This window comes from Rubneribacter badeniensis, from assembly GCF_002899695.1.
Taxonomy (GTDB): domain Bacteria; phylum Actinomycetota; class Coriobacteriia; order Coriobacteriales; family Eggerthellaceae; genus Rubneribacter; species Rubneribacter badeniensis.
Window position 1 is genome coordinate 1 of the sequence record NZ_PPEL01000003.1, and the last position, 115,343, is coordinate 115,343.

Here is a 115,343-nt window from a genome sequence, read left to right on the forward strand (position 1 = left end):
CTGGTACCGGGAGGGGAGGCTGAAGGCGTTCGACGAGGGAGGGCGCAAGGTGTACGATACGATAGCCGGCCGCAGGAGGCGGCTGGGGCTGGCCGCCTAGGCCGTCCGGAAAAACGTCCGCACCCCCGATACGGTACAATATCGCAAGAAAATCATCTGATCATTACCATGATGCCCGACAGGGTGACCGCCATGGTAAAATATCGTCAAAAAGTTGCGAATCCATTACCGTAACGCGCCCGGTACGCGGACAAAGGATGCCGGAGCCGGGACGCGATCGACACGCGGAGCGGTATCGCGGCACGATCCACGCACGACACAAGCAAACCTCGCAGGGGGTAAAACCCTGTAGCACGTCCACGCCAGTGCGCCATGGCACGATCGCCGTGCGGAGCGCATGCAGAGCGCTCCGCACGGATCGACGGCGCAGACCGACGAAGCCGCTACCCCAGCTCAGCCAGCTGCGCCTCCACGCGGGCCAGCTTGTCGACCAGCTCGGCGTGGCGGGCGCGATCCTTCTCCACGATCTCGGGAGCAGCTTTCGCCAAGAAGCCCGGGTTCGACAGCTTCTTGTCCAGCTTAGCCGCATCGGCAGCCAATTTGACCTGCTCTTTCTGCAAACGGTCGCGCTCGGCGTCGAAATCCACGAGACCCGACAGCACGATGTACACCTCGAGGCCCGGAGCCAACGACACGCTCGACTCGGCCGGCTTCTCCGCGTCGGCGGCGATGACCAGCGACGACGTGTTGCCCATGCCCTCGATGAGCCCGCGCTGCGCCTCCAGGAGCGCGACATCGCCCTCCCCCGCCTTCACCGCCACGGAAAGCTCCGTCTTCGGCGAGATGCCGTAGCGGGCGCGCGTCGAGCGGATAGCCGACACCGTCTCGCACACCAGGTCGATGGCGCGCTCGGCATCTGCGTCGACGTAGCGCGCGAGCGAGGCGGCATCGGGCCACGCGGCCACGATGAGATACGGCGCGTCCGTGCGATCGATGGGCAGCTGCTGGTAGATCTCCTCGGTCACGAACGGCATGATGGGATGCAAGAGGCGCAGCGCCTGGTCGAGCACGAACACGAGATTGCGCTGGCACGCGGCGCGATCCTCCGGCGAGCCGGCGAGGCGCGCCTTCGAGAACTCGATGTACCAGTCGCAGAACTCGTTCCAGAAGAACGCGTAGAGCTCTCGGGTGACCTCGCCGAACTCGAACTTGGCGAACGCCTCGTCCACGCGCGCAACCAGCCCGGCCAGACGCGAGAAGATCCAACGGTCCACCGGCGTGACGGGCTCGGGCGCGCCCGGCTCGTAGTCGTCGAGGTTCATCAACACGAAGCGCGCGGCGTTGCGGATCTTGTTCGCGAAGTTGCGCGAGCTTTCCAGCTTCGCCTCGTTGAACTTGAGATCCTGCGCGCCCGTCACCTGCATGAGCAGGCCGAAGCGCATGCCGTCGGCGCCGTAGTCCTCCATGAGGCGCAGCGGGTCCACGCCGTTGCCGCGGCTCTTCGACATGGGCTTGCCGTCGGCCGCCATCACCGTGGGATGGATGATGACGTGCTCGAACGGGATGGTGTCGGTGCAGTACATGGACGCCATCACCATGCGCGCCACCCAGAGCCCCATGATGTCGCGGGCCGTGGACAGCACCTGCGTGGGATACGCCTGCTTCATCTGCGGCGCGTCCATGCCCTCCTCGGTCCAGCCCATCGTGGCGAACGGCCACAGCTGCGACGAGAACCACGTGTCGAGCACGTCCTCGTCCTGGCGCACGGGCGCGCCGCACACGGGGCACACCTCGATATCCTCCACCGACGCGTCTTCCCAGCCGCATTCGTCGCAGTAGAACATGGGGATGCGATGGCCCCACCACAGCTGGCGCGAGATGCACCAGTCCTTGAGGTTTGCCAGCCAGTCGAGGTAGACCTGCTTCCAGCGCTCGGGATGGAACTGGATGGAGCCGTCCTCCACCACGCGCGACGCGTCCTGCTTGAGGCCGTCCACCGCCACGAACCACTGCTCGCTCTCCCAGGGCTCGAGCTTCGTGTGGCAGCGGTAGCACGTCATCACGCTGTGGTCGTGGTCTTCCACCTTGTCGAGCAGTCCCAGCTCGTCGAACGCGGCCACCACGGCCTCGCGCGCCTCGTCGCGGTCCATGCCGCTGAAACGCCCGTAGCCGTCCACCACGTGCGCCGTCTCGTCGAAGATGTTGATGCGCTCAAGGCCGTTACGCTCGCCCATGGCCCAGTCGTTCGGATCGTGCGCGGGCGTGGTCTTCACGCAGCCGGTGCCGAACTCCATGTCCACGTGCCAGTCGGCGAAGATGGGGATCTCGCGATCCACGAGCGGCAGCTTCACGGTCTTGCCCACGAGATGCTTGAAGCGCTCGTCCTTCGGGTTCACGGCGACGCCCGTGTCGCCGAGCATCGTCTCGGGACGCGTCGTGGCCACCACGAGGTACTCCAGGCCGTCCACCGGCTCGGCGAGCGGGTAGCGCAGGTACCAGAGATGCCCCTTCTCGTCCACGTACTCGGCCTCGTCGTCGGAGATGGACGTGGTGCAGTGCGGGCACCAGTTCACGATGCGCTTGCCCTTGTAGATGAGGTCGTCGTGGTACCAGTCCACGAACAGCTTCCGCACGGCCTTCACGTACGCCGGCTCCAGCGTGAAGTGCTCGTCGGAGTAGTCGCACGAGCAGCCCATGCCCTTGATCTGGTTCACGATGGTGGTGCCGTATTCCTTGTACCAGTCATAGCACGCCTCGATGAACGCCTCGCGACCGATCTCCAAACGGCTGATGCCCTGGTCGGCCAGCTTCTTGTCCACCTTCGTCTGCGTGGAGATGCCGGCGTGGTCGGTGCCCAGCACCCAGCGCGTGGGACGGCCCTGCATGCGGGCGCGGCGGATGCACGTGTCCTGGATGGTGTCGTTCAAGGCGTGGCCCATGTGCAGCACGCCGGTGATGTTCGGCGGCGGGATGACGATGGTGTACGGCTGCCCCTTCCCCGCGCCCAGTTCGGGCGTGCGCTGGAAGTAGCCCGCGTCCATCCACGCCTGGAACAGCGGGCGCTCGTGGGCGGCGAAGTCGTAGTCGATCTTCTTGCCGCCGTTCTTGTCGTTCGTGTTATCGGCCATGATCTGCTCTTTCGTCTCGATCCCTCGCGTCTCCCAAACCGAAAAGCGGGCGCGCCGCCCAGCGTGCCGCCCGCCCGTTCATCGCCTTTCGCGCTCGCGCCGTGCGCTACGCGCTTTGCAAGCCCGCCTCGTCGTCCGCGTCCAGGGCCTCGACGCCCCCTGCGGCCACGATCTCCGGCCTCGTCTCGCCGGTGATGTCGCTCGCTCGGACGACCACGGCAGACGGCCCGGTCTGCTCGGGCAGGTCGTACATCACATCCTGCAGCACGCGCTCGCAGATGGAGCGCAAGCCGCGCGCGCCCGTGCCGTGCTCCACGGCCTCGTGCGCGATGGCGCGCAAAGCCTCGGGCTCGAACGTGAGCTCAGCCTCCTCGAACTCGAACATCTTCGTGTACTGCTTCACGAGCGCGTTCTTCGGCTCGGTGAGGATGCGCACCAAGTCCTCCTCGGAAAGCTCGGAAAGCGAGGTGATCACCGGGATGCGTCCCACGAACTCGGGGATCATGCCGTATTTGTTCAGATCCTCCGGCAGCACCTGGGCCAAAAGCTCGGCCTCGGCGTGCTTCTTGCTCTCCGGCAGCTCGGCGGCGAACCCGAGCCCGCTTTTGCCCACGCGCTCGGCGACGATGTCGGCCAGCCCCACGAACGCCCCGCCCAAGATGAACAGGATGTTCGTGGTGTCGATGTGGATGAGCTCCTGCTGGGGGTGCTTGCGCCCGCCCTGCGGCGGCACGCTGGCCTCGGTGCCCTCCACGATCTTGAGCAGCGCCTGCTGCACGCCCTCGCCCGACACGTCGCGCGTGATGGAAAGGTTCTCGGCCTTGCGCGCGATCTTGTCGATCTCGTCGATGTAGATGATGCCGATCCCAGCGCGGTCGGTGTCGAAGTCGGCCGCCGTGATGAGCTTCAGAAGGATGTTCTCCACGTCCTCGCCCACGTACCCCGCCTCGGTGAGCGTCGTGGCGTCCGCGATGGCGAACGGCACGCGCAGCGTGCGGGCGAGCGTCTGGGCCAGAAGCGTCTTTCCCGACCCCGTGGGGCCGAGGAGCATGATGTTGCTCTTGGCCAGCTCCACATCGCCGTCCTCGGCGTCCGCCCCCAGGCTGATGCGCTTGTAGTGGTTGTACACCGCCACGGACAGCGCCTTCTTCGCGCCCTCCTGCCCCACCACGTGCTCGGAGAGCTCCGCGTACAGCTCATGGGGCGTGGGAAGGTCGGCCAGCACCTCGGCGGGCGCGGGATCGGCGACGGACGCGACGTGCGCCTCGCCCTCCGTCCGCGCATGGCGGCCCCCCTCGGCGTGCGAAGGACGCTCGAACGCCCCGGCGGTGTCGAGCGCGGGCACGTCCAGCCCGAGGTCGCGCATCATGGCGTCGGCGCACACCGAGATGCATTCGTCGCAGATGTAGATGCCGTTCGGCCCCGATATCATCGCAGCCACCTGGTGAGGCCGCTTGCCGCAGAAGGCGCAGGCGATGTCGTCGGGGCTCTGTCCTTCGAAATGCTCGTCGCGTCTGTCGTTCATGTATCCTGTCTCGCCCGTCTACTCGTCTTTGCTCGGCGCGATGGCGCGCGACGTGGTGATGCGGTCGACCAGGCCGTACGCCACGGCCTCCTCCGCAGTCATGTAGTTGTCGCGCTCCGTGTCGTTCTGGATGGTCTCGAGGGTCTGACCCGTGTTGTCCGCAAGGATCTTGTTCAGGCGCTGGCGCGTCTTCAGCATGAAGTCGGCCACGATGGCGATCTCGGTCTGCTGGCCCTGCGCGCCGCCGGAAGGCTGGTGGATGAGCACGAGCGAGTTGGGCAGGCACAGCCTCTTGCCCTTCGCGCCGTTGGAAAGGAGCACCGCCGCCATGGAGGCGCACTCGCCCAGGCAGATGGTGGACACGTCGCACTTGATGAAGTCCATCGTGTCGAGGATGGCCAGACCGGCGGTCACCGAGCCGCCCGGGGAGTTGATGTACAGCGAGATGTCCTTGTCGGGATCGGCGCTCTCGAGGTGCAGCATCTGCGCCACCACCGAGTTGGCCACGTTGTCGTCGATGGCCTCGCCCAAGAAGATGATGCGCTCGTTGAGCAGGCGAGAATAGATGTCGTAGCTGCGCTCGCCGCGCGGCGACTGCTCGATGACGTAGGGGATCAAAGCTGACTTCGTTTCAAAGCTCATAGGTATGCCTCGCTTGTCTCTAGCGGCCGCGGCGCGCGCGGCCCGGTTGGCGTCTCTGTCATAGTGCGGCCTCCCGCACCGCCGCGCAAGGCCCGGCTACCGTATCGTTACCTCGGCCCGCCCTGCGCGCCGATGCGCGGCAGGACGGGCCGAGGCACAGTCGTTCTATTCGGCGCCGTCGGCCGCGGCGTCGTCTTTCTTGGCGACCTTTTTGGCCGGCTTCTTTTCGGCGGCCTCGTCGGCGCCCTCGGAGGCGTCCTTCTTCGAGGACTTCTTGGCGGCGGCCTTCTTGGCCGGCTTCTTGGCCTCGCCGTCCTTCTTCGCCGGATCGGCCTCGCTCACGACGGCCTTCTCCATGAGGTCGTACACGGCCTTCGTGCGCATGATGCCCTGGCGCACCATGTGCAGCTGGCCGTTCGCACGCCATTCCTTCTCGAGCGCCGCGGGATCCTCCACGCCGCTCTTCTGGAACTCGGCGGTCACGTCCTCGTCGGTGGCCTCCATGCCGAAGTGGCGCGCCCACGCGTCGAGCGCGAGATCCTGCTTCGCCACGTCGGCAGCCTGCTTCTTGACATCCTCCTTGAACTGATCGGGAGTGATGCCCTGCTGCATGAGGTAGCGGTCGAACGTCATGCCCTGGCTCTGAAGCTGCTGGAAGAAGTCCTGGATGAGGGTTGCTTCGGCGCTCTCGCGCATGGCCTCGGGCGCCTCGCCCTCAAGGCGTTCGGCGAGGGCCTCGAGGCAGGCGTTCTCCTTGAGGCGCGGCAGAACGATGGCCTTTTGCTGAGAGATGGACTCGGCGACGCGGGAGCGCAGATCCTCGGCGCTCTCGAACCCGAGCGTGTCCTTGGCCCACTCGTCGGTGACCTCGGGCAGGATCTTCTTCTTGACGGCCTTCACCTCGACCTCGAAGGCGATCTTGTCGGTCTTGCCCGAAAGCGCGGACAGCATGATGGGCGGGTCGGCCGGCATGTCGAGCGTGAACGCGGCGCTCTGGCCCTTCTTGAGGCCCACGAGCTGCTCGTCGAACTCGGCGGGGAACAGGTTCGCGCCCAAGCCGTAGGGGCGGCTCTCCGTCGTGAGGGACGGGATCTCCTCGCCCTTGTCGTCGGTGGCCTTCATGGCCAGGTCGATGTAGCTGTCGGCCTTCACCTTCGTGGCGGCCGACGCGTCCTCGAACGTGTGGTAGTGCTCGCGCAGGGCCTCGATCTGCTCGTCGACCTCGGCGTCGGTCGCGCCTTCGGCGGGCAGCTCGATGGACACCGCGTCGTAGCTTGACAGCTCGAGCTCGGGCTTGACGGCCACGGTGAACGAGAACGCGTAGGGCTTGCCGCCCTCGACGAGGCCGGACTCGTCGAACTCGGGCTTGGAGACGGGGTACAGGCCGCAGTCGTCGATGGCGAGAGGATAGCTGCCGTTCACGACGTCGTCGGTGACCGTCGCCAGGACGGCCTCCTTGCCAAGCGCGTTGTCGATGATCGGGCGCGGGGCCTTGCCCTTGCGGAACCCGGGGAAATTGTACTTGTTGGCGAAGTCCTTGTAGGTCTTCTTGATGCGGGCATCGATGTCCGCGGCATCGACGGTAACGGTCACTTTCGTGCGGTTATCTTCCAATGCCTCAACTTTTGTTTCCACGTAGCTGTCCTCCATCATTTCATGTATCGCCTTGCGGCATCGAGCGGTGCCCCGGACGATCGTCCCCTGTTGCGGACGCCGCGAACGCGCGTCGCGCTCCGAGCGCACCGAAATGGAATTATCGCACATATGACCCTTGTGAGGAAGGGCGCTTGCACCACGTTCACGAAGAACCGACGAAACCTGAGCGCGGCGCGAAGCGCTGCGGACCGAAGGGCTCCGAACCTCGAGGCCGAACGCCGAAAGCGCATGGTTACAGTTGCATTTGACGCTACCAATCGGAGCCGCACAACGTTATCATGGTTCCCAACAAACCCGAAACGCAGCAGCGGAGGAGCTATGACCCTTGAACTGAACCTTTTGCAGGAGCGCGAGCTGGGACGGCTCATCGATTACGAGCGTGCCACCTGCACGGTGAACGGCGAGCTGGTCTACCGCTGCGCCTTCCCCTACCGCCCCGACGACGACCTGCAGTGCGAGCTCATCGAGCGCGGCGCGCTCGCACGCCGGGCCGACGAGCGCCGCGGCAGCGTGGTGGCCATCACCTCCGACGGCTACTCCTACTTCCCCGCCAAAGATCGCGAGGAGGCCGAAACACGCAGACGCTCGAGGCGCGAGGTGCGGCTCGTGGCGCTCTCCGCGCTGTTCAGCGCCGTCTGCATGGCGGTCGGATTCTTGCTGGGAAGGATGGCCTGAGGCCGCTCGGAGCCGCGACGCCCTTCGCGCGGGCGCATCGGCCCTTGACACAACGGAGCCACCTGCGAAGAGGAATTAAGCGCAGTTGGTGCGGGCGAAAGGACTTGAACCTTCACGAGTTTCCCCACCAGAACCTAAATCTGGCGCGTCTGCCAATTCCGCCACGCCCGCACAGCGTCGCAGCGCCTTCGAGAACGGCGCTGCGATCATGATAGCAGAATCGCACGTTGGCCGAAGCCTCAATCGCAACGAGGGGCCAAACCCCCCAAAGGATCGACCATGCCCTGCAATCCCCGGCCACGTTCGCCAGCGCGAAAAGCCGCGGCTTCACGGACGCCCTTCGAGGGAGAGGGAGACGCGCTCGCCAGCGCATCCCGTCGATTGAACGCCCCCGTCGGACGCCAAGAGCACCGCGCAGAGCGCATGCGACCGAACCGCCACCTCCCCTACTCGCCGAGGCGGGCGAAGAAGTCCCGGCCGCGCTTCTCGATCTCCACGTCGTCAAGGTCGGCGACATAAGAACGCAGTTGGGTGTAGCCGAGCTCGCGCAGCTTGAACGTGCGGAACCGCGCGCGCACGCGCTTTCCCACCTCCGAAAGCGCCACGCCCTCGGCTCCGGCCTCGCGAACGAGGCGGCGGATGAACTGCTCGGGCGTCTCGGACGCCCCGACCTTCGCAGGACGGGTGGCCTTCGGAGCCTTTGCGGAATCGACCGCAGGGGCGGCGGGCGAAGCGGCGCCGGGCGCGGGACGGCGCTTCGGGGAGCGCGCAGCGGGCTTGCGGCGCGAGGCGCGCTTCGGCGCGGAAATCTCCGCGTCGCCGAGGGACCCCGATGCCGAAGCGGCGGCGTCAGGCACAGGCAGGGGACCAGGCTCGGACGCAGCAGCTGCGGCGGCCGCGTCGGCCTCCTCCGTCCGCTCCCGCGCGGCATCGGACGCAGACGAAGCCGCAAACTCGTTGGCGTCGGGCTTTCGGGAAGCCCTGCCCGCCGCGCTCTGCGAGGCCCCCTTCGGCTTCCGGGCCGACGGACGCGAGGCGGGCTCGGTCCGGTCGCCCTCCCCCGTCCGCACGTCCTCCGTCGACGCTCCGACGGAATCGGCCTCGGCCCCCTTCGAGGTCCGACCGCCACGCGAGGAGCGCGCGCGCCGGGGCTTCGCCGCCTTCGCGCTCTCGGACGCGGCCTTCTCGCGATCCCGCCCTTGCCCGGCAGCCGGTTCGCTTTCAGTAGCTGGGGCCTCGTCCGAACGCACCCTGTCCGCAACCGCAGCCAAAGCCTCGTCCGAACGCCCGCCCGACGCGCCGTCGGCACCCGCCCCATCGCCCGGCATCCCGGACGCGGCCTCCAAGGCCGACCCGCTCTCCGAGGCCGTCGCCTGATCGCGCCGGCGGCGCGACGAGCGGCGCGAGCGCTGCCTCGGCTCCGCTGCCGGAGCGGGCGCGGCCCCGGACGGCGCAGGACTGTCCTCCGCAGCGCGCTCTGCCGTCGAACCCTCGACGCCCTGCGCATCCTCGGACGGCGCATCCGCGCGCGCGTCCTCGGACGCGGCGGCAGACGCCTTGTCCTCGGCCAGCTCCACGGTCACCGAGTTGCCGTCCTTCGTGACGACGACGCTCTCGAACTCGTCGAGCAGCTTCTTGAGCTGGTTCGTGCCGTAGCTGCGCACATCGAAGTCGGGGTGGCGCTTCAGAAGGCGGCTTCCCACCTCGCCGAGCCCCGTCGACTTGCCGTTGTTCTGGTTGTCGGTGACGATGCTCACCACCGCCTGCTCGATCTCCTCGATCGAAGGCCCGGTGCCGTTCTGGCCGTCTGCCCCCTGGCCCGCGCGCTCGGGGCGGCCCTTGCCGCGGCCGTTCGCCTTGCCCCCCGAAGCGGGCAGCAAAAGCTCGAGCGTGGTGAAGATGTCGCACGCCTTGCGGAAGGGCACGGGCGTCTTCTTCTCCCCCATGCCCACGACCGTAAGACCGCTCTCGCGGATGCGGCTGGCCAGGCGCGTGAAGTCGCTGTCGCTCGACACGATGCAGAAGCCCTCCACCGAGCGCGTGTACAGGATGTCCATGGCGTCGATGATCATGGCCGAGTCGGTGGCGTTCTTGCCCTGCGTGTAGCCGAACTGCTGGATGGGCGTGATGGAGTTCTCGAGCAGCGCGTCCTTCCATTTGGCGTGAAGCGTGAGCGTCCAGTCGCCGTAGATGCGCTTGTAGGTGACGGTGCCGTACTTCGACAGCTCGTCGATGATGGGCTTGATGTATTTCGCCGACACGTTGTCGGCGTCGATCAAGAGCGCGAATCGTTTCTCGGAAGATTGCTTGGTGTCCACGTTTTCGCTCCTTGGTTGCGGGGAAAACGGAGCCGCATGCCCCGCCCTGACGCATCGCGTCGAAACCGCGCGCAGCGGCTCGCCATCCGACGAACGTCGAGCACATACTACCCGATAGGAGGCCGAACGCGGACTTTTGGAGGATGGCTGATACAATTTGTCCATATTCCCCTTGCGCTCATCGGCGAAAATCCGTATACTTCCACCTTGCGCTTTGGTGGGTGTAGTTCAGTTGGCTAGAACGCCAGATTGTGGCTCTGGAGGTCGTGGGTTCGAGTCCCATCATCCACCCCAGCGCGCGTTTTGAAAAAAGGTCTTGCACGTTCGAGCGGAATGATCTAGAATGTCAAACCGCTTCGCAACCGAAGCAAGCACATGCTCCGTTAGCTTAGTTGGTAGAGCAGGGGACTCTTAATCCCAAGGTCGAAGGTTCGAGTCCTTCACGGAGCACCACGAATCGACGAACCGTCCGGCGCAGCCGGGCGGTTTTTTCATGCCCACAGTCCAGAGCGAGCGCTCGCAGCACTGCCCGCCCATCGGCGCAACGTCCGCAACCTGCCTCCGGAGACGCACCGCCTCCCGCCCCGATCGGGCGCAGCCCGCCACCCTCCCGCAGCGACCGCCCTCAAGCGCCGCGCCCTGCACGTCACGCACCGCGAGCGAATGCGGGGACGGCGCGGGCCGCCTCGTAGCCCTTCTCGTACAAGCGCTCGAGGCGCGCCGGATCCCTCGTGAGGGTGTCCGCGCCGCAGCAGTCGTCGGGAGCGACCACGAGCGCGCGCCCTTCGCGCTCGAGTTCCAGCGCGCGGGCCACCCCGAGGTTGTAGCGAGCCGCGCGCCCGCGCAGGGCCTCGGCAGCGCGCGGGAAGCGCCGGCGCAGCATCCGGTAGGCGAAGCGGTCGCGCTTGAACGAGCGCAGGTAGGAGCGCGGGCGCGTGAGCACGACCACCACGCGCGCGCAGCCCTCGGCGAAGGCGCGCGCAAGGGGCACGGGGTCGGCGATGCCGCCGTCGAAGTACGTGCCGCCCTCCCACCGGCAAGGGCGGCACACCACGGGAATGCCGCTCGAGGCCTTGAGGATGCCGAAGTCGTCGCGCCTGAGGTCGGCCTTTCGGAAGTACACGGCCTTCCCCGCCAAAGCGTCGGTGGCCACCACGACGAGGGCGGCGGGGTTCGCGAGCAGCGCGTCGTAGTCGAGCGGGTACTCGCCGTCGGAGTTAGACAGCACCGAGTACACGTAGTCCAGATCGAGGTAGGACCCCTTCGTCACGAGGTTGCGCACGCTCATGTACTCTTTGCGCTGCGGGTACTCCGTGTAGAACAGCCGGTTGCGCCCGCGCTGCCCGGCCAGATACGCCACCATGTTGCCGCTGCCGGCCGACACGCCCAGGCACACGTCGAACGAAACGCCCTCGTCGAGGCAGCGGTCGAGCACGCCGGCGCCGAACGCGCCGCGCAGGCCCCCTCCCACGTCGATGACGCCGACGCGGTCGGCTCGGGGGCGGTCTTTCGGTGTCGATACGTTCATCGCGAGGTCCCAACGGTCGAAGGAGGATCGGCACCGATGCTGCCGCACGGCCCCGAGACGACGGCGCGACGCCGAAGGGGCGGCGCGCAGGGTGTCGCAGGATATGGTAGCCTCGCCACAAGGCGCGGCGGCAAGCTGAGCGGAAGCGGTTGCCGCCGCGTTTCCCGGACGTTTCCGAACCGGTCGGCGAAGCGGCCCGCAGATTCCGGAGGAAGTGCAACAAATTCCCCCGTGAAACCGTGTTGGGCGCGAAAGGAGAGAAGCCATGGATCCAGCTTGCGAAACGTTCGGCCGGACGGCAGCGCGCGGCCCCGCGCCCTCCCCTCGCGCCGTCTCGAGCACGCCGCGTCCGGCACCGCCCGGACCGGCGGCCACCCCGGCCCGCTTTCCGCACCCCGCACGCGCCGAAAGGGCAGCCCGCGCCGCCGCGGCGAAACCCGACGGCGAAGCGGCGGGGCCGAGGGGCGCGGAAAGCCTCTCGGCCGCCGAGGTGGAGGCCGCCGTCAGCCGCTGGGGAGATACGGTGCTGCGCCTGGCGAGAAGCCGCATGGGCAACGCCGCCGACGCGGAGGACGTGTTCCAAACCGTGTTCTTGCGCCTGTTCCAGTCGGGAGCGCGGTTCGCGGACGACGAGCACGCCAAGGCGTGGCTTCTGCGCGTGACCGCGAACTGCTGTAACGACGCGCACCGCGCCCCGTGGAGGCGGCGCCGCTCGGCGATCGACGAGGACGCGCTGTCCTCGATCCCGGCGCCCGAGGAGAGCGGCGAGGAGGACGAGCGCCTCGATCGGCTCGACGCCGCCCTCGCACGGCTTTCCGGCAAGCAGCGCGCAGCCGTGCACCTGCACTACTTCGAAGGCTACTCCACCGACGAGGTGGCGAAGATCACCGGGGAGCGCCCGGCCACCGTCCGCTCCCACCTCCACCGCGCGCGCAAGGCCCTTCGCATCGAGTTAGGAGGACGATCATGAACGAAAAGGAGTTCCGAGAGCGCTACGCGGCGCTGCAAGCGCGCACCGCCGTCTCGCCCGAGCTGAGGGAATCGACGGTCAAGCGCGTTGTTCGCGACAGCCGAAGGAACCGATTCCGATCGGCCGCGCCGCATAAACGACCCGCAGAGCGCTTCGCAGCGAAGCGCTGGGGCGCGGCGGCGGCCTGCCTGCTGGTCAGTGCACTCGCCGTCGCGGGAACCCCGACCTTCGCAAGCCTTCTGCAAGGCGAGAAAGACAAACCGGGCATCGCGCTCGACGAGGCCGCTGCGAGAAGCGGGTTCTCCGTCCGGGCCTACGCCAGCGACGGCAGGGCGGCCCTCTCCCCCGGCGAGGGCGACATCGTCGTGTTCGACCGCAACATGGGCTACCGCCTGATCGGCGGCGACGACTACCGGGCGAGCGGATTCTTCTCCGGTTGCCTGTTCCACGTGGAAGGCGAGGGAATCGCGCGCGTGCAGGCCAATCTGACAGGCGGCGCGCTGTACCGAACCACGTTCGAGAGCCCTCCCGACGCGAGCAGCGAGCGGTCGCGCGAGCTTGCGGGCTGGAAGCCCACCTCGCGCGGCACGGGCACCTACTACGGCGGCTACGACTTGGTGATGGCGCAAACGGTGGACGGGCAGTCGAAAGTCGGGCTCACGAAGCTTCTGGGATCCACCATCGACGTGAACGCCCAAGACGATCCGGGCATCGCGGACGGCTCCACCCTATTCGGATTCTGGACGAACGAAGGGGACGCGCCCGAAGAGATCCCCGCCGTGGACGATCCGCTGTCGTTTCTGGTGGACCGCTTCGAAGGGCAGCGGCTCACGGTCACCGTCACGTTCGAGGACGGACGCACATCAACCCAGGTGATCGAGCTGCATGTGGGAACGTTTCGCACCGAGCGCGAAGAGAACGGCGCTGCAGAGGTGACCGCCGAGCGCGCATCGGAGGAGGATGTCGAGCGCGGGGAGGCCATGAAATCGCTTTACGGAGAGGTGGTCGAAGTCGACGACGGAGCCTTCCCGCTTCCGCTCGAGGACGCCAACAACTACGCGGACAAAGTGCTGCCGCCCAGCATGATAGAGCGCCGAGACAGCCTGGTGCGCGCCATGCGCGAGGGAAGCGATGGTCTCGAGGACGCGATCCTGGCCGAGGAGTCCCTCGTGGACGCCGACGCTGCGCTTTCCTTCGACAGCCCCTGGGAGGATTACGCCACCGGCGAGGCGGGAACGTCGCAACTTGAAATGCGCGACGTGTCCGTGGAGACGTTCGACACCCTGCCCGAGGGAACCGACCTCGCCTCGTTCGTGTACGTCGAAGACGGATGGCTGGGCAACTTCGCCTATATGGACAAATGCGCCCGCGAGGTGTGGGGCTATGGGCACAACGACGACGGCACGCTCTCGGGCGGCGAATACCGCTTCGCCCTCGTCTCGGTCACCGTGCGCAATCCAAGTGACGAAGCGGTTCAACTTTGGCCTAAACTCCTGTTCGAACTGGCCGTGCGCCACGACGACGGCACCTACGACGTCGCCGTCGGCGGCTACGACCTCGATTTCACGGCCAGCGGCGACGTTTCGACCTTGGAGGGCCATCCCCAAGCCATCGTGTTGGCCCCGGGCGGCGAGACGCGCATCTCCCTTTTGCGCGCGGCGCCCGCGAGCGCCTTGGCCGACGAGGGGCTGTGCCTCATCCCGAGCCGCACGTCCGGCTCCGATCAGGCAGCCTTCAAGCTTGCGGCCCAAGAATAGCCTACAGGAGAAGGCGGGACGAGGGAACCCCGTTCCCCGTCCCGCCTTCTTCCCAAGAACGCGACGATCCCCAGACGCTCGCGGCGGATGGTCGGATCCGAAACGCGCCTCCCCTCCTCGCGTAGCGAAGCGCCCGCAGGCACGTCCTGCGAGCGCTTCGCATGGTGGTGCCGAACGCAGCGGCGGCCAGAATCAAGGCGTGCTTGGCACGTCCTGCGGATGCCTCGCGCGCCGAACGCCCAACGCCCCGGTGCGCGTCACTTGCCCGTGAAAGCGAGCTTGCGGGCGCCGAAAAACGTCACCGCGAAGTACGCGCCGTACACGGCAAGGAAGCACGCGGCGCACACGAGGGCTGTCTCGGCGATGTCGAGGTGTCCGAACACCGCCACCACGTCGGTGACCACCGCAAGCGCGCAGCACGAATGCGCCACGGCCAACGCGAGCGGGAACAGGAAGTACACGAGCACCTGCACGAAGATCGAGCCGGAGATCATCCCTTCGGGCGCGCCGAGCTTGCGCAGAAGCCCGTAGCGCGGCGCGCTGTCGGACGCTTCGGAGAGCTGTTGGATGGCCAGTATCGCCGCGCACGCCACCACCAGCACGAACCCCAGGTAGATGGCCAGGTACGACACCACCGTGGACAACCCGATGCTCTGATCGAGCACCTCGGTGCGCGTCATCGACAGCGTCACGGGCCAGGTGTTCGGTTCGCTCGTCTCCGCCACGGCCTCAACCATCTCGCCGAACGCCGCCTCGTCCGCATCCGTGGCGCACTGCACGTTCAGCAGGGTTTGGATGATGGCCGCACCCTCGGGCACCGCGTCGTCGGGCACCGCGATCGCGCCCGTGTTCAGAGGGAAGGGGGTGGTCTGCAGCGAGTCACCATGGAAAGACGTCAGCTTGAGCGACCGACCGCCCACCTCAAGCGTCGTGCCCCGCTCCACGGCCCGCTCGTAGAACCCGCGCGTGATGTCGGAGTCGCTGAACACGGCGCACTCGCCCTCCCCCAGCGAAAGCGCGGGCTTGCCGGCCAGCTCGAGCGCGGCGTTCACCTGCGACAGGCGCATCACGCACACCGGGTACACCTCGTAGCCGTCGTTCACGCTCGAGCCGGCGAAGTCGGAAAGGGCAAGGCCGCTCGCCTCCTCCACGTCGCCCATCGTCAGGCCGTCGTCGGGATCCACGAGGAAGTCCACCTGCGCCGCCCCCTCCACGAGCGCGTCGAAGTCGCCCGCGCCGAGCGTGCGCGCGCTCGCGCGCAGACCGGCAGCGGCATCCCAGCCCTGCTCCTCGGCGAATTCGCCGAATCCTCCCAAGTCGGCGGGCACATAGCCCGTCTCGGAGGTGTAGGCGCCGAAGCTCGTGGACACGGTGGCGCTGTAGGCCGTGCTCGCCTCGATCGAACCCACGAGCGCGTTGCGCATGCCGATGCCGCCGCACACGCTCGTGATGGCCAGAAACAGCACGAGGCACACGATGGAAAGCGACGCGAACGTCGTGTTCACCTTGGAGTTCAACTGCCGCAGCGTGAACATGGCAAGCCCGCTCAAGTAAAGGGGCTTCACCATCTGCACAAGCTTCAGCAGAAAGCCCGAGAGTGCGTAGAAGAACAGCACCGTGCCCACGCACACGAGCACTGTGGCGGCAGCGAACTGAGGCGACGGCTCCATGAGCCCGTTGTCGATGAGCAGCTTGTACGACACGCCGATGATAGCGACCGACGCTGCGAACAGCGCGAGCGAAAGCGGCAGGTTGGTCAGCTTCATGTCCTCGCTCGCGCGCTCCGCCTGCAAAAGGTCGATGAGCTTCGCCCGCGCCACCGTGCGCGCGTTCAGCACGGCCGCGATCACGAAGATGGCGGCGAACACAGCCACCGTCTGCACGAGCGCGTCGGCCGAGAACACGAACGCGAACCCGGCGGCATCGGCCACGTCAGCTTGGAACAGGGCCGAGGTCACATAGAGCAGCAGCTGCGACAACCCGAAACCCACGAGCAGACCCACCGCAAGCGATGCCGCGCCCACGATGAGCGATTCGAGCGCGACAATCTTCACCACGTCACCCGTGCGCATGCCCAGCATGAGGTACAGGCCGAACTCCTTCTTGCGCCGCCGGATGAGAAAGCGGTTCGCGTACACCACCAAAAACACGAGCACGAACGCGACGAACGCCGACACGCCGCCGATGATCATGCCCAGAAGGTCGAACATCCTATCCTGCGTCTCCGAGAACGCGAGCACCCCCTGCTGCGCCGTCATGGAGTTGAACGCGTAGAACACCGCCACGCCGAGCATGACAGTGAGGAAGTACACGCCGAAGTCCGAAACGGACTTGCGGACGTTGCCGAAGGCGATCTTAGCGAGCATGGGGCACCGCCCCCTCGCTCTGCGCGGCGTGCGCGGCTGCGTCCCGCTCCCCTTCGCCCTGATCATCGCTCATGCTGGCCACCACCTCGACGATGCGATGGCGAAACGCCGACCGGTCCGCGCCGCGGCGGCGCAGCTCCCCGAAAAGGCGGCCGTCCTTGATGAAGATGACGCGTCCGCAATAGCTCGCCGACACCGCATCGTGCGTGACCATGAGGATGGTGGCTCCGCGCGCGTTGAGCGCTTCGAGCGATTCGAGCAGCGCGGCCGCCGACCGGGAGTCGAGTGCGCCCGTCGGCTCGTCGGCCAGCACGAGGTGCGGGCGCGTCACCGTGGCGCGCGCGGCCGCCACGCGCTGGCGTTGGCCGCCCGACATCTGGAAAGGCCGCTTGTCCAGCACGTCCTCGATGCCGAGGACGCGCGCCGCCTCGCGCACGCGTCCGTCGATCTCGCGCGCGGAAACGTGCTGGATGGTAAGCGCGAGCGCGATGTTCTCGTAAGCCGTGAGCGTGTCGAGCAGGTTCGCGTCTTGAAAGATGAACCCGAGGTCGTCGCGCCTGAAGTCGCTGAGCTGCCGCCCTCGCAGATCGGTGACCGTCCGACCGCCGATGACGATCTGACCGCTCGAAGGCTTGTCGATGGTGGCGAGGCAGTTCAGAAGCGTCGACTTTCCCGAACCCGACGGGCCCATGATCGCCGCGAACTCCCCTTCCGCCACCGCGAAGCTCACCCGGTCGAGCGCTTGCGTGACGCTCGCCTCCGACCGCTTGCGCCCGCTCGCACCGTAGCGCTTGCTCACGTTGCGCACCTCCACCACCGTCGTCGCGCCATGCGTCGCGTTTCCCATGCATGCCTCCTTCTGGTATTCGCGCAACGGAAAGACGAGGGCTCCGTCACGCTCTCGCGAGGCGTACGTCAGCCTCGCCTTTTTTCTCCGAGCACAGCGGAAACCTCGCCCCACTGCACGCTCCCTGTCGCTTGCTTCAGTCTAGGGGGCCGACCTTACGCCCCCAGCGCGCCTTCCTTGCGATTGCCTTACGAAGCGAAGGAGACTGGAAGGGAATGCGGAGGAGCGGAAGCTGCGTTCCAAAGCGGCTGCCTGGCGAGAAACGACCGCTTTCGGAACCTTGCCGCGCTTCCGCATCCCGCCATGAAGCGCTTCCCGGCGTTTCGATGCGAACGATCAGGCGCTTGAGCGAGCGGATGGGTGCGCCCCGGCGAAACCGCACGTCGAGTTTTCCGAATTCGGTCATTTCTCGCCAAACGAGGGCGCTGCGGCGCACCCCTTCTGCCCTCCATGCGCCGCACCCCCGCGAGCCACCTTGCGACCTCCTTACGTCTGCGCGAACCCTGCGAGAACCGATGCGAAGATGTGGCATAATGTGGCATAAAGCGAGGGAAGGAGGCCGCGGATGGCGCTGGGCGGGTTCGGCATGGTGGACGAGCATCTGCGCGACAAGCGCATCCTCGTCGTGGACGACGAGCGCGATCTGGCCAGCATGGTGGCCGCCATCCTGCGCGGAGCGGGATTCGCCCGCGTCGATGTCGCGCATTCGGGCGAGGAGGCGCTCGCGGCCCTCGACGGACGCCCCGTCCGCAGCCGTCCCGCCAACCCCCAGGAGCACGGCGGCCTTCGACCGGCCCCTTCCAGCCGCGTCACCTCTTCCGGGAACTCGACGAGCTGCGAGCACGGCGCCTCCGAAAGCGCGTACCAACTGTTCGTGCTCGACGTCATGATGCCCGGCATGGACGGCTTCGAGCTGCTCACGCGCCTGCGCGAGCGCCCCGCGTACACACGCGCGCCCGTCGTGTTCCTCACCGCGAAAGACGAGCCCTTCGACCGCGTGAGCGGCCTCTCGCTCGGCGCGGACGACTACATCGCGAAGCCCTTCCTGCCCCAGGAGCTCGTGCTGCGCGCAACCGCGGTGCTGCGTCGCTGCTACGCCGAGGAGAGCCCCTTGCTCGAGCTGGACGCGTGCCGCGTGAACCTCGCCACCGCGGAGGTGCTGCGCGCCGATGGCGAGACGGCGCTGCTCACCGCCAAGGAGCACGAGATCTTGAGCGTGCTCGCGCGCAACGCCGGACGCATCGTCACCATCGACTCTTTGTGCGAGGCGTGCTGGGGCACCTCGTTCGGCTACGAGAACTCGCTCATGGCGCACATCCGCCGTCTGCGCGAGAAGATCGAAGCGAACCCGTCGAAGCCCGCTTCGCTCGTCACCGCGCGCGGCCTGGGCTACAAGCTCGTGAAGCGCGGCTAGCCATGACGCGGTCGACGAGGGCGAGAAGGCAGACCTCTACACCGAGCCTCGCGCGGTTCTTCACGAAGCAGATGCTCATGTTCGTAGCGCTCGCGCTCCTCATCGTGATGGTCGACTTCTTCCTGTACACCCTCATCGCCTATCGCGAATCGAACGAGCACTACAACGACGACTCGCCCGCCACCGCGGTGCGCGCCGTGGACGCCGCCCTCTCGCGCGGAGAGGACGGCGCATGGACGCTTTCCGAGGACGGCGAGCAGGCGCTTGACGAGCGGGGCGCCTGGGCGCTTCTCGTGGACGAGAGCGGCGCCGTGGCCTGGTCGCAGCGCGTCCCCGACGAGGTGCCGCGCTCCTTCTCTCCGAACGACGTCGCCATGGCCGCGCATTACGCCGAGATCGCCGATTACCCGGCGTTTTTCTGGGATCGCGACGACGGCTTGCTCGTCGTGGGCTTCCCGAAGGGAGAGTACTGGCACGAAAGCCTCACCTACCCCGCCTCCACCATCGCCAACCTGCCTTTGTACGTGCTCCTCGTGTTCGCAGTCGACCTCGGCATCCTGTTCGTCCTCTACGCGGTCGCGCGGCGGCGCACGCAAAGCGCGGTGGGCCCCATCGTCGACGCGCTCGACGCGCTGTCCGAAGGACGGGCCGCCGAATTGAACCTGAAGGGGGATCTGCGCGAGATCGGCCAGCGCATCACCGAGACGAGCGGCATCATCGAGCAGAAGGACGCCGCCCGCGCGAACTGGATCCGCGGCGTGTCCCACGACATCCGCACGCCGCTGTCGATGATCTTGGGCTACGCCGACGCCATCGCCGCCGACGAAGGCGCGAGCGACGATGTGCGCGCAGACGCTCAGGTCATCCGCGCGCAGGGGCTCAAGATCAAGGATCTCGTCACCGATCTCAACACCGCCTCGAAACTCGATTACGACATGCAACCGCTCGACCTCGAGCGCGTCCATCTGCCGCGCCTTCTGCGCAGCGTGGTCGTCGAGCATGTGAACAGCGGCCTCGACGAGCTGCACCCCCTCGAGCTCGACCTGGACGAAAACGCGCTCGACGCCGTCGTGCTGGCCGACGAGCGCCTGATCGGCCGCGCGGTCGAGAACGCCATCGCGAACGCGCGCCTGCACAACGAGCGGGGCTGCCGGGTGCAGGTGACGCTGGCCGTGCGGGGCGAACGCGCGCTCGTGCGCGTGGCCGACGACGGCGCGGGCACGTCTGCGGAAGAGTTGGCCGAGCTCAAGGCGCGGCTCGCCCGCGCGCGCACCGCGCGCAGCGCGGCGGGGTCGTACGGCGAGGAGCACGGCCTGGGGCTTGTGCTCGTGGACCGCATCGTCCGGGCCCACGGCGGCTCGATCTCCATCGAAAGCGAACCGGAACGGGGCTTTTCCGTGGAGCTGTCGCTGCCGCTCGCCTGACGTCTTGAGGATGCGCCCGCGCGAGAAGGACTCGCCGACGTTGAGCGCGCCCCTTCGACCGATGCCGGCCTCTCGCTGAGAATCGCCCTCAAGCGCCGCGATGCGCCCGTTCCTCCGAACACGCCCTCTTGCACTCGAACGCGCCTCTTCGAAACCGCGCGTTCCTGCAAACGCGCTATGAAGGACCCCCTGCCCCGCCCAAGGGAGAAAACGTTCCTCCGACTTCTTCGACAGACACTCCGAACGAGCGGAGAGAATCGGCTACAATAAGGGCCGATCACGCACGAAACCGAGAGGAGAACGACCTTTGGAAGCGCTCATGCTCGCTCTGCTCATGCTGGCCGCCGTCCTGCTTTCCTCCGTCATCGACCAGCTCGTTCCCAAGGTGTCCTCCCCGCTCATACAGATCGTCCTCGGCTTGGGCATCGCGCTTCTCGCGCAGCGCCAGATCAGCATTCAGCTCGACCCGGAGCTGTTCCTCGTGCTGTTCATCGCGCCGCTTCTGTTCGACGAGGCGAAAAACGTCGACAAGGCGGCGCTGTGGAGAAACCGCAGACCGGTGCTCTCGCTTGCGGTCGTGCTCGCCATCGTCACGGCGCTCATCATCGGCTTCGCCGTAAGCTGGGTGATCCCGGCCATCGGTCTGGCCACCGCCATCGCCTTGGGCGCAGCGCTCGGCCCCACCGACGCCGTCGCCGTGGCCTCGCTGTCGAAAGAGACCGACCTCTCGCCTCGTGCGAAAAGCATCCTCGAGGGAGAATCGCTCATCAACGACGCCTCGGGCATCGTGGCGTTCCAGTTCGCGCTCACTGCAGCCATCACCAGCTCGTTCTCTCTCGCCGATGCGGCTGCGGACTTTTTGTTCAGCTTCTTCGGAGGCATCCTCATCGGACTCGTCTTGGGTTATCTGGGCAACTTCCTCGTGCGCAAGGTGCGCTCATGGGGCTTGGAGAACACGACGTTCCACGTGCTGTTCGAGCTGTTCACCCCCTTCATCGTGTACCTTGCCGCCAATGCGGTCGGCGCGAGCGGCATCCTCGCCGTCGTGGCCGCAGGCTTGGTGAACGTCATCTCCCCCCGCGCCGTCGGCCCGTCCATCTCGCGCATGAACATCGTGTCGGCAAGCGTGTGGCGCGTCGTGTCGTTCGCGCTCAACGGAGTGGTGTTCGTACTGCTCGGCACGCAGCTGCCGCGCGCCATGCAGCGCACATGGGAGGACACGAGCTTCGACAACGGCTTCCTCATCGGAGTCATCTTGCTGATCACGGCGATCTACCTGGCCGTGCGCTTCCTGTGGCTGCTCGGGGTCGAGCGGGTCCACGGACGCTCGAGCGCGAAGGGAGAGCGTCCGAGCTGGCTTGCGGATGCGCGCTCGGCGCTGACGATGGCGCTCGCCGGCCCGAAAGGAACCATCACGCTCGCCGTCATGTTCACCATCCCTCTGTATCTGCCCACCGATGCGGGAACGGTGACCCCTTTCCCCCAACGCGACCTCGTCATCTTCCTCGCATGCGGCGTCATCGTGGTCACGCTGCTTTTGGCCACGTTCATCGTGCCCCTTCTGGCTCCGAAAAAGGGCACCACCGACGAGGACCTGCGCTGCGACGAGACGGCCGTGAGCCTGGAGATACTGCGCTCCGTCATCGGGGAGCTCTCCTCGCGGCAGACGCCCGAGACGCGCGCAGCCACGCAGCTCGTGCTGCGCTCCTACAACCAGCGCATCGCGCGCATCAAAAGCACGAACGACATCGAAGATGAGCCGAACACGGCGCTTCGCCTGCAAGCCTTGCGCTGGGAGCAAGATTTCGTCGAAAAGCTCATCGAGAGCGAGGATGTCCACCCCGTCGCCGGATACCGCCATCTCAACCGCCTCAACCACATCGAGAACATGCTGCTGCATCACCACGGACGCTGGTCGCTGCAGAGCTTCTTGCTGAGGCTGCGCGCGCTCGTGCGCGCAGGATGGCATCTCCTCGCACCCGGCCTTCCCGGCAAAGGCACGACCGAGCGAACGCAAGCCGCCCGCGACCTGCAGATCCGCTGCGCTGATCGCGTCTCCGAACAGCTGAGCGCGCTTTTGGCCTCCCCGCAGGACGACTTCCCCACCGAGGACGTGAGCGCGCTTCTTCTGGAGTACCAGCGGACGGCCCGCAATCTTCGCAAGACGAACCCCTCCATCACGGCGATCACCACCACGGCCGACAAAGCGGTGGAGATCGAGCGGCTCGGTCTGCGCCTCGAATTGGAGCAGATACAGGCACGCTACGAGGAAGGCGACCTGTGCCGCTCGTCGTACAAACGCCTCCGCGAGAACGTCTTCCTCATGCAGGTCGACCTCGAGGACAACGTGTAGACAGCGGCGACGTAGCGTGACAGGCGTGACAGGGCCCTGCCGCCCCGTCGCCTTCGCCGCCACTGCCACGCTTCTGGCAAAAAAAGGCCGCCCCGAGGGCGGCCTTCTCGTCGCATGCGACAGGACGTTACATCTTCGCAGGCGCGCTCACTCCCAAAAGGCCCAGGGTCGTGGCCAGCACGATGCGGGCGGCGTCCACAAGCGCGAGGCGCGCATCGCGCAGCGCCGCCTCTTCGCCGATGACGTGGCAGTTCGTGTAGAACGAATGGAACAGCGCGGCAAGGTCCTGCGCGTAGTGCGTCAGGCGGAACGCCGCGCGGTCGCGGGCGGCCTGGGCCACGAGCGGGCCGAAGTCGTCCATCTTGCGCATGAGCGCAAGCTCGCTCTCGTGCGCAAGCGGCGCGAGGTCCACGTCGGCCGGGATGACCTTCGCAGCCAGCTCGTCCATCGACAGCTCGCCGGATTCGGCAGCCGCGGCATCGGCCTCGGACGCGGCCTTGCGCAGGATCGAGCAGATGCGCGCGTGCGCGTACTGCACGTAGTACACCGGGTTCGACGCGTCCTTCTTCTTCGCCACCTCGATGTCGAAGTCGATGGGCTGGTCGGAGGACTTCGCCAGCATGAGGTAGCGGGTCGCGTCCACGCCCACCTCGTCGATGAGCTCCTCGAACGTGATCATCTCGCCCGTGCGCTTGGACATGCGCACGGCCTCGCCGTCGCGAAACAGGTTCACCAGCTGGCCGAGCATGATCTCAAGCGCGCCGGGCCAACCCCAGGCGGCCAGCATGGCCTCGCAGCGGGCGATGTAGCCGTGGTGGTCGGCGCCCCAGATGTTGATGAGGTGGTCGAAACCGCGCTCCATCTTGTTGTAGTGATACGCCACGTCGCTCATGAAGTACGTCATCTCGCCGTTGGCCTTGATGAGCACGCGGTCCTTCTCGTCGCCGAACGCGCTCGACTTGAACCAGGTGGCGCCGTCCTCGACGTAGATGTAGCCCTTCTCGTCCATGGCCGCAAGGCTGCGGTCGACGGCGCTCTCGCCGTTCTCGTCGGGCTCGTAGAGGCTGCGCTCGCTGAACCAGCAGTCGAACGTCGTGCCGAAGCGCTCGGTCACGCGATGCTGCTCGGCCAGCTCGTAGGCGTAGGCGCGCTCGCGGAAGTTCTCCATGCGCTCGGTCGGGTCGGCATCGAGCCACTTGTCGCCGTCTTCGTCGATGATGGCCTGAGCGATGTCCTTCACGTACGCGCCGGCATAGCAGGCTTCGGGCATCTCCACGTCGCGGCCGAGCAGCTGCTGGTAGCGCACGGCCACCGACTCGCCGAAGTTGTCCATCTGGGTGCCGTGATCGTTGATGTAGAACTCCTCGTACACGTCGTAGCCGGCATGGCGCATGACGCGCGCCGTGGCGTCGCCGAGCGCGGCCCAGCGGCCATGGCCCACGTGCATGGGGCCGGTGGGGTTGGCCGAGATGTACTCGAGGTTGATCTTGCGCTCGCCCTCGGGGATCTCGCCCTTGCCGAAGTCGCCCTTCTCGGCGCGGACGGCGGCCACCACGCTTTGGAGCGCCGTAGGCTTCAAGCGGATGTTGATGAAGCCGGGGCCCGCGATCTCAACCGACTGGACAAGGTCGTTCTCAGGCAGGTGGTCGACGATGATCTGGGCGATCTCGCGCGGGTTCTTCTTGGCGAGCTTCGCCGAGCGCAAAGCGACGGTGGACGCCCAGTCTCCGTTGCCCTCGTCGCGCGGACGCTCGAGGGCCGCCTGCGGCGTCTCGTCGAGCGAAAGCGCCCCATCCTCGCGCGCGGCCGCCACGGCCGCGTCGATCAGCTGTTCAAGTTGTTCGCGAATTTGCATTGCGCATCTTCCTATCCGGCAAGCTTCGTGCGATTCCCTACAGATTTTAAAATTCTACCATCTTTTCGCCCCTGTGGAGCGACGATGCGGCCCAAACCGGCTGCACACGGACCCGTTATGCAGAAAACGTCCACACGACCTCGCAAAAGAGGATGACCGTTGCGCGTTTTCATGGTATCGTTGCCCTCTCAGGCAGCGACGGAAAAGAAAGGCGGCAGACCATGGCGGTGCGCATCGAACGCGGCAACTTCGAAGACGCGCGGCTCGTGCGCGAACGCGTGTTCGTAGAGGAGCAGGGGTTCGAGAACGAGTTCGACGAAACCGACGCCGACCCCTCGACCATCCATCTGACGCTGTACGCAGACGGACGCCTCGCGGGCTGCGCGCGAACGTTTCCCGACCCCGACGATTCGAACGTGGAGGGCTCGACCGCTCCCCTCGCTGCGGCGCAGGACGGTGCAGACGCACGCGCATGCTGGGTGTTCGGCCGGCTGGCCGTGCTGCCCGAAGCGCGCCGCGACGGATTCGGCACGCTTCTTCTGGCCGAGGCCGAGCGCGTCGCCCGCGAGAGAGGTGCCGCCTCGATGCGCTTGCACGCACAGTGCCGCGCCGCCGGTTTCTACGAACGCGCAGGCTACGAGCAGTACGGCCCCGTGGAGCTCGACGAGCACGTCGAGCACGTGTGGATGCGCAAGCCCCTCTGACGGCGGCGAAGCGCCGCGCGACTTCGTCGACTCTGCGCCAACGCAAGAAGGGCTCTGCCGCAAGCAGAGCCCTTCTCTCTTGAGCGCGCCTTTGCGCGTGCGCGCCGCTACCCCGACCCGCACGCAAGGAGGACGCGGCTATCCGGCGGTTCCCGGAACGAGGATCATCGCCGCCGTCAAGATGACCATGCACACAACGCCCAAAATGACGAACAGCTTGGCGCCGAACTTCAGCCACGTGGAGTACTCCACCTTCGCCAGCGCCAACCCGCCCATGATGGCGCCGCTCGTCGGGGTGAACAGGTTCACCAAGCCGCTGCCGGCGCTGAACACCATGATCATAACATCGGGCGAGAAGCCGAGCGAGTCGGCCAGCGGGCCCATGATGGGCATGGACACCGTGGCCATGCCGGACGACGACGGGATGAGGAACGACAGCACGATGTAGAGCAAGAAGGACATCGGCGCGAACACGACTGCGGACAGGCCCCTGAGCGCGTTCGCGGCGTTCTCGAGAATCCATAGATCGAGCCCCGTCTCGCCCATGAGCACCGTGATGGAGCGCGCCATGGCGATGATCAGCACGACGCTCATCATGTCGGAGGCGCCGTTGACGAACGCCTTGACGAAACGACCTTCAGACACGCCTCCGATGATCCCGATGATGATGGCCATCAGCAAAAACCACGTGGACGCCTCGTCGAAGTACCACGATCCGAGCGGCACGTCGGTCAGAAACGCCGACCAGCCGCTGGACACCTGCTCCTCGGCGGTGACGGTGCCGGACACCTCGCCGTCGAACGCGAGATCGCTGCCCTCGGCGTCAGCCCACACCGCGGAAACGTCCTCGCCGGACACCTGCTCGGTGACTTCCTCGGTGACCGCACCCGCGTCGAACACGCTCACGCCGAAGTCGTTCCACGGGATGAACCCGACGATCATGACCACGAACGTCAGGGCAAACACCGAAAGCGCCGCCTTCTGACGGCCCGTCATGAGCTTTTCGTCCGGATGGGCCTCGGCGGCCTCGGCCTCCTGGCGATCCTTGCCGAACTCGGCCTCCATGGTCTGACGCTCCTGCAGCGACAGGATGGTCGACCCTTTGTCAGCCTTGACCTTTTTCGCATAGCGCATGACGAACACGATGGAGATGGCCAACGACACGAGCCACAGGATGACGCCGAGCAGAATGATGACGCCCTGGTTGACCTCGATCCCCGACGTGCTCAGCGAGTCCACGGCAGCACCGACGGCAAACGGGTTCACCGTCGATCCAAGCACGCCGCAGCCGGCGCCCAGCAAAACGACGGACGCGCCGACCACGCTGTCGAAACCTGCCGCGACCATCGTCGCCGCGAGCAGCAGGTAGAACGGAACCGTCTCCTCGAGCATGCCGTACGTCGTGCCGCCGATGGAGAAGATGAACATCAGAATGGGAATGAGCACGAGTTCGTTGCCCTTGAGCTTCTTCACCAACGCGGCAATGCCGGCATCAAGCGCTCCCGTCTCGGCGACGATACCCAAAAAGCCGCCTAGGATCAGAACGAACAAGCATACAGGCAACGCGTCGGTGAAGCCTTTGACGGGAGCCGTCGCCACGTTGGCCACCGTCGCGCCCGTGACGCCCTCCACGCCTGCCAGCGACATCGCCACCGTCACCAAAGCCAGCGCGATCAGGATGATCAGCAGGATGGTGAACGACGATATGGATCGCTTCTTCTTGCTTTTTTGCTTTGCATTCTCGGTCATACGAACCTCCCCCTTTCAGGGAGTCGAGGTGAATATGATTGGCGAACGAGAATTTGCAACACGGATCGACGGAAGCATAACCGCGCGATCCGCGATAACCCTGAATGGAGCGGCGACGCCTGCCGAAGCAGGTGCCGCCGCTCGCTGGACAACTCCGAGGCGCCGATCTTGCAGCGGCCGGCGCCCCGAGCCGGCAAAGGCGGCTAGGCCGTGATCACCGTGCCCGTCTCGCCGCGCAGGCCGGCCGCGGCGCGCTCGAGGGAGGTGATGAGGGCGCGGCCCCCGGGGTAGGCCTCGACGTAGTCGATGCACGCCTCCACCTTGGGCAGCATGCTTCCGGGGGCGAACTGGCCCTCCTCGATGTAGGCGCGGGCCTGGGCGACGTCCATCTCGTCGATCTCGGCCTGCTCGGGCGTGTTGAAGTTCACGCACACCTTCTCCACCGCCGTGAGGATGACGAGCATGTCGGCGCCGAGCTCGCGGGCGAGAAGCGCGCTCGAGCGGTCCTTGTCGATGACCGCGGGCACGCCCGCGTAGCCGCCCTCCTCGAACACCGGCACCCCGCCGCCGCCCGTGGAGACGACGACGTAGCCGGCGTCCACGAGGTCGCTGATGGCGTCGAACTCGACGACGCGCACCGGCTTCGGGGAGGCGACGACCTGCCTCCAGCCCCGGCCCGCGTCCTCCTTGTACGTCCAGCCCGTCTCGGCCGCCTTGGCCCTGGCCTCCTCCTCGGTGAGGAAGGCGCCGACCGGCTTGGTGGGGTTCTCGAAGGCCGGGTCGGCCGGGTCGACCACCGTCTGGGTCACGACGCACGCCGTGGAGCGGCCGATGCCGCGGGCCTTGAGCTCGTTGAGGATCGCCTGGGAGAGCTGGTAGCCGATGTAGCCCTGGCTCATGGCGCCGGCCTCGGGGAAGGGCATCTCGGGGGTCTTGCCGTCGTTGGCGCTCGCGTAGGCGAACGCGTTGTTGATCATGCCGACCTGCGGGCCGTTGCCGTGGGAGACCACGACGTTCACGCCGTCCTCGACCATGTCGACGATGTGGGCGGCCGTGTCCTTCACCAGCTCCAGCTGCTCCTGGGGCGTGTTGCCGAGGGCGTTGCCGCCGAGCGCGATGACGACGGTCTTGCCCTCGCCTCTCTGATAGGGCATAGTAATTCACCTGGTCTTTCTTTAGGAAAGCGTGGCGTACATGACGGCCTTGATGGTGTGCATGCGGTTCTCGGCCTCGTCGAACACCTTGGACTGCTTGGACTCGAACACCTCGTCCTCGACCTCCATCTCCGTGACGCCGAAGCGCTCGGCGATGTCGGCGCCGATGGTGGTGTTGGTGTCGTGGAACGACGGCAGGCAGTGCAGGAAGATGGCGGAGGGGTCGGCCATGGCCATGACCTCCTTCGTCACGCGGTACGGCTCGAGCAGACGGATGCGCTCGGCCCAGACCTCGTCGGGCTCGCCCATGGACACCCACACGTCGGCGTAGATGACGTGAGCGCCCGTGCAGGCATCCTTGATGTCCTCGGTCAGCTTGACCGTGGAGCCGTTCTCGGCGGCGATGGCCTCGCAGGTCTTCACGAGCTCGGCGTCGGGCATGTTCTCCTTGGGGCCGCAGGCGACGAAGTTCACGCCCAGCTTCGAGCACACCACCATGAGGGAGCGCGCCACGTTGTTGGCCGCGTCGCCCATGAACACGAACGTCTTGCCCTTGATGTCGTAGTTGAAGTTCTCCTGCATCGTGAGGATGTCGGCGAGCATCTGAGTGGGATGCCACTCGGTGGTCAGGCCGTTCCACACCGGCACGCCGGCGTTGGCGGCCAGCTCCTCGACGTCGGTCTGGGCGAAGCCGCGGAACTCGATGCCGTCGTAGAAGCGGCCGAGCACGCGCGCCGTGTCCTCGATGGACTCCTTCTTGCCCATCTGGGAGCTGCCGGGATCGAGGTAGGTCACGCCCATGCCGAGGTCCATGGCGCCGACCTCGAACGCGCAGCGGGTGCGGGTGGACGTCTTCTGGAACAGGAGGACGATGTTCTTGCCCTCGAGGTAGCGGTGCGGGGTGCCCGTCAGCTTCAGGTTCTTGAATTCGCGAGACAACTTCAAGAGGTACTCGATCTCCTCGGTGGTGAAGTCGAGGAGCCTCAGGAAGTGGCGACCGCTCAGGCTAGTAGGCATGATTCGTTCCTTTCGTCGTGCGTGTCCAACAACAAACGGTATCGACGGGCCGCGCCAAGTATTCAGCCCGCCTCTTTTCGGCACCGGAGCCGACAGGCGGCCCCGGCGACCGGAAAAGACATAAAGGCTCTCGGGCTAGTCCTCGCGCCAGATGGGCATGCTCATGCAGCGCGGGCCGCCGCGGCCGCGGGAGAGCTCGGCCGAGGGGATCTCGATGACGTTGATGCCCTTCTCCTTGAGCAGGGCGTTCGTCACGTCGTTGCGCTCGTACACCACCACGGTGCCCGGAGCGATGCACAGCGTGTTCGAGCCGTCGTTCCATTGCTCGCGCTCGGCCGCGATGCGGTCGCCGCCGCCGCAGGGGATGAGCTCCACCGGGCGACCGACGTACTTCTCGAGGATGTCCTCGAGCTTGCCGCTCATCTCGCGCACCTTGATCCCCGCGCCCTCGGGCGTGATCTCGAACACCGTGAGCGGCCCCATGATGCCGGGGTGGATGGTGAACTTGTCCACGTCGATCTGCGTGAACACCGTGTCGAGGTGCATCATGGCGCGGTTGTTGGGGATGTTGAACGCCAGGATGGTGTCCACGGGGGACGTCTCGTCGTTGAAGATGTTGTGGGCGATCTCGTCGATGGCGTCGGGCTCGGTGCGCTGCGAGATGCCGATGGCCAGCACGTGCTCGTTGATGTTGAGGATGTCGCCGCCCTCGATGTGGAACGCGCTGTAGCGGCTGTAGTACTGCGGGACGTCCTTGAAGTCGGGATGGTGCGTGAAGATGTACTCGGCGAAGATCGTCTCGCGGTTGCGCGTGACCGAGTACATGCGGTTGATGGACACGCCGTTGCCGATCATCGCGAACGGGTCGCGGGTGAAGTAGAGGTTCGGCATGGGGGCGATGACCATCTTGGAGGCCTCGGAGACGAGGTCCACGAGCGAGTTCGACTTGTCCGTGTGCAGCTCGGTGAGGTTGATGCCCTCCATCGTCTTGAGCACGAGGTCGAAGTTGTCGGGATAGTTGTCGTTGAGGTAGTCGTAGATGATCTTCTGGTAGCGCTCGGTGCGGATGCCCGCCTCCTCGATGAACTGCTTGAGGAACTTCTCGCGCAGCTCGGGGTTCTGGTCGAGCACCTCGGCCATGAGCCGCTCGAGGTAGACGACCTCCACGCCGTTGTCGCGAAGGGCCTGGGCGAAGGCGTCGTGCTCCTCCTGGGCCACCTTCAGAAACGGGATGTCGTCGAACAGAAGCTCCTCGAGCGTGTTCGGCGTCAGGTTCAGAAGCTCTCGGCCCGGGCGGTGCAACAACACTTTTTTCAAGGGCTTGATCTCGCTCTTGACGTTCACACCAGCCATAGCAACCCTCCTTCTTCTTCGGTTTTATGCATTTTCCAGATTTTCGACCATCGGAACAGCCCGTTGCGCACCGGACGTCCGGTTGACAGGGTCAAAATCTCACGGTTCCGGTCAAATTGCAACCACAAAAACGAAACAAAACCGCCCCTCAGGGATTACCGCGTGTTTTTTCGGCGAACGGTTCACTTGCACCCTCTACTTCTTCATCATTTCTTCAAATTTGCTCTTGCATGGTGGAGTGAATCTGTAAGGATTCAGGAGCATTCGAAGCGTCTTCGCGAGGCGATCAGACCCCTCCGCACCGCAAAATCGACCGTTCGAAATGCATAAATATTCAGAAACATGCAATTTCGATGCAAACGCCGCGCCGCAAGGGGGCAACCGGAAGGAGGATGCGCGGCCCTTACTGGGATCTCCTCTCGTCGATTTCTTCAAAATACCTGATGGATATACCTATTGACCCGCTCCCCCGCCACCTCGGAACCCTAGCGCATCCAAAAGCCCTTCCGGAGAATTTTGCGGTATAATACCGATGTTGGTCAAAACGCGCCCATGGCTCAATGGATAGAGCAACGGACTTCTAATCCGTCGGTTGCAGGTTCGAGTCCTGCTGGGCGCGCCATTGAAGCCTCGTCGCCCCGCTTGATCGGGGCGACCTTTTGAAAAAACCGAACATTATTCCATAACATCATTTCACTTGCAATATCTTTTTGCGATCCCTTCCAAGCAAACGAAGTGCGAACCTGTTCGCTCCCTATCCTTCTGATCGAATGGCAACCGATTGGCAACGGTGCGTTTACGATGTAGAGGAAGTATGCCGAAATGCCATATCATAGGATGCTCTATCGATAAAAGCTCATTCGTTCGCCGATCGAGCATCGAGAGGAGCCTTGCATGCCTTATCTGGAGAACCATACGCTTTACTACAAGAAGTCCTGCCCCTTCTGCCAGAAGGTTCTGCGCTTCATGGACGAGCACAAGATAACCATGGACACGCGCGACACCCTGCAGCCCGGCAATCAGAACGACCTCATCCATATCGGAGGTAAGAAGCAAGTGCCGTGCCTGGTCATCGGCGGCAAGGCTCTGTACGAATCAGACGACATCGTCGCCTACCTGCGAAAGGCGAGCGCCTGAAAACACAGGAGCCTCTCTTTCCGGAATGCCCCGGCCCGCACGGTCGGGGCATTCTGCGTTCAAGGGATGAAACGACCGCGACCTCCGGCGCGGCTTTGCCCGTCGGCGCTCGGACGCGTCGGAATCAGGCAGCGGCACAAGGCTTCGAAAGATCGACGAGCGTCGGAGAGGGATGAGGGTTGGGAAGCGCGCCGAAGCGGCAAACCCTTTCCCGCTGGCCTCCAAAGCATGTACCGCGCTTCAAAGCAGACGGCTTCCAAGCCGAAGAAGCAAGATGACGGGGCGCCGGATGGATGCGGCTCGGAAGTGACCTGGGGGCTCTATGCGGTGGTCGAACACCGTTGGCAATAATCGGGCGCCCGCGCTTTCTGGCCTGCAATCCACGGTTCCTCGCGAAAGACGAAAATCGCAGGAGGAAACAAAAAACCGGGTCGGAAAGCACGCTTCCAGCCCGGTACTTGTCTGATGGAGCGGGTGACGGGAATCGAACCCGCGTCATGAGCTTGGAAGGCTCAGGTTCTGCCATTGAACTACACCCGCATGACGCGTCGGCTATTGTACCGCAACATCGGCCATCGCGCGCAAGATTCCCCGGGAGTTTCCACCAGATTCCGCATAAACTCGACGGAGGGGCCGGTGACGTCCGCACCGAAGGCCGTCATGCCGACGACCGCCCTTCCATTCCGAGCACATCACCACCGGTATCCCGACAAACTCCCGCTCGAAAGCCCTGCCGCTTCAAGGGAATCGATGCACGCCGCCACGCGCGCGTCGGCAGCGCAAGAGGGAAAGGGGCTGCAAGCCCGCGAAAGAATCCTGATCGCCCCCGGCAAAGGACGCCGCAGCCCACCGAGCTGAAGATGCTGAAACGATGCGAAGCAGTGCGCATGCTCGCACCGCCTTTCACACGCTTCCCCGAGCATGCGGCAAAGAGGGAGGCTCTCAGTCTCGGAGCATCCATGCGACGGGGAAGGGCCGCAGCCCTTCCCCGAAAGAGTCCGCACTGGTCGGGACGACAGGATTCGAACCTGCGACATCCTGCTCCCAAAGCAGGCGCGCTACCAGACTGCGCCACGTCCCGACGAAAACGGCAGGTGCCAGTATAGCAGAAGATCGACAGCGCGGGCTCGACGAAGCGCAGGTCGCCTCACGGCGCACGAGCGCCCGCATCGCGCACCGCGAGGACGAAGGAGCCGTCCGCGCGCCGCGCCTGTCGAAAGACGCGCAGGGCGCGGCGTTTCCGCAGATGAAGCACGTCAATTGCAGATCAGGCCGCAGCGCCCCCTACGCGCCCTCTTCGATCCGCGCGCGCAGGGCGCGCAGGGCGTTTCCCCTATGCGACACGGCGTTCTTCTCCTGCGGCAGAGCCTCGGCGAGCGTGCGCTCGCCGCCGAACACGTCGGGCAGGAACAAAGGATCGTAGCCGAAGCCGTGCTCGCCGCGCTCGGCATGCCCGATGCGCCCCTCGACGACGCCGTGGGCAACCTCTTCGGATCCGTCCTCGTCTATGAACACGAGCGTGCACATGAAGCGCGCCGTGCGCTGCGCGTCGGGCACGTCGGCGAGCTCATCGAGCAGCTTCGCGTTGTTGGCGGCGTCGGTGGCGTCCTCGCCCGCGTAGCGCGCCGAGCGCACGCCGGGCGCACCATCGAGCGCGTCCACGACCAAGCCCGAGTCGTCGGCGAGCACCGCCCTGCCGCCGCTCGCCTCGCGCGCAGCCCGCGCCTTGATGCGGGCGTTGCCCTCGAACGTGTCGGCATCCTCTTCCGGATCGGAGGCGATCCCCAGATCGCGCAGCGTACAAAACTCCCAACCGGGAAAATCCAGCGCTTCGGCGATCTCGCGCGCCTTGTGCGCGTTGTTGCTGGCGATGACGACGGTCTTTCTCATATCCTCCCTCTCCCTTCACGTATCAGCGCCGCGCTTCGACGCCGCAAGCGGCCCGCACCCGTCCAAGCTGCGGACAGACGGGCGCGCTCACGCTTCGAAGTCCACGCGCGCGACCGAGTCGATGGGCGCGTTGAACACGCGGCCACCGAACCGTCCGAACTCCTCCACATCGTCTCCCGTCGTGTAGAACTCGTAGCGCGGCACGTGCCCGACACGGGCGCACGCCCCGCGTTCGCGCAGGATGGCGGCCACGTCGCGCGCCGTCTCCTTCCCCGACGATATGAGCGTCACCTCGCGGCCCACGACGCCTCCGATGAGCGCTTTGAGCAAGGGGAAGTGGGTGCACCCCAGCACGAGCGCGTCGATGCCGCAACGGCGCAGGGGCTCAAGGTACTCGCGCGCGATCTCCTCGAACTCGGGACGGATGTACACCTTCGACGCGAGCGAGGTGAAATCCTCCACCGGGCCCTCGGCCATCCGCACGCCCTGCTCGGCGATCTCCACGAACCGCGGCGTGGCCGTCGAGAACACGGTGATGCCCGGATCGATGGCGCGGATGGCGTTCGTGTACGCGCCGGACTCCACCGTCGCCTTCGTGGCGATGACGCCCACCCGATTGTTCTTCGTGGCCCTCGCCGCCGCGCGGGCGCCCGGCTCCACGACCCCCACCACCGGCACGGGGAAAACACGCCGAGCGTGCGCAAGGCCCGCCGCCGTGGCCGTGTTGCACGCGATGACGACGAGCTTCACGCCGCGCTTGACGAGCCAGCCGCCGATCTGCTGCACGAAACCGTCCACTTCCTCGAGGGGGCGAGGGCCGTACGGGCAGCGCGCCGAGTCACCCACGTAGACGATGGACTCCTCCGGAAGGGCCTTCGCGATCTCGCGGGCCACGGTGAGCCCTCCGAAACCGGAATCGAACACGCCGATGGGCGCGTCGTCCCCGCCTGGGAAGGAGCCGGTCGCTGTTTGCATCTTGTCCATGGGGACAGTATAGCGCAGGGCCTGTTCGTTGTTTGCAAACCGTCACGCCGAGCCATAGTATCTGCTAATCTGTCGGCAGCAGTCAGACGAGAGGAGCCGGTGCGCCCAAGGCGGGACGTGCGCAGGGCGCATGGGCCGCAGACGGCCGCGGAAAAGGAGCTGTCATGAAGGTTTTGCTCATCAACGGAAGCCCGAACGAGGGGCGCTGCACGCGCACGGCGCTCGACGAGGTGGCGGGGGCTCTCGCAGCCGAAGGTGTGGAGACCGAGATCGCCTGGATCGGCCGCGAACCCGTGCGGGGCTGCCTGGGCTGTGGCGGCTGCGCCAAGCGGGCAGACGCGCGCTGCGTTTTCGACGACGACGTCGTGAACGGCCTCATCGCCAAAGCGACCGAGGCAGATGGCCTCGTGGTGGGCACGCCTGTGTTCTACGCCGGAGCGAACGGGGCGCTCCTCGCCGTGCTCGACCGGATGTTCTACGCGGCGTCGGCACGGCTGCGCTTCAAGCCGGCGGCGGCCGTGGCCTCCGCGCGGCGCGCGGGCACGACGCCGGCCATCGACCAGATCAACAAGTACTTCCAGATCAACTGCATGCCCGTCGCCTCGTCCACCTACTGGCCCATGGTGCACGGCCAAAGCATCGAGGAGGTGCGCCAAGACGGCGAGGGGCTGCACACCATGCGCGTCCTTGGCCGCAACCTCGCCTGGCTCCTGCGCGCCGTCGAGCGCGAACCCGCGCCCGAGGTGGAACCGAAGGTCAGGACGAACTTCATCCGCTGACCATGGCCAAAGAACAGCACAAGACCAACGCTATGCGCACCCTCGATGCGACGGGGGCGCGCTACGAGGCGCGGTTCTTCGACTGCCCCGAAGCGCTTTCAGGCGTCGAGGTGGCGCGACGGCTCGGGATCGACGAGGACCGCGTGTTCAAGACGCTCGTCACCGAGGGACGCTCGGGCGCGCACTACGTGTTCATGATACCCGTCGCCTGCGAGCTCGACCTCAAGAAGGCGGCCGCGGCCGCAGGCGAGAAAGCCGTCGCGATGGTGCGTTCGCGCGACCTTCTGCCGCTCACCGGCTACGTGCACGGAGGCTGCTCGCCCATCGGGATGAAGCGCCTCTTCCCCACCGCCATCGACGAGACGTGCGACCTCCATGAGCGCATCGCGTTCTCGGGAGGGCGCATCGGATGCCAGATCGAGATGGCGCCCGACGACCTCGCCCGCGTCATCCCGCTTTCGCGCGCCGATCTGATCGTGCTGTAGGAGCGCTGTAGGAGCCTCGGTCCGAGAGCCTCGATCCGGGAGCTTCAACGGCCCGCCTTCCGAAGCAGCCCGCCCGAAACGACGGAAAGGCGTGGTAGGATAGGCGAGACGACCAAACGATGCCGAGGAGGATCCTCATGCAAGCGTGCAACCTCTTCATCAGCGTGCCCTTCTCCGTTCGCGCCGCCGACGAGCCGTTCGGCGACCCAGTGCGGCGAAACGCGTCTCCCGCCCTCAAACGCGCTTACGTCGAAGCGGTCGTACGCGAGATGGAAGGGTTCTCCGAAGACGCCGAGGAGCTGGCCATCGAGAGCGTCACGCTGGGAACCGGGCCGACGAACGCCCTGTCTGCCGCCGACCTCCACCTCATGCTCGCATCCGCCAAGCGGCTGTTTTCCATCGCCCCCGAAACGCCCGTCTACGCGGCTTTCGACCCTGGGCTCTTGCCTGCCGCCAGCCTCGACGAGCTGCGCTCGCTCGGCGATCCACGGCCCGACTTCCGCTACCTCACGTCCGATCCGAACGAATCCGAAGCGCTCGGCCGGCCCGATGCGGAAGCCGAGATGAGGGAATCGGACGCCCTCCTGGAGCGCGTAGGCGTGCGCGCGATCGGCATGCAGGTGGCCGTGGGGATCGCCGGCCAGACGAAGGACAGCCTGACGCGAACTCTATGCGACATGCGAAGGCCGTGCGTCGAGCGCGTCGAGCTCGTCCCCCTGCGCCCCGAAAGCCCGCTCGCGCTGCCCGACGACGACGCGGCCGCCCTGCTGCGGCACGCGGACGAATGGCTTTCCGAGCACGGGTTCGCGCCGTCAGGCCCCTTGCGGTTCGCCCGCGGCGAAGACAACCCCTACTTCGGCGACCGGTTCGCGCCCGTTCTCACCTTGGCGGATCGGGAGACGCTCTCGCTCGGCCCAGGAACCGCCTCGTCCGTCGGCGGCCTCGCCTGGTCGAACACCGACGATTTCGCCCTGTACCTAAAGCGAAGCGCCGACGAGACGGCCATCACCGAACGCGTCTCGGCCATCGACGAGGAAACCCTCGCCCTGCGCGCCCGTCTCAACGCCCTGCATCGCGGCGAGCCGATCGCCTACGATCCCGCTGTGCACGCTCCGCTCATCGACGAAGGGCTGTTGCGCTTTGCCGGCTCGGAAGGACGGGAGGCCGTCGAGCTCTCCGACAAGGGACGGCTTCGCTATCTCGCGGTGTTCAAGCGGCTGGGCGCAACTTCGTCCTGAATCGCCCTCGCAATATCGAACGGCAGCGCACTGCGAAGAACCCCTCCCCGCGATAACGGAGAGGGGTTCTTCCAGACGAGGGAAAAGCGCATCATCCGTCCGATTGCGGCACGGCGCCCTACCAGTGGCAGACCACCACGTCGCCTCCCTGGATGAGGCCGTAGAGCTCGCCCGCCTTCGACGGCGGCAGGTTCACGCAGCCATGGCTGCCGAAGCCCTCCTTGTACAGCGTGCCTCCGAAGTCCGGCTGCCAGTCGGCGTCGTGCAGCCCGATGGCATTGCCGACGAACGGCATCCAGTACTGCACCTCTGTCTCGTAGATCTTCGTGTTGCCGTCGTAGCCGACAAGAGTCGAAGGGCTTTGCTTCTGGTTGAGCCAGTACACGCCGCTCGGCGTGTCGTGCTCTCCGTTGGGCGTGCCCGTCACGCAGGCGGACTCCCAAACGAGCGCGCCCGCTTCGTCGTAGAAGCGCACGTACTGCTCGGACAGGTCGATGTCGAGGTAGCGGCTGCCCCAGTCGCGCGCGCCCGCTCCGTTGTAAGCGGTTCCGGTGGTCGAGCAGGGGACGTCCACCGTGCCCGTGCGGCCCGACTTCACGCCCTCCTTCACGATGCCGAGCAGCGTGTCGCGATCGACCGACCAACCGTACACGCCCCCCGACACCGTGACCGCCTTGCCGTCCGCGCGGGTGTAGGAGCGCTCGGTGCCCACGGTGCTGCATTGGGCGGCAAGCTCGTCAACCCAAGCGGTCAGCGCCCCTTCGTCGAGCACGGCGTTGAGGTCGCCGTCCAAGCTCACCCACTGCGCCACGAGCTCGGCGTTCACCTCGCCCACCGTCGTGCCCGCCATCTGCAGCACGAGATCGGCTCCGATCATGGTGTTCGCTTCGTCGACCGCCGCGGCGAGCCGTGTATCCGATTCGAAGATAGAGGGCTGAAGCAGATGGCCTTCCGTGAGCGTCACCTGCTCGTCGAGGGCCCCCAGCGCGCTGTCGGCAGCCTCCACCACGGCATCGGCGTCGAGCGCGGTGCCGATCTGCTCGGGCACGATGGAGAACGAACCCGCGGCCTCGTCGTAGGAGACGGTGGCGTTCTCCGGAGCGACAGCCGACGCGTTGAACTGCCCCACCGCATCGCGGACGGCCTCTTCGAGCCCCGTTTCGTTGTAGCGGGCCACGAGCCGATCCGTCTCGTCGTGCTCGCGCCCCAGTTCAAAAGGCCACGCCCACGGGTTCATATCGGCCAGCATGTCGCCCACCACGGCAGATCCGTCGAAGAACATGCCCGCATCGGAGGCGGAAAGGGACAGCTCGAAGCCCTGCCCCTCGATCGAAAGCTCGTAGCCGTCGATCACCTCGGCGAGCCGCTCCTGCGCCTCCGAAGAGGACATGAGCGACACGTCGACGTCGCCGACAGTGGAGTTCGGCATGAAGCGCCCGGTGAAGTACACGGCCACGCCCACGTACGCAACGAGAAGAAGGGCGACCAGCACGCCCACGCCGATGCCAACCGCTTTGAGCGGACGGCGCTTCGAACCAGACGAAGGAGCCTGCGCCACGTCGACCGGCCTCACAGGGCCGCCGGACGCGAACGCCCTTTCGGGAACGTAGCGCACAGGACGGGTCCCCATCTGCGATTTTTGCGGCATGGCGCTTGCCGGACGCACAGGTCGGGGCATCGCCGTCGTCGCATCGGGCGAACGACGGGCAGAAGACGCGGATTCGCCGCTCGGAACGGCGTTGCCCGACGCAGGCCCGTTCGCAGCATGGCGGCCGCTGCGGTTGTTCTCGGATGTGTTCTCGCTCATAACCACTCTCAGACACTCGGATCGTGCGCCAATTGTACCAAGGGGCGCAAGTTTCCTCGGTAACAAAACGACCCCGAAGCGCGCGATGCGGCGAACTTCGCAAATTCGACACGGAGAGCGCACGGAGCATGCGCATTTCCCTCTTATCGAAGACGGGCGGGGCGCACGATGCGCCGGCGAGCGTCCCGACGTCCGAAGCGCACTTTCAAGCTGCGCCGCCCCGTTCACAAAAGACAGACGCCTTCGCAAAGAAAACGCCGCTTCGATCCTGCGTCCCGCAGGATCGAAGCGGCGTGCTTGCCGTTGGCAGAGATTGGCGCGAAAAAGGTCGAACACCCATACGAAAGGTGTTCGACCAATTCTCCTGTGGTGGAGGCGCGAAGAATCGAATGTTGAGCCACGGGCGTTTGAGCAGGGGAAACGCACCTCCATTGGTTAATTATTGGCTACGATCCCCCGAGCTCAACGGTCGTACACGCTGCGCCTGTGCCCGATTTCGACGGCGAGCACGATGAGCTCGTCGTCGCGTATCTCGCACAGCACGCGGTAATCCCCCACGCGGTACCTCCATTGCCCCGACCTGTTCGCGGTGAGGCATTTGCCGTGGGCGCGGGGGTCTTCGCACCCGTCCACGTTCTTCGCCATCCACGCGACGATCATCCTCGCGACGCCCGGATCGAGCTTCGCGAGCTGCCTGTCGGCCCTCTTGGAGTAGCCGAGCCTCCACGTCATAGGTACCTCTTCGCGATCTCGGAAGCCGGTATGATCACGGGGTCGGCGTCGAACTCGGCCTTGGCTTCGCTCCAAGCCCTCAAGTCGAGCTCGTCTTCGATGCGCTCGAGAGCGGTGCGGCGCATGAAGTCGGACGCGGTCGTTCCGAACGCCTTGGCGTAGTCCAGGATCAACGCCTTCTCGCAATCGTCCATGCGGACGGTCATCGTCGCGCTTGCCATGTCGCTCCTCCTTCCGGTCATCATGATAGAACACATTGTAACACAGATGGCGGCATGTCGGGGCAAGGCGTCACAGGACGGCGTCCATGCCCCTGCGGAGGTCTTCGACGTTCGGCCTCACGTAGCGCCGGTACGTCGTGTTGATGTCGCTGTGCCCGAGGATGCGCGACAAGTCCTCGACGCCTCCCCCGGCGTGCAGGTACGACGTCGCGAAGCTGTGGCGCATGTTCTCGATGGTGACATGCGGGACGGCAAGGCCCTCCGCATAACGACCTGCGGTTGGACGTGGTGGCGGGATCCGGCAGGGCGGGGCCGGAATCTGGCTCTAAACCGGCAACGGCACGCCCGCGCAGCAGCGGTACGTCATGGACGGCGGCGACAGCACGTGGACGCTTGTTAACAACGCATACAGACGCAAGGTCGCGCCGAGTGTCGCTACTTATAGGAAAAAATACCGTCTGAACTGGCATTACGCAAGTTCAGACGGTACAGATTGAATGGTGGAGGCGCGGAGAATCGAACTCCGGTCCATACTAGATCGTCCATGAGGCTCTACAAGCTTAGTCGGCGGTCGGCTTTCGGAGGCGCGCGGCTCGCCGACGAGCGTTGCGCTTCCTAGCCAGTTCGATCTTTGCCCGGGCCATACCGGCTACGTGCCCGAGCGCAGCCCCCTCGGTTGATGCCGAACCGCGAGTCGGAGGCATCCCGCGGACGACAGCCAGGCGCGATTAAGCAGCCATGGCGAGCGCCGGAGCGCTCTGAGTCTTAGCTTTGCCAATTAACTTGACGGCACCCCTGTTTAACGTGGCGAGGAGACCACGACCTGCTCCTCATTTCAAACCTACCATGTCGAAACCAGTCGCCCCCTTGCATGCAAGGCGCATCTGCGCAGCGAACGCGTCGCGCGATGCCGGGTCGAAGGCCCCACCTTGTCAACGTGCGAGCGCACGGTCGGACTCGTGCGCGAACATTCATTCTATCGAGCGCGCGCGGTTTGTCAAGCGCTGGGAACGCCGCTTGTAGCCGCCTGCCCGCCGGGAAAGGCGGGCAGGCGCATCGAGCCCTTCGACGCAGAGTCCGATGCGAAACGGCGCTCGAGGATCCGGGTGCCCGCACGGCCAACGTCACTTCTTGAGGAAAGAGCCGAAATCGAAGGCGCCTTTGATGTCGTCGAACGCCCCTTTGAGCTCGGCGGCCACGGCGATGCCGTCCTTGTAGATGGCGTTCATGTCGCTCGTGGCCTCGGCGACGCCCTCTTTGGTGATGCCGAAGTCGAACTCGTCGCCTTCGTCCGCGCCTTCGCCTTCTTCGCCCTCCTCGTCTTCCTCGACGTAGAAGTACTCGACCTCCTCGCCGTCCTCGACGAGCACGAACCCGACGATGTCCCCGTCGTCGTCTTCGAGGTAGCGCACGATATCGTCGTCGGAAAGCTCGAGCTCGACCAGCTCGTAGGCTTCATCCGCGTCGTCTTCGGCATCCTCGAGGTCTTCCGCGGCCGCATCGTCTGCAAGCTCTGTCTCGTCGACGTCGCCGATGTCGCCGTCCACCAGATGAAAGCCCTCTTCGGACAGATCGACGCCCTCGCCCGCGCCCGCGACAGCCGCCAAACCGCCGTCGTCTCCCGAAAGCGCCGTCTCGCCCTCGCCATCGGGGCCCTCTTCGGCGAAGAAGCCCTCGTAGGCGTCTTCAAGATCCTCCTCGTCGGCGTCGGGGTCGAACTCATCGTCGCTTTGGAATTCTTCGACGTCTTCGAGGTCGGAAGCCTCGTCGGTCGCCTCGGCTTGCGTCTGCTCGCCGTCCTCCATCTGTTCAAGCTCTTCGTCCAAGCCCATAGCAGGCCTCCTTCGCCTCGGGCGCCGTGGAAACGGCGCGGGTTCTTCGCGCGGCGCTTCGCCTGAAACGCCATCGGGGACGGCGCTCAGCGGCTGCGCTCCTTGAGCGCGCGCTCCACCTCGCGGCGGCTGTCGCGCTCGGCCATGCTCGCGCGTTTGTCGTAGAGCTTCTTGCCGCGCGCCACGGCCAGCTCCACCTTCACGAGCGCGTTCTCCTTGAAGTACATCCGCAAGGGCACGAGCGCCAGGCCCTTTTCCCGCACCCGTTCTTGCAGCTGGCGGATCTGCCTCTTGTGGAGCAGCAGCTTGCGCTTGCGGTCGGGATCGGGGTTGGCGATGTTGCCGTTGGCGTACGGCGGGATGTGCACGTTGTGCAGCCACACCTCGCCGCCGCGCACGAGCGCGAAGCAGTCGGTGAGCTGGCAGTGGTTGTCGCGCAGCGAGCGCACCTCGCACCCCGTGAGCTCGATGCCGGCCTCGAACGTCTCAAGGACCTCGTACTCGTGCAGCGCCTTGCGGTTCTTGGCGATGGTCGTCTCCTCGCGCCTCATGGAGAGCTACCCCGCCGCCGTTTCGGAGCCCGCCGGCCCCGCTTCGGATTCCGCTCCGGCCTCGCCCTCGATGCCGGACGCGGTCGCAACGCCGCCCATGCCCGGCACGAAGCACGCGCCTTCGTCGAGGTCGCGCGCGAAGCGCACAATGAGGTCCACCGTGGCGTCGAGGTCGTCGAGGCACACCACCTCGGTGGGCGTGTGCATGTAGCGCAACGGCACGGACACGAGGCCCGTCGCGATGCCGCCGCGGGCCATCTGGATGGCGCGCGCGTCGGTGCCCGTCACACCTGGCTCGGCCTCGATCTGGTACGGCAGCCCCTCGGCCTCGGCGGCGGCCACGAGCCGCTCGAACACCTCGGGGTTGATGTTGGGCCCGCGGGCGATGACGGGGCCCCCGCCGCAGACGATCTTGCCGTGCTTCGTCCTGTCGATGCCCGGATAGTCGGTGGCGTGCGTCACGTCGAAGGCCAGCACCACGTCCGGACGAACCGAGTACGCGCTCGTCTCGGCCCCGCGCACGCCGATCTCCTCCTGCACGGTGGCGGCGAAGACGAAGTCGCCCGTCGGACGCGGCCCCTTCGCCAACCGCTGCAGCACGCGCAGGCCGATCCACACGCCCGCCTTGTCGTCGAACGCGCGCGACACGGCCATGTTCGCGCCGAAGCGCTCGAAGCCCACGCCGAAGGTGGCGACATCGCCCACGCGGACGAGCTTCTTCACCTTCTTGGCGGGAAGCCCCAGATCGATGACAAGCTTGTCGAGAGGGGTGACGCTTTTGCGCTCGTCGGGCTCGATGAGGTGGATGGGCTTGCGACCCACTACGCCGCGCAACGGCTCGAAGGCGTTCGAAGCGTGCACGTCCACGCGCAGACCCGGCAGGATGGCCGCGTCCACGCCGCCCACCGCCGCGACGGAGAGGAACCCGTCGTCGGAGACGTAGGTGACCATGAGGCCGATCTCGTCCATATGGGCCGACAGCATGAGCGAGGGGCCCGCGCCCGAGCCCTTGAGCCTGGCGTGCACCGAGCCCATCACGTCCGTGTCGACCTCGTCGGCCGCATCGGCCGCATGCGCCCGCACGAGCGCGGCGACGGCGGCCTCCGTGCCGGTGGCCGAAGGGGTCTCGAGCAGTCGCTTGAGAAGTTTCACCTGCTTGTTCTTCATAACGCTCCCTGATATCCGGTCGTGTCCGCGCAAGGGCGCGCAAGGCCCCGGCACGCTGGTTTTTCGATCAGACGCATTATAGCGCCTTGCGGCGGCGACGGCGCGAAGACGCGAAGACGGAGCGCAAGCGTCACCGCGAAGGCACGCGCAAAACCGCCCCGGCTACCACCACTCCTTGCGCTTCGCACGCTTGCGCTCGGGCTTCGGCGGTCGGAAGTCCAACTCGAGCTGGCCGTCCGAGGCCGCCGCAGTCGCCCTCTTCCGCTCGACGCGGTCGATGTTCCACGACACGGCGTCCTTTCCGTACAACTCGAGCATCTTGAGGCGCGCGTCGCGCAGGTTGCCCTTCGTACCGGCGCGCGATTCGCTTTCAAACTCGAACAGGCCCGTGCCGCGCACGTCGGCGGCGGCGGGAGAGCGGTAGTGGGCGACGTAGGTCTGCATGTCCTTCCTTCGATGCGGTCGGCGGTGGATTTTCGTCTGACGGCATCATAGCGCATAACGAACCCGCGCGGAACGCGAAGGAGCGCGCGTCGGACGAGGAGGGGGCGCGCGGCCCCCTCGAAAGGCCTTCGAGCCGTTCGCGAGGCGCGCCGAGAAGGCCCGCTTGGGCGCGCGGCGCAAGGGCAGAGCGAGCGGTTCCGGCCGCCTTGGGCGCGATGAGCGGTTCACGACGGCCTGACGAGCCTGAAACGGCAGCGCAACCGCTGCGAGCGGATGGCCGAGGGCTGCGTACAATGGCCGAAACGACAGAGAAGATGGAGCAGCATGGACACGACAGCACACACAAGCGCGGCCGTCGCCGACCGCCCGAAGACGTCGCCCTCGACCCTCGCATCCGGTTTCGCCCCCGCGCGAACGGCCCGCCCTGCGGAAAGCTCGGAGCACGAGACGCCGAGGCGGCTCGTCATCGTGTCGAACCGCCTCCCCTACCGTTTCGAGGGCGACGGCGCGGGCGGTTTCTCGTTCGAGCGCAGCGTCGGCGGGCTGGTGACGGGATTGGGGCCTTTGCACGAGGAGGCCGGAAACCTCTGGATCGGCTGGGCCGATGCGGCCGAGGGCCTCGCGGACGAGGGGCGAGCGGCGCTCGACGGCGCGCTTGCCGAGCGCGCGTGCCGCGCCGTGTTCCTGGATACGAAGGACGCGAAGCGCTATTACGAGGGGTTCTCGAACTCCGCCGTCTGGCCGCTCTTCCACGGATTCCCCCACCTCGCCCGCTTCGACAAAGGAGAATGGGAGGCGTACCGGCGCGTGAACGAGCGCTTTCGCGACGCGGTCGTCGCCGAGGCGCGATCCGGCGACGTGCTCTGGGTGCAGGACTACCACCTCATGCTCCTCCCGTCGCTTCTGCGCGAGGCGCTGCCCGACGCGCGCATCGGCTTTTTCCTGCACATCCCCTTCCCCGACTACGAGACGTTCCGCATGCTGCCATGGCGCGGGGAGATCGTCCGCGGCCTGCTCGGCGCCGACCTCATCGGCTTTCACGCCTACGACTACGTGCGGCACTTCCTCTCGAGCTGCCGGCGCATCGCCGGCATCGAGAACGCGAGCGGCACGCTCATGGCGGACGGACGGCTCGTCCAGGCAGACGCGTTTCCCCTCGGCATCGACTACGAGCGCTATCGCGACGCCGCGCGCACGCCCGCAGTGCGCCGCGCCGCAGCGGAGTTCGCGGCCGAGAAGGGCCACGAGGGCTGCAAGGTGATGCTGTCGGTGGAGCGGCTCGACTATTCCAAAGGCATCCCCGACCGGTTGAACGCCTACGACGCGTTTCTCGACCGTCACCCCGAGTGGGCGGGCAGGGTGGTGCTCGTGCTCGTCACCGTACCCTCGCGCGAGAACGTGGGGTCGTACCGCGCGCTCAAGAAGCGCATCGACGAATTGGTGGGGCTCATCAACGGCAAGCACTCGACGATGGACTGGACGCCGGTGGACTACTACTACCGTTCGCTGCCGTTCAACCAGCTGGCCGGACTGTACGTGGCGAGCGACGTCATGCTGGTCACCCCTTTGCGCGACGGCATGAACCTCGTGTGCAAGGAGTACTTGGCCTGCCACGACGGCGACGGCGGCGTGCTCGTGCTGTCCGAGATGGCAGGCGCTTCTTCGGAGCTGCACGAGGCGATCACGGTGAACCCGTTCGATCTCGAAGGGTTGGTGTCGGCCATGGAGCAGGCGCTCGCCATGCCCGCAGACGAGCAGCGCCGACGCAACGCCCCTATGCAGCATAGGCTCGCACGGTACACGTCGCGCAAGTGGGCGCGCGAGTTCTTGGACGCGATGGACGAGACGAAGAGGAGGCAGGAGGGCCTGGGCGCCCGTCTGATCGGGCCGGATTCCGCGCGCAGGATGGCAGAGGCGTTCCTTGCGGCGAGAAGGCGCGCGCTTCTGCTCGACTACGACGGGACGCTCGTGCCGTTCTCGGGCGAGCCCGCGCATGCGGCGCCCGACGCGCAGCTGCTCGCGCTTTTGAAAACGCTGGGAACCGCGGCGGGAACCGACGTCGTGGTGGTGTCGGGACGCGACCGCGGAACGCTCGAATCCTGGCTGGGCGGCACGCCCGCGGAGCTGGTGGCCGAGCACGGCGTGTGGTTCCTCGACCGCAACCGCAGCGGCTGGACGCTTGAGGAGCCGCTCGACGACGCTTGGAAAGACGCCATCCGGCCGGTGCTCGCCGGCTTCGTGGACCGCACGCCGGGAGCCATTCTGGAAGAGAAGGACTTCTCGCTCGTGTGGCACTACCGCATGTGCGGGCAGGAGTTGGCCGAGCGCCGCGTCATCGAGCTGAAGAACGCGCTCGGCGAGCTGGAGGGAAGCGGGCTTGCGCTCATGGACGGCAACAAGGTGATCGAAATCAAACCGAACGGCGTGGGCAAAGGGCACGCGGCGCATCGGTGGTTCCGCGATCCTTCATACGGGTTTTTGCTGGCGGCGGGCGACGACCGCACCGACGAGGACGTGTTCGAAGCCGCGCCGGCGAACGCGTGGACGGTGAAGGTGGGAGGCGGGCCGACGCGAGCGCGCTTCGCCCTGCGCGACTGCCGCGAGATGCGCGCGCTGCTCGAAACGCTGGCGAAAACGGCGGGCTAGGATGCATGAACGGGAGGGATTCGAACTCGCCGAGCAGTCTGCCAACTCCGGTCTGGAAAGATAATCCGCGTCGACTCCGTTTTGGCATCGATGTGAAAGGGCACGAACGCGAGAGGAAGTCGGAGCGAAACCGAGCCGATCAGACGCCGAATCCTTGGCAGACGAAACCGCGAACAGGCGTTTTTGCTTGCAGCAAACCGAAAACGCACGTCCTTGAAGCAGAGCCGCGCCACGACGATCTTTCGCGCCCATAAATTGCGCCTTTTTCCGCCAGGCCACCGCCGACGAGCGTTCAGCTACCTTCGCGCGACGGCTCGCCCCAGCGGCCTCAAGAAGAGGTAATTCGTGGCGGAAAGCTTAGGGCGAAACAGGTCGCGCCAATCCCTGCTCGACGGAAAGGGAGGTCGACGAGGGCGATGCCGTCGAAGGCAATCGGCTGACAGAAACCATTCGCGCACCGAAGTATTTCGATCTCACTCCCCATGCGGGGAGCGAGGATGTGCACCTGAGCTCGACCCTGCCCTCGCTCTTGAAGCGGTCGTAGTCGGTCGTGCCGCCGTCGAACACCAGCTCGGGGATCTTCACGGTCTTAGCGGCTGAGAACTCCGCTCCCTTGACCTGGTACTTCGTGGTGAACGAGGAGAGCTCGATCACCTTGTCGAGCGCCTTCAGGTACTCTTCGGGAAACTCGGTCGCCATATCTCACTCCTTAGTCAAGCTTCGTGCCCTCGGGCAGTCCGGCCGCGGACACGGCCCGCGCCTCGCGCGACGCCTTGTCGTTGGACGCCCCGGCGGGCCTCCCGCCCGTCGCGCCCTTGGGCTTGTCCTCCTCGAACAGGTAGGGGCACTCGGCCTTGAGCTTCGCCACGTCGCCGCCGTAGTCGCCGAGCAGCGCCTTGGCCGCCTTGACGTTGCGGCACCCGGCCTTCTCCAGCTTCCACGCCGTGCGCTCCTCGTCGATCTCGGCTCGCACCTTCTCGATCTCGGCCTTGAGGTCGGCGCGGGCCTTCTCGGTCTTGGCCGACTCGTCCAGCTTGTCGGTCAGCTCCTTGATCTTGTCGTTGAGGGCCGCGACCTCCTTGTCGTGGCGCCCCTTGTTGATCCCCGGCTGCCCGTGGCTGTCCCTGACGTCCTCCCCGCCGCCTTGGCCTTCGGCCGCGGGGCTTCCCTCGGGCTTGCCCTCGATGCTCGCGCCCTCCTAGGGCTTCGTCTCGGCGTTCGCGCCCTCTTGGGGCTTGTCCACGTCCACGGGCACGTTGACCACGGTTCCGTCCCTGCGCACGCAGGAGGTCGTCATGAGGCTCCCTGCGCGAGCCTGGAGACCTCGCGCGCCATCGCGTCGCGGTAGGCGATGCCGTCGCGCCCTCTGCCGCCCTCCTCGAGGACGCGGGGGCGGGCGAGCGCGCGGACGTACTCCCCGGCGCAGTCGCCCGCCATGCGGCAAACCATGTCCTCTACCTCCCGCGCCGCTTCTCCGTGCGCCTCGTCGGCGCTCTTGTAGGTCCCCGAACGCATCCGAGGCAGCCTTGGCCAGCCTCGCTCGGAGGCACAACGCGACCTTGACCACGAGCGGAGCCGAAGCCGCGAAGAACGCGCCCCACCCGTGCTTCTCGAACACGTCGCATTTCAATCCACGCTCCCCGTGCGAGGAGCGACGCGCCTCGACTGGCTGCAGATACATGTCGCTTCTATTTCAACCCACGCTCCCCGTGCGGGGAGCGACTTCCCCAGGGCGACCCGGTGGGCGTCCTGCTCCAATTTCAACCCACGCTCCCCGTGCGGGGAGCGACCACGGCGCGCTGCCGCCATTGGGCCTCGGTGTCATTTCAACCCACGCTCCCCGTGCGGGGAGCGACTGTGCGCCAACTGGCAGCCGGGTTGCGGATGCTGGATTTCAATCCACGCTCCCCGTGCGGGGAGCGACGAGGTGCCCAGCGCATGGGATCGCCGGGGCTCCCATTTCAATCCACGCTCCCCGTGCGGGGAGCGACCGGCGTTCTGCGCCTGGGAATCCAGACCTTGCCAATTTCAATCCACGCTCCCCGTGCGGGGAGCGACACAACGCGACCGATGTACGGCTCCGCGACGCTCAAATTTCAACCCACGCTCCCCGTGCGGGGAGCGACGCCCTTGAGGTCGTTGCCGGTGCCGGTGCCGTTCAATTTCAATCCACGCTCCCCGTGCGGGGAGCGACGAGGAAGGGGACCGGGCAAGTCGTCTACTGCGAATTTCAATCCACGCTCCCCGTGCGGGGAGCGACCGTGGAGCCGGGGCCTGGGCGCACATGCCGGATGATTTCAATCCACGCTCCCCGTGCGGGGAGCGACCACGCCCGCCGCAGAGTTCTTCGGCGGCGTCTGGATTTCAATCCACGCTCCCCGTGCGGGGAGCGACCATGGCTGTTTTCGCGGCTGTCAGGACGGTTGGATTTCAACCCACGCTCCCCGTGCGGGGAGCGACTCCTGCTCGCTGCCGCACGCGGCGAGCGCCGCGTTATTTCAACCCACGCTCCCCGTGCGGGGAGCGACATTTGTCCCGCTCGCGGGACTTCGGACCGAACTCATTTCAACCCACGCTCCCCGTGCGGGGAGCGACGGAGGCCTCCGAGCGGGAGTTCGACGAGGCCCACATTTCAACCCACGCTCCCCGTGCGGGGAGCGACGTCCCCGAGCTTCATTTTTCGTCCTTTCCCTCGTTCGATTTCAACCCACGCTCCCCGTGCGGGGAGCGACGCAGCTGCTTGACGAGTACCGGCGCAACAACGAACGATTTCAACCCACGCTCCCCGTGCGGGGAGCGACAGGCCGGTGGCGATGGCGTACAGTAAGCAGACGTGATTTCAACCCACGCTCCCCGTGCGGGGAGCGACCGCGCTCGCGGCCGCGGCCCGACGCGAGGCGGCGAAATTTCAACCCACGCTCCCCGTGCGGGGAGCGACGCTCCAATCGAAGTCGCTCGTGATGGAGTAGGTGGGGAATTTCAACCCACGCTCCCCGTGCGGGGAGCGACCTACTGGTACCGAGAGAGCACGACGTCCTTCTTCAAATTTCAACCCACGCTCCCCGTGCGGGGAGCGACATCCGAGGTGACGGCGACCATCTCGTCGGATGACGATTTCAACCCACGCTCCCCGTGCGGGGAGCGACCGGCATCGCCGCCAAGTACGGCACGACATACCAATTTCAACCCACGCTCCCCGTGCGGGGAGCGACGAAGCCCTCTGACTGCAGCGTGAGGATGTAGTTATTTCAACCCACGCTCCCCGTGCGGGGAGCGACGGCCCGGCCACTGACCCGTACGTCATTATCGGCGGATTTCAACCCACGCTCCCCGTGCGGGGAGCGACTCGCCGCCGCTGGCGAGCTCGCTCTTCGAGCAGTCATTTCAACCCACGCTCCCCGTGCGGGGAGCGACCGAGCAGGCACGGCTTCCTGCCTACTATTTCCTCATTTCAACCCACGCTCCCCGTGCGGGGAGCGACGGGGTACACGGGCGAGGTGCATGCCATAGTCACATTTCAACCCACGCTCCCCGTGCGGGGAGCGACGCATCGTGCTCGTGCCGTTCAAGGCGACGTTCACATTTCAACCCACGCTCCCCGTGCGGGGAGCGACGGCAACAAGCGCAGGCGTACTGCCGATATGGGCAATTTCAACCCACGCTCCCCGTGCGGGGAGCGACAAAGGTCCTCGACCAGGTCGAGCGCGACGACCTTATTTCAACCCACGCTCCCCGTGCGGGGAGCGACGTAGCCACCGTCGCTCTCGTGCTTGATGCCGAGCTGGTCATTTCAACCCACGCTCCCCGTGCGGGGAGCGACGAGAACTGCCAGCCTTTGTTGCCCTTCACGATGATATTTCAACCCACGCTCCCCGTGCGGGGAGCGACGGCCCTGACCGTAGCGCAAGCAACGAGCTAAGGAATTTCAACCCACGCTCCCCGTGCGGGGAGCGACCCGTGGGCCGCGCCAACTCCAGCATGCGGTGCGCATTTCAACCCACGCTCCCCGTGCGGGGAGCGACGACAAAGACCGGCCGCCATAGGTCGCCGTTCAACACATTTCAACCCACGCTCCCCGTGCGGGGAGCGACCGCAATATATTGCGTTGATCGTGTTCTGTTGTCAATATGCAGACCAAAGAAGAGCGATTGGCCCCCGAAAAACAAGCTGCAAGGACCTCAAAGAGGCCGAATGCGGTGCGAACCTCCCCCGTGGCGCTTGGGAGCCTCATGCTCGCACCGCAGACTACAGCGCCAAGAAGCCCTCGGCTTCATACGTCGGTTTCGCGCCCACGTGCTCTATCTTCGTTTGGTACTTGTTGCCCAAATAATAGAATCGCAAGCTGTCCTTCTCAGGGTCGATGAGTTCCACCAGCTTATTCTTGATGCGCACCATCTCGGCTGCATCGGCAACGCACTCGAACACCGAGTTCTGCACGCGCTGACCATAGTTGACGCAGTGGCGCGCAACCTTCCTCAACCGCCGCTGCCCCGCCGGATCCTCCGTGTTCACGTCGTACGTGATGACCGTCAACATCTCACTTAGCCTCACTTCCACAGAAACGGCGGATAGCCGTCCAAATCGCCCCGAATGCAGCGCGCAAGCAAAAGCGCCTGCACGTGAGGAACAAGTCCGCGAGGAATCTTCTCCTTCAAGAACGGATGCATGATCGTCTCCCTCTTCCGCTCCTGCCATGCGCCGAACAATGCGCGCCTCCCCTCGTCGGTCAAACGCACCTCGCCCGACTCCCGCCGCTCGAACTGCCCGGGCCGCATCACGCGATTGTTCACCGCCGACAACACGAAGCGATCCGCCATGATCGGTCGCAACTCCTCCATCAGGTCTAATGCAAGCGAGCGCCGACCCGGCCGATCGACATGCATGAACCCGACATACGGATCGAGCCCCACGCCTTCGAGCGCCGCCGCGCAATCGTGTGCCAGCACGGCGTAGAACAACGACAGCATGGCGTTCACCGCGTCGGTCGGAGGCCGCCGCACGCGCCCCGCGAACCGAAACGCCTCCTTGTCCCGCAAGATCAGCTCGTCGAACACGCCGAAGTACTCCGCCGCCGCATCACCCTCGATACCGCGCAGCCTGTCCATCGATTCGCACGAAGCCGCACCGCGCATCGAAGCGTCAAGCCGCCCCGAAGCGGCCTTCACCGCATCGGCATCGATGCGCAGCCCGTGATCGCGCACCGCCCTCTCAAGCACCCAGCGCCCGTTGTACAGCTTCCCCACGATGAAGTTCCGCGCCACGGCCACACTCTTCTCCGGATCCTCCGACCAGGCGTACTGCGCCTTGCGCAGAAGCACGTTGCCGCGCTGCTCGCCATGCACGCCCGCGAGGAAACGCCCTTTCCGATCGAAGAACGACAGCGCCACGCCCCGCTCGGCACACGCGCCCATAAGCCCCGGGCTCGCACCGCGGTACGAGAAGCACAGAATGCCCTCAAGTGTGTGCAGCGGCACCCGCCCGAGCTCGCCTTCGCCGCGCCGCACGACCACGTTCTCGCCGTCAAGCGCAAGATACGCGTCTTCGGTGAACACGTACAGGGTGTTGAGCAGACGCCTCATCGCGCCTCGCCTCCTTCCGCCAAACGCGACGCCACATAATCGGCGACCGACGCGCGATCAAGCGCACGCGGAAGGCACGCATCGACAAGCGAGCAGGAGCGGCATGCGGAAAACGGCTTCACCTTCGGCGTGTGCCGCCGCCGATACAGCGCATGCATCTCGTCGGCCATCGACGCCACCGACGCGCGCAACTCAGCGCCAAGCCCCACACGTTCGCGCGACCTCGTCTCGCCGTAATACAGAAACCCCTCTGAAACATCGCATCCGAGCATTTCCTCGAGGCACAACGCCTGAGCGGCAAGCTGCAGCCGATCGGCATCGTTCGCCTTGCTGCGCCCGCGCTTGTACTCTACCGGCACAGGACGCCACAGGCCATCCTCTCCTGCAAGAGGATGGCCCGATTCACCCCTATGGAATTCCACGACGTCGCACTTGCCCGTCAGCCCCAGCGTGCGGGAATGCACCGCCAACCCGCGCACGACGAGGACGTTGCCGCGATGCTCCCGCAGCTCCTCGTCGTGCGCGCGGCGGTGCATCAGGTCGCCCTCCGCCGTCAGCACGTTTTCGGCCCACTCCTGCTCAAGGTGGATGAGCGCCCACTGACGGCGGCAGAACGCGAAATGCTGGATGCCCGACAGCGCGAGGAGCTCGTCCTCGCCGTACACGGCTTACACCAGCCTCTGAACCGTGACCCCTTCGGGGACAACCGCTTCGTCGACGGCGATGGGCTCGTAATCGTCGATGGAACGCGGCGCCTCGACGCCCGCCTTCCTCTTTGTGGACACGGCGTCGAACAGCTTGTACGACGGCGCGTTGCCCAACTCGCTATCATGTTTGAACACCACGAGCGCCCGCACCGCCATCTTGCCGCGCGCCGCCGAGTGGTCGTGCTCGAACATGTTCACGATAGCGTCCCACAGAAGCGCGAGGTCGTCCTCGGAAAAGCCCGTCGCCTTGCGCGCAAGGTTCGCCGAAACGTACCCTTCGCCCCGGTAGAGCGCGTAGGGCACGACGTATTTGCGCCCCATCTCGGTGCCCTTCTTCTCGGCGTCGGCCTCCGTGGTGATGGCCACGCGCGTGATGGTGACCTCCTGCGGGATGATGGGATCGACGCTGCGCGCGAACGTGAGCTGCACCGGCCCGCGCACCTGGCCGCAGTTGAGGGCACCTTTCACGAACGTCGTCATCACCGCGCCGAACGTGCGCACGTCGAAGAATGTCCTGCACATGAAGTCTCGGATCTTCTCGTCGAGCGTCGGATCGTCCTTCTTGAGCTTCTTTATGTCCTTCGCGTCGGCGCCAAGCGCCTCAAGCGCCCGATTGTCGCTCGCGTTGAGCGGCACGCCCTCTTTGATGTAGATGTCGAAACCGGGCTCGCCCTCCTTCGCCGTCTCCACGTAGTTGCGGATCTTGCGCTTCAGGCAAACATCGGTGACGATACCGTACCCCGTCTCCGGGTCGATGCGCGGCATGTTGCCCGCGTCGGGATCGCCGTTCGGATTGCCGTTCTCCACATCGAAGTACATGACGAAGTCATAGCGGTTCTTGATGGGTTCGCTCATGGTCTAAGCCTCCTGGTTCTGATGCGCGTCTTGGTCTTTCTTCTCATAGCGCTTCTGGGTCTGATGGTGATAGCCCAGAATGAAGTCGCCCTGCTCCTCCAGCGTGAGCCGCTTGGGGAACGCGTCGATCCTATCAAGCAGCTCGCCGCGCATCCTTTCGTAATGTATCGCGAGGCCCTTGCCGTCACGCCCAAGCTTCTCAAGATGACGGTCGCTTAGCTTGATGACCAAGGGGAACACGACGCTCGGCGTGGCGCTCGCCGAGTCGTAGTACTTGTTCTTGATGGTGGCGTTCACGCCCGGGCTGGCGGCTTCTTGGATGCTCTCGAGCACCGAGAACAGCCGTCCCAGCACGTACGGTGCATCGGTGCGCCCTTCGTTCAATGACACGGTGACCTCCTCCTCACTTCTTCCTTTGTTTTTCAATAGGTACGCTTTGACGATGGCGGCACGGCCGCGCGTAACCTTGCGCGTATGCCGCTCGTCGTTGTCCTGCGTTGCCCGCACGCGCAGGATGGCGTTCTCGTACAGCGCCTCGGGGTACGGCAGATCGCCCAAGATGGAGCGCATGAGCGCGCCGCCCAGCACCGAGGTGGCGGGTTTTTGCTTCGAGTTCGGGTTCTCCGTCTCGGCGAGCAGGCGATACGGCGTGAGGTACTTCTTCTCATACGGAGCGCGGGCCACGTCCAAACGGTCGTAGTGCCGCCGCAGGTTGTCAAGCACATCGCCGAACGTGCTTCGCTGGAAGAACCGCACCGACAGGCGCGCCGCGTTCGGCGCGAGCCCGAGCACGAAGAAGTTCGCATCGAGGTCGACCCCTTTGATGGGAAGCCCGCAAGCGAGCTTCGTCATCACCTCCTCGATCAGCTGATCGGGATCGCTCTCGGCCCCCTCCGCGCTTGCCGGCCCATGCGGGCGGGCATCGAAGAAGTCGTACGTCAGCTCGGCGCAGGCATCGTCGTTCTTGTCGGCCCAGTACACCACCGTCGTGTCGCCGAGACGCACATGGTGTTTGCGATCGGAGAGCAGGTAGTTGAGCGCCGTCGCGTAGGCGAACGTCGCCCGCTCGCTCACCGGCGCGTTGAGGCCCTGTTCCTCGTCGTGGCCGTACGATTCGAACGCCCGCGCGTTGAACCCCACAAGCGACGCGCCCATAGCTTGCGACCCCATGACGCCCTTGATGGAGGGGTGGAGGCGCGCGATGGGCGCTTTCTCGCCGGAAACGAGGCAGGTCATGATGGCCGCATCGTCGGACGGTTGCAGATAGGCGCGATCCCATGCACCGGCGATGGCGGGATCTTCAAGCGCTTCGCGGCCGCTCACGCGGAACACGAGGTTGCCGCCCGCGAGCAGCGCCTCCCCCGCCGCAGCCACGACCGGATCATCGACCGCAGTTGCGGGATCCCACGTCTCGAAGAAGCCGCGGACGGCCGCCGCCGCAGGCGAATCCACGTCGGCGAGAAACGCAAGATGCCGCTCCCGCGCCGCCTCGAAGCATTGGCGCGCCCGCTCGGGTTTGCCCTTCGCATCGATGCCGAGCAAGTACGTGGCGTTGTCGCACAGCAGGTTCGCGGCGATTCCGACGGTTCGCTTCGCCTGCTCGGGAACCGTCCTCGTCCATCCGCGCTTTTCTTCGGCGGGGATGATGCCCACGAGCCTCCCCTGAAGCGACAACTCCAGCATGAACGCCACCTGCCGGGAACACCAGCCGGGACGTGCCACGCGGTCGGGATGTTCGACGACCAGATACTCGTAATAGTCGGCGAGCGCTTGCAGGATCATCGGAGCACCTCGCTTCCCGCCACGTCGATCACGCCGTTGCGCATGACGGCGCGGAAGAACATCGGCGTGATGTTCTGCGGATCGGCGTAATCCATGTCGTACAGCATGAGCCCCAAATCACGCTCGCCCTCGCCGGAGTAATGGCCTTCGGGAGGCATCGATCCTTCGTAAGCCTTGAAGTGCGCCGGGAACTCGCGCGTGCCGAAATAGGGGGTGGAATAGCACTGCCCGCGGTCGAGCCTTCTCCTTATAATGTCCTTGAACTTGCCGGGGTTGTCCTCGGGCGTCGCCTTATCGGTCAACTCGAAATGAGCCTCGATCACGTAGCGCACATCGGTGAGGATGAGCGAGGCGCGCTGCTGGATGTCGTCCTTCGTGTTTATGTAGGGCAAATTGCCGCCGTTCGCGATGGCGGTGCGCATCGTGCTGGCGAGCGCCTTCGACTTCACCTCGTTGCGCCGCACGTTCGTGAAGCGGATGGGGTTGAGCACATGGATGCGGTCGATGGTGTAGCGGAGCCCCGGATGCCAATAGATGCTCTCGATGAGACCGCGCGCCGCACTCGGCGTGATGACGTCGTAGGAGACGCGCTCAACCGATAGTTCAGGCCGCGTGAACAGGGCGCGATCGCCCCAAACCTCCACCTGTATTCCGTAAGCCATAGGACACCTCCTTTCCTTTGCTTCATAGGTTTACCTTGCCGATTCGATTATCAAGGTGCTTATGATTCACGTTACGCGCAAGCAGCGACGAGCGCAATACCCTGCCTACAAGAACAGCCCCTTCCCGCCGGCGTCGGAGGCGTCGAGGCCGGTGTCCTCGTGGTACAGATCGCCGTCGAGCAGCACGTACGTGTCGCCTTCCAGCAGTTCTACGGAATGGGCGGCCTTCAAAACCTCCAAATCGTTGTCGTACAGCCCCACCGAATAACGGGCCAGACGGCGCATCGCACCGCGCATCGCACGGCCCTCTCTGACGGCCGCGAGGTCGTCGGAAATCCGCGGGTCGAAAACGATGACGGGATGCGACCCCTCCTCGATCATACGAAAGCGGTCGGCCACATCCTTGAAGGGAATGCAGGGAGCGCCGCCGCTCACTCGCAGCAACTCGAGGTCGGCAAGAGCGCCCGACGCGTCAAGGCGGTCGCGGCGAATCTCATGGAGCTGGTTGAAGTACGCGGCGATCACCTCAAGCGATCCGACATCGCACGGCTCGTCGGCGGCACTCACGTCTATGCCCGCGCCCCGCAAAACCAATCGGGCCAGCTCTGCCTTCTGCCGAACGTCAGCGGGCAAAGCGTACGGTTCCGCAGGTTCGAACAAATGGACCACGCTCTCTTGAACGTCGCGGCGCCCTTCGCGGTTGCAGCGCCCCGCGCATTGCACCACGCTGTCGATGCCCGCGAGCGCCCGGTACACAACGGGGAAATCGACGTCGACGCCGGCCTCCACCAAACTCGTAGCAACCACGCGGCAAGCCTCGCCGCCCTTAAGCCTCCGCCGGACCTCCTTCAACACGCGCTCGCGATGGACGGGATGCATGAGCGTCGAAAGATGGAACGCGCCCTCGGCGCAATCCCCGGCCACCAGATCGTAGAGCCGCTTCGCCTGCTTGCGGCTGTTCACGACGCAAAGCACTTGCTCGTGCGCCGCCAACCGGGAGGCGAGATCTCCGTCTTCGACCGCTCCCTCAAAGCGGTAGGAAACCCGTCGCAGCCGCTCGTACAACCCCTGCGGGTCGGGGGCGATCTCCCGCACCGAACAGCCATAGCGTTCGAACAGCCCGTCGAGCGACGGCTGCGTCGCCGTGCAGAGCACGACCGTGCAATCGTAGCGCTGCACAAGCTCCGCCAACGCCCGCACGCAGGGAAGCAGCTGCTTCGTCGGCAGCATCTGCGCCTCGTCGAGCACGATCACGCTGCCCGCAATGTTGTGCAACTTGCGGCAGCGCGAGGTCTTGTTCGCGAACAGCGACTCGAAGAGCTGGACATTCGTCGTCACCACCACGGGCGCGTCCCAATTCTCGGTCGCAAGCCGCAGCGCATCGCCGTCCTCGCCCGCGTCGTCGAAGTCGAAGTTCGCATGGTGTTCAAGCACGTTGCGCTCGCCGAGCACCTCGCGGAACACGGCGGCGTTCTGCTCGATGATCGAGGTGTAGGGCACCGCGTAGATCACACGGCGCATGCCGTGGCCCTCGGCGAGCGCGTGGCGCAGCGCGAAGCGCAGCGACGCGTACGTCTTGCCGCCGCCCGTCGGCACCGTGAGCGAGAACACACCCGGAGCCTCCTCGGCCGCGCGGGCGCACGCATCGAGCAGGCTGCACCGCGTTTCGTTGAGCTCGGTCTTCGGCGGGTAGAAGGTCGCGACCTTCGCCTCAAGGCGCTCGCGCAGCGCATCGAGCCCTTCGGTCGAAAGCTGCTCGCGCGCGCCGCCCCGCATGAAACGCTCCGTGCAGAGGAAGTCCGCATCCACCAAGCAGGAGAACACCATCCTCGCAAGGAACGCCAACGCGAAGCCGTCTTTCGGATCGGGCGGCATGCGGAACGCAAGCTTGCCGGCGATCGGCAGCTCAACTTCGTCGGCGAACGCATGGTAGTCGGGCAATTCCCCCTGGCGCGCCCCATCGATGCGGCTCAGCAACGTGGAGCCGCCATCCACATCCGCCGACGAGCCTCCATCAGGTAGGCCGCCGTGGTGCCCCGCCACGCAGTACGCCAGCAGCTTCGCGTTCAAATGCTCGAACAGCTCATACGCCCCCGCCGTGGAATGATCCACCTTGCGGCCTCCACGCAAAATGCGGTTTTGGAATTCCGGCGAGTACTTCCCGATATCGTGGGCCATCCCCGCCGCGTACGCCCAGCCCTCCGCACCGAAAGGCCGTGCGAACTCCGCCGCCATCTCGGCCACCTCGCGAAGATGGTCGCGCACAAGCTCGATGCGCCCGTCCTCGGCTATATGGGAGACGAAAGCCCTCAAACCTTTTTGCACGTCGTGCCCACCATCCATACGAACCTCCTCCGACTGATGAAAAGATAGCGCATCCGTCCGAACCGCCTATCCCGAATACGGGACAGTTGGTCGACCCCTCTTCATTTGATCAAAATGAGCCCGCAAAGAGAACTCGACTCACCGAAACTCGCTCAAATCCGTGCGGCGAAAACGATATTCGGAAAAGAGACTTTGCCCACACATGCAATTCCCCGAGAACGTCCGAGTTCGTTTTTCAGACCAACGGAAATCTGCGTCGAACACGCTTCCAACCAAAACGCAGAATTTTCGTTGCGTTCCCCCTTCTTAAGCGCGCATCGGCAGGGTTGTTATCGACATCCACGTGCATTTTCGCTCCTTTCCCGACCTTTGAGCACAGTGTATCAATACTGGATCGATACACTTGTCCCCATCGAGAGGGAAGCTGACACAAAATCATCCTCCTCGACGAGGGCGCCTAATCCACGTCATCGCACGGCAAGCTTCATGCGCCTTCGGAATTGCTCTCGTGCCGCTATTTGAAGCGCCGGACCCCACCAAAAACCTATCGCATCGCTCTCGCAAAGCGTAACGTTTGCGCATTCCGTCTGAGATCTTTCCGGAACCTGGGACGGCGGGCGCGCCGACGCGCGATAATGGCCGCGCCAGCTTTACGCCCAAAGCGCCGTCTGAAGGAGCCCGCCATGATCAATGCGTTTTGCAAGAAGCCTTTGTGGGAGTGCTCGAAAACGCTCGTCGCCGTCGCCCAAGGCCGCACGCCCGCCGACACGGTCATCAAGGGCGCGAAGCTCGTGAACGTGTGCACGGGCGAAGTCCAGGAGGGCATCGACGTGGCCATCGCCGAGGGGCGCATCGCCTACCTCGGCACGGCCGACCACTGCGTCGGCGAAGGCACGCGCATCATCGACGCGGAAGGCCAATGCATCGCCCCCGGATTCCTCGACGGGCACATCCATGTGGAATCGTCCATGATGGGGGCGGGAGAGTACGCGCGCGCCGTCGTCCCGCACGGCACGACGGGAATCTACTGGGATCCGCACGAGGTGTGCAACGTGCTGGGCCTCGACGGCGTGCGGCTCATGGCCGAGGATGCGCGCCGCACGCCCCTCAAGGCCATGATCACCACGCCGTCGTGCGTGCCCGCCGTGCCCGGCTTCGAGGACACCGGGTCATCCATCGGCCCCGAAGACATCGCCGAGACTATGAACTGGCAAAACGTCGTCGGCCTCGGCGAGATGATGAACTTCCCCGGCATCCTTTCCGGCGCCGACCACGCGCACGGCGAGGTGGCCGAGACGCTGCGCGCCGGGAAGACCGCGACCGGCCATTACTCGCTCCCTGAAACCGACCGGGGCCTGAACGCCTACATCGCCTCGGGCGTGCGTTGCTGCCATGAGTCCACGCGCCCCGAGGACGCGCTCGCGAAGATGCGCCTCGGCATGTACGCGCAGCTGCGCTTCGGCTCGGCCTGGCAGGACCTGCCCGTGCTCGCCGAGGCCGTCGCGTCGGGCGGCATCGACACGCGCTTCGCCAATCTCGTGAGCGACGACACGCATCCGCACACGCTTGTGGCCGACGGGCACCTCGACCACATCGTGCGCACAGCCGTGAGCCTGGGCATCGATGCCGTCTCCGCCATTCAGATGGTCACCATCAACTGCGCCCAGTGCTTCCAGATGGACCACGACCTGGGTTCCATCACACCGGGCAAGTGCGCCGACATCGTGTTCCTGGACGATTTGGAAAGCCTGCGGGTCACGCGCGTGCTCATCGACGGCGAGGTGGTGGCCGAAGATGGGCGCGCCCTGTTCGACCTGCCGCCGTACCGCTACCCCGATTGGGCAACGCGCTCCGTGCACCTGGGACGCGAGATCGCGCCGACATCGTTCGAGGTGGCCGCCCCCGAGGGCATCGTCGACGGTGACACCGTGCGCGTGCGCGCGATCGAGGTCGTTCCCGGAAAGGTGGGCACGTTCGAAGCGCACGTGGACCTCCCGGTTGCGAACGGCCGCCTGGAGTCCGCCGTGGAGCAGGACGTGCTCAAGGCGTTCGTGTTCGAGCGGCACCGCGAGACGGGCACCTTCGGCAAGGGATTCGTCAAAGGCTTCGGCATCAAGCGCGGCGCGATGGCCTCCACCGTGGCGCACGACGCGCACAACCTGCTCGTGCTGGGCACCAACGACGAGGACATGGCCCTGGCCGCGAACACGCTCGCCGCATGCGGCGGCGGCATGGTCGTGGTCGCCGACGGCGAGGTTCTGGGCCTTGTGGAGCTTCCCATCGCCGGCCTCATGGACGCGCTCCCCGCCGAGGAGATGAGCGCGAAGGTGCACGCCCTCGAGGACGCCTGGGCCGCCATCGGCTGCACCATGCCCTCCCCCTTCATGACGATGGCCCTGATCCCGCTCGCCTGCCTTCCCGAGCTGAGGCTGACGAACCGCGGATTGGTGGACTGCACGAAGTTCGAGTTCGCCGATCTGATCGTTGGGTAGAGGACGGACGGGTCGGAGACGCTTTCCGGTTTCAACCTGCGAGCCTGCGAGGCCCGACTCCCCAGGGTGGTCCGGAAGGCGTCCTGCCCCAGTTTCAACCCCGCGGGCCCACAAGGGTTCGACTGCCAGAATATGCATAAATGCGCATATTCCGAATATTGCATTCATTTTGGCAATCGGTCGGCCCTATGGACAGCCATTAGCAAACTGGCGAACTCTAAAACCTGCCCAAAACCTGCGCGAACCCCATGAATGGCGCGCCATCGCTCGGGATTCGCTCAGCATGCCACGAGTTTTACACCGTCAAGCTTCACGCCCCCTCTCGCACGCACAAGAGTCTCCCCGGGTCGCAAGCCTCCCTCGATCCCGCGCACTCGACTCCGCTTCCGGTTCTTCCCGGGGCCATTTAGTCAACACCCTCTCGCAACGCACCATCCGCGGCAAACCCCCTGTACCCATCGGCGGCAGCCGCGTACAATACCCTCATGTCCCTCATCGACGACATACGCGCCTACCGGCCCTTCAACCAGCAGGAGGCTGCGGACCGCGCGGTCATCCTGAGGCAGCTGGAGGCCGACCCGCAGGTCTTCGACCGCAGCTCGCTCGCGCATATGACGTGTTCGATCTGGACGGTCGACCCGACCGCAGCCAAGACGCTCATGGTCTACCACAACGTCTACCGTTCCTGGAGCTGGATCGGCGGGCACGCCGACGGGGAGCGCGACCTCGCGCGCGTGGCGCTGCGGGAGCTTGCAGAGGAGACGGGCGTCGCCAGCGCGCGGATCATGCCGTGCGGGCCGCGCGGCATCTACTCGCTCGAAGTGCTGACGGTGGACGGGCATGAGAAACGCGGGCGCTACGTGGGCTCGCACCTGCACCTGAACGTGACGTATCTGGCCGTGGCCTCGCCGAACGCGCCGCTGCGCCCGAAGCCCGACGAGAACAGCGGCGTGCGCTGGGTGCCCCTCGAAAAGGTCTGCGCCCTCTCCACCGAACCGTGGATGGCCACCCGCATCTACCGCAAGCTCATCGACAAGCTTGCAACCGTCGACATCCCTCCGGCGCGAATGTGCTAAGCCCCGACCGCACCCTGCAGCCTGCTCCAGCGCTCGCGCGTGAGGTAGTACGCCTCGGCGTCCCGCATAAGACCGTCGGGCGTGACCTCCATGCCGTGCAGCGTGCCCTCGTGAACGAACCCGGACTTCTCGATGACGCGACGTGACCTGTCGTTGAACACGTAGTGCGTACAGGTGACCATCCCAAGGCCCAGCTCTTCGAAGCCGTAGCGCAACACCTCGCGCACGGCCTCGGTCATGTAGCCGCGACCCCATGCGCTCCGCGCAAGGGCGTATCCCAGCATGAGGCAGTCGACGTTGCGTCGCTGCGGGTCGCGAATGAGCCCGATCGACCCGATGCACGGCCCTTCGGCGCCAACGCTGACACCGGCGTCCTCTCCTGCCGAAACCTTCTCGAAGATGCCGAACACGTGCGGTCCGCTCGCGATCACCTCCACGAACATCCTCGCATCCTCGCGCGTGCGGTGCGGCGCCCACCCGGCATCGGGGCCGACGGCGGGATCGCTGCAGTAGGCGAACACGTCGTCGATATCGTCGGAGGTCAACGGGCGCAGCACGAGGCGCTCGGTTCCCAACGAGGGGCACTCCGCCGACGTCGTCGCCAACACGGCCGGCGCGCAGCCCGGATGCCGCGCCTCGCCAGCCTTAAGGCATGCCGCAAACTGCGCCTCGTCCACCACGCGCACCCCCGCCTCGCGCAGCGCCCGCGCGGCCACACCGTATCCGGGCACGAGCGCGCCCGAGAACGTGCCGTCGTACACGAACCCGTTGCCGCACGAAGGACTCTTCGCTTTCAGCACGGCCAGCGTGCAGCCCCGCTCCCGCACCAGCTCCGTCGTTTTGGCGGCCCCGGCCAGAAACGCGTCCGTGGCATCGCCCCCGTCCGCGTCCACCACGCGCAGAGCACGCTCGGTGGCGACGATCTCGCGAGGCGTGCGCGGCACGGGCAGCCCTCCGAGCGTCTCAGGGCACACGCCCACAAGTTCGTGCGTCGCGCGCAACCGCAGCACGGCCTCGCAAGGCCGCGACTCCCCGTCGAAGCGGCACGGCTCGCCCAGCAGACACGCGCTCACGGCTATCGGCATGGCGCTCCTTCCATCGGCATCCTCAATGCGCTTCGCTGCGCTCGACCATGCGATCGCATGCAACGCAGAAAATGATACCACGGCATCGCGACGCCCCTCGCGCCTTCCGCGCCATTCAAGGCCCCGCCGGAAACCCGCACGCACCGGAGAACCCGCCAAATCCCGCCCGATCGAAAACGCCCCCGTTCGCACGCCCCTACCGCGTGCGGACGAACACCGCGACCGTCGTCGCCATCGCGAACAAGGCCAGCGCCGCGAGCACGCCCACGAGCGTCGTGATTCCCACGAGCGCGCCCATCACACCGCTCAGCATCGCCGATCCAGCGTACCCCACGAGGTTGATGGTGGACACCACCGCAGCAGTGCCGCCCGCATCGGCATCGGCGAACAGCAAGCGCAGGCTGCCGGACAGGCACATACCCGTCGACAGCCCGAACAGCGCAACCAGCACGAGAAAAGGCACAAGCGCGCCCGCCGCCATCGACACGCACATGCCGCACGTGAACGCGAGCAGCGCCGCCATCGACACGCGCAGCGACACGCCCGAGCGCATGCGCGCCTCGATAGGCGCCCCAAGCGCGCTCGGGGCCATCGACAGGGCGAGGATGGCGGACGCCACAAACGGGTCCTCCGCTCCAAAGCACTCCACCGCCACCGGCGAGCTGAACGACTGGAAGAACGTCCCTATTCCCCACGAGGCGATGTAGGCGCATCCTGCGATGGGAAACGCCCTCCGCAGCTTCGGATCGATCGAAACCACCGGCTTGCACGCCGTGCGCAACGGCGCCCGCCGCACCACCGTCTCCGGTGCGGCGGGCACGAGCGCCAAGCTCAGGGCGAGCAGAGCAATCATGATCCAGTAGATCACCCCATGCTCGCTCGTCGCCAAGCTCAGGAATCCGACGGCGAGAGAACCCGCCATCACCCCCAAAAGCGCCCCGCATCCGGCCACCGCCATGCCGAAGCCCTCGTGGCGGCCCACAGACAAATCCACGACCATCGCGGACACGGCGCTCATAGCCAGACCGCACGACACGCCCTGCACCGCGCGCGCCACGAGCACCATCAACGGATCGGCCACGTTCAAGAACACGAAGCACCCCAGCATGGCCAGCAGCAGCGACACCGCGGTGAGCGGCTTGCGACCCGCCGCATCGGACAGCGAGCCCGAGAGAAACAGCGTCGCGATGACGCCGAACAGGTACATGAGCATGGTTGCGGAGATATCGGCGTCGGTCAGTCCGATGCTCCCCTTGTACTCGGAGTACAAGGGGATGGGCACCGCCGAAGCGGCGAACACCATGATGAAAGCGAACGTGGCGATCAACAAACCGCGCAATCCTCCTCGGGATCGCGCGCCCTCGACCGCATCGACCGTGTCCACCAGCATGGCCCCACCTCATCGTTCAAAACGAAATCCACCAGCATCCCTCGATGCGAAGAGCGATTGCGCACAGCATAGCACCGCTTGAGCACGCAGGGAACATCCGGCAAGGCACCTCGGCAGACAAAAGGGTCCTCCTTCGCCGAACGCCTGACACCATTGACGCAAACGCCATGAAACACGGGGGAAGAGGAGCTGATCGCACGGCCTCGGAAGGCAAGCTCAATCGCCGATGCCTCCCACGCGCCGTGCAGCGGGATGGCGCCGTTGCACCCTCGGACAGGCGCATCCTCATCACGCAGATGCGCTGCAACGGTGACGAGACGGGAACGCGCTCGCAGTCTGCGACAACGGACGGAGCAACCGACGCCGCACCTCTGCCGTCGCCGACGAGGGAATCGATCCGACGCACGGCCTCCCCGCACCCGCACCTGTGCCACGCTTAAGAAGAAGCTTCCAAACCGACGAATGCGCTCAACGTCGGCAACGCGCCCATGTTCCTTGAGCCGTTCACAGTAGACGGAGCAGAACCCGACGTAGCAGACGCCTTGACGGCGACGCACCGACCCTCGGCATAACGCCGCCGCGCAAAACCAAGCCGCCGACCACACCGCCGCGTCGGGCAAGCGCGCGAAACGCATGCGTCGCGCCATAACCAGAAACACGACCAAGAAGCACATCCCGCTCCCCCAGAATGCGAAAAACGGATTGACCGGCCGGAAACCGGAGCGGACGGCGCGCTCGCGCAGACCCGATGCAAAGGCATCCGACGAGATCGTTGAAAAGCAGGGAGGGGATGGAAGGGGACGGGGGCAGGGCGTCATCCCGACCCCCTCTCTTTCTTTTGAAGCTTAGAACTTCGCGAACCGCTCGTGACGCTTGCGCACGAGCTCGCCCGCGGGCATGTCGGCAAGCTCGTCGAGCGTCGCCTCCACGTAGGCGCGCACGCTCGCGGCGGCCTGCTCGGGGTTCTCGTGCGCCGGACGCGCGCCTTCGGACAGCACGGCGTCGACGATGCCCATCTCGCAGGCTTCGACGGCGCTCATCTTCATGACGGCAGCCGCCTCGGGAGCCCGCGTGCGGTCCTTCCAAAGGATCGAGGCGAACCCCTCCGGCGACAGCACCGAGTACACCGCGTGCTCCTGCATGGCCACGCGGTCGGCGAGCGCGAGCGCGAGCGCGCCCCCCGAGCCGCCCTCGCCCAGAAGCACGCTCACCACCGGCACCCGCAGCCCCGCGAGCCCGACGAGGTTGTCGGCGATGGCGTTGCCCTGCCCGCGCTCCTCGGCCTCCATGCCGCAGAACGCGCCCTGCGTGTCCACAAGGCACACGACCGGCCGTCCGAACTTCTCGGCCTGGCGCATGAGGCGCAGGGACTTGCGGTAGCCCTCGGGCTGCGGGCAGCCGAAGTTGCGCGCGATGCGCTCAGAGAGGTCGCGTCCCTTCTCCTGGGCGATCACCGTCACCGCGCGCCCGCCGATCCACCCGAGGCCCGCGACGATCGCGCCGTCGTCGCCGAAAGCGCGATCGCCGTGCAGCTCGATGAAGCCGTCCACGAACGCGTCGATGTAGGAGAGCGCCGTCGGCCGACGCGTGTTGCGCGCTAGCTGCACGCTCTCCCACGCGCGGTTGCCCGCCACCTCGCCGCCGTCGCCGGACGCGGCCGCGCCCTCGAGCGACACGCCCGCCTCAGCATCGAAGCCGCCTTCGCTCAGCACCCGCTCGAGCCGTTTGCGCGAGGCGGCCCCGCGCCTATCGAGGCGGCCCGCCAGATCCGAGATGCGGCGCTTCAGCCCGAGCGGGCCCCATCCCTCTCCCGCGCCGAAGGCGAAGCCCTCCACCGCGAGGTCGCCGTAGGTCACCGTGTTGTACGTGTCCGTCCCGTGCTCAAGGTTCTCGCGAACCGCCTCGTAGCTCACGAGGATGTCCCGATCACCCGGCTCGTGCTCGGCGCGGACGGCCGCCTCCGTGGCCAGATGCAAGGCCAGCAGGTGCGCGAGCGTGCCGCGCAGCTCGCCGCGCTCGACGATGGCGTCGATCAGCCCGTGCTCAAGCGCGAACTCGGCCGTCTGGAAGCCCTCGGGCAGCTCCTGCTTGATGGTGTCGCGGATGACGCGCTGCCCCGCGAAGCCGATGAGCGCGCGGGGCTCGGCCAGGATCACGTCCCCCTGCATGGCGAACGACGCGGTCACGCCGCCCGTTGTGGGATCGGTGAGCACCGAGATGTAGGGCAGCCTCGCCTCGGCGTGGCGCTCGAGCGCGCACGACACCTTCGCCATCTGCATGAGCGATACGAGCCCCTCCTGCATGCGCGCGCCGCCCGACGCGGTGAAGATCACCACCGGCAGGCGCTCGTCGGTCGCGCGCTCCACGAGCCGCGCCACCTTCTCGCCCACGACCGAGCCCATAGACCCCATGAAGAACTGGGAGTCCATGATGCCGACGGCCACGCGCAAACCCGCGATGCGGCCCTCGCCCGTGCGCACGCCCTCCTCAAGGCCGGTCTTCTCGCGCTGGGCGGCCAGCTTGTCGGCATAGCCGGGGAAGGAGAGCGGGTCGGTCTCGGGCACGACGCGGTCCCACTCGACGAAGCTGTCCGCGTCGAGCGTGTCGTCGATGCGCTCGGTCGACGACATGCGCAGGTAGCCTCCGCACGACGGGCACACGTAGTGGCCGGCCGCCAGGCTCGCCTCGTCGAAGTTGAGGCCGCAGTGCGGACAGGCGCGCCACGAGCCGCCGTCGAACGCCGGCTTGTCGGTGGTGCAGAGCACCCAGCCCAAAAGCGGCGCGTCGGCGCTGAGCGGACGGAACACCCGGATGCCGCGGGCGGCCGCGCGCGCAAGGAAGCTGTCCACCTCGGCGAGCGGAAGCGCCTCGTCGCACAGAAGCACCGTCGTCGCGCCGCACTCGTCGGTGGCCGTCAGCACCGCGTAGCCATTGCAGAACAGCGCGTCGGAGTGCTTCTCGCCCAGGCAGACCGCAAGCGGGGCGAGCTTCACATGGGCATCGAAGCGATGGTCCTGCGTGTAGACGACGCACGGCGCGAACCCAGCGTCGGCCACTGATCTCACCAGGCGTTTCGCCGTTTTGGCGCGTGCCATGACAAGCGCCACGGGACGCCCTGCCGCAGCGTCCTCCCTCGCGCCGTCCGCATGCGCAGAGGGCGCGGGCGCAGAGGGCGACGCGGCGGTCCACTCGGAGGAGTCGGCCGCGTCGAGCGCGTTCGGAACGACGGGCAGGGCCGCTGCGGCCTCGGCCGCCATGCGGGGCAGACGGTAGGCCACGTCCGCGGCCTCGGCCGCTTGCTCGGCGGCGGCGACGGCTGCGCCGCCCTTGGGCAGCACCGTTCCGTCCGAGCCGATGGTGATGTAATCCTGCGTGCGCTGCTTCATCGAACGATCATCGCCCCTCTACGCTTCCGCTTTCGCCAGCACGTACTTCTGCGTGGCCGTCGCGCACACCGCGCCGTCCACGCTCGCCTCCACCTCGGCCACGACGAGGCGCGACGAGGACTTCACGATGCGCCCCTGCAAGGTGAGCGTCTCCCCCGGCTCCACCTGGCGACGGAACTTCGCGTTGTCGATGCCGGTGAGGAACCCGATGGCCCCCTCCGTCCCGCGCTCGACGAGAACGCAGAACGAGGCCGCTTGGGCAAGCGCCTCCATGATGACGACCCCCGGCAGCACCGGATGTCCGGGAAAGTGGCCCTTGAACAGCGGCAGATCCGGATCGACGTCCAACTCGGCCGTCACCTCGACGCCCGGTTCGCACGAAACGACGCAGCTCACCCACAGAAACGGGTCGCGATGCGGCAGCACCGCCTCGACGGCGTCCCTGCCGCAAGGAAACGAGATATCCACGATTCGGCTCTCCTTTCAACGGTGCGCGCTTTGCGCGCCATGCGCCCGAAGGGCGCATAACAAGCTCGCAGGTTGGAACAGGGCGCCTCCCAGCGCCCTTTCGCGCCAACGGCGCGAAAACGAACTCGCAGGTTGGCGTAGTCAGTCAGCGAGGGGCGCTCCCGTGCCCCGGATTCGCGGGATCGCGGAGGCGAAGCGTACTTCGGTACGTGAGCCTCCGGGATCGTGCGAAGCCGGGGTGCGGGAGCGCGCCGCAGCGTCGACCCGTTTCGCCGTTCGTCAGAACGGCGAAACGGCGAGGCTCGCGTTGTGCCCGCCGAAGCCCAGCGAGTTCGAAAGCGCCACCTTCTGAGGATACCCCGTTTTCGCCTCCGTGACCACGCTCACCGGACACTCCGGATCGGCTTCAGCGAATCCGCAAGTGGGCGGCACGCAATCGTTCATGACGGACAGCGCGCACACGATGGCCTCGATGGCGCCGGCGGCGCCGAGCGTGTGGCCCGTCGTGCCCTTCACCGACGTCACCGGCACCTTCCGTCCCGCCTCTTCGCCGCAAAGCGCCAAGAGCGCCTTCGACTCGGTGGCGTCGTTCGCCGGCGTGCCCGTGCCGTGCGCGTTCAGATGCCCCAGATCCTCGGGCGAGAAGCCGCCTTCCTCGAGCGCCATGCGCATGGCGCGCACGACGCCCTCTCCGCTCGGCTCGGGAGCCGTCATGTGGTAGGCGTCGCCCGTCGAGCCGAAGCCCGTGACCTCGGCCAGCACCTTCGCGCCGCGACCGAGCGCGTGCTCCAGCGACTCGAGCACCACCGCGCCCGCGCCCTCGCCGGCCACGAATCCCGCGCGGCGCGCGTCGAACGGAAGAGACGCGCACGCCGGATCCTCCGACTTCGACAGCGCGCCGAGGTTCGCGAAGCCCGCGAGGCAGATGGGCGACACGCTCTCCTCCGAGCCGCCGGCCAGAGCCGCGTCGATGTAGCCGTGTCGGATGTCGCGCACGGCCGCGCCGATGGAGTGCGCGCCGGTGGCGCAGGCGGTGACCACGTTGAGGCACTCGCCGCGCAGCCCGTAGCGGATGGACAGGTTGCCGGCGGCGATGTTGCCGATCATCGTGGGGATGAACAGCGGGCTCACGCGCCTCGGCCCCTTCTCGGCCAGCGTGAAAAAGCCGCTTTGCAACTCGTCGATGCCGCCGATGCCCGTGCCGAACACGCATGCGATGCGCGCGGTGTCCTCGGCCTCAAGATCGAGCCCCGACTGCGCGATGGCCTCGTCGGACGCCACGATGGCGTACTGCACGAAACGTTCGAAGCGACGGGCCTCCTTTTTCGAGATCCCGTGCTCAGTCGGATCGAAGTCGCGCACCTCGGCCGCGATCCGCACGTCGTAGTCGGTCGCGTCGAAGCGCGTCACCGGGCCGATGCAGCACTCCTTGCCCATGACGGCGCTCCACAGCGCATCTGTGCCCACGCCGGCGGGCGACACCGCGCCCATGCCGGTGATGACCACGCGATGCGTGCCGTCGGGGCGACGCGTGGCGGTCGCCGGGGCCACTTCGTTCGCGTTCTCGCTCATAGCGACATCCCTCCGTCGATGCAGACAACCTGTCCGGTGATGTAGCCGGCCTCCTCGCTCGCCAGGAAACGGACGAGCGCGGCCACGTCCTCGGGCGCACCGAGGCGCTTGCTCGCGATGCGGCTCACAATGGCCTCGCGCTGCTTCTCGGACAGCGCGTCGGTCATGTCCGTCTCGATGAAGCCCGGCGCCACCGCGTTGCACGTGATGTTGCGCGCCGCCAGCTCGCGCGCGAGGGACTTCGTGAGCCCGATGACGCCGGCCTTCGAGGCGGCGTAGTTCGCCTGCCCCGCGTTGCCGGCCACGCCCACCACGCTCGACAGGTTCACGATGCGCCCGTAGCGCTGCTTCATCATGCGCTGCGCGGCCGCCTTGCAGCAGTTGAACGTGCCCTTGAGGTTCACGTCGATGACGGCGTCGAAGTCCTCTTCCTTCATGCGGGCGATAAGCCCGTCGCGCGTGATGCCAGCGTTGTTCACGAGCACGTCCACGCGGCCGAACGCCTCGTGCGCAGCCGCGACGAGGGCTTCCGCCTCAGCGGCCTCGGCCACGTTGGCAGCCACGGCGATGGCGCGCGCGCCGTGCTCGGCCTCGAGCGCGGCGGCCTGCTCGCGCGCGGCAGAAAGCCCGCCCTCGTTCGAGCAGTTCACGCACACGTCGAAGCCCGCGCGGGCAAGCTCCTCGGCCACAGCGCGGCCGATGCCGCGGCTCGAGCCGGTGACGACCGCGCTTTTGCGCGGGGTTTCGGTGGTGTCGGTCATTCGAAAAGCTCCTATTCGGAATCGGAGGAACCGGACGCGGAAGCCCCGGCCTCGCCGAACGCCGCGACGCACGCATCAAAGCTTGAGCGATCCTGCACGCAGAAGCGCGCGGCTCCCTTGTCGATGCGCTTCACGAGGTTCGCGAGCACGCCGCCGAAGCCCGTCTCGACGAACGTGTCGGCGCCGGCGCGGACGAGCGCTTCGACGCTTTGCTGGAAGCGCACGGGGCTTGTCAGGTGGCGCACGAGATGCTCGCGCGCGACGGCGGCGGGAAGCGGCTCGGCGGTCACGTTGCAAATGAGCGGGATGCGCGGCTCAGCGAACTCGACGTTCGCCAGATACGCCGCCATGCTTTCGGCCGCCGACGCCATGAGCGGGCTGTGGAAGGCCCCGGACGTGGCCAAACGCGAAAAGCGCTTGCCGGACGCGGCCCACGCCGCCTCGACGCGCTCGACGGCCGCGGGCGCGCCCGCCACGACGATCTGCCCCGGGCAGTTGTAGTTCGCGGGCACGAGCGCCTCTCCCTGCGCGCACTCGTCGCAGAGCGCCGCCACGCCCTCCTCGTCGGCCTTCAGAAGCGCGCTCATCGCGCCGGGATGCTCCGCAGCCGCCTCGGCCATGAGGCGACTGCGCTCCTTCACGAGCGAAAACGTCGCCTCGACGGAAAGCATGCCCGACACCGCGAGCGCGCTTACCTGGCCGAGCGAGAACCCGAGCACGGCCGCCGGCTCCACGCCGTGCGCCTCGAGCGCGCGGGCGACGGCCACCGACAGCACGCAGATCGCAGGCTGCGCGTTGCGCGTGTCGTTGAGCACGTCGGGCTCGGCGTGCAGCACGAGGTCGGCCACGTCGAAGCCCAGCACGTCGGATGCGCAGGAGAACACCTCGGCAACCTCGGGCACGTCCATGAGGCCAGCGCCCATGCCGGGTTTTTGCGAGCCCTGGCCCGAGCACAGAAAGACGGGGGAGCCCGCCGCGATCGCGGGAACGGAAGCGCCCATGCGCCCTCCCCTCTAGCGACCCGCGCGCTCGCGGCGCGCGTTCGCGGAAGCCGTCGCGGCCAGATCGAGCGCGCCGAGCGCCTCGGCCTCGGCCATCATCCGGGCGATCGCCTCGGCGGCCGTCGCGCGCTCGCACACGAGCGCCGCGGACTGGCCGGCCATCATCGTGCCGTTGTCCACGTCGCCTTCCACCGCGCGGCGCAAAGACCCCACGTACATGGCCTCCAGCTCGTCGCCGTTCTGCGCAAGGTCGCCTTCGAGCTTGCGCACCGTGCGGGCGAACTTGTTCTTGAGGCAGCGCACGGGATGCCCGCTGCCGCGGCCCGTGACGATGGTGTCGGCATCCTTCGCGGCCAGCACGCGTTCCTTGTACGCGTCGGCGATGGTGCACTCCTCGACCGTGAGGAAACGGGTGCCCACCTGCACGCCCTCGGCACCGAGCGCGAAGGCGGCCGCCACGCCGCGCCCGTCGGCGATGCCGCCGGCGGCGATGACGGGGATGGACACGGCGTCGCACACGGCCGGGACGAGCGCCATCGTGGTCAGCTCGCCGATGTGCCCGCCGGCCTCTGTGCCCTCGGCCACCACGGCGTCCGCGCCAAGGCGTTCCATGCGCGCCGCAAGCGCGCTCGAGGCCACCACGGGCACCACCTTGATGCCGGCGTCCTTCCACATCTGCATGAAGTTCGCCGGGCTGCCCGCGCCGGTGGTGACGACGTCGACGCGCAGATCGGCCAGAAGCTTCGCCAGCTCGGCGGCGTTCGGATCCATGAGCATGACGTTCGCGCCGATGGGCTTGTCGGTCATCGAGCGCGCGATGCGCACCTGCTCCTCCACCCAAGAAAGCGGCGCGCCGCCGCACGCGATGATGCCGAGGCCCCCGGCCTCGCTCACCGCGCCGGCAAGGCTCGCATCCGCGATGCGCGCCATCGCGCCCTGCACGACGGGCACCTCGATGCCCAAAAGCTCCGTAATCCGCGTCTTCATGCCCCTGCTCTCTTCCTCGAACCGCGCCCAGACTCCAAGAAAACCTTGCAGCACGGGCCGCGCATCGCGCAGCCCGTCAGAGTGAGGGCCCCGTACGGGGCCCGTCTTCACACGTTATTTCAGCGAATCGATGTGCGCGACCAGCTGGCCGATCGTCTCGATGCCCTCGGGCTCGCCGAACTCCACCTCGCATTTCTCCTCGAGGTCGCAGATCAGCTCCACCATGTCGAGGGAGTCGATGCCGAGAGAGTCGAGCGTGGCGTCCTCGGTGATGCTGTCGGCGTCGAGGTCGAGGTTCTCCACGAGGACTTCTTTGACGGTGTCGATAGTGGCCATGGCCGTTCCTTTCCCGAATCAAAATAGTTTGATAATCAAAGTATTTCCGTAGGGATAATGATATGGGGAGGCCCGTCCCCTTGCAAGGCACCCGCGCGCCCCTCCACGATATCTGCGCCGAACAAACGGCAGCTTCAGCAGGAAGCGCAGAGCGGCTTTGGTAAAATACAACCGAACAACCAACAAGCATCTTCGCCACTTTAAAACGAAAGCAGTTCCCATGAACAGGCCCGAAGATAAATACGTCAAAATACCTGCCGTAATCCACGCCACGCGCATCGGATACGCCTATCGCTCCATCCGCGAAGACGCCCCTGGCATCGATTACGACCCCGATACCAACATCTTCTTCGAGCCTTTCCGAAAGGCCCTCGAGCGCATCAACGGCACGCCTGTCGATGCCGAACGCGCCCGCCACCTTGCAAACCAGATCAAGCTCAAAGCAAGCGGCGAAGATCTAGGACGCGCATTCTTCACATGCCTGCACGCAGGCATAGAGGGGTATCACTTTATCGATTTCGACGATCCTTCCAATAACGATTTCACAGTGGCAACCGAACTTGCCTACGCCAACGGAGAGGACAGCTTCCGCCCCGACATCACCTTCCTGGTAAACGGCATGCCCCTTGCTTTCATGGAGGCAAAGCGCCAGAACAACAAAGACGGCATCCTGGCCGAGCACGAACGCATGCACGCGCGGTTCAAGAACGCGGCTTTCCACCGCTTTGCGAACATTGTGCAAGTCATGGCGTTTTCGAACAACCAGGAATACGACGATGCGGAGCGCAGGCCCGTGCAAGGGTCGTTCTACGCCGCAAGCGCATACGGGCATCTCGCGCTCAATCGCTTCCGTGAAGAGGATATCGCCGGTATGGGGAAACTTGTAGCCGAACGCAATCCCGAAACCGAGCAGTTCATTCTCAAAGACAACAACCTTGCGAGCTTTTACGGCGAACCCGAATACGAAAGCTCCGTGCAACCGGAAACACCCGCGAACCGCATCATAACCTCCCTCTTCTCGCCCGAACGCTTTCTTTTCATCCTACGCTACGGCATATGCTATGTAGAGGCCACCGACGAAGAGGGCATCAAGCGCGCTCAAAAGCACATCATGCGCTACCCTCAGCTCTTTGCCACCAAAGCCGTGCGCGCAACCCTTGACGCGGGCCGCACCAAAGGCGTTATCTGGCACACGCAAGGCAGCGGCAAAACCGCGCTTTCGTATTTCCTCACGCGTTTCTTGCGCGATTACTACCAAGCCCAAAACAGCGCAACCCGCTTCTTCTTCATAGTCGATAGGCTTGATTTAGCCGACCAAGCTAAAGCGGAATTCGAAGCGCGCGGTGCCATCGTCGCATTGGCAAACAGCCGCGATGACTTCGCGCGAGCGCTCAAAGGCGCAGGAGAAGACACCAACGCGGTAAGCGATGAGCGCACGCCCGCCATCACGGTGGTGAACATCCAGAAGTTCGACGAGAACTCCGTTGCCGTGGATTTCGATTACAACTTGGATGTCCAACGCGTCTACTTCATCGACGAGGCGCACCGCGACTACAAAAACGGCGGTGCGTTTCTCACCAACCTTGTTGCGTCAGACCGAGAAGCGGTGAAGCTTGCGCTCACGGGAACGCCCCTTGTGAACGTGAAAGGCGGGAACGACACCAAGCGGGTGTTCGGGTCCTATATCCATAAGTATTTCTACAACCAATCCATAGCCGACGGCTACACGCTCAAGCTCCTGCGCGAAGACGTGAAAACCGAATTCCGTCTGAAAATGCAAGAAGCCATACGCGACCTTCAAGAAGTGAAGAAGCTTGTGAAGCTTGAGGAGGTGTTCGCACACAAGAATTACGTGGATCCGCTTTGCGATTACATCGCAAGCGATTACTTGAACAGCCAGATAGCTTTGGGCGACAGCAGCATCGGCGCCATGGTGGTGGCCCACAGCTCCAAGCAGGCACGCGCCATTTACGCACGTTTGTCCAAGCTTGATCAGGATATATCCTGTGAACTCATACTTCATGACGAGGGAACCAAGGAAAACCGTCGTACAATTTGCGAGAATTTCAAGAAAGACGAGAGCGATATCGATATCCTCGTAGTGTACAACATGCTGCTCACGGGCTTCGATGCGCACCGCCTGAAGAAACTCTACCTATGCCGGCCCATCAAAGCCCACAACCTGCTGCAAGCGCTCACACGTGTCAATCGCCCCTACAAGGATATGGCCTATGGCTATGTGGTCGACTTCGCCGACATAACCGAGGAATACGACAAGACGAACCGGGCCTATCTGGCAGAGCTTACCGAAGAGCTAGGCGATGCCGCCGAAGAGTACAGCAGCCTCTTCGAAAAGCCGGCAGTCATCGAAGCCGACCTCGCAAGCATCAAAGACCTGCTTTTCGAATACACAATTGACAACATCGTCGAATTCCAAAGCGAAATTGCCGCCATACACGACAAGGCAACGCTCTACAAGCTGCGCGCAGCACTCGCCCGTTACAAAGATTTGCGCAATGTGGCAAGACAGCTAGGCTACGAAGATCTCTACGACCGCTTCGACGTGGAGCGCGCACAAGAGATGCTTCGCGAAGTGAGCCTGCGCATCAACGCCATCAACAGCAAAGAGGCCCTGGCTTTAAAGGACATGTCAACCGGCGCGGTCAATACCCTGCTCAGCAAGATAGAATTCAATTTCCGCCGCATCGGCGAAGACGAGCTTGCCACAGCCGACGAATTCCAAGATAAGGTACGGCGCACTTACGGCGCGTTCGCCGATAACTTCGACAACGACGATCCCGAGTACGTAAATTTGCTCGAAGAACTGCGCAAACGCTTTGAAAAGATGGATATAGAGGAGATGACGAGCGCCGATATGGCAACGAGCATAAAAGAGCTGGATCGTCTGCGTTCGAAGATGGAAGAGATCAACCGCAAAAACAACATCCTTGCCAAGAAATACGGCGGCGATGAGAAATTCGCCCGCGCCCACAAACGCGCCCTGCGCACGCCGCCCCCGCTCACCGAAAGCCAAACGGCCTTGTTCAGCGTGTTAAGCAGCGTGAAGACGAATGCCGACAGCACCGTGATGAGCAATCATAATATCCTTGACAACGAGGGTTTCCTTAAAAGGAGCATGACGCGGCTCATGGTCCAAGCATGCAAAGCCAACGGCATCGCCTATACGGTTGAACAGGTGGCGGGCATTGCCGGATACCTGGCAAAAGAATACATAAACGAGAGAGGACGTGCTGCGTAGTGACTGAAAAGAGCCATCTTCCGGGAACCGATATCCTCGCCGATACCAAAGCCATGATCGATGGCTTGCGTTCCGTATGCGCCAGTGCCGGATTGGCGAACGACAGCTCTGAATACAAGATCATCACCGAAGCGTTTCTCTATAAGTTCCTCAACGACAAGTTCTTGCACGAATTACGCAAGCTTGACGCTTTCGCAGACGTGAGCAACTTGGAGCAAGCCTATGCCGACGTGGACGAGGCCGAACGCGAGCTGCTTCTCTTGGAGCTTGCCGATGGCACGGCGTATCTCCGTCCCGAATACTTGATTTCCCATCTCTTCAATCGCAAAGACACGCAGGGGTTCGCCGACACATTCGACAACGCGCTTAAAGGCATAGCCGATGACAACTTGGATGTGTTCAGCGTGCAAACAGGGCAAGGCCAGCCCATCCGCTTGTTCAACGGCGTATCTCGCTTCATTGTGGAAGAGGGCAAACGCGACAACTTTTGCGCGCAGCTCGTGACAAAACTTGCAGCGTTCTCATTCGAGCGCGCCTTCGCGCAGAAATACGACTTTTTTGCAGCGGTGTTTGAATACCTCATCGACAACTACAACAAAGATTCCGGCACCTACGGCGAGTACTTCACGCCGCATTCTATAGCGGCCATCATCGCACGCATTCTGGTTCCGGACGGCGTTCGCGACGTAACGGTGTACGACCCGGCAGCCGGCACGGGTACGTTGGTGCTGGCGGCGGCACACCGCATTGGCGAGGGCAATTGCACCATCTACACGCAAGACCGCAGCCAAAAAGCCAACGAATTCATGCGTTTGAACCTGATCTTGAACAATCTGGTACACAGCCTGCCCCACGTGGTGCACGACGACACGCTGGAGAATCCGCGTCACTTGAGTCCAAACGGCACGAGCATCCGGCAGTTCGACTACATCGTAAGCAATCCGCCCTTCAAGGCCGATTTCTCTGACACGCGCGACAAGTTGGCAGGCAGCGCATATCGCAAGCGCTTTTGGGCGGGCGTGCCCAACATAACAAGCAAGCCTGAGAAGATGGAAATCTACTTGATGTTCCTGCAGCACATCGTGGCTTCCATGAAGCCGAACGGGCATGCGGCCATGGTCGTGCCCACAGGATTCCTCACCGCCAAAGGCAAGATTCCCTTGGCGATTCGCACACGCATGGTGGATGAGGGCATGCTGCGCGGCGTGGTGAGCATGCCGTCGAACATCTTCGCCAACACGGGCACCAACGTAAGCATCATTTTTCTCGACGCCTCGAAGAAGCACGACCGCGCGTTGCTCATGGATGCCTCCAAATTGGGCGAAAAGAGGAAAGCCGATGGCAAGAACCAGCGCACCTACCTCTCCTATGAGGAGATCGAGCGCATTGTGGACGCATTCAATGCCGCAGAAGAGCAGGACGACTTCAGCGTGCTTGCCAGCTATGACGACATCGCCGCGAAGAAGTATTCGTTGAGCGCGGGGCAGTATTTCGAGGTGAAAATAGACTATGTTGACCTTACGCCCGAAGAATTCGATGCCAAGCTGTCCGAGCATACGGCAAGCCTGCAAGAGATGTTCGCAGAGGGCGAACGGCTGCAGCAAAGCATTCTGGACCAGCTGGGAACATTGCGTTTCAACGACAAGGGTTCGGCGGAAGAGGCCAGCCATGAGTAAGGGGGTCGTCAAGAGCGACCCCCGATACGCCGAGTGGGCGCGCGGCTTAAGTGAGCGCTATCAGCGCAGCCAGATCAAGGCCGCCGTCTCCGTCAACCGCGAGATGCTGATGTTCTACTGGTCGCTGGGACGAGACATCGTCGAGATGCATGCCGAAAGCCGCTGGGGTTCGGGATCCTTCAAGGAGTTGAGCCGCGACCTACAGAGGGAGATTCCCAATGTGAAGGGATTTTCGCCGAGAAATCTCCGCTACATGAAACGATTCTATGAGCTGTTTCCTTCTTTCGAATTTGCGCCACAAACTGCGGCACAAATCACAGGTGATGCCGGGAACGAATTTTTGCCACAACTTGTGGCAAAAATTGATAGCGCTTCTACCAGCGACTATATGCCGTCAACCGATGCAGAAATCTTTTCCATACCTTGGGGGCACATCCGGCTCATCATCGACAAGGCTAAAGGCGACCGTGTCTTTGCGAAGTTCTACATTCGGGAAACCATCGAGAACGGTTGGTCGCGTTCCGTGCTGATGAACTATCTCGATACCAATCTTTACGAACGCCAGGGAAAGGCCGTCGCCAACTTTTCGAAAACGCTTCCCGCTCCGCAAAGCAACCTCGCGCAGGAAATCACACGCGACCCTTACCAGTTCGATTTCCTCGCCATCCGCAAAGATCACGACGAGAAAGAGCTTAAGGATGCCATCATGAACAACGTATCGGCATTCCTTATGGAGCTCGGCACGGGCTTTGCCCTGATGGGACGCGAATACCGCCTGAAAGTAGGCGAAACCGAGCAGTGGATTGACTTGCTGTTCTACCACGCAAAGCTGCATTGCTACGTGGTTATCGAGGTCAAGGCGACCGACTTCAAGCCAGAGTACGTCGGACAACTGGGAACCTACGTGGCCGCCGTCAACCACATCCTGAAGACCGATAGCGACGAGCCGACCATCGGGCTTCTCGTGTGCAAGGACAAGGACAATGTGGTTGCCCAATACGCGCTCGAAAGCGCAAGCCAGCCCATCGGCATCTCCGAATACGAACTGTCCAAACTCGTCCCAGAAAACTTTCGCAGCTCCCTGCCTACCATCGAGGAAATAGAGGAAGGCTTGCGAGATGAATAGGGTGAAGCTGGGAGATATTGCCGACATACAGCTTGGCAAGATGCTTGATGCCAAGAAAAACAAGGGCGAATATCATCCCTATCTTGCAAACATCCATGTTCGATGGGGTGAATTCGACGTCAGCGACCTTCCATCCATGCGTTTCGAAGAGGCCGAGAAAGGGCGCTTCTCTCTGCGCAATGGCGACCTGATTATGTGCGAAGGTGGCGAACCGGGGCGTTGCGCTATCTGGAGAAACCAACTCCCCAACGTTTACTACCAAAAAGCGCTTCACCGAATTCGCCCACATAAAGATATCGTCGATGTGCGATGGCTTTATTACTGGTTCCTGCTGCAAGGTCGCATCGGTGGTCTCAAAAAACACTTTGTCGAGACAACCATCAAACACCTTGTAGGCGAAGATCTGAAATGCGTTGAAATCGACTTGCCCAGCCTTGAGTTACAAAACGCTGTGGCAGATGCGCTATCCGCAATCGATGACAAAATCGCCCTCAACAAGCGAATGATGTCAGAGTTGGAAGAAACAGCGCGACTCATCTACGATTATTGGTTCACGCAGTTCGACTTCCCCGACGAAAACGGCAACCCCTACCGCTCAAGCGGCGGCAAAATGACCTACAGCAAAACCCTCAACCGCGAAATCCCCGCCGGTTGGCGTGTAGCTAATTTGTCCATGCTGGTTGATGAAATTAGTGATTCGACAGATACGATCAACATGCCAAAAAATTGGCGCTATACCCCAATTGACGACATTCCGAAAAGAACCATGGTTCTTTTCGGCGGTCGCCATTCGGAAAGTGCATCGACCAGCTTGCAGCTGTATAGGGAAAACGACATCCTGATTGGTGCAATGAGAGTATATTTTCACCGTGTTTGCATTGCAGCTCAAAACGGAATTACTCGCAGCACCTCCATTGTCTTACGACCAAAGAATTTCACTTGGCATGGATACATTTACGAAACCCTTAATGACGATAGGTGCATTGCATATGCCACCAAAGCTTCTGTCGGGACGCAACAACCTTACGTCACTTGGGATGGCGGTTTGTCCAATTACGAAATCCCCCTTCCTCCAGATCACTTGATTTGCAAATACTCATCATTCGCTCAACCCACGATTCAAAAAGCAAAAAGCCTTGCAAAGGAGTCATTTGAGCTAGAGTCTCTTCGCAACTGGCTCCTCCCCATGCTTATGAACGGACAGGTTTCTATACAAAGCGAGGCATAGATGACAAAAGTAAAGAAAACCAAAGTAAGTATTTTCCTCATCAAGGAAACCGTTGCAAAAATCGGCGACATCATCGACGTAGATAGAAACGGTCTGCAACGATTTGAATTTGATGAACAAAACACACTCTTCATTCGCAAGAACGCTGACAAAACGCCAGAATGGGTTGTCGATTTCTTTAAGGGAAAAATCGATAGCGACAATTGGCAGACTTCTAGTATAAGTGCCGCACTAGTTACTTCTGTCGAAGTTGCCGCGAACGCAATGCGTATTTTTGTCGTAACCTTTGGCTATGGGAGGTTTTTGGTGTCAGGAGACTCTATTGAGCGACGCTTTGGACTTAAATGCGTTCTCAACAGCGTAAACTCTGACGCGCTGCGCCAAATAAAGAAGACGCAGATATCCGGAAACGCTCGCAAAAGCAGCGAGCAAATGCCTCGAAAATCGCCCATAACAGAATTCTCTCTTGATTATGAACAAGACTTGCTTGAGGGCGTTACTGCAATTGGTAAAAAGGATTCCCTTTTGAGTGGAACTATATCTGGCGGAGATGCATTGTCCGTCACCGCATCGATTGATATCGACAACGTCTCCGACTATCTTAAACGGCTCTATAGCATCTATCGTTCAACAACATATCAGGAGCATTTCTCATGGATTGACCATATTTTTCCAGTTAAGGATGCATCGCTTATCGAAGAACTTAACTCCGCTGCTGTTGAATCGCTCAATCGCAACGATGAATGCGTCTGGTTCTCAATTCCCGAGGTTATCGAATGGGAAAACATTGCGGGATTCCGCTATGCGCACACGGGCGACACCTTCGACGATATTCTAGCTCGTGATTTATTGGCGACCATACGCGGCGGGCTTCGAGATTTCCAACAGCTTAAAGCAAAAAGGGTCTATGCGATCAGCTCATCAGGCGATGAAATCGTGAATAGCTGGGCCGCAAGCCACTGCCTATATGGAGAACTCCAGCTTAGATCCGCACAATATTGCATCAGCGATGGACTTTGGTATCAAATAGACAAGAGTTACACAGATGCAATCAAAAGCGATTACGAAAAGACCCCCATCACTTCTATCCCCTTGCTTGATTACCAAAAAGACTGCAAGGGTGAAGGGGAATACAACAACCAACTAGCAAAGTCATCAGATTCTTATTTGCTTATGGATCAACGACTCGTTGCGTTCGGTGGCGGTGGAAGCAGCATCGAACTTTGTGATGTTTTAACCGATGATGGACGCTTTATCCACGTTAAACGCTACGGCGGCTCAAAGGTAATGAGCCACCTATTTAACCAAGGACTCGTTTCTATGGAACTAATCAAATCGGAACCCAATTTCGTTTCAAAAGCTAATGAGGAAATCGCGCAGATCGATTCTTCTGGTAGGTTTCTTTTTAGCAAAGAGCAGGCAAATGAGATTGTCTTTGCAATAGTGACGAAGAACGAAAGCGAACTCCCCAACATTCCGTTTTTTAGCAAGGTGGCTTTCCATCATGTAAAGAAACGGCTGCTGTCCATGGATGTTGCCGTTAGCATTGGGGCGATTCATGAAGCACCCTAGAGAAGAGTCGCTTTTGAACTTGCGCTCAAACCATAGCAAAATGCTTAGCAGTATCGAATGGACTGTTCCCCACCAAATAACAAGATGAAGGGGCATTTATAAAAAGGCCACTAGTTGTCGCGAGAGAAATAACCGTTTCGGAGGAAGGATACTGGGATATCCCCTCCCTTGCAGGATAAGAACTCGCACGCAACGTATCTGAGGCCATGGGAATTTGCGAGCTGGACATCATACAACCATCGAATATCGACAATGCGAGCATACAGCCTGCAAACCAAATGCACATCCACGATGTTATTATCGGCAGCCACAACTGCCATGACAAGCTCATGGTGCTGCACGGCACGAATACCGCATCCTACACGGCGACCGCGCTCTCCCACCCCATCAAACACAGCGAAAAAATCCATCGCGCTTGTCAGCTCGCGGCAGCCTATAGACAACCCATTTACTAATGCCAAACTCAATCTCCTCCGAGATCTCGTCTACACGCTGAATGACGCCTCGCGAGATGTCTTCGCCATGCTCGGCGACAAGATTCTCCTCGGCACGCACGTACGTCGCGGTCAAGAAAATTCTTGCGAGTCCCGAATTCGCTGCTAATCGAGGAATTCGGGACTCGCAAAACAGCAAAGCTTACTGGTTGATTTCCGCACTCTGCCGATATCTCTTGCGCGGCTACTCGTTCTTCCACCGTTTAAGATTCGGCAGAATCACCCCGAGGAGCGACACCGATTCGTCAAGGGTCCAGCCCATTGCTTCGGCCATGCGGGGAGCGCATTCCTCTATCATGGATTCCATGTCGGTTTCGTAGGTGTAGTCGCCGTTGTCGTAGCACCAACGGCAGAATTCCTCCGTCTCCGCCCCGTCAACTTCGTGACCGTGCTGGCCCGGGCCGGTGAACATCATCCCGCAGCTTTGGCAATAGTGCTCGGGCATCGCGATGAGTTCGGTGATGGGAACCTGCAATGCGACCGCGATGAGCTTGATCATGTCGATCCCCGGTGCCGTCTCGCCGTTTTCCCACCGCGAAACAGCCTGTCGGGTGACGAAGAGCTTCTTTGCAAGCTCTTCCTGCGTAAGGCCCCGCTCGCAACGCAAACGGGACAAAGCGTCCTTGATGGACAGCGGTTCTTCGGCAAGCATAAGCGCTCCTTTGCGGAAAAGGCTTCGACATAGAAGTCAGGTTCGACGCGGAAAGCTTCGGTTGCGGCCGACGCAAACAGTATCCAACGCGCAAACAGGCGAAGCAAGCAACAAGCTGTTGCGTCGAGGCATCGCCGCGCACGGAGGCGCGCACGCCGCGCCGCCCGCCGCTCGCGCGCTGCCGACAGTGCCACTACGCGCGGGCCCGCCTTGCCGAACCGCCGAAAACAGCGAGGGTTCAAGTGTTTCACGTGAAACACTTATCGCAATGTAGTGCGATATTGGAACAAATGTTTCACGTGAAACATTCCGACTCGCTCACGCGCGCGCGTCGAAGAACGCCCTCACCTTCGCCAAAGCCTCGGCCAGCACGCGCTCTTCCTCCTCGGTGAGGTCGGCAAGCGCCTCGTCGATCATCTGACGGTGGAACAGGTTGTGGGCGCGCAGCACCTGGCGGCCCTTTTTCGTCAGCGACACGAGCACGACGCGCCGGTCGTCCTCGAAGCGCGAGCGCTCGATGAACCCCTTGCGCACCAGCTTCGCCACCGCGGTCGTGAGCGTGGCCAGCGTCACGCCGAGGCGTGCGGCCACCACGTTCATGGGGTTGCGCTCGTGCAGCCCCACGGCCACGATGGTGTGCACCTCGGTGATGGTGAGGCCGTGCGTGAGCCGGTTGTCGAGCGAGCGCTCCTCGATGCGCAGGATGGAGTTGAACGTGCCGGACAGCAGCTCGTCAAGCTCCTCCCGACGCCTCCGCGACGCGTCGGCCCCCGCGATCAACTCGTCCATCCCGCACCTCCTTCCATCCGTTAGGCGCATCATAGCGCAAAAGGTTAGATTATCAAAGTATTCGCCCGCTCGCAGCCCCATCGGAGCAGGCGCAGGCATCATCGCCCTCGCCTTCCGCGCCAAGACGAAGGCCCGCGCGCCCCACCTCCTTCGCATCCTTTCCCTCGCCGTCCTCCGAAAACGACAAAACGGGCACGAAGCGCTTGACGAAGCCGCCCTCCCCCTTGCTTTCGAGATAACGGTAGCCGATAACCGCAAACACGAGCGCTCCCACGAAGTTCACGAGCAGATCCTCCATCGTGTCGATAAGCCCGATGTCCAGATACCCGCCCAGCCCCAGGTCCTGCCCGTTCACCGCAACGGACTCGATGCCGTCGATGCGCGCGGGGTGCTGCGACCCGTTCGGATCCAGAAGCGTGCTCGAGATCGCCGCAACGACCGTGTCCTTCTGCATATCCAACCCGAACAGCGCATCCATCCCGAACTCGAAGAACTCCCAAAGCACCCCGATGGTCATTGAGAAGCAGAAGGCCACCGCCGCGCAGAAGAACGGCGACAGCGAGAACGCGATACGCTCCGAGCGGTTCAGAATGGAGACGAGCGCAAGCCCGACGGCGGCCGCCAAAAAGCCGTTGAACGTGTGCAGCAGCGTGTCCCAGAACGGGAAGAGCGTGTAGAAATGGAACAGCTCGCCCAGTATCTCGGCCGCGAAAATGAACAGCGCGATAACAACCTCGAGCGTCTCTGGAATGGTGATGCTGAAGCTCACCTCGATGAACGGCGGCACGAGGAACAGCACGAGCGTGAGCAGGCACAGGAAGAACGCCTCGTAATTGCCGAACGCGAGCGCGGCCGCAGCACAGGCGAGCACGATCAGGCGCAGCGCCACGTACAGGGCGAATGCGCCCTTATGCCGGCGTATGCGCCGATCCAGAGCACGCACGACCCCCCCCCTCGAGCGATTCGCCGCTTCCTTCCCCCTCCTCACGGCCTCCTCCCCTTCCTCTCGATGGTCGCGAGTTTGAAATCGAGGCGGCACGAGCGCGCGTCGGCGTCCGTCAGCACGACGGCAAGGCGCTGCCCGAGCCGATAGGATGTCCCGCTGTCCTGCCCCGTCAGCCGGTGCCGCGCAGCATCGAGCTCGAAACACTCCTCCCCGAGCGCCCGCAACGGCACCAGCCCCTCCGCCGTGTTATCGAGGCGCACGTACAGCCCGTAGGCGGCCACGCCGGACACGACCGCCGAGAACGTCTGACCCACGAAGCCCTCGAGGTACTCGACGATCTTCATCTCCTGCGACTCGCGCGCGGCCCGTTCGGCCACGCGCTCCATCTCGGAGGAGTGCTCGGCGACCCACGGCAGCGCCGCAACCTCCTCGTCGAAGCGCGCAGGGCGCCCTCCGATGAGCGCTTTCAACATGCGATGCACCACAAGATCGGGATAGCGCCTGATGGGAGAGGTGAAATGCGTGTAGGCCGCGCTGGCGAGGCCGTAGTGGGGCCCGCACTCGGGCCGGTACACGGCGCGTTTCATGGAGCGCAGCAAAAGCGACGACACAAGCCCGCCTTCGGGCCGCCCCGCACTCGCGGCGAGCGCCTGCTGCAGCGCATGCGCCTCTCCCTCCACGAACGCGCGCGCATCGATGTCCGAAAACCAGGGGAACTCCTCGAACACCTCCGCGAGCCCCGCAAGGCCGTCGGCCGCCGGACGCTCATGAATACGGAACAGCCCGGGCGATCCCGCGTCGCGCAGGTGCGCGGCCACCGTCTCGTTCGCGAGGATCATCGCCTCTTCGACAAGCGCGGTCGCATCGGTCTTGCGGCGCAGGTCCACCCCCGCGGGCCGCCCCTCGGCATCAAGGCGAACGCGCGCCTCCACCGTGTCGAAGTCGAGCCCGCCCGCGCGCTCGCGCGCCCCCTGCCGCGCCTTCGCGATGCGGGAGAGCTCCCGCAGCCGCCAAGCGACATCCTCCTCAAGGCCCGCAGGCTCGGGGGAGCCGACGGCACGGACGCGGATGTCCCGAAGCGCCTCGGCGGCATCGGAGCCCGCGAGCATCCGCCCCGCCTCGTCGTAGGTGAGCCGCGCATTGGAGCGGATGAGCGCCGGGTACAGCTCGAAGGCCACGAGCCGCGCCGCCTCGTCCAGGTAGAGGTCGAGCGTCATCGTGCGGCGCACCGCGCCGGGCCGAAGCGAGCACAAGTCGCCCGAAAGCTCCTCGGGCAGCATCGGGATCACGCGGTCCGCCAAGTACACGCTCGTCGCCCGCCGCCGCGCATCCACATCGAGCGAGGAGCCCCACGCCACGTAGTGAGACACGTCGGCGATGTGCACCCCGAGCCGCCACCGCACCGACGCGGGCGCGCGCCCCTCCACGAACCGCATGCCGGAAGACGCCCCTCCCCCGCGCGCTGGCTGCTGCGACGCGTCGGAGAGGACGCTCGCCTTTTCCGAATGCGAGCCGACGGCAAACACGCCGGACGCCTTGCCGCCTTCCGAAGCGACAAGCTCCAGCGATATCGCGTCGTCGAAATCCCGCGCATCGGCCGGATCGACGGTGAACGCGAAGCGCTCCCTCAGATCGCGGTACCCTTCGGCCAAGGCGCCGCCCGCATCGAGCTTAGCCGAGCGCGCCTCGGCGAACGCGCCTTCGGAGAACGCCGTCTCCAGCTTGTGGCGCGCGATAACCACGTCGATGGAAGCGCGCGTCTCGTCGGCGCGGCCAAGCACCTCCTCCACGACGCCGGTGGCCGCGGCGTTGCGCGACGGGAACGTCGCGATGCGCACGCGCACGAGCGACCCGTCCTCGATGTCAGGATTGTCGGCGCGCATGGTGAACACGTCGTAGGGAATGCGCGGATCCTCGGGCACGATCACGCCGAACGGGTCGGCCACCTCGTAGCGCCCTACGAGCACATCGTGCGCACGGTCGATAACGCGCACGACGCGCGCGGCAGGGCTCTCCTGCGCGCTTCCGCGCCCCGCAGCCGAGCTGCCGCCCGCGCGCACCCGGCCCTCTCGAAAGCCTCGATCAGGCAGCGGCGCCAACTCCACGAGGTCGCCGTCGAACGCGCCCGCCATTCTCGATTCGGGAACGAAGAACGCGCCCTCGGCCGTCTGAACGAAGCCGAAGCCGCCCGCGCGCACTGAGAGCACCCCGCGCGGGTTCGCCCGCGGACGGCGCCGCGTATGGGATCGCACGCGCCCCACGCACTACTCTTTCACGAGCGACTGGGCCGTCTCGATCGCAAGCGCCTTCTGGTTGTCCTCGCCTTCGGCCAAACCCATCGACACATCGGGCGCGACGCCCGCCCCGTCGATGTCGTGGCCGAGCGGGCTTTTGTAGTACGCGGCCGTGTAGCGCAAAGCCCCACCGAAGCTCAGATCGCGCGTCACCTGCACCGACCCCTTCCCCAAGGTCGTCTCGCCCACAAGCGTCGCGCGCTGGTTGTCCTTGAGCGCCGCGGCGAGCACCTCGGCAGACGCCGCCGTGTTGCCGTTCACGAGCACCACGAGGGGCTTGTCGGTCGCAAAGCTTCCGGTAGCCACCTTCGTCGACTCGTCCATCTCGCGCGTCTCGATCTTCACCACAGTGCCGCTCTTCACGAACAGGCTGGCCACGTCGACGGCCTGCGTGAGGTAGCCGCCGGGATTGTCGCGGATGTCGAGCACGAACGACGTGGCCCCTTGCGCCTCAAGATCCTCCACGGCGGCCCTCACGAGGTCGTCGGCGTTCTGCGTGATCTGCTTGAGCTTGATGTAGCCCACCGATCCTTCGAGCGCATGCTCCACGTTCTTCACCGTCGCGTTCGAAATCGGAAGCGTCGTGGTGTACTCCTCGCCGCCCTCGTCGTCAAGCGACGCGGCCCGCCTCCACGTGATGACCACGCTCTCCCCCTCGTCGCGCCGAAGCGCCGCCGCCACCTCGGTGGTGGTCCAGTCGTGGTCTCGGTCGCCGTCGATGGCCACCACGAAATCGCCCTCGAGCACGCCGGCCGCCTGCGCAGCCGAGCCTTCGAACACGTCTACCGCGTAAGCGCGCCCGTTGTACTCCGAGAACAGCACCCCCACGCCCGCGTACCCGCCCGAACTGTCCTGAACGAGCGCCGCATAACGCGCCGCGTCGTAGTAGCGCAGGTACGGATCCTCTGTGGTGTCGGCCAGCGCGCCCAGCAGGTTTGTCGTGGCCATGGACAGATCGTAGGAATCGAGGCTGTCCTCCTCGATGATGCCCTCCACCTCCGCGACGCGCGCTCCGAGCGAGTCGTAGGTGTCGCCCGATGCGGCAGAGCCGACGGCGCGATCAGCATCCACCACGAGCGACGAGAAGCCGAGCGCTTCGAGCAAAGGAGACTCGCCGCGCACGAAGAAGCCGACAGCGAAAGCGGCGCTCACCGCGATGACGACGGTGAGCGCCTTGGCAAGTCGGACGTTGCGCGCACGCGCCCTGCGTTCGGACGCCGCGAGCTTCGACGTGTCGGTGTGCTTGGCCATGGTCGGAAGCGAAAGCCTACACCTTCAAGTAGCGCCGCATGGCCAAAGCGGAGCCGAGCAAGCCGATGACCAGGCCCGCCGCCACCAGCACGGCGTAGATGAACAGGAACGCCGTCGTGTTCAGATCAAGCGGCAGGAACATGAGCGCGCCTTGGATCTTCGGCAGCGCGAAACGGCGCAGAAGTTCGATCGTCCCCACGGCCAGAAGCGATCCGATGATGGCGTGCAGCGCGCCCTCCATGAGGAAGGGCCCGCGGATGAAGCCGTTCGACGCGCCCACGAGGCGCATGATGGCGATCTCCTTGCGGCGCGCCAAAATGGCCAGACGTATGGTGTTGTTGATGAACACCATGGCCACGAACACGAGCAGGGCCACGAGCGCGACGCCGATGTAGCGCACGGAGCTCGTGAGCGCGAACAGCCGGTCCACCGTCTGCTGGCCGTACACAAGCGACTCGTCCACCGTGTCGTAGCCGTAGATCTTCTGGTACGTGGCGTTGCCGCGGATCTCGTCGGCCACCTGCTCGACGAGCTGCGGATCAGACAGTTCCACGTCGATGGACGCCGGCAGCGGGTTCACGCCGTCGAGCGTGTCGATGATGTCGGAGGTCGTCGAGGAGCGGAAGTTCTCAAGCGCCTGGTCCTTCGTCGTGAAGCTGACGGAGGCCACGCCCTCAAGGCCCTCGATGTCGCTCTCGACCTTCTGGATGTCGGCCTCGGAAGCGTCGTCGGCCACATAGGCCGTGATGGACACCTCGCTCTCCACCGACGACACCACCTTCTCCACGACGAAACCGCCCACGAAGAAGATGCCGATGATGAGCAACGACAGGAAGATGGTGACGATGGAGCCGAGCGCCGTCGACAGGTTGCGCGTGAAGCCCTTGAGCGACTCGCGGATGAAGTAGAAGAAGCTAGACATCGAAACCGTACACCCCCCGATCCTGGTCGCGGGTGAGATGCCCGCGGTCGAGCGCGATGACGCGGCGACGCATGTTGTCCACCATCTCGCGGTCGTGCGTGGCCACGAGCACCGTAGTGCCCGTGCGGTTGATGCGCTCGAGCAGGTCCATGATGCCGCGGGAGGTCTGCGGGTCGAGGTTGCCGGTGGGCTCGTCGCACACGAGCAGAGGCGGGCGGTTCACGATGGCGCGAGCGATGGACACGCGCTGCTGCTCGCCGCCGGAGAGCTGGTCAGGGCGCTTGTTCAGCTTGTCCTGCAAGCCCACGAGGCGCAAAACCTCGGGTACCTGCGTCTTGATGACATGGCGGCTCTTGCCGATAACCTCGAGCGCGAAAGCCACGTTCTCGAACACGGTCTTGTTCGGCAGGAGCTTGAAGTCCTGGAACACGCAGCCGATGTTGCGGCGCAAATACGGCACGCGCCAGTTGCGCATGGTGCTCAAATCCTCGTCAGCCACGTAGATGTGCCCCTGCGTCGGCTTCACCTCGCGGATGAGCATGCGGATGAAGGTGGACTTGCCCGAGCCGGAGTGGCCCACGAGGAAGATGAACTCGCCCGCGTAGATCTGCAGCGAGATGTCGTTCAAGGCCGGTTTGTTGGGCTGGGCCGGATACACCTTCGTCACATGGTCGAACGTGATGACCGGCGTGCCCGTCTGCTGCGGGATGTCGTCGACCTCCACGACCGGCAGCGAGGCAGACAGCTGCGACGTCGTCTGACGCGCCGGAGCCGCATGGGCGCCGCCGCGTCGCGCGGGACGCGCAGGAGCCCCTTGGCTGATGTCGTTCGTCACAGAATGCTCCGTTCAAATAGTGATGTACTGAGACGCGTCGATTCTAGCAGAAGCGCTATCGGCCCATAACCCTCTTCACAGCTTCGACAATCGCCCCCGATCCCAGGCCGAAATAGTCGAGCAGCTCCTCGAACTCGCCGGATTTACCGAACGCGTCGCGCATGCCCACGAACTCGGCTGGTGCGGGCAGCCTGCGGGCGAGGACCTCGGCCACAGCCGATCCGAGGCCGCCATGCACGCTGTGCTCCTCGGCGACGACGACGCGGCCGGTCTTGCGAACGGACGCGAGGACGGTCTCCTCATCGAGGGGCTTCACGGAGAACGCGTCGATCACCTCGACGTCCACGCCCTCGGCGGCAAGCGCCTCGGCGGCCTTAAGCGACTGCTCCACCTCCACGCCGCATGCGACGACGGTGGCATCGGCCCCCTCGCGCAGCACGTAGGCGCGCCCGAGCTCAAGCTCCACGCCGTCCGCGTAGACAGCCGGCACCGACGCGCGGCCCATGCGCACGTACACCGGACCCGGCGTGGCGGCCGCCAAGCGCAGCGCGGCGCGGGCGGCGGCATAGTCGGCCGGCACCAACACGCGCATGTTCGGCAGCCCGCGCATGAGCGAGATGTCCTCGAGCATTTGATGGCTGCCGCCGTCCGGCCCCACCGAGATGCCCGCATGCGTGGGGGCGATCTTCACATCCAGGTTGCTGTAGCACACCGTGTTGCGGATCTGGTCGTAAGCGCGCCCCGTGCCGAACACGGCGAACGAGCCGGTGTAGGCCACATGACCCGTGATGGCCAGACCGGCCGCCACGTCCACCATGTTCTGCTCGGCGATGCCGCAGTTGAACAGGCGCTCGGGATACCCCGCGTCGGCAAGCTTCTTCGTGGTGGTGGAGCCGGACAGGTCGGCGTCCACGGCCACGACGGGCAGTCCTTCGCCCGCCAACTCCGCGAGCGTCGCGCCAAAGGCGGCGCGGGTGGCGCGCTTGGCAGCGCGCTCGGTTTCGTTCGCCAGCTGAACCATGCCTACTCCCCCTTCTTTTCGGCGGCGCCCAGATCGGCGAGCGCAGCCGCCAACTGCTCGGCGTTCGGAGCCTTGCCATGCCAGCCGGCCTGCCCCTCCATGAACGACACGCCCTTGCCCTTCACCGTGTGGGCGACAAGGACGCACGGCCTGCCCGCGCGCTCGGCCTTCGCGGCGCGCAGCGCCTCTACGAGCGCGGGGATGTCGTGCCCGTCCACCTCGCGCACGCTCCATCCGAACGCGGCGAACTTCGCGCCGACGTCGCCCGGATCGCACACGTCGGCCGTGTCACCGTCGATCTGCAGATGGTTGCGATCCACGATGGCCACGAGGTTGTCGAGGCCCCGATGTGCGGCGAACATGGCCGCCTCCCACACCTGGCCCTCCTGGCACTCGCCGTCGCCGAGAAGCGCGAACACCGTCTGGGGCTTCCCGTCGAGCGCAAGGCCCGCCGCGGCGCCGGCCGCGATGGACAGCCCCTGCCCGAGCGAGCCGGTGGACACCTCAACGCCGGGCAGCTGGTTGGAATCGGGGTGGCCCTGCAGACGGCTTCCCAGCTTGCGCAACGTCATAAGCTCCTCGCGCGGGAAATAGCCCGCATGGGCGAGCGCCGCGTAGAGCGCGGGCGCCGCATGGCCTTTCGCGAGGATAAAGCGGTCGCGGCCTTCCCAGCGCGGGTTCTGCGGATCGTGCTCCATAGCACCGCCAAAGTACAGCGCGCACAGGATGTCCACGCACGACAGCGACCCGCCCGGATGCCCGCTGCCCGCCTCGGCGATCATGCGCACGATGTCGACGCGCATATCCCTCGCCCGTCGTTCAAGTTCGGTCATGCTGGTCCTTTCCCCGTGAGACACGTTGCTGCGAACAGTGTAGAGCAACACCGCCCGATTTCCTACACGAACACGCCACGTTGAACGCAAAATCCCCGGCTGGCGCAGCTGATCGGCGAAGAATGCCCTCGCGCCCCGCAGCGTCAAGCGCCTCCGCCGGCCGCCAGGCCGGCGGAGCGCGTCATTGCGACACCCTCCAACGATGATAGCCTATGACGAACTCGTCGAGGTCGCCGTCCAAAACGGCCTCGACGTTGCCCGTCTCGATGCCGCTGCGCACGTCCTTCACCATCTGGTAGGGATACAGCACGTAGTTGCGGATCTGGCTGCCGAACGTGGAGTCCATGCGCTCGCCGCGCAGCTGCGCAAGCTCCTCGGCGCGCTTCTGCTCCTCCAGCTCGTAGAGCTTCGCCTTGAGCACGCGGAAGGCGGCCTCTTTGTTCTGCAGCTGGGACTTCTCGTTCTGGCAGGTCACGACGATGCCCGTGGGCAGGTGCGTGAGGCGCACGGCCGAGTCGGTGGTGTTGACGCACTGGCCGCCGGGTCCACTCGAGCGGTACACGTCCACGCGCACGTCGGCAGGGTTGAGGTCCACTTCGATGTCGTCGGGCAGCACGGGCAGCACCTCCACGCCGGCGAACGTGGTGTGGCGGCGCTTCTTGTCGTCGGTGGGGCTGATGCGCACGAGGCGGTGCACGCCGTTTTCGCTCTTGAGCATGCCGAAAGCGTTGCGGCCCTCCACCTGGATGGTGGCCTTGTCGAGGCCGATGCCTTCGCCGGGCACCACGTCGAGGATCGTGACCTTCCAGCCGCGCTTCTCGGCGTAGCGCGTGTACATGCGGTAGAGCATGTCGGTCCAATCCTGCGCCTCGAGGCCACCCGATCCGGGGTTCACCGTGAGGATGGCGTCGCCGCCGTCGAAGCGCTCGCTGAACCACGAGCTCACCTCGAGCGCGTCGAGCAGCCCGTCGAGCCGAGCGAGCGCATCGTCCGCCTCGGCGGCGAAGGCCTCGTCCTCGGCCGCAAGGTCGAGCGCCGCGCGCGCATCGTCGAGCAGCGCAGCGGCCTCCTCGTACTCGGCGATGGTGTCGCGCAGCACGCTCGCCTGCTTCGACACGCTCTGCGCATGCGCCGCGTCGTCCCAGAATCCGGGTTTGGCGCTCTCCTCGTCGAGCCGCGAAAGCTCGGCGCGCTTGTCGTCGATATGGAGGTAGCCGCGCGCGGCATCGACGCGACCGGCGGCCTCCTCCAGGTCCCTCTCGGTTCTCTCGGCCATCGTCCTACTGATCCCGTCCATGACATTTCTTGTACTTGAGGCCGCTGCCGCACGGGCACGGATCGTTGCGGCCCACGTTCGCGAAGGGGTCGTCCTTGTCCTTCACGTAGGTCTGGGGCTTCGCCGGCGCCGGTTTAGGCGGCGCGGCGGGAGCGCCCTGCGCCCGCGCGCCGGCCGCCTGGGCCCGTTGACGCGCAGCGGCGACGCCCGTCTGCTCGAGCGCCTGCTCGGGCGAGGAGTAGCTCACCTTGCCGTCGAGCGGGCTCTTCTCTTCGGCGAGCGCCGGCTGCTCCGGCTTCGCAGCCACCTGCAGGCGCAAGAGCGTGCGCAGGTAGTCCTCGTACATGCCGGCTGTGAGGTTCTGGAAGGCGTTGTAGGCCTCGTTCTTGTACTCGACGAGCGGGTCGCGCTGGCCGAACGCGCGCAGGCCGATACCCGCTTTCAGGTAGTCCATCTCCTGGAGGTGCGCCATCCAGCGCGTGTCGATGATGCGCAGCATCACCTGGCTCTCGAGCATGCGCATCGTCTGCTCCCCCAGCTGTCCGGCCTTCTCGGCGTGCACCTGCTCGAGGTGCTCGGCGATGGCCTCTTCCAAAAGCGCCGGATCGTCGTCGTGATCGACCTCGGCCACCGAGAAGTCGGAGCTGCCCGTCATGGTGGACACCCACGTTTCGACGGCCTTCACGTCCCAGTCGTCGCTCGGAGCCTTCGCCGGGCAGTTCTCCTCGACGACGGCGCCCACGGCGTCGCGGACGATCTCGGGGATGCGCCCCTCCATGTCCTTGCCGTCCAAGATGGCGTTGCGCTCGGCGTAGATGGCCGCGCGCTGCAGGTTCATCACGTCGTCGTACTCGAGCACGTTTTTGCGGGCGGCGAAGTGCATGCTCTCCACCTGGCGCTGCGCGCCTTCGATGGCCTTCGACACCATGCCGGCCTGGATGGGCATGTCCTCGGGCATGTCGGTCTTCTCCATCATGCGGGCGATGGAGTCCATGCGATTGCCGCCGAACAGGCGCATGAGGTCGTCTTCGAGCGACAGGTAGAACTGCGTCACGCCGGGATCGCCCTGGCGGCCGGCGCGGCCGCGCAGCTGGTTGTCGATGCGGCGGCTCTCGTGACGCTCGGTGCCGATGACGGCAAGACCGCCCGCCTCGATGACGCGGTCGTGCTCCTCGGCGCACACGCGCTTCGCCTCGGCAAGGGCCTCGGCGCGCTGCTCGTCGGTGGGAGCGGGCGTGGCGTCCTCCTCGCCTTCGGCGGGAACGGCAGCCGGATCGCGGTCGGGGTCGAGGCCGCGCGCGCGCAGCGCGTCGTCGGCGAGCACCTCGGCGTTGCCGCCCAAGAGGATGTCGGTGCCGCGCCCGGCCATGTTCGTGGCGATGGTCACAGCGCCCACGCGACCAGCCTGCGCGATGATGTGCGCCTCGCGCTCGTGGTTCTTCGCGTTCAAAGTCTCGTGCTTGATGCCGCGCTTGTCGAGCAGACGCGAGAGCTTCTCGGAGCTTTCGATGGACACCGTGCCGATGAGGCAGGGCTGGCCCTTCGCGTTGCGCTCGGCCACGTCGTCGGCCACGGCGTTGAACTTCGCCTCCACCGTGCGGTAGATGAGGTCGTCCTCGTCCTTGCGGGCCACCGGGCGGTTCGGCGGGATGGCCACGACCGGCAGCTTGTAGATCTGGCGGAACTCCGCGTCCTCGGTCATGGCCGTGCCGGTCATGCCGGAGAGCTTCTCGTAGAGGCGGAAGTAGTTCTGCAACGTGATGGTGGCGAGCGTTTGGTTCTCCTCGCGCACGAGCACGCGCTCCTTGGCCTCGACGGCTTGGTGCAGGCCCTCGGACCAACGACGCCCCTCCATGATGCGGCCGGTGAACTCGTCGACGATCTTCACCTCGCCGTTCGCCACCACGTAGTCCACGTCGCGATGGAACAGAAACTGCGCCTTCAGGGCCTGCTGCAGGTGGTTCGCCAGCTGCCCTGACGGATCGGCGTAGATGTCGTCGATGCCGAGCATCGCCTCGATCTTCTCAAGGCCGCTCTCGGTGGCGTTGATGGTCTTCTTCGCCTCGTCCATGTCGAAGTCCTCGCCCTCGCGAAGCCCTACCATGACGCGGGCGAACTTGTTGTACGTCTCGGCCGCCTGCGTGCCCGCGCCCGAGATGATGAGCGGCGTGCGCGCCTCGTCGATGAGGATGGAGTCCACCTCGTCGACGATGGCGAAGTGATGTCCGCGCTGCACGCGCGACGCCGCGCGCGTCACCATGTTGTCGCGCAGGTAGTCGAAGCCGAACTCGCTGTTCGTGCCGTAGGTGACGTCGGCCTTGTAGGCGGGCACCCGCTTGTCGGGGCGCATGCCGTTCTGAATGAGGCCCACCTCCATGCCGAGGAAGCGGTAGATGCGCCCCATCCACTCGCTGTCGCGGCGGGCGAGGTAGTCGTTCACGGTGACGATGTGCACGTTGTTTCCGGACAGCGCGTTCAGATAGCCCGCAAGCGTGGACACGAGCGTCTTGCCCTCGCCGGTCTTCATCTCGGCGATCTGCCCGTCGTTCAGAGCCATGCCGCCGATGAGCTGCACGTCGAAGTGGCGCAGGCCCAACGTGCGCACCGACGCCTCGCGCACGGCCGCGAACGCCTCGGGCAGGATGGCCTTGAGATCCTCGCCACCCGCGGCCCGCTCGCGCAGCGCCGCCGTGAGCGCACGCAGCTCGTCGTCGCCTTTCGCCTGCATCTCAGGCTCCAGGCCGTTGACCTTGTCCACGACGGCCTGATAGCCCTTCATCTGCTTGCCCTCGCCGAGCGTGAGGAGTTTGGAGAGGAAACCTGCCATGTACGTGCCATCCTTCTTGCGGCCAAAGCGCATACGCGCTTATCAACGGTAGAATATACAGCATGTGCCACTCTAGCATAACGCGCCGCGCATCTGGGGAAAATCCATAGGGGACGCACCGCCGCGCCGTTCGCGACGGCGCGGCGGCAGGGACGAAGGGAGACCCCGCGCACGGAACCGATCCCCCTTCTTGCGCGCCCGAGGGCGCGGGGCCCCGGATGCGCACGTCACTCGAAGGCAGCCTCCGTCTCGATGATGCTGTGGTAGAGGCGCATCGTCTCGAGCGAAGGGTCGATCCCCAGCCCGTCGGCGAGGAACCGGCGGCAGGAGAAGTACGTCTCGAGCGCCGCCGTGCGCTGTCCGGCGGCGATCTGAGCTCCCATGAGCGCGGTGTAGGCGTCCTCGCGCGTGTGGTCGCGCTGGAGCGCGGCGCGGGCGAACCACAACCCCTCCTGCGCCGACCCCGCGTCGACGAGGCGGGTGGAGGCGCTCACGAGCGCGTCGACGAGGCGGCTGCGGTAGTCCGTCCGCAAAGCGGCGATGGCCTCGTTGTCGTCGTCGCTCGGAAGCAGGTCTTCGGAGAACCGCTCGTCCACCTGCGAGCACACGTGCGTCCACCCGCCGAAGCTCGGCGGCTCGAACAAGAGGCTGCGACACACCTCCTCGAGCTGCGTCACGTCCGTGGACAGAAGGCGCGCGTCGAGCCTGAGGCCGTTCTGCTGGCGGATGAGGTAGGGGCACGACCCCTCGGGGGTGGTGAGCGCGCGGCGCAGCATCGACCAGATGCCGTAGAGGTTCTTGCGCGCGGCCTCGAGGTTGCTGTCGGGCCACATCAAGCTGACGAGCTTGTCGCGCGAGAACTCCTTGCCGCGGTTGAGCACGAGCAGCGCGAGCAGGGTCTTGACCTTCTGACGGCGAAGCAGCCGCACGTCGACGGGCTCGTCGCCGATGCGCACCTCGAGGCCTCCGAACAGGTTGACGGTGAGCAGCGGCTCGGAAGGGGACGCAGGGGAATCCACGGCGAGGTCGCGCCTGAACGCGTCGGGATGCGTCGCCGCGAACGAGCGCCGCCGCCTCGCGCGCTCGCGCTCCTGGCGCTCGAAGAGCGCGCGCTGGCGATACAGCTCCATCTCCATCGAGCGCACGGCGTGAGCAGAGCGCGCGTCGAGCGCGGGCTGCGCCACGACGCCGCGCTCGCAGGCGCGCTCGAACGAGGAGCCCGCCGCAGCGTCGAACAGGCCGAGGGGCTCCTCCGAACACGAGATGCGCGCACGGACGATCGAGGCCACGCGCTCGACTGCGGGAGACGCGACCGGAGCGGACGCAGACCCTGCGGCGAGCGGATCCGAGGCGACCCCGTTTGCGGAGGGCGACTCCGACGCGCTGCGCAGAACCCAGGCCGCAGCCTGGGCAATCGCCGGCCCGCGCACACCGCTGTCGTACCAAGAAAGCCACGCTTCGGCTCCCTGCGCAGACGAAAGATCGAGGGCCGCCCGAACCGAGACGGACGCCGCCCACGGATGGGACGGGCCGTCCTCCCCTCCTTCGGACATCCGCGCGAACGCCGCGACGAGATCCCGCGCGCGGCGGCGCTCTACTCCGTCGGCGCATGAGGAGAGCACGAGCGCCGCGACGGCGCGCTCGCCCGGATCGGCAGCGGGGTCGCCCGCCACGCGGCGGGCAGAGGAGCACGCCGCGCGACGGTCGCCCAAAAGGGCGCGGCGGCACGCCTCGTCCGCCTCGAGCCTGGCGCTGCGACCGACCGCCTCGCCGCCGAGCGCCCGGTACGCCTCGCACGCCTCCACGAGGCAGCACGCCCCAAGCAGCTCTCTTCCGCGGTCGGCGAGCCATGCCGCGCAGGCCTCGCGCGAGGCGAGCGTCCGCACCGCGCCGCATGCGCGCCCGAACCTCCCGCGGGCCGCGAGCGCGTCGGCCGCGCGAGACGCGAGCGCGTCGCGGCCCGAGAACGGAGAGCGCTTCGCGAGCGCCCCGAGCCTCGGAGAGAACGCGGAGGCCACCTCCTCGACGGAGAACCGCGCGCAGGAGAACCGCCCTCGCCGAAGGTCGACGCCGAGGTGCGGGTAGTGCTCGGAGAAAAGCTCGGCCTGGTCGTCGCCGAACGGGCCGAACGCCGCCACGTCGGAGAAGGAGCCGTTCTCGAGGACGGCCATCGCGAACATCGACAGCAGCACATCGCTCGGAAGCTCCTCGCGCAGCGCCCCTTCGAGAAACCCCGGCCCCTCGGAGGAGGCCCAGGCGATCCCCGCGACGCGCTCGGCCCGAGCGATGTCCGCAGCGGGGCGCGCCGCGCGCTCGGCGGCCGTGCGCGGCCCGTCGATCTCAGCATCGCTGAGCAGCAGATCCTCAGCGGAAAGCCGGACGCGGTCGCGGTGCCGCGCGAACGCATCGCATGCGGGCGAGCAGGTGACGAGCACCTCGCAACCGCGTTCGAGCAGACGGTCCATGTCGGAAGAGAGCGCGTCCACCCGCGCGGGATCGAGCGGCGGCACGTCCTCGATCACGACGAGGAGCGGCTCGCGATCGGCTTCGAGAAGCGCCTCAGCCACGATGCCGCGGTCGAGATCACGCAAAAAGCAGGGGCTTCTCCCGTCGAGCCAGGCCACGTGCTCGAAGCGATACACGGTGTCGGCGTACTCCAACGCGAGGGCCGTCTTCCCGTACCCGTCGGGAGCCACGACGAAGCGCGCCACATGCCGCTCGCGCAACAGCTTCGCGATGAGGTCGGGACGGGGGAATATCCGGCGTGCGGCAAGGTGCTGGGGCCGACGGCCGCGGCAGGCGGCCTTGGCGAGGAAATCGGGCATGCGAACCACTCCTATCTTGAGGAGAGGTGCACGACGACCCGAAAAGGGGCTTCACTGTACCACCCCCGTCGCAGCGCCGCAAGCCGACATCGGTTCGTCTTTCCCAAGGCGAGGGACAGGCAGCGCGACATGCGGTCGACCGCGACGCCGATCGGACGAGGCGGCAAGATCGCGCGAGGCCCCGTTTCTCCGCGCCCGTGCCCGACAGCCCCCGCCTTCGTCCGCGCCCTCGCTCGCGGGTGGCTCGAAAAGAGCGGAGGTGTACAATGGACGCCGGAAGCCCCTCCGAGAAAGGACGCCCCATGTTCCAACCCGCCACGCTCGCCGATCTGCCCGCCTTCCGCTGCGGGCACGCCCACGACCTGCGCACCGCAACGGGATGCACGGTCGCCATCGCGCCCGAGGGGGCCGTCTGCGGCGTCGCCGTGCGCGGCGGCGGTCCGGCCACCCGCGAGACGGACCTGCTCAAGCCCGAGAACATGATCGAGGCCGTGCACGCCGTCGTCCTCTCGGGCGGAAGCGCCTTCGGACTGGCCGCGAGCACCGGCGTCATGGACGAGCTGGCCGCGCGCGGCATCGGGTTTCCCGTCGAGAGCGCGCGCGTGCCCATCGTTGTGGGGGCCTGCCTTTTCGACCTGCTCGTGGGCGAGAACGCGCATCCCGACGCCGCGATGGGGCGCGCGGCTGCGCGCACGGCGTTCGAACGCGACGCCTCCGAGCCGCTCGCCGAAGGCAACGTGGGCGCGGGCTGCGGCGCCAGCGTAGGCAAGCTCCTCGGCAAGGAGCACGCCATGAAGGCGGGGTTCGGCCTGTGCGGGCTGCGCATCGGCGCGCTCGCATGCGTGGCCATGGTCGCGCTGAACGCCCTCGGCAACGTGCGCGGCGAGGACGGCGCCTGGATTGCGGGCTGCCGCGGCAAAGACGGACGCGTCATGGATCCGCTCGCCGCCTTCGCTGACGCGGCCGCCCCGCAAAGCCCTGCGGCCGGCCCGTGCGCCAACACGACCATCGGCCTCGTCCTCACGAACGCATGCCTCACGAAAGCCCAGGCCACGAAGGCATCATCCGTCGTCCATGACGCGTACGCGCGCGTCATCAAGCCCGTGCACACCTCGGGGGACGGCGACACGGTGTTCACGTTCGCCTCAGGCGAGGTGGAGGCCGACTACGACATGGTCGCCGTGTTGGCCACCGAGGCCATGCAGAAGGCCCTCGTCCGCGCCGCGACCCAGGCCGAGGCCGCCTACGGGCTTCCGGCATCAGACGGCCTTTCCTAACGTCGCACCGTCGATCGCCCCGTCTCGGGAAGCCCGTCGGAGCCGTGCATCCTCCGGCTGTCGCTCGCGGGCGCTCTGCCTCGCCGAACCGCCAGCCTCCGGCCCGCGCGCGTGCAGGCATCTCGCGCAGCCCGCAGCGCCCCGGCAAACGCAGGAGCAGACCGCCGCCAAGAAGGCCGGAGGCAGCGCCCCTCGAACGAACGGGATTCGATGGCAACCTGACGAATCCCGTGCGACGCGCGCCCGTCCTCGCGCAAAACCGACCAGCCGAGGATTCCGAACAGCGATGCAGGCCCGCCCCCCATCGTGTGCAAGCGGTCGAGCGGCAGATTCGCCCCAGCGCCGACGCGACGACGTGAAGGCGTCATCGACGCGAGAAACCGGGGAGAAAGAGCGCCTCGTCCGGCAAGACGGCAGACCCGATCCGCGAGAGACGCCCCGAAGCCCGCCTAAGCGCGGCCGAGCAGCTTCGCGATGCGGTCGGAGTACTCGATCTCGTCAAGCCCCGCCTCGGCGGCCAGATCCACCACCGGCGCGTCGTTCCACAGCGCCTCCAGGCGATAGTACTCGCGCGTCTCGGGCTGGAACACGTGCACGACGAAGCTGCCGTAATCGAGCAGCGACCACGTGCCGTCCTGCGTGCCCTCGCGATGGAGCGGCTTCATGCGCGCCTGCTCGCGCTCGGCCTCTTCGATCTCGTCCACGATGGCCTCCACCTGGCGGCTGTTCGCCGCCGTGGCGATAACGAAGTAGTCCGTCACGCCGATGAGGTCGCGCACCTCCTGCACCATGATGTCGGTGGCCTTCTTCCCATCCGCCGCACGCGCCGCGATGAGGGCGCACTCTCGCGAAGTCGGCTCGATCGTCGTCTCGCTCACGCTGCTCCTTTCTCGCCCGCCGCCGTGCGCAGTCGGGCCACGTAGTGGTTCCACACCTCCACCGTCGCCGGATGAAGGCGCTTTCGACGCTTCACGAGCGTCAGCAGGATATGCTCGAACGTCATCAGGAAAAGCTCCTCGAGCGGCACCTTCCCCGCCGCCGAGCGCAGCTCGTCCAGCCCGCCGAACGCGCGCTTGGGCTCGATCGCGTCGGCGACGTAGACGATCATGTCCAAATCGCTCATGCCCGTCGCCGCCGCGGTGTGCCGCTCGATCGCCTGCAGCACGTCGGCGGGGATGCACGGAAACTCCCGTCCGAGCGCCGCGGCGGCCGTCGGGCCGTGCAAAAGCCGCGGCATCGTCTCGAGCACGAGCGGATCCACGTCCACGCCCAGGTCGCGGGCGCGCTGGCGGATCTCGTCGTCGGAGTGCTCCTTGTCCCAATCGTGCAGAAGGCCCGCGAGCCGCGCCTTGCGCACGTCGGCGCCGTACGCCTCGGCGAGCGCGGCCGCCGTGTCCGATACGCTGAGCACGTGGTCGAAGCGCCGCGGCTTGAGCCTTTCGGCCAGGTCGCGCTCGCGCGCTGCAAAGAACTCCTCTGAAAGCGCATCGGTCTGCGTCATCGAGGCCCTCCTTCCCCGTCGTCTCGGTACAAGCGCTTCTCCCGAATATAATCGAAGACGCGCTGCATCGTCAAATACCTGATCGACGCGCCCGCCGCCACGCGGCGGCGCAGGTCGCTCGACGAGACGGCGAGCGAGGTGATTTCGAGGTAGTCGACGGCGAAGTTGCCGCGCCCTTCGATGAGGGCGCGCCGCTCGTCCGAGAGCGCGTATCCGGGCCGGGTGACCGCGATGAGGCGCGCCAAGTCGGCGATGGCCGCGCTCTCGCGCCAGGCCACGATGCTCGCCACTGCGTCGGCGCCTGTGATGAAGCGCAGCTCCACGTTGTCGGGGTAGTGGGCGCGCAGCTGGCGCAGCGTGTCAACCGTGTAGGTGTCGCCGCCGCGCTCGATCTCGATGGCGCTCACGTCGAACGCGGGGTTGCTGCGCGTGGCGAGGCGGCACATCTCGAGGCGGTCGGCCGCCGGCGTCACGGCGCGGTCCTTCTTGAACACGGGGTTGCCCGCCGGGATGAACACGACCGCAGCCAACTCGAACGCCTCGCGCGCTTGCTCGGCGCATGCGAGGTGACCGATGTGGATGGGGTCGAACGTGCCGCCCATGATGCCGAGCCGCGCCGGACGCCCGTCCGCGCCCAGGTCGTCGAAGCGCTCGCAGATCGCCGCCACTTACGCCCTCACCTGGCCCGTTCCGCGCAAAACGTACTTGTACGAGATGAGCGCGTCAAGTGCGAAGGGGCCGCGCGCGTGCAGCTTCTGGGTGGAGATGCCGATCTCGGCGCCCAGCCCGAACTGCCCGCCGTCGGTGAACGCCGTCGAGGCGTTCGCGTACACGGCCGCCGCGTCCACGCGCGCGAGGAAGCGCTCGCACGCCGCCGCGTTCTCGGCCACGATGGCCTCCGAATGATGCGTGCCGTAGCGGTTGACGTGGTCGATGGCCGCATCGACGCCCTCCACGCACCTCACCGCGATCTCGGGAGCCAGATACTCCGTGGCCCAGTCATCCTCGTCGGCGGCGACGAACTGCCCTCCCGCCTCAAGCCCCGCCTCGCGCGCGAGCGCCGCCGCCTGCGCATCGCAATGCAAAAGCACGCCTCGCTCGGCCAGCGCCGAGAGGATGGGAGGCAGAAGCGCGTCGGCGGCCGACGAATCCACCAGAAGCGTCTCGGCCGCGTTGCACACGCCGTAGCGGCGGCACTTCGCGTTCAGCACGATGGCGCGCGCCTTCTCCGCGTCGGCGCTCTCGTGCACATACACATGGCAGTTGCCCGTGCCCGTCTCGATGACCGGCACCTTCGAATGCTCCACGCAGTGGCGAATGAGCCCTGCGCCGCCGCGCGGGATCAGCACGTCCACCACCCCGTGCAGCTGCATGAGCGCGTCGGTGGCGGCGCGGTCGGTGGACTCGATGGCGCCGATGCAGCCCGCCGGCATGCCCGCGGCCACAGCCGCGTCGTGCAGCACGGCTGCGATGAGGGCGTTCGAGTGCGCCGCCAAGCTGCCGCCGCGCAGCACGGCCGCGTTGCCGGACTTCAGGCAGATGCCCGCCGCGTCCGCGGTCACGTTCGGCCGCGCCTCGTACACCACGGCCACCACGCCGAGCGGCACGCTCACGCGCTGAAGCTCGATGCCGCTCTTCAGCACGCGCTCCTCCTGCACCCGCCCCAGCGGGTCGGGCAGCGCGATCAAGTCCTCCAGCGCCGCCGCCATGGCGTCCACGCGCCCCGCATCGAGCATCAGGCGGTCGAGCAGGCTCTCCTTCGTGCCCGCCGCGCGCGCCGCCTCCATGTCGCGCTCGTTCGCCTCCACGATGGCGCCCGTCTGCGCACGCAGCGCCACCGCCATCGCGGCAAGCGCCGCGGCGCGCTCGGCCGCGCTTTTCTGCGCGAGCGCCGCACTGGCCGCACGCGCCGCGCCGGCGACGCGCCGCGCCTCTTCCCAAGCCGTCTCTTCGACCATGCAACCACATCCTTTCGCATTCGCGCGAAGCGCGAAACCAACCGCAGAGCCCTCCCGCATCGGCGAGGGGCGAGATGCGCAGACGCGCCGCGCGCAGCCGGCTTTCACCACCCGGCAACCCACCGAAGGGCGCTACTCGAACACCACCAGTTCGTCGCGATGGACAAGCGGCTTCTCCGCCAAGCTCGACAACAGCCGGTTCGCCTGCAGCTGCGCGCGCGTGCGCCCGATGGCGAGCGCGGCCTCGTCGCTCGAGAACGCCGCACGTCCGCGGGCGAACAGATACCCCGAACCGTCCTTGATGTCCACGATGTCGCCCGACTCGAAGCGGCCTTCCACCGCGCGCACGCCTACGGGCAGAAGCGAGCTGCCGTGCGCGACGAGCGCGGCCTTCGCCCCCTCGTCCACCGAAAGCGCCCCGCGCGCGGCGTCGCCGAGCGCTATCCACAGCTTCTTCGGCGTGATCTCGTGGGGCCGCGAGGCCGCGACGAAACGCGTGCCCACCTCTTCGCCCCGCGCCGCGTCCACGATGGCGCCCTCGCGACGGCCATGGCACACCACAAGCGGGATGCCCGCCACCATGAGCACGCGCGCGGCCTTGATCTTCGTGGCCATGCCGCCCGAACCGACCGTGCTGCCCGCGCCGCCCGCCGCGGCCATGATCTCCGGACCGACGGCCTCCACGCGCCTGATGAGCCGCGCTTCGGGGTGGACGGCCGGGTTCGCGTCGTACAGCCCGTCGATGTCCGACAGGATGACCACGAGATCGGCTTCGATGAGGCACGCCACGAGCGCCGCGAGCGTGTCGTTGTCGCCGAAGCGGATCTGCTCCACCGACACGGTGTCGTTCTCGTTCACGATGGGGACCACGCCCAGATCGAGCAGCCGGTCGAACGTGTCGCGCGCGTGCAGGTAGGCGCGGCGGTCGGCCGTGTCCCGCCGCGTCAGCAGCACCGTCGACGTCACGATGCCGCGCTGGGCGAATGCCTCGGCGTACGCGGTCGAGAGAGCGCTTTGGCCCACCGACGCCGCCGCCTGGAGGCTCGGCATGTCGTGCGGGCGCTTCTCGATGCCGAGCCTCTCCAATCCGCAGGCGATGGCCGCCGACGTCACCACGACGGGATGCCAGCCCTCCTCCCTCGCCCGCGCGATCTGGTCTGCCAGCCGTTCGAGGTAGGCGTAGTCTATCTTGCTCTCCGAGGTCGTGAGCGTCGAAGATCCGATCTTCACGACGAGCCTCCGACCGCCCCCTCGCCGCGCGCCGCGCGCGCCCTTCCCAGCGCCCATCACAGGTCGAGCTCCCTGAACGCGTCCTCCGACGTCCGCGCCGATTCGAACTCGAACGCGCGGCCCACGATGCGGATCTCGTCGCCGTCCACCGCCCCGGCGCGTTCAAGCGCCGCCTCCACGCCGAGCCGCTTGAGCCGGTGCTGCAGAAAGGCGATGGCCTCCTCGTTCTCCCAGTCGGTCTGCACGACCATGCGCTCCACCTGAGGGCCCGTCACGCGGAACACGCCGCCGCCGAGCGGCGTCACGGAGAAGCGCTTGTCGCGCTCGGCCCGCCGGTGCTCCCACACCTGCCCGTACTGCACTTCGGTCGCCGCCGCCTCGCGCGCCGCCTCGCGCAGCTCGTTCACCTTGCGCGCGATGGCCGCCTTGAGGCCGTCGACGCCCTCGCCGGTGAGCGCGCTCACGCGGTAGAGCTTCGGATCGACGGGGCTCGGGGCGAACTCGTCGCCGTCGGCGGCCGCGACGGAGTCCTCCCGCACGCGCTTCGCCAAACGCTCGCACGCCTCCTCGGTGCCCGCCACGTCGGTCTTGTTCGCCACCACGATGCGCGGGCGCGCCGCCAGCTCGTCGGCGTAAAGCGCAAGCTCGCGGTTGATGATCTCGTAGTCGGAAAGCGGGTCGCGCCCCTCCCAGTCGCCGGTCAGATCCACTACGTGCACGATGAGCGCCGTGCGCTCGATGTGGCGCAAGAACTCGTGCCCCAGGCCGCGCCCCTCGTGGGCGCCTTCGATGAGGCCGGGGATGTCAGCCACGACGAAGGACAGATCGCCCGAGCGCGCCACGCCGAGGTTCGGCACGAGCGTCGTGAACGGGTAGTCGGCGATCTTCGGGCGCGCGGCGCTCATCTTCGCGATGAGCGACGACTTGCCCGCGCTCGGCATGCCCACGAGCGCCGCGTCGGCCATGAGCTTCATCTCGAGCTCGATCCAGCCCTCCTGAGCCGGCTCGCCGAGCTCCGCGAACGCGGGCGCGCGGCGCGTCGAGGTGACGAAATGGATGTTGCCGCGGCCGCCCGTGCCCCCCTCGGCCACGACGACGCGCTCGCCGTCGTGCGTGAGGTCGGCGATGAGCTCGCCCGTCTCCCGCGTATCCTCGAAGTACTCGCGCACCACGGTGCCCACCGGCACCTTGAGCACGAGGTCCTCCCCCGTCGCGCCGTGCATGCGGCTGCCTTTGCCGTGCGTGCCGCGCTCGGCTTTGAAATGGTGCTTGAAGCGGTACTCGATGAGCGAGGACAGGCTCGCGTCGGCTTCGAGCACCACGTTGCCGCCGTGCCCGCCGTCGCCGCCGTCCGGCCCGCCCTTCGGCACATGGGCCTCGCGGCGAAACGACATGCAACCCGCACCGCCGTCGCCGCCCTTCACATGGATGCGCACTTTGTCGATGAACACCTGGGGCCACCTCTATCCTGGAACCGGCCTTCGCATCGGAAGGCCCTCTTGCGTCGCACGCGCGAAGTGTGCAAGTCGTCTTCACGCCCGGCTTCACGGCACGATGTGGGATGCGCGACGCGCTCTTTCGATTGTATACGAAACATGCCCTCTGAAAGACAGAGGGCATGCAAAAACAAACAAGGTGTGGTTGATGCGAAAGAAGCGGTTCTTACGCCTCGGGACGCACGTGAACCCTGCGCTTCACGCCGCGCGTGAACTCGAGCGTGCCGTCGCACAGCGCGAATAGCGTGTCGTCCTTGCCGCGGCCGACGTTGTCGCCCGGATGAAACTTCGTGCCGCGCTGGCGAACGATGACGTTGCCCGTCTTGACCGTCTGACCGGCAAACATCTTCACGCCGAGGCGCTGCGCGCGGGAATCGCGGCCGTTTCGGGTGGATCCAAGACCTTTCTTGTGAGCCATGATGTTCCCTCCTTCTGCTTACTCGGCGTCTTCGGACGCGGGCTTCTCGGCGGCCTTCTTGGCGACGGGCTTGTCGGCCTTCGCCGAGCCCACGGACTCGATCTCGATGCGTGTGAGACGCTGGCGGTGACCGCGCAGCTTCTTGTAGTTCTTGCGCTTCTTGAACTTGAAGACGAGCTGCTTCTCGCCCTTGAACTGCTCGAGCACGATGGCCGTGACCTTCGTGGCAGCGGCCTTCGCCGGATCGGCCTCGACCTTCGCGCCGTCGACGACGCAGATGGCCTCGAGGTCGACCTTGGCGCCCACCTCGGCATCAAGCTTCTCCACGTTCAGCCTGTCTCCTGGGGCGACCTTGTACTGTTTGCCGCCCGTCTTAACGATTGCGTACATGAGTGTCTCCTTGAATGAAATAAACGCAAGGCGATAGCTTAGCAGCGTGATCGTAGCAAGTCAATATGAACGTATGCACAATCTCCGCGTATCATCGCACTCTTCCTACGCGCGCCCTTTTGAGCGCAACGTTTGCATGATAGCAGATCTTTCCGGTCACGCACGGCAGCATGGCATGATTTTTTCCGGCATCACAGGTCCTGCAAAGTCGCAGAAAGACCGCGAACGCGCTTTGCGAATCGCGACCGCCGTTGCGCCGCCTTGCGGGCGGCATTGTCGCCCCGAAGACACGGTTTGCGGGCGAAAACCGTGTCTTCGGGGCGACAATGCGCGCGACGGGAACGTAAGCGCGGCAGGGGCGCGGCAGGGGGACGCCGGACAGCCGGGATCCTAGTGCGCTTCGGCCCAGGTGGCTCCTGCGGACACGTCCGCCACGAGCGGCACGCGCAGCTTCACCACGCCCTCCATGACTTCCTTCGCAAGCGCGCTCACAACCTCGAGCTCGTCTTCGGGCACGCTGAAATCCAGCTCGTCGTGCACCTGCAAAAGCAGCTTCGCGCGCAGCCCTTCGGCCATCAGCCGGCGCTGAACCTCGCCCATCGCGAGCTTGATGATGTCGGCGGCGCTTCCTTGCATGGGGTGGTTCATAGCCGTGCGCTCGCCGAAGCCGCGTTGGTTCGCGTTTCCGGCTTTGAGCTCGGGGATGTGGCGCTTGCGACCGAACATCGTCTCGGCGAACCCCTGCTCCTTGGCCTTCGCGACGGTGTCGTCGAGGTAAGCGCGCACGCCGGGGTACGCCTCGAAGTAGCGATCGATCATCTCCTTGGCTTCGCCGAACGGGATGCCGAGGCTTTGCGAGAGACCGAACGCCTGCTGACCGTACACGATGCCGAAGTTCACAGCCTTCGCGCGGCTGCGCAGCTCAGGCGTGACCTCCTCCACGGGCAAGTCGAACACGCGGCTCGCCGTGGAGGCGTGGAAGTCGGCGCCCGAGCAGAAGGCGGCCACAAGGTGCTCGTCGCCGGAGAGGTGCGCGAGCAGCCTCAGCTCGATCTGCGAGTAGTCGGCCGACACGAACAGCTCGCCCGGCGCGAGCGGCACGAACGACTCGCGGATCTGGCGGCCGAACTCCGTACGCACGGGGATGTTCTGCAGGTTCGGGTCCGACGAGGACAAGCGGCCGGTCGTCGTGACCGTCTCGTTGAAGCACGTGTGCACGCGCCCGTCGCCGGCGCGCATGCGCGGCAGGGCATCGATGTAGGTGGACTTGATCTTGGCAAGCTCGCGGTAGCGCAGCACGAGCGCGGGCAGGTCGTGCTCATGCGAGAGCTCCTTGAGCACGGCCGCGTCGGTGGAGTAGCCGCGCTGGTTCTTCTTGAGGGGCTTCAGGCCCAGCACCTCGAACAGAATGCGCGAGAGCTGCTTGGGGGAATCGAGGTTGAACTCCTCCCCCGCCATGTCGAATATGCGAGCGCTCAGTTCGTCGAGCTCGGCCTGCGTGGATGCGCCCAGCTCGGCCAAACGGTCGCAGTCCACCGCGGCACCCGTGCGCTCCACGATGGCGAGCACGGCCACGAGCGGCAGGTCGATGTCGAAGTACGGGCGCGCGCTGCCGTCGCGCTCAAGCGCCTCCGTAAGCGGCCCCACGAGCTGGCGCGCCGCAGCGGCCTGGAAGGAGGCCGCGGCCGCTTCGTCCTTCGCCTCGGGCAAAACGCCCCCGCAGTAGGCGTCGAGCAGCGCGTCGAAGGAGTACTCCGACACCGACGAATTCAGCACGTAGCCGGCCAGCCCCAGGTCGAACGCGCGCATGCCCATGAGGTCGGCGTCGTCCACAAGGGCGCGCTCGGAAGTGTCGGCCGGATAGACGCGGTGAAGCGCCTGCTTCACATCGAGCGCGGAGAACGGAGCGCCCTTCACGACGCGCGAGAACGCGGCCAGGCCCTCGTCGTCCTCGAACAGCGCGGTCCCCTCGCTCGTGGACACGGCGCAGTGCAGCCCCGCGTTGAACAGCGACACCTGTTCGGGCTCCACGAACGCCACCCCCAGCGACTCGCCGCGCGCGATGGCGGCATCCACCAGTTCGACAGCCCGCGCCCCCGTGACGACGGGCTCGACCGAAAGCGGAGCAGCCTTGCGTTCGAGCTCTTTGCCCACGAGCTTGAGCACGCGGTTGAGATGGGCGTTGAACCGCACCTTCTTGAACGCCTCGGTCACGGCCTCCGGATCGAACGACGGGAAGCTGCACCCCTTTAGATCGAGCGGAAAATCGAGATCGCGCACGATGGTGGCCACCTCGCGGCTCAGATACGCCATGTCCTTGTTCTCGACGATCTTCTCCTTCTGCTTGCCTTTGAGGTCGTCGACATGCTCGTAGATGCCCTCGAGGTTGCCGTAGGACTGCAAGAGCTTGGCCGCCGTCTTGTCGCCGATGCCGGGCACGCCGGGGATGTTGTCGGAGGAGTCGCCTTTGAGGCCCAGAAAGTCGATGAACTGGTCGGGGCGCACGCCGTAGCGCTCCTCCACCTCGGCCGGACCGTAGATGGCCACGTCGGTGATGCCCTTCTTCGTGGTGACGATGCGCGTTTTGTCCGTGGCCAGCTGGTAGGCGTCCTTGTCGCCCGTCACGAGCAGCGTCTCGAAGCCGAGCGCCTCGTCGCGCGCGGCGATGGTGCCCAGGATGTCGTCGCCCTCCCAGCCCTTCACGCGCACGACGGGCACGGCCATGGCCGAAAGCAGCTCCTCGATGATGGGGAACTGCACCTTGAGATCGTCGTCCATGGGCGGGCGCTGCGCCTTGTACTGCTCGAGCGCGCGCATGCGAAACGCGGGGCGTCCCGCGTCGAACGCGCAGATGATGGCGTCGGGGCTGGCCATGTCGATGAACTTCAGCAGCATGGCCAGAAAGCCGAACACGGCGTTGGTGGGCGTGCCGTCGGGGGCGTTCATCGTCTGCGGAACGGCGTGGTAGGCGCGGTGCATGAGCGAGTTGCCGTCGATGACGGCGATCTTCTTCGGCATGACGTGTCCTTCGGTCGCAAGGTCTCGGGTGGCCCAGTATAGTCCAACCCGCCCCGCCCGCACCGCCCAGGCCGACCGGAAACAGAGAATCCCCGGAGGGCGGGACATCCCGGGACCGCGCGCTTACCGCAACCACGCCCGCCGCACGATGACACGCTCAGGTGCGAGCCCTCCGCGCCGGCCTCACGCGCTCCACAGGTACCCCACGCCGCGCACCGTTTCCAGGTGCTGCGCGAGCTCCGGGCCGAGCTTGGCGCGCACGCGGCGCACGTGCACGTCCACCGTGCGCGAACCGCCGTAGTAGTCGAAGCCCCACACCTGGCGCAAGAGCGCGTCGCGCGAGTAGGTGCGACCGGGATGCGTGACCAGAAAGGACAGAAGCGCGTACTCCAGATAGGTGAGGTCGAGCGGCTCGCCGCCGACGGTCACCTGGTAGGTCGCCAGGTTGACGACCATGTTCTCCACGCACAAAACGTCGCGGGAGCCCCCCTCGTCGCCCGACCACAGAAGCTGCCGGATGCGGGCCGCGCACTCCTCGGCCGAAGCGCCGTGCACGACGAAGTCGCTTCTCACCCGGACGGGGAGGCGAAACTCGTCAAGGCGCGACCGTTCGACGATCGCGAGCAACGCCGCCCCGCCGCCCTCCCCGGCGATCGCCGCCTCCACCCGGCCCATGTTCGAGAACGCGTCCCCGCGGGCCTCGTAGACGATGAGGTCGTACGAAGGATGCTGGACGAGCAGCCTTTCAAGGTGCGCGGACGATCCCGCCGCCACCTCCACATCGAGGTGCGCGAGCACCTGTTGGAACTTGTGCGCGTTGTCCAGGCTGTCGGCCACGAATATGACGAGTTTGCGCCGCACGGCTCCTCCCCTCGCACCTCAGAGCACCGCGAGGTAGCGGTCGCGCTCCCACTGCGACACGGAGCTTTGGTACTCGCCCCATTCGGCACGCTTGGCGGCCACGAGGTAGCCGTGGATGTGCTCGCCAAGCGTCTCGCGCATGAGGTCGGAGGAAGCGAACAGCTCCACCGCCTCGCCAAGGCTCTCGGGGAGCGTCCCGACGCCCAGCTCGCGCAGATCCCTGCGATCAAGCGAGGAGAGGTCTGCGTTCTCGCACGCCGGCTGCAAATCAAGCCCGTCCTCGATGCCCTTGAGGCCCGCGGCCAGCATGACGGCGAACGCGAGGTAGGGGTTCGCGCTCGGATCGGGACTGCGCACCTCGAGGCGGCAAGCCGCCTCGGAATCGGGACGGTAGCCCGGCACGCGCACGAGCGTCGAGCGGTTCGAGCGCGCCCACGACAGGTAGACCGGAGCCTCCCCACCGGGAACGAGCCGCTTGTAGGAGTTCACGTGTTGGTTCGTGACCAGGCAGAACTCGGGAGCGTACTTGAGCAGTCCGGCAAGGTAGCACCGGGCCGTCCTCGACAGGCGGTAGCCCTGCGGGTCGGCGGGGTCGAAGAACGCGTTCTTTCCGTCGAGATCGAACAAGCTCTGATGCACGTGCATGCTGCTGCCCGGCTCGCCCGAGAGCGGCTTGGGCATGAACGAGGCGTACACGCCGTGGCGCGTCGCGATCTCCTTCACCACCAGCTTGTACGTCATCACCGCGTCGGCCATGGACAGCGCGTCGGTGAACCGCAGGTCGATCTCGTGCTGCGACGGGCCCATCTCGTGATGCGAGTACTCCACGGGAATGCCCATCTTCTCGAGCGTGAGCACCGTGTCGCGCCGCAGGTCGGAGGCGTAATCGAGGCTTGTGAGGTCGAAGTAGCCGCCACGGTCGAGCACTTCTGCGCCCTGCGCGTCCTTGAAGTAGTAGAACTCGAGCTCGGGGCCTACGTTGAACACGTAGCCCATCTCGCGCGCCTTCGCCGCCATGCGCGCGAGCACCTGGCGCGGATCCCCCTCGAAAGGCCGTCCGTCGGGCGTGCGCAGGCTGCAGAACATGCGCGCCACCGCGTTGCTCTCGGGCCGCCAGGGCAGAACCTGGAACGTGGACGCGTCGGGAAACGCCAGCATGTCGGATTCCTGCGTGCGGCAGAAGCCCTCGATGCAGCTGCCGTCGAAGCCCATGCCGTCGGCGAAGGCGTCCTCCAGCTCGCTCGGGATGACGGCGAAGCTCTTCATGCGCCCGAGCACGTCGGTGAACCAGAAGCGCACGAAGTGCACATCGCGGCTCTTGATGGTCTTCAGGACGAAGTCCTCTTCCGGGTTCGCGGCCATGGCCCGCCTCGCTTCCGATCCCGCCGCCGCGCTTCGCAGGCAGCGCGCCCTATCCCTTTTCGAGAGGCCATTATATCCCCGCCGCGTTTCGGATTCGTTACGCCGCCGAAACCCCATCGAACAATCCCATCGAACGCTCGCGAAGCGGCGCGGCCGCACATCACGATCACGTGACGGTTCCGGGCGAAGCCCCCTCGAAAAAGAGCCGGCCGCTATACTGTCCCCCTTGCACGCCCGAGACAACGCGCGAGAAGGGACCGACATGACCCTCGACCACACCGACCGCACCGAGCTTTTGCGCGAAGGCGGCATCGACCACCGCGAGGCCATGGAGCGCTTCTGCGGAAACGAGGCGCTCTACGAGCGGCTCGCCCTCAAATTCCTCGACGACCCCCATTTTGCAGAGCTTGAGCAGGCGCTTTCCGACAAGGACGCGCAGACCGCCTACCGCGCCGCCCACTCGCTCAAAGGCGTCGCGGGCAACCTGTCGCTGCGGCGCCTCTACGACCAAACCTGCCGCCTGTGCGACGCGCTGCGCGCGAGCGACCTGGACGCAGCCGAGCGCATCCTGCCAGACGCCCGCGCCGCCTACGACGCCGTCATAAGGACGTTGGACCAGTTGAGAGGGTGAGGCCCGCCCAAAAGCCGCTCGAAAGCCGCCCGAAAGCCCGCAACGAGGAGGCCAAACCGCAGCGCACTTGCTATAATGCTCGGTTATGGAAACCTCCCGAGCGAAATACACCGGCAAGCACCGCATCGCCGTCGTCACGATGGGCGTGAAGCTGGGCGACGAGACGAAAGGATACACGCGGTTTCGGTTCCTCTCCGAGCTGCTCGTGCGCGAAGGGTTCGAGGTCGACCTCATCACCTCGTCGTTCCAGCATTGGGAGAAGGCGCAGCGCGACTGCTCGAAGGCGTGCTATCGCGGCCTTCCCTACCGGGTCGTGTTCGTCGAGGAGCCGGGGTATGCGAAGAACCTCGATCTGCAGCGGATCCGCAGCCATCGCGTGGCCGCGAGAAACCTTCGCGCGCATTTCGAGCGCGAATCCGACTCGTACGACCTCATCTACGCCGAGATCCCGCCGAACGACGTCGCGCGCGTCTGCGCCGAGGCGGCGGCTGCGCACGGCGTGCCGTTCGTCGCCGACATCAACGACCTGTGGCCCGAAGCCATGCGCATGGTCGTCGACATTCCCGTGCTAAGCGATGTGGTGTTCTACCCGTTCGCACGCGACGCCCGACGCGTCTACCAACTGCTCTCGGCGGCGGTCGGCACATCCGACGAGTACGCCGCCCGACCGGCGAAGGATCGCGAGCGTCCCTATCCGCACGTTACCGTCTACGTGGGAAACGACGTGTCCGCCTTCGACGAGGGGGCCCGAAGAAACGCAGACCGGATCGTCAAACCGGAAGGCGAGGTGTGGGCCACCTACGCCGGAACGCTCGGAGCCAGCTACGACCTGGCGACGCTCATCGAAGCCGCGGCGCTGATCGAACGCGAGCGCATGCCCGAAAGCTCCCCGAGAAAAGCTTCGGTGCGCGTCAAGATCCTCGGCGACGGACCCGATCGCGAACGGCTCGAACGGCTCGCCGAAGAGCTGCGCGCGCCGGTCGACTTCCTCGGATACGCCTCCTACGACCTCATGGCGGCGTACCTGTGCGCATCCGACATCACCGTGAACTCCCTCGTCAAGTCCGCCGCCCAGAGCATCGTCACGAAGATCGGAGACTACCTCGCCAGCGGCAAGCCAATGGTCAACACGGGGTCGAGCCTCGAGTTCCGGGAGAAGGTCGACTCCGAGGGCTTTGGCGTCAACGTGCCCGCCGAGGATCCACGCGCGCTCGCCGACGTCCTCGCCAGCTTGGCAGACCGCTCGGCGACGAGGAAGATCATGGGAGCGAAGGCCCGATCGGTGGCTGAAAGGGAGTTCGACCAGCCGCATTCGTACCGGGCAATCGTGGATTTGCTGCGCACGTTGCTATGATTCCCGCTGTACGCCCTCGTCAAATCGACACGGGCACGCCAAAATAGGTGTTTCGACGAAACGCGACACGAGGAGCGACACGTGACCGACAAACGACGCATTTCATTCTCTCCACCCGACATCACGCAGGCCGAGATCGACGAGGTGGTAGACTCCCTGAAAAGCGGCTGGATCACCACCGGCCCGAAAACGAAGAGGTTCGAGCGGGAGCTGGAAGCGTTCACGACGTCGGATCGCGTTGCGACGTTCTCTTCGGCGACGGCCGCCCTCGAATGCGCCCTGCGAGCGCTCGGCGTCGGCCCCGGCGACGAGGTGATCACGAGCGCCTACACCTACACCGCCTCTTGCTCGGTCATCTGCCATGTGGGCGCCACGCCCGTGCTGTGCGACACCGCCCGCGGATCGTACGAGATGGACTACGACGCCCTGCCCTCCCTCGTCACCGAGCGAACGCGCGCCGTCATCCCGGTCGATGTCGCCGGCCGCATGGTCGACTACGACCGGCTCTACGCCGCCCTCGACCGCGCGCGCGACCTGTGGAGGCCGGCGTCCGATCTGCAGAGCGCCTTCGACCGCGTGGTCGTGCTGGCCGACGCGGCGCATTCGCTCGGCGCCGTGCGCTGCGGCATGCCGTCGGGAACGGCCGCCGACTTCACCGCGTTCTCGTTCCATGCCGTGAAGAACCTCACCACGGCTGAAGGCGGAGCCCTCGCGTGGCGCGCGGGCGCGTTCGATTCCGATGCGCTGTACGACCAGCTCATGCTCATGTCGCTGCACGGGCAGACCAAAGACGCGCTCTCGAAAACGCGCGCCGGGGCATGGGAGTACGACATCGCCTTCCCCGGCTGGAAGTGCAACATGACCGACGTGCAAGCGGCGCTGGGGCTCGCGCAGCTGCACCGCTACCCCGAGCTCCTCGCACGGCGCCGCGTGCTCGTCGAGCGCTACGAGCACGCGCTCGAATCCCTCGGGATCGAGCTGGACGTCCTTCGCCACTACGGAGAGGGCTTCGCTTCCAGCGGGCATCTCATGCTCGTGAGGCTGCTCGACAAAAGCAGGGCGTTTCGCGACGGCCTCATCGAGCGCATGGCCGAGGACGGCATCGCGACGAACGTCCATTACAAGCCCTTGCCGCTGCTTTCGGCCTATCGCGACCTCGGATTTTGCATCGAGGATTTCCCGAACGCGCTGGCCCAGTTCGAAAACGAG

General features: G+C 65.5%; 88 protein-coding genes, 6 tRNA genes, 1 other RNA gene, 1 pseudogene and 1 CRISPR repeat array (1 of these 97 running past the window's edge). Of the genes and pseudogenes, 27 read left to right on the forward strand and 69 right to left on the reverse strand.

The annotated features are described in order from the left end of the window. Positions 1 to 443 precede the first annotated feature (443 nt). The 4 genes from C2L80_RS01230 to tig form a co-directional block, all read right to left on the reverse strand. A complete protein-coding gene (locus C2L80_RS01230) occupies positions 444 to 3,128 on the reverse strand; it encodes a valine--tRNA ligase (protein WP_103262455.1) in 2,685 nt (894 codons plus the stop codon). Positions 3,129 to 3,234: 106 nt separating this feature from the next. Next, positions 3,235 to 4,653, reverse strand: coding sequence for an ATP-dependent Clp protease ATP-binding subunit ClpX (clpX, locus tag C2L80_RS01235; RefSeq protein WP_103262456.1), 1,419 nt, complete (start codon positions 4,651 to 4,653; stop codon positions 3,235 to 3,237). An 18-nt stretch (positions 4,654 to 4,671) separates the two neighbouring features. Beyond that, positions 4,672 to 5,295, reverse strand: coding sequence for an ATP-dependent Clp protease proteolytic subunit (locus C2L80_RS01240; RefSeq protein ID WP_087194760.1), 624 nt, complete (start codon positions 5,293 to 5,295; stop codon positions 4,672 to 4,674). A gap of 165 nt (positions 5,296 to 5,460) precedes the next feature. Then, positions 5,461 to 6,948, reverse strand: coding sequence for a trigger factor (gene tig / locus C2L80_RS01245; protein WP_103262457.1), 1,488 nt, complete (start codon positions 6,946 to 6,948; stop codon positions 5,461 to 5,463). 321 nt (positions 6,949 to 7,269) lie between these two features. Between tig and C2L80_RS01250 the strand changes: the two genes are divergently transcribed. Then, positions 7,270 to 7,626, forward strand: coding sequence for a hypothetical protein (locus tag C2L80_RS01250; protein ID WP_103262458.1), 357 nt, complete (start codon positions 7,270 to 7,272; stop codon positions 7,624 to 7,626). An 86-nt stretch (positions 7,627 to 7,712) separates the two neighbouring features. On the opposite strand, the gene C2L80_RS01255 is transcribed toward C2L80_RS01250, so the two are convergent. Next, positions 7,713 to 7,797: transfer RNA gene (locus C2L80_RS01255), tRNA-Leu, on the reverse strand. A gap of 275 nt (positions 7,798 to 8,072) precedes the next feature. Beyond that, complete coding sequence (locus tag C2L80_RS01260) at positions 8,073 to 9,944, reverse strand: NYN domain-containing protein (protein ID WP_169998946.1); 1,872 nt, start codon at positions 9,942 to 9,944, stop codon at positions 8,073 to 8,075. A 217-nt stretch (positions 9,945 to 10,161) separates the two neighbouring features. Between C2L80_RS01260 and C2L80_RS01265 the strand changes: the two genes are divergently transcribed. Both C2L80_RS01265 and C2L80_RS01270 read left to right on the forward strand, forming a co-directional pair. Continuing rightward, a tRNA-His gene (locus C2L80_RS01265) sits at positions 10,162 to 10,238 on the forward strand. An 83-nt stretch (positions 10,239 to 10,321) separates the two neighbouring features. Continuing rightward, positions 10,322 to 10,397, forward strand: a tRNA-Lys gene (locus C2L80_RS01270). Between the two features lie 193 nt (positions 10,398 to 10,590). Here the strand turns inward: C2L80_RS01270 and C2L80_RS01275 are convergent. Continuing rightward, entirely contained in the window at positions 10,591 to 11,472 is an 882-nt protein-coding gene (locus C2L80_RS01275) for a patatin-like phospholipase family protein (RefSeq protein ID WP_103262460.1), read from the reverse strand. 265 nt (positions 11,473 to 11,737) lie between these two features. On the opposite strand from C2L80_RS01275, the gene C2L80_RS01280 reads away from it, so the two are divergent. Together C2L80_RS01280 and C2L80_RS01285 are read left to right on the forward strand one after the other, a co-directional pair. Beyond that, entirely contained in the window at positions 11,738 to 12,442 is a 705-nt protein-coding gene (locus C2L80_RS01280) for an RNA polymerase sigma factor (RefSeq protein WP_092196944.1), read from the forward strand. Further along, positions 12,439 to 14,199 (forward strand): hypothetical protein, encoded by a 1,761-nt coding sequence (locus C2L80_RS01285; RefSeq protein ID WP_103262461.1) that lies wholly within the window; start codon positions 12,439 to 12,441, stop codon positions 14,197 to 14,199. The genes C2L80_RS01280 and C2L80_RS01285 overlap by 4 nt, the downstream gene beginning before the upstream one ends. Positions 14,200 to 14,456: 257 nt before the next feature. Here C2L80_RS01285 and C2L80_RS01290 read toward each other — a convergent pair whose 3' ends face one another. Together C2L80_RS01290 and C2L80_RS01295 are read right to left on the reverse strand one after the other, a co-directional pair. Continuing rightward, entirely contained in the window at positions 14,457 to 16,565 is a 2,109-nt protein-coding gene (locus C2L80_RS01290) for an ABC transporter permease (RefSeq protein WP_103262462.1), read from the reverse strand. After that, complete coding sequence (locus C2L80_RS01295; protein WP_103262463.1) at positions 16,555 to 17,412, reverse strand: ABC transporter ATP-binding protein; 858 nt, start codon at positions 17,410 to 17,412, stop codon at positions 16,555 to 16,557. Before C2L80_RS01295 ends, C2L80_RS01290 begins: the two co-directional genes overlap by 11 nt. Before the next feature lie 565 nt (positions 17,413 to 17,977). Here C2L80_RS01295 and C2L80_RS01300 point away from each other — a divergent pair. From C2L80_RS01300 to C2L80_RS01310, 3 genes are all read left to right on the forward strand, one after another. After that, positions 17,978 to 18,826 carry a response regulator transcription factor gene (locus tag C2L80_RS01300; protein WP_087196555.1) on the forward strand — a complete coding sequence of 283 codons (849 nt, stop codon included), beginning with the start codon at positions 17,978 to 17,980 and terminating at the stop codon, positions 18,824 to 18,826. A 77-nt stretch (positions 18,827 to 18,903) separates the two neighbouring features. Next, a complete protein-coding gene (locus C2L80_RS01305) occupies positions 18,904 to 20,250 on the forward strand; it encodes a sensor histidine kinase (RefSeq protein WP_239938637.1) in 1,347 nt (448 codons plus the stop codon). A gap of 307 nt (positions 20,251 to 20,557) precedes the next feature. Next, the gene (locus tag C2L80_RS01310) at positions 20,558 to 22,603 is read left to right on the forward strand and encodes a cation:proton antiporter (RefSeq protein WP_103262465.1); all 2,046 of its coding nucleotides are present in this window, start codon (positions 20,558 to 20,560) and stop codon (positions 22,601 to 22,603) included. Positions 22,604 to 22,730: 127 nt separating this feature from the next. Here C2L80_RS01310 and argS read toward each other — a convergent pair whose 3' ends face one another. Further along, the gene (gene argS, locus C2L80_RS01315) at positions 22,731 to 24,458 is read right to left on the reverse strand and encodes an arginine--tRNA ligase (protein ID WP_103262466.1); all 1,728 of its coding nucleotides are present in this window, start codon (positions 24,456 to 24,458) and stop codon (positions 22,731 to 22,733) included. Between the two features lie 221 nt (positions 24,459 to 24,679). Between argS and C2L80_RS01320 the strand changes: the two genes are divergently transcribed. Next, positions 24,680 to 25,162, forward strand: a complete 483-nt coding sequence (locus C2L80_RS01320) for a GNAT family N-acetyltransferase (RefSeq protein WP_103262467.1) — start codon at positions 24,680 to 24,682, stop codon at positions 25,160 to 25,162. A 138-nt stretch (positions 25,163 to 25,300) separates the two neighbouring features. On the opposite strand, the gene C2L80_RS01325 is transcribed toward C2L80_RS01320, so the two are convergent. From C2L80_RS01325 to arcA, 4 genes are all read right to left on the reverse strand, one after another. Next, complete coding sequence (locus tag C2L80_RS01325) at positions 25,301 to 26,911, reverse strand: YfcC family protein (RefSeq protein WP_103262468.1); 1,611 nt, start codon at positions 26,909 to 26,911, stop codon at positions 25,301 to 25,303. Between the two features lie 203 nt (positions 26,912 to 27,114). Beyond that, positions 27,115 to 28,065, reverse strand: a complete 951-nt coding sequence (arcC, locus tag C2L80_RS01330; protein ID WP_103262469.1) for a carbamate kinase — start codon at positions 28,063 to 28,065, stop codon at positions 27,115 to 27,117. Between the two features lie 21 nt (positions 28,066 to 28,086). Then, positions 28,087 to 29,082, reverse strand: coding sequence for an ornithine carbamoyltransferase (argF, locus tag C2L80_RS01335; protein WP_092196965.1), 996 nt, complete (start codon positions 29,080 to 29,082; stop codon positions 28,087 to 28,089). 135 nt (positions 29,083 to 29,217) lie between these two features. Beyond that, the gene (gene arcA, locus C2L80_RS01340) at positions 29,218 to 30,435 is read right to left on the reverse strand and encodes an arginine deiminase (protein WP_087196539.1); all 1,218 of its coding nucleotides are present in this window, start codon (positions 30,433 to 30,435) and stop codon (positions 29,218 to 29,220) included. Positions 30,436 to 30,981: 546 nt separating this feature from the next. On the opposite strand from arcA, the gene C2L80_RS01345 reads away from it, so the two are divergent. Next, positions 30,982 to 31,057 (forward strand) — tRNA-Arg (locus tag C2L80_RS01345). A 272-nt stretch (positions 31,058 to 31,329) separates the two neighbouring features. Continuing rightward, positions 31,330 to 31,572, forward strand: a complete 243-nt coding sequence (locus C2L80_RS01350; RefSeq protein WP_087196537.1) for a glutaredoxin family protein — start codon at positions 31,330 to 31,332, stop codon at positions 31,570 to 31,572. 466 nt (positions 31,573 to 32,038) lie between these two features. Here C2L80_RS01350 and C2L80_RS01355 read toward each other — a convergent pair. From C2L80_RS01355 to murI, 4 genes are all read right to left on the reverse strand, one after another. Then, positions 32,039 to 32,112, reverse strand: a tRNA-Gly gene (locus tag C2L80_RS01355). A 464-nt stretch (positions 32,113 to 32,576) separates the two neighbouring features. Continuing rightward, a tRNA-Pro gene (locus tag C2L80_RS01360) sits at positions 32,577 to 32,653 on the reverse strand. 203 nt (positions 32,654 to 32,856) lie between these two features. Next, positions 32,857 to 33,462 carry an RdgB/HAM1 family non-canonical purine NTP pyrophosphatase gene (gene rdgB / locus C2L80_RS01365; RefSeq protein WP_087196535.1) on the reverse strand — a complete coding sequence of 202 codons (606 nt, stop codon included), beginning with the start codon at positions 33,460 to 33,462 and terminating at the stop codon, positions 32,857 to 32,859. Positions 33,463 to 33,549: 87 nt separating this feature from the next. Next, positions 33,550 to 34,437: a glutamate racemase gene (gene murI, locus C2L80_RS01370; protein WP_224758907.1), complete on the reverse strand. Its 888-nt coding sequence runs from the start codon at positions 34,435 to 34,437 to the stop codon at positions 33,550 to 33,552. A gap of 173 nt (positions 34,438 to 34,610) precedes the next feature. On the opposite strand from murI, the gene C2L80_RS01375 reads away from it, so the two are divergent. From C2L80_RS01375 to C2L80_RS01385, 3 genes are all read left to right on the forward strand, one after another. Next, the gene (locus tag C2L80_RS01375) at positions 34,611 to 35,225 is read left to right on the forward strand and encodes a flavodoxin family protein (protein ID WP_087196531.1); all 615 of its coding nucleotides are present in this window, start codon (positions 34,611 to 34,613) and stop codon (positions 35,223 to 35,225) included. Between the two features lie 2 nt (positions 35,226 to 35,227). Further along, a complete protein-coding gene (ybaK, locus tag C2L80_RS01380) occupies positions 35,228 to 35,710 on the forward strand; it encodes a Cys-tRNA(Pro) deacylase (RefSeq protein ID WP_087196529.1) in 483 nt (160 codons plus the stop codon). A gap of 137 nt (positions 35,711 to 35,847) precedes the next feature. Next, complete coding sequence (locus C2L80_RS01385; protein WP_087196527.1) at positions 35,848 to 36,948, forward strand: hypothetical protein; 1,101 nt, start codon at positions 35,848 to 35,850, stop codon at positions 36,946 to 36,948. Positions 36,949 to 37,066: 118 nt separating this feature from the next. Here the strand turns inward: C2L80_RS01385 and C2L80_RS01390 are convergent, their stop codons facing one another. The 9 genes from C2L80_RS01390 to C2L80_RS01430 form a co-directional block, all read right to left on the reverse strand. Then, positions 37,067 to 38,578: a L,D-transpeptidase family protein gene (locus C2L80_RS01390; RefSeq protein WP_087196602.1), complete on the reverse strand. Its 1,512-nt coding sequence runs from the start codon at positions 38,576 to 38,578 to the stop codon at positions 37,067 to 37,069. A gap of 639 nt (positions 38,579 to 39,217) precedes the next feature. Then, positions 39,218 to 39,487: a type II toxin-antitoxin system RelE family toxin gene (locus C2L80_RS01395; protein ID WP_087196525.1), complete on the reverse strand. Its 270-nt coding sequence runs from the start codon at positions 39,485 to 39,487 to the stop codon at positions 39,218 to 39,220. Further along, entirely contained in the window at positions 39,484 to 39,708 is a 225-nt protein-coding gene (gene relB, locus C2L80_RS01400) for a type II toxin-antitoxin system RelB family antitoxin (RefSeq protein WP_087196524.1), read from the reverse strand. The genes C2L80_RS01395 and relB overlap by 4 nt, the downstream gene beginning before the upstream one ends. Positions 39,709 to 39,778: 70 nt before the next feature. Further along, entirely contained in the window at positions 39,779 to 40,027 is a 249-nt protein-coding gene (locus tag C2L80_RS01405; RefSeq protein ID WP_338049461.1) for a tyrosine-type recombinase/integrase, read from the reverse strand. Positions 40,028 to 40,206: 179 nt separating this feature from the next. Then, positions 40,207 to 40,575, reverse strand: a transfer-messenger RNA (tmRNA) gene (gene ssrA / locus C2L80_RS01410). 257 nt (positions 40,576 to 40,832) lie between these two features. Continuing rightward, positions 40,833 to 41,540 (reverse strand): hypothetical protein, encoded by a 708-nt coding sequence (locus C2L80_RS01415; protein WP_103262470.1) that lies wholly within the window; start codon positions 41,538 to 41,540, stop codon positions 40,833 to 40,835. Between the two features lie 86 nt (positions 41,541 to 41,626). Beyond that, the gene (smpB, locus tag C2L80_RS01420; protein WP_087196518.1) at positions 41,627 to 42,091 is read right to left on the reverse strand and encodes an SsrA-binding protein SmpB; all 465 of its coding nucleotides are present in this window, start codon (positions 42,089 to 42,091) and stop codon (positions 41,627 to 41,629) included. Positions 42,092 to 42,097: 6 nt separating this feature from the next. Beyond that, a complete protein-coding gene (locus C2L80_RS01425; RefSeq protein ID WP_103262471.1) occupies positions 42,098 to 43,258 on the reverse strand; it encodes a M42 family metallopeptidase in 1,161 nt (386 codons plus the stop codon). A 162-nt stretch (positions 43,259 to 43,420) separates the two neighbouring features. Continuing rightward, positions 43,421 to 43,702, reverse strand: a complete 282-nt coding sequence (locus C2L80_RS01430; RefSeq protein ID WP_103262472.1) for a hypothetical protein — start codon at positions 43,700 to 43,702, stop codon at positions 43,421 to 43,423. 324 nt (positions 43,703 to 44,026) lie between these two features. On the opposite strand from C2L80_RS01430, the gene C2L80_RS01435 reads away from it, so the two are divergent. Beyond that, positions 44,027 to 46,348 (forward strand): bifunctional alpha,alpha-trehalose-phosphate synthase (UDP-forming)/trehalose-phosphatase, encoded by a 2,322-nt coding sequence (locus C2L80_RS01435; RefSeq protein WP_103262473.1) that lies wholly within the window; start codon positions 44,027 to 44,029, stop codon positions 46,346 to 46,348. Between the two features lie 357 nt (positions 46,349 to 46,705). Here C2L80_RS01435 and C2L80_RS01440 read toward each other — a convergent pair whose 3' ends face one another. From C2L80_RS01440 to C2L80_RS01485, 10 genes are all read right to left on the reverse strand, one after another. Next, positions 46,706 to 47,047, reverse strand: a complete 342-nt coding sequence (locus C2L80_RS01440; protein WP_103262474.1) for a hypothetical protein — start codon at positions 47,045 to 47,047, stop codon at positions 46,706 to 46,708. 10 nt (positions 47,048 to 47,057) lie between these two features. Beyond that, positions 47,058 to 47,321 (reverse strand): hypothetical protein, encoded by a 264-nt coding sequence (locus tag C2L80_RS01445; RefSeq protein WP_092196974.1) that lies wholly within the window; start codon positions 47,319 to 47,321, stop codon positions 47,058 to 47,060. Positions 47,322 to 47,641: 320 nt separating this feature from the next. Beyond that, positions 47,642 to 47,863 (reverse strand): hypothetical protein, encoded by a 222-nt coding sequence (locus C2L80_RS01450; protein ID WP_103262475.1) that lies wholly within the window; start codon positions 47,861 to 47,863, stop codon positions 47,642 to 47,644. Positions 47,864 to 47,971: 108 nt separating this feature from the next. Beyond that, positions 47,972 to 50,439: direct repeats of the CRISPR family, unit length 33 nt; unit sequence ATTTCAACCCACGCTCCCCGTGCGGGGAGCGAC. Between the two features lie 154 nt (positions 50,440 to 50,593). Then, positions 50,594 to 50,884, reverse strand: coding sequence for a CRISPR-associated endonuclease Cas2 (cas2, locus tag C2L80_RS01455; RefSeq protein ID WP_087196506.1), 291 nt, complete (start codon positions 50,882 to 50,884; stop codon positions 50,594 to 50,596). A gap of 11 nt (positions 50,885 to 50,895) precedes the next feature. Then, complete coding sequence (cas1c, locus tag C2L80_RS01460) at positions 50,896 to 51,927, reverse strand: type I-C CRISPR-associated endonuclease Cas1c (RefSeq protein WP_103262476.1); 1,032 nt, start codon at positions 51,925 to 51,927, stop codon at positions 50,896 to 50,898. Continuing rightward, the gene (gene cas4 / locus C2L80_RS01465; protein WP_092196983.1) at positions 51,924 to 52,592 is read right to left on the reverse strand and encodes a CRISPR-associated protein Cas4; all 669 of its coding nucleotides are present in this window, start codon (positions 52,590 to 52,592) and stop codon (positions 51,924 to 51,926) included. The genes cas1c and cas4 overlap by 4 nt, the downstream gene beginning before the upstream one ends. A 3-nt stretch (positions 52,593 to 52,595) precedes the next feature. Next, a complete protein-coding gene (cas7c, locus tag C2L80_RS01470) occupies positions 52,596 to 53,489 on the reverse strand; it encodes a type I-C CRISPR-associated protein Cas7/Csd2 (RefSeq protein WP_103262477.1) in 894 nt (297 codons plus the stop codon). A 3-nt stretch (positions 53,490 to 53,492) separates the two neighbouring features. Continuing rightward, on the reverse strand, positions 53,493 to 55,271 hold the full coding sequence (cas8c, locus tag C2L80_RS01475) for a type I-C CRISPR-associated protein Cas8c/Csd1 (RefSeq protein ID WP_092196989.1): 1,779 nt from the start codon (positions 55,269 to 55,271) through the stop codon (positions 53,493 to 53,495). Then, on the reverse strand, positions 55,268 to 55,933 hold the full coding sequence (cas5c, locus tag C2L80_RS01480; RefSeq protein ID WP_092196992.1) for a type I-C CRISPR-associated protein Cas5c: 666 nt from the start codon (positions 55,931 to 55,933) through the stop codon (positions 55,268 to 55,270). Before cas5c ends, cas8c begins: the two co-directional genes overlap by 4 nt. Before the next feature lie 105 nt (positions 55,934 to 56,038). Continuing rightward, entirely contained in the window at positions 56,039 to 58,276 is a 2,238-nt protein-coding gene (locus C2L80_RS01485) for a CRISPR-associated helicase/endonuclease Cas3 (RefSeq protein WP_103262478.1), read from the reverse strand. A gap of 665 nt (positions 58,277 to 58,941) precedes the next feature. Between C2L80_RS01485 and ade the strand changes: the two genes are divergently transcribed. Together ade and C2L80_RS01495 are read left to right on the forward strand one after the other, a co-directional pair. Next, positions 58,942 to 60,750 (forward strand): adenine deaminase, encoded by a 1,809-nt coding sequence (ade, locus tag C2L80_RS01490; RefSeq protein ID WP_087196365.1) that lies wholly within the window; start codon positions 58,942 to 58,944, stop codon positions 60,748 to 60,750. Between the two features lie 485 nt (positions 60,751 to 61,235). Further along, entirely contained in the window at positions 61,236 to 61,826 is a 591-nt protein-coding gene (locus C2L80_RS01495) for an NUDIX hydrolase (protein WP_103262479.1), read from the forward strand. On the opposite strand, the gene C2L80_RS01500 is transcribed toward C2L80_RS01495, so the two are convergent. From C2L80_RS01500 to C2L80_RS01540, 9 genes are all read right to left on the reverse strand, one after another. Continuing rightward, positions 61,823 to 62,911 carry a GNAT family N-acetyltransferase gene (locus C2L80_RS01500; RefSeq protein ID WP_103262480.1) on the reverse strand — a complete coding sequence of 363 codons (1,089 nt, stop codon included), beginning with the start codon at positions 62,909 to 62,911 and terminating at the stop codon, positions 61,823 to 61,825. The genes C2L80_RS01495 and C2L80_RS01500 overlap by 4 nt on opposite strands. Positions 62,912 to 63,107: 196 nt before the next feature. Beyond that, positions 63,108 to 64,301: an MFS transporter gene (locus tag C2L80_RS01505; protein WP_087196360.1), complete on the reverse strand. Its 1,194-nt coding sequence runs from the start codon at positions 64,299 to 64,301 to the stop codon at positions 63,108 to 63,110. Between the two features lie 845 nt (positions 64,302 to 65,146). Beyond that, a complete protein-coding gene (accD, locus tag C2L80_RS01510; RefSeq protein WP_087196358.1) occupies positions 65,147 to 67,687 on the reverse strand; it encodes an acetyl-CoA carboxylase, carboxyltransferase subunit beta in 2,541 nt (846 codons plus the stop codon). A gap of 18 nt (positions 67,688 to 67,705) precedes the next feature. Further along, on the reverse strand, positions 67,706 to 68,155 hold the full coding sequence (gene fabZ / locus C2L80_RS01515; RefSeq protein ID WP_087196356.1) for a 3-hydroxyacyl-ACP dehydratase FabZ: 450 nt from the start codon (positions 68,153 to 68,155) through the stop codon (positions 67,706 to 67,708). Positions 68,156 to 68,434: 279 nt separating this feature from the next. Next, entirely contained in the window at positions 68,435 to 69,727 is a 1,293-nt protein-coding gene (gene fabF / locus C2L80_RS01520; RefSeq protein ID WP_087196354.1) for a beta-ketoacyl-ACP synthase II, read from the reverse strand. Beyond that, positions 69,724 to 70,488, reverse strand: a complete 765-nt coding sequence (gene fabG / locus C2L80_RS01525) for a 3-oxoacyl-[acyl-carrier-protein] reductase (protein WP_087196352.1) — start codon at positions 70,486 to 70,488, stop codon at positions 69,724 to 69,726. The genes fabF and fabG overlap by 4 nt, the downstream gene beginning before the upstream one ends. 11 nt (positions 70,489 to 70,499) lie before the next feature. Then, entirely contained in the window at positions 70,500 to 71,489 is a 990-nt protein-coding gene (locus tag C2L80_RS01530) for an ACP S-malonyltransferase (protein WP_087196350.1), read from the reverse strand. A 12-nt stretch (positions 71,490 to 71,501) separates the two neighbouring features. Continuing rightward, positions 71,502 to 72,476: a DUF561 domain-containing protein gene (locus tag C2L80_RS01535; protein WP_087196349.1), complete on the reverse strand. Its 975-nt coding sequence runs from the start codon at positions 72,474 to 72,476 to the stop codon at positions 71,502 to 71,504. 114 nt (positions 72,477 to 72,590) lie between these two features. Then, complete coding sequence (locus tag C2L80_RS01540; protein ID WP_087193643.1) at positions 72,591 to 72,812, reverse strand: acyl carrier protein; 222 nt, start codon at positions 72,810 to 72,812, stop codon at positions 72,591 to 72,593. A 220-nt stretch (positions 72,813 to 73,032) separates the two neighbouring features. On the opposite strand from C2L80_RS01540, the gene C2L80_RS01545 reads away from it, so the two are divergent. The 6 genes and pseudogenes from C2L80_RS01545 to C2L80_RS01570 all read left to right on the forward strand — a co-directional run. Continuing rightward, complete coding sequence (locus tag C2L80_RS01545; RefSeq protein WP_103262481.1) at positions 73,033 to 76,071, forward strand: DEAD/DEAH box helicase family protein; 3,039 nt, start codon at positions 73,033 to 73,035, stop codon at positions 76,069 to 76,071. Further along, positions 76,071 to 77,747, forward strand: a complete 1,677-nt coding sequence (locus C2L80_RS01550) for an HsdM family class I SAM-dependent methyltransferase (RefSeq protein ID WP_204600504.1) — start codon at positions 76,071 to 76,073, stop codon at positions 77,745 to 77,747. Before C2L80_RS01545 ends, C2L80_RS01550 begins: the two co-directional genes overlap by 1 nt. Next, positions 77,740 to 78,873 carry a PDDEXK nuclease domain-containing protein gene (locus tag C2L80_RS01555; protein WP_103262482.1) on the forward strand — a complete coding sequence of 378 codons (1,134 nt, stop codon included), beginning with the start codon at positions 77,740 to 77,742 and terminating at the stop codon, positions 78,871 to 78,873. Before C2L80_RS01550 ends, C2L80_RS01555 begins: the two co-directional genes overlap by 8 nt. After that, positions 78,866 to 80,101 carry a restriction endonuclease subunit S gene (locus C2L80_RS01560; protein WP_103262483.1) on the forward strand — a complete coding sequence of 412 codons (1,236 nt, stop codon included), beginning with the start codon at positions 78,866 to 78,868 and terminating at the stop codon, positions 80,099 to 80,101. Before C2L80_RS01555 ends, C2L80_RS01560 begins: the two co-directional genes overlap by 8 nt. Then, positions 80,102 to 81,673 (forward strand): DUF6119 family protein, encoded by a 1,572-nt coding sequence (locus C2L80_RS01565; protein ID WP_103262484.1) that lies wholly within the window; start codon positions 80,102 to 80,104, stop codon positions 81,671 to 81,673. Between the two features lie 194 nt (positions 81,674 to 81,867). Continuing rightward, a pseudogene (locus C2L80_RS01570) lies at positions 81,868 to 82,128 on the forward strand (asparaginase domain-containing protein); the annotation flags it as partial. A gap of 223 nt (positions 82,129 to 82,351) precedes the next feature. On the opposite strand, the gene C2L80_RS01575 reads toward C2L80_RS01570, so the two are convergent. The 12 genes from C2L80_RS01575 to C2L80_RS01630 all read right to left on the reverse strand — a co-directional run bounded on the left by C2L80_RS01575 (position 82,352) and on the right by C2L80_RS01630 (position 98,638). Then, positions 82,352 to 82,819: a zinc ribbon domain-containing protein gene (locus C2L80_RS01575; protein WP_103262486.1), complete on the reverse strand. Its 468-nt coding sequence runs from the start codon at positions 82,817 to 82,819 to the stop codon at positions 82,352 to 82,354. Between the two features lie 318 nt (positions 82,820 to 83,137). Next, complete coding sequence (locus C2L80_RS01580) at positions 83,138 to 83,608, reverse strand: MarR family winged helix-turn-helix transcriptional regulator (protein WP_103262487.1); 471 nt, start codon at positions 83,606 to 83,608, stop codon at positions 83,138 to 83,140. 52 nt (positions 83,609 to 83,660) lie between these two features. Beyond that, entirely contained in the window at positions 83,661 to 84,551 is an 891-nt protein-coding gene (locus C2L80_RS01585) for a DUF2238 domain-containing protein (RefSeq protein ID WP_224759289.1), read from the reverse strand. A gap of 41 nt (positions 84,552 to 84,592) precedes the next feature. Continuing rightward, positions 84,593 to 86,815 carry a ribonuclease R family protein gene (locus C2L80_RS01590; protein ID WP_103262488.1) on the reverse strand — a complete coding sequence of 741 codons (2,223 nt, stop codon included), beginning with the start codon at positions 86,813 to 86,815 and terminating at the stop codon, positions 84,593 to 84,595. Positions 86,816 to 86,818: 3 nt separating this feature from the next. After that, positions 86,819 to 88,099 (reverse strand): S41 family peptidase, encoded by a 1,281-nt coding sequence (locus C2L80_RS01595; protein WP_087196336.1) that lies wholly within the window; start codon positions 88,097 to 88,099, stop codon positions 86,819 to 86,821. Positions 88,100 to 88,115: 16 nt separating this feature from the next. Continuing rightward, positions 88,116 to 89,021, reverse strand: coding sequence for a permease-like cell division protein FtsX (gene ftsX / locus C2L80_RS01600; RefSeq protein ID WP_103262489.1), 906 nt, complete (start codon positions 89,019 to 89,021; stop codon positions 88,116 to 88,118). Beyond that, complete coding sequence (gene ftsE / locus C2L80_RS01605; protein ID WP_103262490.1) at positions 89,014 to 89,856, reverse strand: cell division ATP-binding protein FtsE; 843 nt, start codon at positions 89,854 to 89,856, stop codon at positions 89,014 to 89,016. Before ftsE ends, ftsX begins: the two co-directional genes overlap by 8 nt. 55 nt (positions 89,857 to 89,911) lie before the next feature. Further along, entirely contained in the window at positions 89,912 to 90,877 is a 966-nt protein-coding gene (locus C2L80_RS01610; RefSeq protein ID WP_103262491.1) for a transketolase family protein, read from the reverse strand. A 2-nt stretch (positions 90,878 to 90,879) separates the two neighbouring features. Beyond that, on the reverse strand, positions 90,880 to 91,710 hold the full coding sequence (locus C2L80_RS01615) for a transketolase (protein WP_092197250.1): 831 nt from the start codon (positions 91,708 to 91,710) through the stop codon (positions 90,880 to 90,882). Between the two features lie 181 nt (positions 91,711 to 91,891). Continuing rightward, on the reverse strand, positions 91,892 to 92,986 hold the full coding sequence (gene prfB, locus C2L80_RS01620) for a peptide chain release factor 2 (protein WP_087196328.1): 1,095 nt from the start codon (positions 92,984 to 92,986) through the stop codon (positions 91,892 to 91,894). Positions 92,987 to 92,990: 4 nt separating this feature from the next. Continuing rightward, entirely contained in the window at positions 92,991 to 95,813 is a 2,823-nt protein-coding gene (gene secA / locus C2L80_RS01625; protein ID WP_087196327.1) for a preprotein translocase subunit SecA, read from the reverse strand. A 227-nt stretch (positions 95,814 to 96,040) separates the two neighbouring features. Further along, positions 96,041 to 98,638, reverse strand: coding sequence for an ATP-binding protein (locus C2L80_RS01630; protein ID WP_103262492.1), 2,598 nt, complete (start codon positions 98,636 to 98,638; stop codon positions 96,041 to 96,043). A gap of 302 nt (positions 98,639 to 98,940) precedes the next feature. On the opposite strand from C2L80_RS01630, the gene C2L80_RS01635 reads away from it, so the two are divergent. Beyond that, entirely contained in the window at positions 98,941 to 99,915 is a 975-nt protein-coding gene (locus C2L80_RS01635) for a P1 family peptidase (RefSeq protein ID WP_103262493.1), read from the forward strand. A gap of 449 nt (positions 99,916 to 100,364) precedes the next feature. On the opposite strand, the gene rsfS is transcribed toward C2L80_RS01635, so the two are convergent. The 11 genes from rsfS to C2L80_RS01690 form a co-directional block, all read right to left on the reverse strand. Next, positions 100,365 to 100,793 (reverse strand): ribosome silencing factor, encoded by a 429-nt coding sequence (gene rsfS, locus C2L80_RS01640; protein WP_087196322.1) that lies wholly within the window; start codon positions 100,791 to 100,793, stop codon positions 100,365 to 100,367. After that, positions 100,790 to 101,416, reverse strand: a complete 627-nt coding sequence (yqeK, locus tag C2L80_RS01645; protein ID WP_087193657.1) for a bis(5'-nucleosyl)-tetraphosphatase (symmetrical) YqeK — start codon at positions 101,414 to 101,416, stop codon at positions 100,790 to 100,792. Before yqeK ends, rsfS begins: the two co-directional genes overlap by 4 nt. Continuing rightward, positions 101,413 to 102,084 (reverse strand): nicotinate-nucleotide adenylyltransferase, encoded by a 672-nt coding sequence (gene nadD / locus C2L80_RS01650; RefSeq protein WP_087193658.1) that lies wholly within the window; start codon positions 102,082 to 102,084, stop codon positions 101,413 to 101,415. Before nadD ends, yqeK begins: the two co-directional genes overlap by 4 nt. Beyond that, entirely contained in the window at positions 102,085 to 103,374 is a 1,290-nt protein-coding gene (locus tag C2L80_RS01655) for a glutamate-5-semialdehyde dehydrogenase (protein WP_103262494.1), read from the reverse strand. It lies immediately after the preceding gene. 132 nt (positions 103,375 to 103,506) lie between these two features. Continuing rightward, positions 103,507 to 104,661, reverse strand: a complete 1,155-nt coding sequence (proB, locus tag C2L80_RS01660; RefSeq protein WP_092197233.1) for a glutamate 5-kinase — start codon at positions 104,659 to 104,661, stop codon at positions 103,507 to 103,509. Beyond that, positions 104,661 to 106,055, reverse strand: coding sequence for a GTPase ObgE (gene obgE / locus C2L80_RS01665; RefSeq protein WP_087196313.1), 1,395 nt, complete (start codon positions 106,053 to 106,055; stop codon positions 104,661 to 104,663). The genes proB and obgE overlap by 1 nt, the downstream gene beginning before the upstream one ends. Before the next feature lie 211 nt (positions 106,056 to 106,266). Next, a complete protein-coding gene (gene rpmA / locus C2L80_RS01670) occupies positions 106,267 to 106,518 on the reverse strand; it encodes a 50S ribosomal protein L27 (RefSeq protein WP_087193662.1) in 252 nt (83 codons plus the stop codon). 18 nt (positions 106,519 to 106,536) lie between these two features. After that, on the reverse strand, positions 106,537 to 106,908 hold the full coding sequence (gene rplU / locus C2L80_RS01675; protein ID WP_087193663.1) for a 50S ribosomal protein L21: 372 nt from the start codon (positions 106,906 to 106,908) through the stop codon (positions 106,537 to 106,539). 390 nt (positions 106,909 to 107,298) lie between these two features. After that, positions 107,299 to 109,926, reverse strand: coding sequence for a DNA polymerase I (polA, locus tag C2L80_RS01680; RefSeq protein ID WP_103262495.1), 2,628 nt, complete (start codon positions 109,924 to 109,926; stop codon positions 107,299 to 107,301). 183 nt (positions 109,927 to 110,109) lie between these two features. Next, positions 110,110 to 110,787, reverse strand: coding sequence for a winged helix-turn-helix domain-containing protein (locus C2L80_RS01685; protein ID WP_087193665.1), 678 nt, complete (start codon positions 110,785 to 110,787; stop codon positions 110,110 to 110,112). Between the two features lie 18 nt (positions 110,788 to 110,805). Then, entirely contained in the window at positions 110,806 to 112,149 is a 1,344-nt protein-coding gene (locus tag C2L80_RS01690) for a glutamine synthetase family protein (protein WP_087193666.1), read from the reverse strand. A 262-nt stretch (positions 112,150 to 112,411) separates the two neighbouring features. Here C2L80_RS01690 and C2L80_RS01695 point away from each other — a divergent pair, with 262 nt between their 5' ends. From C2L80_RS01695 to C2L80_RS01705, 3 genes are all read left to right on the forward strand, one after another. Beyond that, on the forward strand, positions 112,412 to 112,780 hold the full coding sequence (locus C2L80_RS01695) for an Hpt domain-containing protein (RefSeq protein WP_103262496.1): 369 nt from the start codon (positions 112,412 to 112,414) through the stop codon (positions 112,778 to 112,780). 85 nt (positions 112,781 to 112,865) lie between these two features. Then, positions 112,866 to 114,134 (forward strand): glycosyltransferase family 4 protein, encoded by a 1,269-nt coding sequence (locus tag C2L80_RS01700; RefSeq protein WP_224758928.1) that lies wholly within the window; start codon positions 112,866 to 112,868, stop codon positions 114,132 to 114,134. An 81-nt stretch (positions 114,135 to 114,215) separates the two neighbouring features. Next, positions 114,216 to 115,343 carry the 5' portion of a DegT/DnrJ/EryC1/StrS family aminotransferase gene (locus C2L80_RS01705; protein WP_103262497.1) on the forward strand. It continues 105 nt past the right edge of the window, so only the first 1,128 of its 1,233 coding nucleotides appear in the window; its start codon is at positions 114,216 to 114,218; the stop codon falls past the right edge of the window.

What these genes read in the sequence shown, in the direction of transcription:
- C2L80_RS01325 (WP_103262468.1), bottom strand. Translation starts at nt 26,911, where the DNA reads ATGACCGAGAATGCAAAGCAAAAAAGCAAGAAGAAGCGATCCATATCG.
- fabG (WP_087196352.1), bottom strand. Translation starts at nt 70,488, where the DNA reads ATGACCGACACCACCGAAACCCCGCGCAAAAGCGCGGTCGTCACCGGC.
- C2L80_RS01630 (WP_103262492.1), bottom strand. Translation starts at nt 98,638, where the DNA reads ATGCCCGATTTCCTCGCCAAGGCCGCCTGCCGCGGCCGTCGGCCCCAG.
- C2L80_RS01290 (WP_103262462.1), bottom strand. Translation starts at nt 16,565, where the DNA reads ATGCTCGCTAAGATCGCCTTCGGCAACGTCCGCAAGTCCGTTTCGGAC.
- rdgB (WP_087196535.1), bottom strand. Translation starts at nt 33,462, where the DNA reads ATGAGAAAGACCGTCGTCATCGCCAGCAACAACGCGCACAAGGCGCGC.
- C2L80_RS01440 (WP_103262474.1), bottom strand. Translation starts at nt 47,047, where the DNA reads ATGGCGACCGAGTTTCCCGAAGAGTACCTGAAGGCGCTCGACAAGGTG.
- C2L80_RS01350 (WP_087196537.1), top strand. Translation starts at nt 31,330, where the DNA reads ATGCCTTATCTGGAGAACCATACGCTTTACTACAAGAAGTCCTGCCCC.
- C2L80_RS01430 (WP_103262472.1), bottom strand. Translation starts at nt 43,702, where the DNA reads ATGCAGACCTACGTCGCCCACTACCGCTCTCCCGCCGCCGCCGACGTG.
- C2L80_RS01415 (WP_103262470.1), bottom strand. Translation starts at nt 41,540, where the DNA reads ATGGGCTTGGACGAAGAGCTTGAACAGATGGAGGACGGCGAGCAGACG.
- C2L80_RS01545 (WP_103262481.1), top strand. Translation starts at nt 73,033, where the DNA reads ATGAACAGGCCCGAAGATAAATACGTCAAAATACCTGCCGTAATCCAC.
- C2L80_RS01580 (WP_103262487.1), bottom strand. Translation starts at nt 83,608, where the DNA reads ATGGACGAGTTGATCGCGGGGGCCGACGCGTCGCGGAGGCGTCGGGAG.
- C2L80_RS01305 (WP_239938637.1), top strand. Translation starts at nt 18,904, where the DNA reads ATGTTCGTAGCGCTCGCGCTCCTCATCGTGATGGTCGACTTCTTCCTG.
- C2L80_RS01500 (WP_103262480.1), bottom strand. Translation starts at nt 62,911, where the DNA reads ATGCCGATAGCCGTGAGCGCGTGTCTGCTGGGCGAGCCGTGCCGCTTC.
- C2L80_RS01635 (WP_103262493.1), top strand. Translation starts at nt 98,941, where the DNA reads ATGTTCCAACCCGCCACGCTCGCCGATCTGCCCGCCTTCCGCTGCGGG.
- C2L80_RS01555 (WP_103262482.1), top strand. Translation starts at nt 77,740, where the DNA reads ATGAGTAAGGGGGTCGTCAAGAGCGACCCCCGATACGCCGAGTGGGCG.
- C2L80_RS01275 (WP_103262460.1), bottom strand. Translation starts at nt 11,472, where the DNA reads ATGAACGTATCGACACCGAAAGACCGCCCCCGAGCCGACCGCGTCGGC.
- C2L80_RS01230 (WP_103262455.1), bottom strand. Translation starts at nt 3,128, where the DNA reads ATGGCCGATAACACGAACGACAAGAACGGCGGCAAGAAGATCGACTAC.
- C2L80_RS01655 (WP_103262494.1), bottom strand. Translation starts at nt 103,374, where the DNA reads ATGGTCGAAGAGACGGCTTGGGAAGAGGCGCGGCGCGTCGCCGGCGCG.
- C2L80_RS01250 (WP_103262458.1), top strand. Translation starts at nt 7,270, where the DNA reads ATGACCCTTGAACTGAACCTTTTGCAGGAGCGCGAGCTGGGACGGCTC.
- proB (WP_092197233.1), bottom strand. Translation starts at nt 104,661, where the DNA reads ATGGGCGCTGGGAAGGGCGCGCGCGGCGCGCGGCGAGGGGGCGGTCGG.
- C2L80_RS01435 (WP_103262473.1), top strand. Translation starts at nt 44,027, where the DNA reads ATGGACACGACAGCACACACAAGCGCGGCCGTCGCCGACCGCCCGAAG.
- C2L80_RS01505 (WP_087196360.1), bottom strand. Translation starts at nt 64,301, where the DNA reads ATGCTGGTGGACACGGTCGATGCGGTCGAGGGCGCGCGATCCCGAGGA.
- C2L80_RS01390 (WP_087196602.1), bottom strand. Translation starts at nt 38,578, where the DNA reads ATGGGGACCCGTCCTGTGCGCTACGTTCCCGAAAGGGCGTTCGCGTCC.
- C2L80_RS01560 (WP_103262483.1), top strand. Translation starts at nt 78,866, where the DNA reads ATGAATAGGGTGAAGCTGGGAGATATTGCCGACATACAGCTTGGCAAG.
- ade (WP_087196365.1), top strand. Translation starts at nt 58,942, where the DNA reads ATGATCAATGCGTTTTGCAAGAAGCCTTTGTGGGAGTGCTCGAAAACG.
- C2L80_RS01530 (WP_087196350.1), bottom strand. Translation starts at nt 71,489, where the DNA reads ATGGGCGCTTCCGTTCCCGCGATCGCGGCGGGCTCCCCCGTCTTTCTG.
- arcA (WP_087196539.1), bottom strand. Translation starts at nt 30,435, where the DNA reads ATGGCTGGTGTGAACGTCAAGAGCGAGATCAAGCCCTTGAAAAAAGTG.
- cas8c (WP_092196989.1), bottom strand. Translation starts at nt 55,271, where the DNA reads ATGATCCTGCAAGCGCTCGCCGACTATTACGAGTATCTGGTCGTCGAA.
- C2L80_RS01375 (WP_087196531.1), top strand. Translation starts at nt 34,611, where the DNA reads ATGAAGGTTTTGCTCATCAACGGAAGCCCGAACGAGGGGCGCTGCACG.
- C2L80_RS01485 (WP_103262478.1), bottom strand. Translation starts at nt 58,276, where the DNA reads ATGGATGGTGGGCACGACGTGCAAAAAGGTTTGAGGGCTTTCGTCTCC.
- relB (WP_087196524.1), bottom strand. Translation starts at nt 39,708, where the DNA reads ATGGCAAGCGCGACGATGACCGTCCGCATGGACGATTGCGAGAAGGCG.
- C2L80_RS01615 (WP_092197250.1), bottom strand. Translation starts at nt 91,710, where the DNA reads ATGACCGAACTTGAACGACGGGCGAGGGATATGCGCGTCGACATCGTG.
- C2L80_RS01395 (WP_087196525.1), bottom strand. Translation starts at nt 39,487, where the DNA reads ATGACGTGGAGGCTCGGCTACTCCAAGAGGGCCGACAGGCAGCTCGCG.
- C2L80_RS01385 (WP_087196527.1), top strand. Translation starts at nt 35,848, where the DNA reads ATGCAAGCGTGCAACCTCTTCATCAGCGTGCCCTTCTCCGTTCGCGCC.
- accD (WP_087196358.1), bottom strand. Translation starts at nt 67,687, where the DNA reads ATGAAGCAGCGCACGCAGGATTACATCACCATCGGCTCGGACGGAACG.
- C2L80_RS01280 (WP_092196944.1), top strand. Translation starts at nt 11,738, where the DNA reads ATGGATCCAGCTTGCGAAACGTTCGGCCGGACGGCAGCGCGCGGCCCC.
- fabF (WP_087196354.1), bottom strand. Translation starts at nt 69,727, where the DNA reads ATGAGCGAGAACGCGAACGAAGTGGCCCCGGCGACCGCCACGCGTCGC.
- argS (WP_103262466.1), bottom strand. Translation starts at nt 24,458, where the DNA reads ATGCAAATTCGCGAACAACTTGAACAGCTGATCGACGCGGCCGTGGCG.
- cas5c (WP_092196992.1), bottom strand. Translation starts at nt 55,933, where the DNA reads ATGGCTTACGGAATACAGGTGGAGGTTTGGGGCGATCGCGCCCTGTTC.
- C2L80_RS01285 (WP_103262461.1), top strand. Translation starts at nt 12,439, where the DNA reads ATGAACGAAAAGGAGTTCCGAGAGCGCTACGCGGCGCTGCAAGCGCGC.
- C2L80_RS01610 (WP_103262491.1), bottom strand. Translation starts at nt 90,877, where the DNA reads ATGGTTCAGCTGGCGAACGAAACCGAGCGCGCTGCCAAGCGCGCCACC.
- secA (WP_087196327.1), bottom strand. Translation starts at nt 95,813, where the DNA reads ATGGCAGGTTTCCTCTCCAAACTCCTCACGCTCGGCGAGGGCAAGCAG.
- C2L80_RS01695 (WP_103262496.1), top strand. Translation starts at nt 112,412, where the DNA reads ATGACCCTCGACCACACCGACCGCACCGAGCTTTTGCGCGAAGGCGGC.
- murI (WP_224758907.1), bottom strand. Translation starts at nt 34,437, where the DNA reads ATGCAAACAGCGACCGGCTCCTTCCCAGGCGGGGACGACGCGCCCATC.
- C2L80_RS01295 (WP_103262463.1), bottom strand. Translation starts at nt 17,412, where the DNA reads ATGGGAAACGCGACGCATGGCGCGACGACGGTGGTGGAGGTGCGCAAC.
- ybaK (WP_087196529.1), top strand. Translation starts at nt 35,228, where the DNA reads ATGGCCAAAGAACAGCACAAGACCAACGCTATGCGCACCCTCGATGCG.
- arcC (WP_103262469.1), bottom strand. Translation starts at nt 28,065, where the DNA reads ATGCCCTATCAGAGAGGCGAGGGCAAGACCGTCGTCATCGCGCTCGGC.
- C2L80_RS01535 (WP_087196349.1), bottom strand. Translation starts at nt 72,476, where the DNA reads ATGAAGACGCGGATTACGGAGCTTTTGGGCATCGAGGTGCCCGTCGTG.
- rpmA (WP_087193662.1), bottom strand. Translation starts at nt 106,518, where the DNA reads ATGGCTCACAAGAAAGGTCTTGGATCCACCCGAAACGGCCGCGATTCC.
- C2L80_RS01690 (WP_087193666.1), bottom strand. Translation starts at nt 112,149, where the DNA reads ATGGCCGCGAACCCGGAAGAGGACTTCGTCCTGAAGACCATCAAGAGC.
- tig (WP_103262457.1), bottom strand. Translation starts at nt 6,948, where the DNA reads ATGATGGAGGACAGCTACGTGGAAACAAAAGTTGAGGCATTGGAAGAT.
- C2L80_RS01450 (WP_103262475.1), bottom strand. Translation starts at nt 47,863, where the DNA reads ATGCGTTCGGGGACCTACAAGAGCGCCGACGAGGCGCACGGAGAAGCG.
- C2L80_RS01495 (WP_103262479.1), top strand. Translation starts at nt 61,236, where the DNA reads ATGTCCCTCATCGACGACATACGCGCCTACCGGCCCTTCAACCAGCAG.
- C2L80_RS01425 (WP_103262471.1), bottom strand. Translation starts at nt 43,258, where the DNA reads ATGAAGAACAAGCAGGTGAAACTTCTCAAGCGACTGCTCGAGACCCCT.
- C2L80_RS01300 (WP_087196555.1), top strand. Translation starts at nt 17,978, where the DNA reads ATGGCGCTGGGCGGGTTCGGCATGGTGGACGAGCATCTGCGCGACAAG.
- polA (WP_103262495.1), bottom strand. Translation starts at nt 109,926, where the DNA reads ATGCCGAAGAAGATCGCCGTCATCGACGGCAACTCGCTCATGCACCGC.
- C2L80_RS01575 (WP_103262486.1), bottom strand. Translation starts at nt 82,819, where the DNA reads ATGCTTGCCGAAGAACCGCTGTCCATCAAGGACGCTTTGTCCCGTTTG.
- clpX (WP_103262456.1), bottom strand. Translation starts at nt 4,653, where the DNA reads ATGAACGACAGACGCGACGAGCATTTCGAAGGACAGAGCCCCGACGAC.
- smpB (WP_087196518.1), bottom strand. Translation starts at nt 42,091, where the DNA reads ATGAGGCGCGAGGAGACGACCATCGCCAAGAACCGCAAGGCGCTGCAC.
- argF (WP_092196965.1), bottom strand. Translation starts at nt 29,082, where the DNA reads ATGCCTACTAGCCTGAGCGGTCGCCACTTCCTGAGGCTCCTCGACTTC.
- C2L80_RS01700 (WP_224758928.1), top strand. Translation starts at nt 112,866, where the DNA reads ATGGAAACCTCCCGAGCGAAATACACCGGCAAGCACCGCATCGCCGTC.
- rplU (WP_087193663.1), bottom strand. Translation starts at nt 106,908, where the DNA reads ATGTACGCAATCGTTAAGACGGGCGGCAAACAGTACAAGGTCGCCCCA.
- ftsX (WP_103262489.1), bottom strand. Translation starts at nt 89,021, where the DNA reads ATGTCTAGCTTCTTCTACTTCATCCGCGAGTCGCTCAAGGGCTTCACG.
- cas7c (WP_103262477.1), bottom strand. Translation starts at nt 53,489, where the DNA reads ATGAGCGAACCCATCAAGAACCGCTATGACTTCGTCATGTACTTCGAT.
- cas1c (WP_103262476.1), bottom strand. Translation starts at nt 51,927, where the DNA reads ATGAGGCGTCTGCTCAACACCCTGTACGTGTTCACCGAAGACGCGTAT.
- prfB (WP_087196328.1), bottom strand. Translation starts at nt 92,986, where the DNA reads ATGGCCGAGAGAACCGAGAGGGACCTGGAGGAGGCCGCCGGTCGCGTC.
- yqeK (WP_087193657.1), bottom strand. Translation starts at nt 101,416, where the DNA reads ATGACGCAGACCGATGCGCTTTCAGAGGAGTTCTTTGCAGCGCGCGAG.
- C2L80_RS01240 (WP_087194760.1), bottom strand. Translation starts at nt 5,295, where the DNA reads ATGAGCTTTGAAACGAAGTCAGCTTTGATCCCCTACGTCATCGAGCAG.
- C2L80_RS01565 (WP_103262484.1), top strand. Translation starts at nt 80,102, where the DNA reads ATGACAAAAGTAAAGAAAACCAAAGTAAGTATTTTCCTCATCAAGGAA.
- C2L80_RS01540 (WP_087193643.1), bottom strand. Translation starts at nt 72,812, where the DNA reads ATGGCCACTATCGACACCGTCAAAGAAGTCCTCGTGGAGAACCTCGAC.
- cas2 (WP_087196506.1), bottom strand. Translation starts at nt 50,884, where the DNA reads ATGTTGACGGTCATCACGTACGACGTGAACACGGAGGATCCGGCGGGG.
- C2L80_RS01320 (WP_103262467.1), top strand. Translation starts at nt 24,680, where the DNA reads ATGGCGGTGCGCATCGAACGCGGCAACTTCGAAGACGCGCGGCTCGTG.
- C2L80_RS01595 (WP_087196336.1), bottom strand. Translation starts at nt 88,099, where the DNA reads ATGGCCAAGCACACCGACACGTCGAAGCTCGCGGCGTCCGAACGCAGG.